The sequence below is a fragment of the Stenotrophomonas sp. S4 genome (assembly GCF_054187805.2).
Genome location: NZ_CM196188.1, coordinates 171,592 through 283,412, shown reverse-complemented (window position 1 = coordinate 283,412; position 111,821 = coordinate 171,592). Strand labels below are relative to the sequence as shown.

General features: G+C 67.5%; 104 protein-coding genes and 2 riboswitches (2 of these 106 only partly in view). Of the genes, 46 read left to right on the top strand and 58 right to left on the bottom strand.

From position 1 onward, the window contains the following. The 4 genes in view from ACUZUJ_RS01185 to ACUZUJ_RS01170 are tightly spaced (at most 14 nt apart) and all read right to left on the bottom strand, a layout consistent with a single transcriptional unit that may run on beyond the window. Positions 1-349, bottom strand: partial view of an enoyl-CoA hydratase/isomerase family protein gene (locus tag ACUZUJ_RS01185; RefSeq protein WP_458220210.1) — the 5' portion only. Its footprint begins 827 nt before the window's first position; the window shows 349 of its 1,176 coding nt (coding positions 1-349); the start codon lies at positions 347-349; its stop codon lies beyond the left edge, outside the window. Next, positions 346-1,143: an enoyl-CoA hydratase gene (locus ACUZUJ_RS01180; RefSeq protein ID WP_101764742.1), complete on the bottom strand. Its 798-nt coding sequence runs from the start codon at positions 1,141-1,143 to the stop codon at positions 346-348. The genes ACUZUJ_RS01185 and ACUZUJ_RS01180 overlap by 4 nt, the downstream gene beginning before the upstream one ends. Next, positions 1,140-2,306: an acyl-CoA dehydrogenase family protein gene (locus tag ACUZUJ_RS01175; RefSeq protein ID WP_458220209.1), complete on the bottom strand. Its 1,167-nt coding sequence runs from the start codon at positions 2,304-2,306 to the stop codon at positions 1,140-1,142. Before ACUZUJ_RS01175 ends, ACUZUJ_RS01180 begins: the two co-directional genes overlap by 4 nt. Before the next feature lie 14 nt (positions 2,307-2,320). Continuing rightward, the gene (locus tag ACUZUJ_RS01170) at positions 2,321-3,826 is read right to left on the bottom strand and encodes a CoA-acylating methylmalonate-semialdehyde dehydrogenase (RefSeq protein ID WP_049399840.1); all 1,506 of its coding nucleotides are present in this window, start codon (positions 3,824-3,826) and stop codon (positions 2,321-2,323) included. 115 nt (positions 3,827-3,941) lie between these two features. Between ACUZUJ_RS01170 and ACUZUJ_RS01165 the strand changes: the two genes are divergently transcribed. Next, entirely contained in the window at positions 3,942-5,309 is a 1,368-nt protein-coding gene (locus tag ACUZUJ_RS01165; protein ID WP_053494643.1) for a helix-turn-helix domain-containing protein, read from the top strand. Positions 5,310-5,721: 412 nt separating this feature from the next. Continuing rightward, on the top strand, positions 5,722-6,675 hold the full coding sequence (locus tag ACUZUJ_RS01160; RefSeq protein WP_458220208.1) for a DUF1028 domain-containing protein: 954 nt from the start codon (positions 5,722-5,724) through the stop codon (positions 6,673-6,675). A gap of 97 nt (positions 6,676-6,772) precedes the next feature. On the opposite strand, the gene ACUZUJ_RS01155 is transcribed toward ACUZUJ_RS01160, so the two are convergent. Next, entirely contained in the window at positions 6,773-8,665 is a 1,893-nt protein-coding gene (locus ACUZUJ_RS01155) for a patatin-like phospholipase family protein (protein ID WP_458220207.1), read from the bottom strand. Positions 8,666-8,859: 194 nt separating this feature from the next. Between ACUZUJ_RS01155 and ACUZUJ_RS01150 the strand changes: the two genes are divergently transcribed. The 4 genes from ACUZUJ_RS01150 (at position 8,860) to pncA (ending at position 13,276) form a co-directional block, all read left to right on the top strand. Beyond that, the gene (locus tag ACUZUJ_RS01150; protein ID WP_005411941.1) at positions 8,860-9,909 is read left to right on the top strand and encodes a bifunctional nicotinamide-nucleotide adenylyltransferase/Nudix hydroxylase; all 1,050 of its coding nucleotides are present in this window, start codon (positions 8,860-8,862) and stop codon (positions 9,907-9,909) included. Between the two features lie 63 nt (positions 9,910-9,972). Next, complete coding sequence (locus ACUZUJ_RS01145) at positions 9,973-11,382, top strand: nicotinate phosphoribosyltransferase (RefSeq protein ID WP_510468060.1); 1,410 nt, start codon at positions 9,973-9,975, stop codon at positions 11,380-11,382. Between the two features lie 149 nt (positions 11,383-11,531). Continuing rightward, positions 11,532-11,746: riboswitch (cobalamin riboswitch) on the top strand. 161 nt (positions 11,747-11,907) lie between these two features. Next, positions 11,908-12,594: an epoxyqueuosine reductase QueH gene (locus tag ACUZUJ_RS01140; RefSeq protein WP_014035611.1), complete on the top strand. Its 687-nt coding sequence runs from the start codon at positions 11,908-11,910 to the stop codon at positions 12,592-12,594. A 55-nt stretch (positions 12,595-12,649) separates the two neighbouring features. Beyond that, a complete protein-coding gene (gene pncA / locus ACUZUJ_RS01135) occupies positions 12,650-13,276 on the top strand; it encodes a bifunctional nicotinamidase/pyrazinamidase (protein ID WP_101764736.1) in 627 nt (208 codons plus the stop codon). A gap of 286 nt (positions 13,277-13,562) precedes the next feature. Here the strand turns inward: pncA and purU are convergent, their stop codons facing one another. Continuing rightward, entirely contained in the window at positions 13,563-14,414 is an 852-nt protein-coding gene (purU, locus tag ACUZUJ_RS01130; protein WP_458220205.1) for a formyltetrahydrofolate deformylase, read from the bottom strand. A gap of 114 nt (positions 14,415-14,528) precedes the next feature. Here purU and ACUZUJ_RS01125 point away from each other — a divergent pair, with 114 nt between their 5' ends. After that, positions 14,529-15,440 carry a LysR family transcriptional regulator gene (locus tag ACUZUJ_RS01125; protein ID WP_101764734.1) on the top strand — a complete coding sequence of 304 codons (912 nt, stop codon included), beginning with the start codon at positions 14,529-14,531 and terminating at the stop codon, positions 15,438-15,440. A gap of 26 nt (positions 15,441-15,466) precedes the next feature. Here the strand turns inward: ACUZUJ_RS01125 and ACUZUJ_RS01120 are convergent, their stop codons facing one another. From ACUZUJ_RS01120 to ACUZUJ_RS01100, 5 genes are all read right to left on the bottom strand, one after another. Continuing rightward, positions 15,467-16,222, bottom strand: coding sequence for a hypothetical protein (locus ACUZUJ_RS01120; protein ID WP_458220204.1), 756 nt, complete (start codon positions 16,220-16,222; stop codon positions 15,467-15,469). Between the two features lie 100 nt (positions 16,223-16,322). Further along, the gene (locus ACUZUJ_RS01115) at positions 16,323-16,823 is read right to left on the bottom strand and encodes a hypothetical protein (protein ID WP_101764733.1); all 501 of its coding nucleotides are present in this window, start codon (positions 16,821-16,823) and stop codon (positions 16,323-16,325) included. A 193-nt stretch (positions 16,824-17,016) separates the two neighbouring features. Further along, positions 17,017-18,117, bottom strand: a complete 1,101-nt coding sequence (locus tag ACUZUJ_RS01110; protein ID WP_101764732.1) for an NADH:flavin oxidoreductase/NADH oxidase — start codon at positions 18,115-18,117, stop codon at positions 17,017-17,019. A gap of 119 nt (positions 18,118-18,236) precedes the next feature. Beyond that, positions 18,237-19,043 (bottom strand): NAD-dependent protein deacetylase, encoded by an 807-nt coding sequence (locus ACUZUJ_RS01105; RefSeq protein WP_101764731.1) that lies wholly within the window; start codon positions 19,041-19,043, stop codon positions 18,237-18,239. Positions 19,044-19,099: 56 nt separating this feature from the next. Beyond that, the gene (locus ACUZUJ_RS01100; protein WP_101764730.1) at positions 19,100-19,501 is read right to left on the bottom strand and encodes an acyl-CoA thioesterase; all 402 of its coding nucleotides are present in this window, start codon (positions 19,499-19,501) and stop codon (positions 19,100-19,102) included. A 90-nt stretch (positions 19,502-19,591) separates the two neighbouring features. Here ACUZUJ_RS01100 and ACUZUJ_RS01095 point away from each other — a divergent pair, with 90 nt between their 5' ends. Then, positions 19,592-20,227 carry a LysE family translocator gene (locus ACUZUJ_RS01095; RefSeq protein ID WP_075675635.1) on the top strand — a complete coding sequence of 212 codons (636 nt, stop codon included), beginning with the start codon at positions 19,592-19,594 and terminating at the stop codon, positions 20,225-20,227. A 94-nt stretch (positions 20,228-20,321) separates the two neighbouring features. Here ACUZUJ_RS01095 and ACUZUJ_RS01090 read toward each other — a convergent pair whose 3' ends face one another. Then, complete coding sequence (locus ACUZUJ_RS01090; protein WP_008264781.1) at positions 20,322-21,341, bottom strand: ribonucleotide-diphosphate reductase subunit beta; 1,020 nt, start codon at positions 21,339-21,341, stop codon at positions 20,322-20,324. A 118-nt stretch (positions 21,342-21,459) separates the two neighbouring features. Then, positions 21,460-23,862 carry a ribonucleoside-diphosphate reductase subunit alpha gene (locus tag ACUZUJ_RS01085; protein WP_075675636.1) on the bottom strand — a complete coding sequence of 801 codons (2,403 nt, stop codon included), beginning with the start codon at positions 23,860-23,862 and terminating at the stop codon, positions 21,460-21,462. 551 nt (positions 23,863-24,413) lie between these two features. On the opposite strand from ACUZUJ_RS01085, the gene ACUZUJ_RS01080 reads away from it, so the two are divergent. After that, on the top strand, positions 24,414-25,250 hold the full coding sequence (locus tag ACUZUJ_RS01080; protein WP_458220203.1) for a DUF2884 family protein: 837 nt from the start codon (positions 24,414-24,416) through the stop codon (positions 25,248-25,250). 76 nt (positions 25,251-25,326) lie between these two features. Here ACUZUJ_RS01080 and zapE read toward each other — a convergent pair whose 3' ends face one another. Then, the gene (gene zapE, locus ACUZUJ_RS01075; protein ID WP_119007323.1) at positions 25,327-26,427 is read right to left on the bottom strand and encodes a cell division protein ZapE; all 1,101 of its coding nucleotides are present in this window, start codon (positions 26,425-26,427) and stop codon (positions 25,327-25,329) included. Continuing rightward, a complete protein-coding gene (locus ACUZUJ_RS01070) occupies positions 26,424-27,095 on the bottom strand; it encodes an alpha/beta hydrolase (RefSeq protein ID WP_101764724.1) in 672 nt (223 codons plus the stop codon). The genes zapE and ACUZUJ_RS01070 overlap by 4 nt, the downstream gene beginning before the upstream one ends. Positions 27,096-27,138: 43 nt before the next feature. Between ACUZUJ_RS01070 and ACUZUJ_RS01065 the strand changes: the two genes are divergently transcribed. Next, on the top strand, positions 27,139-27,996 hold the full coding sequence (locus ACUZUJ_RS01065; RefSeq protein WP_101764723.1) for an EamA family transporter: 858 nt from the start codon (positions 27,139-27,141) through the stop codon (positions 27,994-27,996). Positions 27,997-28,297: 301 nt separating this feature from the next. On the opposite strand, the gene ACUZUJ_RS01060 is transcribed toward ACUZUJ_RS01065, so the two are convergent. The 3 genes from ACUZUJ_RS01060 to ACUZUJ_RS01050 all read right to left on the bottom strand — a co-directional run bounded on the left by ACUZUJ_RS01060 (position 28,298) and on the right by ACUZUJ_RS01050 (position 31,228). Then, the gene (locus ACUZUJ_RS01060) at positions 28,298-29,743 is read right to left on the bottom strand and encodes an ExeM/NucH family extracellular endonuclease (protein WP_458220202.1); all 1,446 of its coding nucleotides are present in this window, start codon (positions 29,741-29,743) and stop codon (positions 28,298-28,300) included. Positions 29,744-29,928: 185 nt separating this feature from the next. Next, positions 29,929-30,447 (bottom strand): c-type cytochrome, encoded by a 519-nt coding sequence (locus ACUZUJ_RS01055; protein ID WP_014035592.1) that lies wholly within the window; start codon positions 30,445-30,447, stop codon positions 29,929-29,931. Positions 30,448-30,610: 163 nt separating this feature from the next. After that, positions 30,611-31,228 (bottom strand): TetR/AcrR family transcriptional regulator, encoded by a 618-nt coding sequence (locus ACUZUJ_RS01050; protein WP_014645572.1) that lies wholly within the window; start codon positions 31,226-31,228, stop codon positions 30,611-30,613. Between the two features lie 159 nt (positions 31,229-31,387). On the opposite strand from ACUZUJ_RS01050, the gene ACUZUJ_RS01045 reads away from it, so the two are divergent. From ACUZUJ_RS01045 to ACUZUJ_RS01035, 3 genes are read left to right on the top strand one after another with little or no spacing between them, the layout of a single operon-like run. After that, the gene (locus ACUZUJ_RS01045) at positions 31,388-32,551 is read left to right on the top strand and encodes an isovaleryl-CoA dehydrogenase (protein ID WP_458220201.1); all 1,164 of its coding nucleotides are present in this window, start codon (positions 31,388-31,390) and stop codon (positions 32,549-32,551) included. A 10-nt stretch (positions 32,552-32,561) separates the two neighbouring features. Then, the gene (locus tag ACUZUJ_RS01040; RefSeq protein ID WP_197588865.1) at positions 32,562-34,172 is read left to right on the top strand and encodes a carboxyl transferase domain-containing protein; all 1,611 of its coding nucleotides are present in this window, start codon (positions 32,562-32,564) and stop codon (positions 34,170-34,172) included. 8 nt (positions 34,173-34,180) lie between these two features. After that, positions 34,181-36,181: an acetyl/propionyl/methylcrotonyl-CoA carboxylase subunit alpha gene (locus tag ACUZUJ_RS01035; RefSeq protein WP_458220200.1), complete on the top strand. Its 2,001-nt coding sequence runs from the start codon at positions 34,181-34,183 to the stop codon at positions 36,179-36,181. A 19-nt stretch (positions 36,182-36,200) separates the two neighbouring features. On the opposite strand, the gene ACUZUJ_RS01030 is transcribed toward ACUZUJ_RS01035, so the two are convergent. Next, the gene (locus ACUZUJ_RS01030) at positions 36,201-37,367 is read right to left on the bottom strand and encodes a putative peptide maturation dehydrogenase (protein WP_458220199.1); all 1,167 of its coding nucleotides are present in this window, start codon (positions 37,365-37,367) and stop codon (positions 36,201-36,203) included. A gap of 138 nt (positions 37,368-37,505) precedes the next feature. Here ACUZUJ_RS01030 and ACUZUJ_RS01025 point away from each other — a divergent pair, with 138 nt between their 5' ends. Then, on the top strand, positions 37,506-37,802 hold the full coding sequence (locus ACUZUJ_RS01025) for an NHLP-related RiPP peptide (protein WP_075675645.1): 297 nt from the start codon (positions 37,506-37,508) through the stop codon (positions 37,800-37,802). A gap of 7 nt (positions 37,803-37,809) precedes the next feature. On the opposite strand, the gene ACUZUJ_RS01020 is transcribed toward ACUZUJ_RS01025, so the two are convergent. From ACUZUJ_RS01020 to aceB, 4 genes are all read right to left on the bottom strand, one after another. Then, on the bottom strand, positions 37,810-40,302 hold the full coding sequence (locus ACUZUJ_RS01020) for a putative peptide modification system cyclase (RefSeq protein ID WP_233490823.1): 2,493 nt from the start codon (positions 40,300-40,302) through the stop codon (positions 37,810-37,812). A gap of 13 nt (positions 40,303-40,315) precedes the next feature. Continuing rightward, entirely contained in the window at positions 40,316-41,356 is a 1,041-nt protein-coding gene (locus ACUZUJ_RS01015; RefSeq protein ID WP_014035584.1) for a GGDEF domain-containing protein, read from the bottom strand. Positions 41,357-41,773: 417 nt separating this feature from the next. Further along, entirely contained in the window at positions 41,774-43,075 is a 1,302-nt protein-coding gene (aceA, locus tag ACUZUJ_RS01010; protein ID WP_069118153.1) for an isocitrate lyase, read from the bottom strand. 64 nt (positions 43,076-43,139) lie between these two features. After that, positions 43,140-44,762 (bottom strand): malate synthase A, encoded by a 1,623-nt coding sequence (gene aceB / locus ACUZUJ_RS01005; RefSeq protein WP_101764715.1) that lies wholly within the window; start codon positions 44,760-44,762, stop codon positions 43,140-43,142. A gap of 110 nt (positions 44,763-44,872) precedes the next feature. On the opposite strand from aceB, the gene ACUZUJ_RS01000 reads away from it, so the two are divergent. Together ACUZUJ_RS01000 and ACUZUJ_RS00995 are read left to right on the top strand one after the other, a co-directional pair. Further along, entirely contained in the window at positions 44,873-45,841 is a 969-nt protein-coding gene (locus ACUZUJ_RS01000; protein ID WP_119007330.1) for a LysR family transcriptional regulator, read from the top strand. A gap of 344 nt (positions 45,842-46,185) precedes the next feature. After that, entirely contained in the window at positions 46,186-47,094 is a 909-nt protein-coding gene (locus ACUZUJ_RS00995; protein ID WP_458220958.1) for a LysR family transcriptional regulator, read from the top strand. An 82-nt stretch (positions 47,095-47,176) separates the two neighbouring features. On the opposite strand, the gene ACUZUJ_RS00990 is transcribed toward ACUZUJ_RS00995, so the two are convergent. Further along, on the bottom strand, positions 47,177-48,433 hold the full coding sequence (locus tag ACUZUJ_RS00990) for an MFS transporter (protein WP_135968088.1): 1,257 nt from the start codon (positions 48,431-48,433) through the stop codon (positions 47,177-47,179). A gap of 124 nt (positions 48,434-48,557) precedes the next feature. Next, on the bottom strand, positions 48,558-49,184 hold the full coding sequence (gene lepB / locus ACUZUJ_RS00985; protein ID WP_101764712.1) for a signal peptidase I: 627 nt from the start codon (positions 49,182-49,184) through the stop codon (positions 48,558-48,560). Positions 49,185-49,366: 182 nt separating this feature from the next. On the opposite strand from lepB, the gene ACUZUJ_RS00980 reads away from it, so the two are divergent. Together ACUZUJ_RS00980 and ACUZUJ_RS00975 are read left to right on the top strand one after the other, a co-directional pair. Continuing rightward, complete coding sequence (locus ACUZUJ_RS00980) at positions 49,367-49,768, top strand: hypothetical protein (protein ID WP_119007332.1); 402 nt, start codon at positions 49,367-49,369, stop codon at positions 49,766-49,768. Between the two features lie 3 nt (positions 49,769-49,771). Next, on the top strand, positions 49,772-50,218 hold the full coding sequence (locus ACUZUJ_RS00975; protein ID WP_329837436.1) for a 3-dehydroquinate dehydratase: 447 nt from the start codon (positions 49,772-49,774) through the stop codon (positions 50,216-50,218). A gap of 317 nt (positions 50,219-50,535) precedes the next feature. On the opposite strand, the gene dcp is transcribed toward ACUZUJ_RS00975, so the two are convergent. The 3 genes from dcp to arfB all read right to left on the bottom strand — a co-directional run bounded on the left by dcp (position 50,536) and on the right by arfB (position 53,842). Continuing rightward, complete coding sequence (gene dcp, locus ACUZUJ_RS00970; protein WP_119007334.1) at positions 50,536-52,692, bottom strand: peptidyl-dipeptidase Dcp; 2,157 nt, start codon at positions 52,690-52,692, stop codon at positions 50,536-50,538. A 111-nt stretch (positions 52,693-52,803) separates the two neighbouring features. After that, positions 52,804-53,406, bottom strand: coding sequence for a lysophospholipid acyltransferase family protein (locus ACUZUJ_RS00965; RefSeq protein ID WP_014035575.1), 603 nt, complete (start codon positions 53,404-53,406; stop codon positions 52,804-52,806). Positions 53,407-53,410: 4 nt separating this feature from the next. Next, a complete protein-coding gene (arfB, locus tag ACUZUJ_RS00960; protein ID WP_032962216.1) occupies positions 53,411-53,842 on the bottom strand; it encodes an alternative ribosome rescue aminoacyl-tRNA hydrolase ArfB in 432 nt (143 codons plus the stop codon). Positions 53,843-53,955: 113 nt separating this feature from the next. Here arfB and ACUZUJ_RS00955 point away from each other — a divergent pair, with 113 nt between their 5' ends. Then, a complete protein-coding gene (locus ACUZUJ_RS00955; protein ID WP_170871738.1) occupies positions 53,956-54,504 on the top strand; it encodes a DUF2059 domain-containing protein in 549 nt (182 codons plus the stop codon). A 63-nt stretch (positions 54,505-54,567) separates the two neighbouring features. On the opposite strand, the gene ACUZUJ_RS00950 is transcribed toward ACUZUJ_RS00955, so the two are convergent. Next, on the bottom strand, positions 54,568-55,311 hold the full coding sequence (locus ACUZUJ_RS00950) for a pseudouridine synthase (protein ID WP_101764709.1): 744 nt from the start codon (positions 55,309-55,311) through the stop codon (positions 54,568-54,570). Between the two features lie 86 nt (positions 55,312-55,397). Next, complete coding sequence (locus ACUZUJ_RS00945; RefSeq protein WP_458220957.1) at positions 55,398-55,985, bottom strand: O-methyltransferase; 588 nt, start codon at positions 55,983-55,985, stop codon at positions 55,398-55,400. Positions 55,986-56,150: 165 nt separating this feature from the next. On the opposite strand from ACUZUJ_RS00945, the gene ACUZUJ_RS00940 reads away from it, so the two are divergent. From ACUZUJ_RS00940 to ACUZUJ_RS00925, 4 genes are read left to right on the top strand one after another with little or no spacing between them, the layout of a single operon-like run. Next, on the top strand, positions 56,151-56,762 hold the full coding sequence (locus ACUZUJ_RS00940; RefSeq protein ID WP_101764707.1) for a PIG-L deacetylase family protein: 612 nt from the start codon (positions 56,151-56,153) through the stop codon (positions 56,760-56,762). Continuing rightward, the gene (locus tag ACUZUJ_RS00935; RefSeq protein WP_458220956.1) at positions 56,762-57,901 is read left to right on the top strand and encodes a glycosyltransferase family 2 protein; all 1,140 of its coding nucleotides are present in this window, start codon (positions 56,762-56,764) and stop codon (positions 57,899-57,901) included. The genes ACUZUJ_RS00940 and ACUZUJ_RS00935 overlap by 1 nt, the downstream gene beginning before the upstream one ends. Next, the gene (locus tag ACUZUJ_RS00930) at positions 57,888-58,493 is read left to right on the top strand and encodes an LbetaH domain-containing protein (protein WP_458220955.1); all 606 of its coding nucleotides are present in this window, start codon (positions 57,888-57,890) and stop codon (positions 58,491-58,493) included. The genes ACUZUJ_RS00935 and ACUZUJ_RS00930 overlap by 14 nt, the downstream gene beginning before the upstream one ends. A gap of 4 nt (positions 58,494-58,497) precedes the next feature. Next, entirely contained in the window at positions 58,498-59,283 is a 786-nt protein-coding gene (locus ACUZUJ_RS00925; protein WP_458220954.1) for a YaiO family outer membrane beta-barrel protein, read from the top strand. A gap of 52 nt (positions 59,284-59,335) precedes the next feature. Here ACUZUJ_RS00925 and ubiB read toward each other — a convergent pair whose 3' ends face one another. Next, entirely contained in the window at positions 59,336-60,991 is a 1,656-nt protein-coding gene (gene ubiB / locus ACUZUJ_RS00920) for a ubiquinone biosynthesis regulatory protein kinase UbiB (RefSeq protein ID WP_101764703.1), read from the bottom strand. After that, positions 60,988-61,623, bottom strand: coding sequence for a ubiquinone biosynthesis accessory factor UbiJ (locus ACUZUJ_RS00915; RefSeq protein WP_014035565.1), 636 nt, complete (start codon positions 61,621-61,623; stop codon positions 60,988-60,990). The genes ubiB and ACUZUJ_RS00915 overlap by 4 nt, the downstream gene beginning before the upstream one ends. A 376-nt stretch (positions 61,624-61,999) precedes the next feature. Here ACUZUJ_RS00915 and ddlA point away from each other — a divergent pair, with 376 nt between their 5' ends. After that, on the top strand, positions 62,000-63,115 hold the full coding sequence (ddlA, locus tag ACUZUJ_RS00910) for a D-alanine--D-alanine ligase (RefSeq protein ID WP_101764702.1): 1,116 nt from the start codon (positions 62,000-62,002) through the stop codon (positions 63,113-63,115). Positions 63,116-63,246: 131 nt separating this feature from the next. Here ddlA and ACUZUJ_RS00905 read toward each other — a convergent pair whose 3' ends face one another. The 3 genes from ACUZUJ_RS00905 to oleC form a co-directional block, all read right to left on the bottom strand. Next, positions 63,247-63,402 carry a DUF1328 domain-containing protein gene (locus ACUZUJ_RS00905; protein WP_004153593.1) on the bottom strand — a complete coding sequence of 52 codons (156 nt, stop codon included), beginning with the start codon at positions 63,400-63,402 and terminating at the stop codon, positions 63,247-63,249. An 82-nt stretch (positions 63,403-63,484) separates the two neighbouring features. Continuing rightward, the gene (gene oleD / locus ACUZUJ_RS00900; RefSeq protein WP_101764701.1) at positions 63,485-64,477 is read right to left on the bottom strand and encodes a 2-alkyl-3-oxoalkanoate reductase; all 993 of its coding nucleotides are present in this window, start codon (positions 64,475-64,477) and stop codon (positions 63,485-63,487) included. Further along, positions 64,474-66,132: an olefin beta-lactone synthetase gene (gene oleC, locus ACUZUJ_RS00895; protein ID WP_101764700.1), complete on the bottom strand. Its 1,659-nt coding sequence runs from the start codon at positions 66,130-66,132 to the stop codon at positions 64,474-64,476. The genes oleD and oleC overlap by 4 nt, the downstream gene beginning before the upstream one ends. 104 nt (positions 66,133-66,236) lie before the next feature. Between oleC and ACUZUJ_RS00890 the strand changes: the two genes are divergently transcribed. Then, the gene (locus ACUZUJ_RS00890) at positions 66,237-66,662 is read left to right on the top strand and encodes a YkgJ family cysteine cluster protein (RefSeq protein WP_014035561.1); all 426 of its coding nucleotides are present in this window, start codon (positions 66,237-66,239) and stop codon (positions 66,660-66,662) included. A 71-nt stretch (positions 66,663-66,733) separates the two neighbouring features. Here ACUZUJ_RS00890 and ACUZUJ_RS00885 read toward each other — a convergent pair whose 3' ends face one another. The 4 genes from ACUZUJ_RS00885 to ACUZUJ_RS00870 form a co-directional block, all read right to left on the bottom strand. After that, a complete protein-coding gene (locus ACUZUJ_RS00885) occupies positions 66,734-67,624 on the bottom strand; it encodes an alpha/beta fold hydrolase (protein WP_101764699.1) in 891 nt (296 codons plus the stop codon). A gap of 117 nt (positions 67,625-67,741) precedes the next feature. Next, a complete protein-coding gene (locus ACUZUJ_RS00880; protein WP_014035559.1) occupies positions 67,742-68,758 on the bottom strand; it encodes a 3-oxoacyl-ACP synthase III in 1,017 nt (338 codons plus the stop codon). 103 nt (positions 68,759-68,861) lie between these two features. Then, positions 68,862-69,179, bottom strand: coding sequence for a DUF4156 domain-containing protein (locus ACUZUJ_RS00875; RefSeq protein ID WP_005407628.1), 318 nt, complete (start codon positions 69,177-69,179; stop codon positions 68,862-68,864). Positions 69,180-69,368: 189 nt separating this feature from the next. Then, entirely contained in the window at positions 69,369-72,218 is a 2,850-nt protein-coding gene (locus ACUZUJ_RS00870) for a M16 family metallopeptidase (protein WP_458220621.1), read from the bottom strand. A gap of 416 nt (positions 72,219-72,634) precedes the next feature. Here ACUZUJ_RS00870 and ACUZUJ_RS00865 point away from each other — a divergent pair, with 416 nt between their 5' ends. Together ACUZUJ_RS00865 and ACUZUJ_RS00860 are read left to right on the top strand one after the other, a co-directional pair. Continuing rightward, positions 72,635-73,111: an XAC0231 family protein gene (locus tag ACUZUJ_RS00865; protein ID WP_014035556.1), complete on the top strand. Its 477-nt coding sequence runs from the start codon at positions 72,635-72,637 to the stop codon at positions 73,109-73,111. A 69-nt stretch (positions 73,112-73,180) separates the two neighbouring features. Continuing rightward, entirely contained in the window at positions 73,181-73,660 is a 480-nt protein-coding gene (locus ACUZUJ_RS00860) for a tRNA (cytidine(34)-2'-O)-methyltransferase (protein ID WP_458220620.1), read from the top strand. Between the two features lie 246 nt (positions 73,661-73,906). Here the strand turns inward: ACUZUJ_RS00860 and ACUZUJ_RS00855 are convergent, their stop codons facing one another. Then, entirely contained in the window at positions 73,907-75,070 is a 1,164-nt protein-coding gene (locus tag ACUZUJ_RS00855) for an acyl-CoA dehydrogenase family protein (RefSeq protein ID WP_032962241.1), read from the bottom strand. Between the two features lie 315 nt (positions 75,071-75,385). Here ACUZUJ_RS00855 and ACUZUJ_RS00850 point away from each other — a divergent pair, with 315 nt between their 5' ends. Continuing rightward, on the top strand, positions 75,386-77,062 hold the full coding sequence (locus ACUZUJ_RS00850) for an electron transfer flavoprotein-ubiquinone oxidoreductase (RefSeq protein ID WP_119007344.1): 1,677 nt from the start codon (positions 75,386-75,388) through the stop codon (positions 77,060-77,062). Between the two features lie 65 nt (positions 77,063-77,127). Continuing rightward, complete coding sequence (locus ACUZUJ_RS00845) at positions 77,128-77,529, top strand: c-type cytochrome (RefSeq protein ID WP_101764694.1); 402 nt, start codon at positions 77,128-77,130, stop codon at positions 77,527-77,529. On the opposite strand, the gene ACUZUJ_RS00840 is transcribed toward ACUZUJ_RS00845, so the two are convergent. Further along, positions 77,523-81,122, bottom strand: coding sequence for an ATP-binding protein (locus ACUZUJ_RS00840; RefSeq protein WP_458220619.1), 3,600 nt, complete (start codon positions 81,120-81,122; stop codon positions 77,523-77,525). The two genes, ACUZUJ_RS00845 and ACUZUJ_RS00840, sit on opposite strands and share 7 nt — an antisense overlap. Positions 81,123-81,197: 75 nt before the next feature. On the opposite strand from ACUZUJ_RS00840, the gene ACUZUJ_RS00835 reads away from it, so the two are divergent. From ACUZUJ_RS00835 to pnuC, 7 genes are all read left to right on the top strand, one after another. Beyond that, a complete protein-coding gene (locus tag ACUZUJ_RS00835) occupies positions 81,198-81,836 on the top strand; it encodes a response regulator (RefSeq protein ID WP_014035550.1) in 639 nt (212 codons plus the stop codon). Between the two features lie 375 nt (positions 81,837-82,211). Continuing rightward, a complete protein-coding gene (locus ACUZUJ_RS00830; RefSeq protein ID WP_458220618.1) occupies positions 82,212-82,982 on the top strand; it encodes a hypothetical protein in 771 nt (256 codons plus the stop codon). A gap of 112 nt (positions 82,983-83,094) precedes the next feature. After that, positions 83,095-85,089, top strand: coding sequence for a peptidoglycan-binding protein (locus ACUZUJ_RS00825; RefSeq protein WP_101766365.1), 1,995 nt, complete (start codon positions 83,095-83,097; stop codon positions 85,087-85,089). A gap of 246 nt (positions 85,090-85,335) precedes the next feature. After that, positions 85,336-85,743, top strand: a complete 408-nt coding sequence (locus ACUZUJ_RS00820; protein ID WP_101764691.1) for a glycine zipper 2TM domain-containing protein — start codon at positions 85,336-85,338, stop codon at positions 85,741-85,743. Positions 85,744-85,864: 121 nt separating this feature from the next. Beyond that, positions 85,865-86,989 (top strand): phosphotransferase enzyme family protein, encoded by a 1,125-nt coding sequence (locus tag ACUZUJ_RS00815; RefSeq protein ID WP_101764690.1) that lies wholly within the window; start codon positions 85,865-85,867, stop codon positions 86,987-86,989. A 119-nt stretch (positions 86,990-87,108) separates the two neighbouring features. Continuing rightward, a riboswitch (TPP riboswitch) is annotated at positions 87,109-87,204 on the top strand. Between the two features lie 70 nt (positions 87,205-87,274). Further along, positions 87,275-89,464, top strand: coding sequence for a TonB-dependent receptor (locus tag ACUZUJ_RS00810; protein ID WP_458220617.1), 2,190 nt, complete (start codon positions 87,275-87,277; stop codon positions 89,462-89,464). A gap of 8 nt (positions 89,465-89,472) precedes the next feature. Next, complete coding sequence (gene pnuC / locus ACUZUJ_RS00805) at positions 89,473-90,045, top strand: nicotinamide riboside transporter PnuC (RefSeq protein WP_101766364.1); 573 nt, start codon at positions 89,473-89,475, stop codon at positions 90,043-90,045. A 129-nt stretch (positions 90,046-90,174) separates the two neighbouring features. Here pnuC and ACUZUJ_RS00800 read toward each other — a convergent pair whose 3' ends face one another. The 5 genes from ACUZUJ_RS00800 to ACUZUJ_RS00780 form a co-directional block, all read right to left on the bottom strand. Continuing rightward, complete coding sequence (locus ACUZUJ_RS00800) at positions 90,175-90,594, bottom strand: hypothetical protein (protein WP_119007349.1); 420 nt, start codon at positions 90,592-90,594, stop codon at positions 90,175-90,177. A 91-nt stretch (positions 90,595-90,685) separates the two neighbouring features. Next, complete coding sequence (locus ACUZUJ_RS00795; protein ID WP_101764687.1) at positions 90,686-91,660, bottom strand: Dyp-type peroxidase; 975 nt, start codon at positions 91,658-91,660, stop codon at positions 90,686-90,688. 123 nt (positions 91,661-91,783) lie between these two features. Continuing rightward, on the bottom strand, positions 91,784-92,152 hold the full coding sequence (locus ACUZUJ_RS00790) for a VOC family protein (RefSeq protein ID WP_458220616.1): 369 nt from the start codon (positions 92,150-92,152) through the stop codon (positions 91,784-91,786). 68 nt (positions 92,153-92,220) lie between these two features. Beyond that, entirely contained in the window at positions 92,221-92,988 is a 768-nt protein-coding gene (locus ACUZUJ_RS00785; protein WP_101764685.1) for a helix-turn-helix transcriptional regulator, read from the bottom strand. Positions 92,989-93,111: 123 nt separating this feature from the next. After that, positions 93,112-93,687 (bottom strand): OmpO family porin, encoded by a 576-nt coding sequence (locus tag ACUZUJ_RS00780; RefSeq protein WP_005411880.1) that lies wholly within the window; start codon positions 93,685-93,687, stop codon positions 93,112-93,114. A gap of 161 nt (positions 93,688-93,848) precedes the next feature. Here ACUZUJ_RS00780 and ACUZUJ_RS00775 point away from each other — a divergent pair, with 161 nt between their 5' ends. From ACUZUJ_RS00775 to ACUZUJ_RS00755, 5 genes are all read left to right on the top strand, one after another. Then, positions 93,849-94,850: a DUF2268 domain-containing putative Zn-dependent protease gene (locus ACUZUJ_RS00775; protein WP_458220615.1), complete on the top strand. Its 1,002-nt coding sequence runs from the start codon at positions 93,849-93,851 to the stop codon at positions 94,848-94,850. 211 nt (positions 94,851-95,061) lie between these two features. Further along, positions 95,062-95,334 (top strand): hypothetical protein, encoded by a 273-nt coding sequence (locus ACUZUJ_RS00770; RefSeq protein WP_010487149.1) that lies wholly within the window; start codon positions 95,062-95,064, stop codon positions 95,332-95,334. 166 nt (positions 95,335-95,500) lie between these two features. Then, entirely contained in the window at positions 95,501-96,187 is a 687-nt protein-coding gene (locus ACUZUJ_RS00765) for a L,D-transpeptidase family protein (RefSeq protein WP_119007352.1), read from the top strand. A 49-nt stretch (positions 96,188-96,236) separates the two neighbouring features. Then, complete coding sequence (locus ACUZUJ_RS00760; protein ID WP_101764683.1) at positions 96,237-96,527, top strand: hypothetical protein; 291 nt, start codon at positions 96,237-96,239, stop codon at positions 96,525-96,527. A gap of 480 nt (positions 96,528-97,007) precedes the next feature. After that, the gene (locus ACUZUJ_RS00755) at positions 97,008-97,382 is read left to right on the top strand and encodes a hypothetical protein (protein WP_458220614.1); all 375 of its coding nucleotides are present in this window, start codon (positions 97,008-97,010) and stop codon (positions 97,380-97,382) included. A 13-nt stretch (positions 97,383-97,395) separates the two neighbouring features. Here ACUZUJ_RS00755 and ACUZUJ_RS00750 read toward each other — a convergent pair whose 3' ends face one another. Continuing rightward, complete coding sequence (locus ACUZUJ_RS00750) at positions 97,396-98,040, bottom strand: Ivy family c-type lysozyme inhibitor (RefSeq protein WP_458220613.1); 645 nt, start codon at positions 98,038-98,040, stop codon at positions 97,396-97,398. A 130-nt stretch (positions 98,041-98,170) separates the two neighbouring features. Between ACUZUJ_RS00750 and ACUZUJ_RS00745 the strand changes: the two genes are divergently transcribed. Next, complete coding sequence (locus tag ACUZUJ_RS00745; protein WP_458220622.1) at positions 98,171-98,626, top strand: YybH family protein; 456 nt, start codon at positions 98,171-98,173, stop codon at positions 98,624-98,626. Positions 98,627-98,750: 124 nt separating this feature from the next. On the opposite strand, the gene ACUZUJ_RS00740 is transcribed toward ACUZUJ_RS00745, so the two are convergent. From ACUZUJ_RS00740 to ACUZUJ_RS00720, 5 genes are all read right to left on the bottom strand, one after another. Beyond that, positions 98,751-99,776, bottom strand: coding sequence for an NAD(P)H-dependent glycerol-3-phosphate dehydrogenase (locus ACUZUJ_RS00740; protein ID WP_005407597.1), 1,026 nt, complete (start codon positions 99,774-99,776; stop codon positions 98,751-98,753). 20 nt (positions 99,777-99,796) lie between these two features. Then, a complete protein-coding gene (gene secB, locus ACUZUJ_RS00735; RefSeq protein WP_005407596.1) occupies positions 99,797-100,315 on the bottom strand; it encodes a protein-export chaperone SecB in 519 nt (172 codons plus the stop codon). Between the two features lie 100 nt (positions 100,316-100,415). Further along, positions 100,416-100,853: a rhodanese-like domain-containing protein gene (locus tag ACUZUJ_RS00730; RefSeq protein WP_014035527.1), complete on the bottom strand. Its 438-nt coding sequence runs from the start codon at positions 100,851-100,853 to the stop codon at positions 100,416-100,418. Between the two features lie 57 nt (positions 100,854-100,910). After that, positions 100,911-101,336 (bottom strand): hypothetical protein, encoded by a 426-nt coding sequence (locus ACUZUJ_RS00725; RefSeq protein ID WP_014035526.1) that lies wholly within the window; start codon positions 101,334-101,336, stop codon positions 100,911-100,913. 32 nt (positions 101,337-101,368) lie between these two features. Continuing rightward, complete coding sequence (locus ACUZUJ_RS00720) at positions 101,369-101,836, bottom strand: YiiD C-terminal domain-containing protein (RefSeq protein WP_005407593.1); 468 nt, start codon at positions 101,834-101,836, stop codon at positions 101,369-101,371. A gap of 35 nt (positions 101,837-101,871) precedes the next feature. Between ACUZUJ_RS00720 and ACUZUJ_RS00715 the strand changes: the two genes are divergently transcribed. The 3 genes from ACUZUJ_RS00715 to ACUZUJ_RS00705 all read left to right on the top strand — a co-directional run bounded on the left by ACUZUJ_RS00715 (position 101,872) and on the right by ACUZUJ_RS00705 (position 105,065). After that, positions 101,872-102,681: a uroporphyrinogen-III synthase gene (locus ACUZUJ_RS00715; RefSeq protein ID WP_458220612.1), complete on the top strand. Its 810-nt coding sequence runs from the start codon at positions 101,872-101,874 to the stop codon at positions 102,679-102,681. Between the two features lie 104 nt (positions 102,682-102,785). Then, complete coding sequence (locus ACUZUJ_RS00710) at positions 102,786-103,763, top strand: uroporphyrinogen-III C-methyltransferase (RefSeq protein ID WP_458220611.1); 978 nt, start codon at positions 102,786-102,788, stop codon at positions 103,761-103,763. 6 nt (positions 103,764-103,769) lie between these two features. Continuing rightward, positions 103,770-105,065, top strand: a complete 1,296-nt coding sequence (locus tag ACUZUJ_RS00705; RefSeq protein ID WP_458220610.1) for a heme biosynthesis HemY N-terminal domain-containing protein — start codon at positions 103,770-103,772, stop codon at positions 105,063-105,065. A gap of 128 nt (positions 105,066-105,193) precedes the next feature. Here ACUZUJ_RS00705 and ACUZUJ_RS00700 read toward each other — a convergent pair whose 3' ends face one another. After that, a complete protein-coding gene (locus tag ACUZUJ_RS00700) occupies positions 105,194-106,489 on the bottom strand; it encodes an acetyl-CoA C-acetyltransferase (protein ID WP_029550824.1) in 1,296 nt (431 codons plus the stop codon). Between the two features lie 93 nt (positions 106,490-106,582). Here ACUZUJ_RS00700 and ACUZUJ_RS00695 point away from each other — a divergent pair, with 93 nt between their 5' ends. Next, positions 106,583-107,470 carry a hypothetical protein gene (locus tag ACUZUJ_RS00695; protein WP_014035521.1) on the top strand — a complete coding sequence of 296 codons (888 nt, stop codon included), beginning with the start codon at positions 106,583-106,585 and terminating at the stop codon, positions 107,468-107,470. Between the two features lie 136 nt (positions 107,471-107,606). On the opposite strand, the gene ACUZUJ_RS00690 is transcribed toward ACUZUJ_RS00695, so the two are convergent. From ACUZUJ_RS00690 to ACUZUJ_RS00670, 5 genes are all read right to left on the bottom strand, one after another. Further along, positions 107,607-108,233: a superoxide dismutase family protein gene (locus tag ACUZUJ_RS00690; protein WP_101764677.1), complete on the bottom strand. Its 627-nt coding sequence runs from the start codon at positions 108,231-108,233 to the stop codon at positions 107,607-107,609. A gap of 32 nt (positions 108,234-108,265) precedes the next feature. Continuing rightward, positions 108,266-108,835 (bottom strand): superoxide dismutase family protein, encoded by a 570-nt coding sequence (locus tag ACUZUJ_RS00685; RefSeq protein WP_458220609.1) that lies wholly within the window; start codon positions 108,833-108,835, stop codon positions 108,266-108,268. Positions 108,836-108,928: 93 nt separating this feature from the next. Beyond that, positions 108,929-110,377, bottom strand: a complete 1,449-nt coding sequence (ntrC, locus tag ACUZUJ_RS00680; protein WP_101764676.1) for a nitrogen regulation protein NR(I) — start codon at positions 110,375-110,377, stop codon at positions 108,929-108,931. Beyond that, positions 110,370-111,431, bottom strand: a complete 1,062-nt coding sequence (locus tag ACUZUJ_RS00675) for a two-component system sensor histidine kinase NtrB (RefSeq protein WP_032959394.1) — start codon at positions 111,429-111,431, stop codon at positions 110,370-110,372. The genes ntrC and ACUZUJ_RS00675 overlap by 8 nt, the downstream gene beginning before the upstream one ends. A gap of 82 nt (positions 111,432-111,513) precedes the next feature. Then, a protein-coding gene (locus ACUZUJ_RS00670) for a hypothetical protein (RefSeq protein ID WP_008268793.1) crosses the window boundary here: on the bottom strand, positions 111,514-111,821 show its 3' portion. Its footprint extends 7 nt past the window's final position; only the last 308 of its 315 coding nucleotides appear in the window; its start codon lies off the right edge, out of view — the gene reads right to left on this strand; the stop codon is at positions 111,514-111,516.

The window sequence follows — 111,821 nt, the reverse complement described above, 5'->3', positions numbered from 1 at the left end:
TGAGGTAATCGACGCGGTACTCAACGTCGAAGAACTCAGCGGCGTAGTCGTTCTCGCGGATGTCGCTGCGGCCGGCCTCGCGGAAGGCGACCATGCTCTTGTACAGGCTGTGCAGGTCGCCGCCGGCGCAGAACGCCTTTTCACCGGCGCCCTGCAGCACCACCATGGCGATACCGTCGTCGTCGGCCCAGGCATTCAACTGCTTCAGCAGCAGGTGCGCCATCGGCAGCGAGAAGCCGTTGAGCGTACGCGGCGCATTGAGCGTGGCGATGCCGATGCGCGTGCCGTTGCCGGCCACGCGCTCTTCGAACAGCACCGGTGCATCGTCGGCAGCGGTGTCGGTGCTCATGCGTTCTTCCACTGCGCGGCGCGCTTTTCCAGGAAGGCGGTCACGCCCTCGACCTGGTCGGCGGTGTCGAACAGGTCGACGAAGGCTTCGCGCTCGGCCACCAGCGCCGAAGCGTGGGTGCCGGTGCGGGTGGACTGCACCAGAGTCTTGCAGGCGGCGATGCTGGTCGGGCTCTGCTTGCCGGCCTTCTTCGCCCATTCCAGCGCCAGCGCCTTGGCTTCGCCCTTGCCGACCTTTTCTTCGGCCAGGCCGATGCGCAGCGCGGTCTCGGCGTTGATGCGCTCGCCCAGCAGGATCATGCGCTTGGCCCAGCCCTCGCCGACCAGGCGCGGCAGGTTCTGGGTGCCACCGGCGCACGGCAGCAGGCCGACGGTAGCCTCCGGCAGCGCGACCTGGGCATGGTCTTCAATGATGCGCAGGTCGCAGGCCAGCGCGCATTCCAGGCCACCGCCCATGGCGTAGCCGTTGATCGCGGCGATCGACACGCCACGGAACCCGGACAGCGCTTCGAAGGCTTCGCCGAAGCGGCGCGCGGCTTCACGTGCAGCGGCCTTGTCGCCGGAGGCGAACTGGTTGAGGTCGGCACCGGCGGAGAAGAATTTCTCGCCGTCACCGGTGATCACCAGCGCATAGATGTCGCGGTCTGCGTTGAGCGCGCCCACCAGGTCGCGCAGCGCCGACAGGCTGTGCACGGTCCAGGTATGCGCCGGCGGGTTGTTCAGGGTGACCATGGCGGTGTGGCCATCCACCTCGACCTTCAGGCCCACGTGCTCCTGGGTACGCCAATCCTTCATCGCAGTTCCTCTTCGGTGTTGAGCAGGTGACGGGCAACGATCACCCGCATGATCTCGTTGGTGCCTTCCAGGATCTGGTGCACGCGGCAGTCACGCAGCAGGCGCTCGATCGGGTACTCGCGGATGTAGCCGTAGCCACCGTGGATCTGCAGTGCTTCGTTGCAAACGTTGAAACCGGCATCGGTGGCGAAGCGCTTGGCCATCGCGCACCACACGTTGGCGTCGCTGGCACCGGCATCGAGCTTGCGTGCGGCGGTGTGCACCATCTGCCGTGCAGCCACCAGCTGGGTGACCATGTCGGCCAGCTTGAACTGCAGCGCCTGGAACTCGGCCAGCGCCTTGCCGAACTGGCGGCGCTCGCCCATGTAGCGGCGTGCAGCGTCCAGCGCACCCTGCGCGGCACCCAGCGAGCAGGCGGCGATGTTGATGCGGCCGCCATCGAGTCCCTTCATCGCCAGCTTGAACCCGCCGCCTTCCTCTCCCAGAAGGTGGCTGACCGGCACGCGGACGTTTTCGAAGGTGATGCCACGGGTGGGCTGGCTGTTCCAGCCCATCTTCTCTTCCTTGCGGCCGAAGCTGATGCCCGGCAGGTCCGCCGGCACCGCAATGGCGCTGACACCGCCGGCACCGGCACCACCGGTACGTGCCATCACCACCAGCAGCTCGGTGGCACCGGCGCCGGAAATGAAGGCCTTCGAGCCGTTCAGCACATAGAAGTCGCCATCGCGCACGGCGGTGCTCTTCAGCGAGGCCGCATCGGAACCAGCACCCGGTTCGGTCAGGCAGTACGAAGCCAGCTTGTTGCCCGAAGACAGATCGGTGCCCCACGCATCGCGCAGTGCCGGCTGGCCCCACTTGGACACCATCCACGAAGCCATGTTGTGGATGCTGATGTAGGCCGCCGTCGACGGATCGACGTTGGCGAGCTCCTCGATGACGACGGCGGCGTCCAGTCGGCTCAGGCCGCTGCCGCCCACTTCCGGGTCCATATACAGACCGCAGAAGCCCAGTTCACCGGCCTTGGCGATCGCCTCGCGCGGAAAGATGCCCTCCGCATCCCATCGCGCGGCGTGCGGCGCCAGTTCGGCCTGTGCGAAGTCGCGCGCAGCCTCGCGGTACGCCTGCTGTGCTTCTTCCAGTTCCGTCGTCATCGAGTGGCTCATGGCTGCTCCTGCCGTTACTTCAGGCTGATCGTGGTGTTGACGCCATGGCTGAGCGTCTCGTCATCGAACCAGCGCGCGGTGACCGTCTTGGTCTGGGTGTAGAACAGCACCACCTGCTTGCCGTACGGGCCCAGGTCGCCCAGCTTGGACGCGCGCGAACCGGTGAACGAGAACAGCGGCACCGGCACCGGGATCGGCACGTTGATGCCGACCTGGCCGACGTCGATGTCTTCCTGGAACTTGCGCGCGGCGGCGCCGGACTGGGTGAACAGTGCGGTGCCGTTGCCGTTCGGGTTGCTGTTGACCATCGCGATGGCCTCTTCCAGCGTCTCCGCTTCGAGGATGACCAGAACCGGCCCGAAGATTTCTTCCTGGTAGATGCGCATGTCGGTGGTGACACCGGCAAAGATGGTCGGGCCGACGAAGTTGCCCTTCTCGAAACCATCGACCTGCGGCTTGCGGCCATCCAGCACCAGCTTGGCGCCCTGCTCCACGCCCGAGGCGATCAGGCCTTCCACGCGCTCGCGGGCGCTGCAGGAGATGACCGGGCCCACGTCGGTGCCGGCCACGGTGCCACCACTGACCTTCAGGGTCTTGGCCTTGGTGACCAGGTCCTGCACCCAGTTGCGTGCTTCACCGACCAGCACCAGGGTGGAAGCGGCCATGCAGCGCTGGCCCGCGGCACCGAAGGCGGCACCGACCATCGCGTTGAGGGTCTGTTCCTTGTTGGCGTCCGGCAGCACCACGGCGTGGTTCTTGGCGCCCATCATGCACTGCACGCGCTTGCCGGCCAGCGAGGCACGGTTGTAGACGTGGGTGCCGACGCGGGTGGAACCGACGAACGACACGGCCTTGATGTCCGGATGGTCGCAGATCGCGTTGACCACTTCCTCGCCGCCGTGGACGACGTTCAGCACGCCCTTCGGAATGCCTGCTTCCAGGGCAAGCTCGACCAGGCGCATGGTGACCATCGGGTCCTGCTCGGACGGCTTGAGGATGAAGGTGTTGCCCGTTGCAATCGCCATCGGGAACATCCACAGCGGGATCATCGCCGGGAAGTTGAACGGGGTGATGCCGGCGCACACGCCCAGCGGCTGCATGATCGTGTAGGTGTCCACGCCATTGGCCACGTTGTTGGCCAGCTCGCCCAGCTGCAGGTTGCCGATGGCGGCGGCATGCTCGACCACTTCCAGGCCACGGAACACATCGCCTTCGGCGTCGGGCAGGGTCTTGCCCTGTTCGGCGGTGAGGATGTGGGCCAGCTCGCTCATGTTTTCGCGGATCAGCTGCTGGTACTTCAGGAAGATGCGCGCACGGGTGCCGATCGGGGTCTTGCGCCAGGTCTTGAAGGCTTCCTTGGCGGCGGCGACGGCGGCGTCCACTTCGCCGGTGGTGGCGAACGGCACCTTGGCCAGCACGTCCTGGGTGGCCGGATTGATCACGTCCTGCCAGTGGGAGGTGGCCGATTCAACGAACTGGCCATCGATCAGCATGCGGATACGGGGCGCTGCAACAGTCATGACGACAATCCCACAGGGTGCGAAAGATGCTTGGCATTATTCACAGCACCCACCTCGATTTCCGGGCTGAATCCGCTTAATCTGGCCAACACGCCAGACGATTCATGTTAATTTTGTGAATTATTCAGCCCCCCAGCGACAACTTGGCCTGCGCCTGCTGCGGCTGCGCGAGCAGCGCGGCTACAGCCAGGCGGATCTGGCACGGGCGCTGGGGCTGTCGGCCAGTTACCTGAACCAGATCGAGCGTAACAAGCGCCCACTCACGCCAGCGGTGCAGAAGAAGCTGGGCGAGGTATTGGGCGATGTTTCCTCCCTGTTCGACGACGATGAGCCCGCCGCGCTGCAGGAAGCACTGGGTGAAACCCTGCGCGATCTGGGCCTGGCCGAGGTCAGCGCCACCGAACTGCGCGCGCTGGCCGGCAACCTGCCGCAGGTCAGCCGCGCGCTGCTGGACCTGCATCGCCGCCACCTGGCGCTGCGCGAGCATGCCGCCGCACTGGAATTCCAGCTGGGCGAGCCCGGCGCCGGCAGCACCCTGCCGGCCGGCGACCAGGTACGCGAATTCTTCAACCGCATGCACAACCACATTCCCGAGCTGGACGAGCTGGCCGAGCAGCTGTTCGCCGAGTGGGGGCTGTCGCCCGGGCACGTGGCACCGCGGCTGCGCCAGCTTCTGGCCGACCGCCACGGCGTGCTGGTGGAAGTGGCCGCCCTTCAGGCCGGGCGCGAGAAGCGGCAGTACGATGCCGGTGCGCGGCGGCTGTGGCTGCCCGATTACCTGGAGCCCGGCCAGCAGGCGTTCCAGATGGCGGCCGAGCTGGCCCTTCACGGCTACCTGCCGCAGATCGATGCAGTGGTGGCGCGCGCCGGGTTCACCGATGAGGCACGCATCGCGCAGGCGCGGATCGGTCTCTCCAACTATTTCGCCGGCGCGTTGGTGATGCCGTACATGCGCTTCCTGCGGGCGGCCGAAACCAGCAGCTACGACATCGAACTGCTGGCGCATCAGTTCGGCGTCGGCTTCGAAGCGGTCTGCCATCGGCTGAGCACGCTGGCACGGCGCAGTGCGCCTGGCCTGCCGTTCTTCTTCATCCGCGTGGACCGCGCCGGCAACGTGTCCAAGCGCCATTCGGCCACCGATTTCCACTTCTCGCAGGTGGGCGGTTCGTGCCCGCTGTGGATCGTCTACGAGGCGTTCAACCAGCCCGGCCGCATCCTTACGCAGACGGCGCGCATGCCCGATGGGCGCCGCCATTTCTGGCTGGCGCGGCAGGTCAGCAGTGGCCCGGTGGGCCATGGCCAGCCGCGCAAGACCTTCGCGGTGGCGCTGGGCTGCGATCTGCAGCATGCCGAGCGGCTGGTGTATTCACTGGGGCTGGATGTGCAGAGCCCGGGGAACTCGGTATCGATCGGCCCGGGGTGCCGGGTATGCCCGCGCGAGGACTGCATGCAGCGTGCGTTCGCGCAGTTGCCGGGGCGGTAGGGGTGGTTCGGCAGGGCTGCGCCCTGCACCTGCTTCAATCCAAGGCAACAGCAAAAGCAACAGCGGGCTTTCCGTGGGATGGCGGGGTGGATCCGGTTGCGGGGGACGCTGCAAGTACGTCCATGTAAGCTCGGTCGCCGCATCCATGCGGCTCACGCCCCCGCAACCGGACCCACCCCGCCTTCGACAGTTTCCCGCTGCTGTTGGTGGGTGCTGACCGTTGGTCGGCACGCTGCTGTTGGTGGGTGTCGACCTTGGTCGACACGGTAGATCCATGCCATGCGCGGATGTTCTTCGATGAAGGTTCGAAATATTCGATTTCGATGGGATTCCATCCACGCATGGCGTGGATCTACTAAACCTTTCGTGCGTAGGCTGCATCCCATTGCAATGCCTGCCCACGGAGTTGGCCATGTTCCTGCTGCGTTCCTGCCTGGTCCTGCTGCTCGCTGCCTGCGCTGCGCCGGCGTGGGCGACGTTCTCCATTGCCGCCTGCAACGAGGCCGGCGACTGCGGGGTGGCGGTGGCCACGCACAACCTGGCGGTCGGGGGCGTGGGTGTGCCGTGGGCACAGGCGAAGGTGGGCGCGGTCGCCAGCCAGTTCGAGACCAACCCGACTTATGGGTCGAAGGGTCTGGAGTTGATGGCCAAAGGCCGCACGCCTGCCCAGGTGCTGAAGCAGCTGCTCGATGAAGACGGCAACTTCGATGGCACCACGCTTGCCGAGCGCCAGGTGGGGCTGGTCAGCGCGCGCGGCGGCAATGCGCAGTACACCGGCGCTACCGCGCAGCAGGCGGATTGGGCCGGTGCGCAGGGCGAAGGCATGCTGAGCGTGCAGGGCAATGGCCTGGCTGGGCCGCAGGTGCTGGCCTCGATGCAGCGCGCCTTCGCCGCATCACACGGTGAATTGGCGGCGCGCCTGCTGGCGGCGCTGGAAGCTGGCCAAGACGCGGGAGGCCAGCGCAGCGGGCAGTGGTCGGCGGCGCTACTGGTGCGCACGCCAGGAGGCGACTGGCAGGACACCGACCTGCGCGTGGACGCCGACCCACGCGCGGTCGCGAGGCTGCGCGAGCTGTACGACATGCGCCTGTCCAACGAGGCGATCATCCAGGCCGAGCAGCGTTGGGAGAACGGCGATGTGGCAGGTGCGCGCACTGCGCTGGCGACCTCGTTGTCACTGGCCCATGGCTGGGACCGCACCTGGGCGCGCGCTGCGCGCCTGGCCATGCGGAAAGGTGATATCGCGCTGGCCCGCGAATACCTGGCCGGCCTGCGTGCGCTCAATCCGGGCTGGGTGAAGCAGGAGCTGGCATTGCCCTTGTATGCGCCATTGCAGGGTGATGCGGTGGTGGCGCCGTGGCGATGAGGCACCGCAGGGGGTCGGATCCGTTTTCCTGCGGAAAACGGATCTGACCCCCATTCGAGATGCATCCATGCATGGCGTGGATCTACCGAGGACCGGCTCAGTAGATCGGCGTCACCTTCATCTGCGGCAACGGGCGCGGTGCACCGTCGGTGAGGTCGGGGCCGAGGTCCTCCCAGGTACGTCCCTGCTCGACCATCAAGCCCCACAGCTGCTGCGAGGCCAGCCGCTTGTCTTCCGAGCCCAGCTTGTACGACGGCGGCGTCGGCTCACCGCGGGCAACCATCGAGTACGCCGCACGGTAGGCCAGCACCTGCTGCGCCGGGTCATCGGTACGCGCCACTTCCAGCGTGTAGCGCTGGTAGGCCGAGGCCAGGTTGCGCCAGCGGATCCAGTAGTGGTTCTCGAACGAGAACGAACAGAAGCGCGCACCGGCCAGGCTGCCCTTGTCGGCGATGCGGGTCAGCACCTCCTGCGGCATGTCCAGGTTCATGCCGCCTTCGTCGCCCTGCAGGCTGACGTGCACGATACGGTCGCGGTAACCCGGCGCGCGCGCCTGCAGCAGATCGCGCCAGTTCTGCATGGTCGCCACCACCGCGAACAGGAAGCGGCCCAGCTCGGCGGCCGCCAACGGCGTGGCGATCGACTGGTAGGTCCGCTGCCAGCCGTGACGATTCTCGGTGGGCAGGAACACGGCATGTTCCAGCGCCTGTCGGCCACTGCTGCCGTGGCTCACGTCTTCGGCGTGCTGTGGGTAGACCAGATTGATGGCAAAGGTCGGCCAGCGCGGCAACGCGGCATCGAACAGATGGATCGGGAAGTTGCTGCTGATGCCACCATCGGAGAACCAGCAGATGCGGAACGCGGTGATCACCGGGCCGCAGGCCTGCCCGGCACTGGTCAGCCCTTCCATGCTGTCGGCCACGTTGTGCTCCTGGTCGGCCGCAGGCGCGGTCGGTTCGCAGCGGCGCTCGCGGCGAGAGGGCTCATGCAGCGGCACCGCGCTGATCAGCAGCGGGAAGCTCAGGCTCATGCGCGTGGCCACCAGCACCGGCAGCTTCGGGCCCTGTGGCAGGTGGTAGTACTGCCGTCCTTCCACCTCCAGCGGCGGGCCGGCCTGCTTCACCAGCCACTGCACCACGCTGGCGGGGAACAGCTGCTCGAACTCCTCGCGCAGGAACCAGAACTGCGCGCCGCCCAGCGGCAGCGTGCGCGGCTCGTTGTGCGACACGCAGGTGGTGATCATCTGCAGGCTGATCGCATGCGGGCTGTCCGGCTCAACGGCGTAGCGCGGCGCGTCGTGCAGGTCGGCGAAGGTGAGCGGTGCATCCAGCGGCTTGCCGGACAGCTGCTGCAGGCATTCATGCAGCCACTCGGTCAATGCCGGCGTGCGTGCATCGCGGCCGAGGCCGCTGCACAGGCCCAGCAGGTTGCGCCGCGCCACCCGTGCCACACGCAGCGCGGCACCGGCCACACCCGCACCGTACGCACACAGCAGTGAGGGCAGCAGCGTGGCGGCCACGCCGCTCCAGCCACCGCCCCACCAGCCGAGGCCGAGCAGCAGCGCCAGCGACACCAGCACTTCCAGCGGCGCGATCTCGAATACCGCGACGGCCAGGCACAGCAGTTTGTGCGGCAGGCCGGCATTGCCGGTCAGCACCACCAGCAGCCGGTAGGCCGCGCGCGCGCCCCGTGCCGGCTGGAACAGGCTGTAGATGAAGCCGCGCCGCGACAGCTGCGCCGACACCGCCGACAACCCGCCGTAGCCGGCATCGCCGGGCAGATGTTCGCCCGCCTGCTGGCGGCGATCACCGCATGCCGCCGCGGCCGCCACGGCTGCGGCGATGGCGCCCGCCGAAGTGCCGCCGATGCTCTTGAAGCGATACTCGCGCGCCAGCGCCAATACCGCATTGGGGTACACGATGCCGCTGGTGATGCCGCCTTTCATGACCAGATCGCAGTACTTGTCCGCCACTGTCTTGCCCCCGAGCATGCCGTCCGCCGCGTGGGTGCCAGTATGGCGCAGAGGCTTCTCAGGGCCTGAGAACAGCAGCGCAGTCCCGGCAGGAATCTTCGGTGTTCAGCGGAAGGCATGCCTGCAGGCTTGACCCGCCCCGCCATCGGCGTAGCATCTGCAGCAAGCCAAGGGACAGACCCGCGGCTGCCACAACGACATGAGGGATTCTCATGGAATTCGACTATCTCGTCTTCATCGGGCGATTCGAGCCCTTCCACAACGGCCACGCCGCCGTTGCCCGCCTGGCCCTGAGCCGGGCCCGCAAGCTGATCTTCCTGGTCGGCTCTGCCGATACCCCCCGCAGCCTCCGCAATCCCTGGACCGTGGCCGAACGCGCCGTGATGATCCAGGCTGCCCTCGATGGCCACACCGACCGCCTGCTGATCCGGCCCCTGCGCGACCACCTGTACAACGAAGCGCAGTGGATTGCCAACGTACAACGCCAGGTGGCCGAAGCCCTGCGCAACGATGGCGCCGCTGCCGATGCCAAGGTGGGCCTGATCGGCATGGACAAGGATGCCTCCAGCTACTATCTGCGGGAATTCCCACAATGGCCGCTGGTGGACGTGCAGCACACCGCCACCCTGTCGGCCACCGAGCTGCGGCGCTACCTGTTCGAGGCCGGCGACGTCGACTTCCACGGTGCGCTGCTGATGCTGCGTGGCAATGTGCCGGCGCCGGTGTACGACATGCTCGAAGCGTTCCGCAAAAGCGCGCCTGCCTATGGCCAGCTGGTGGCCGAGTACCGCTTCATCGAACAGTACAAGGCCGCCTGGAAGGATGCGCCGTACGCGCCCACCTTCGTCACCACCGATGCGGTGGTCGTGCATTCGGGCCACGTGCTGCTGGTGCGGCGCCGTTCGGAACCCGGCAAGGGGCTGTGGGCGCTGCCCGGCGGCTTCGTCGGCCAGGAGCAGAGCCTGCTCGACAGCTGCCTGCGCGAACTGCGCGAGGAAACCCGGCTGAAGATTCCGCTACCGGTGTTGAAGGGGTCGTTGAAGGGCCAGCAGGTGTTCGACCACCCCGACCGCAGCCAGCGTGGTCGCACCATCACCCACGGCTTCCACTTCGAGTTTCCGGCCGGTGACCTGCCGCCGGTGCGCGGCGGCGACGATGCCGACAAGGCGCGCTGGATACCGGTGAGTGAAGCACTGGACATGGGCCCGCAGCTGTTCGAAGACCACCTGCACATCCTGGAGTATTTCCTCGGCCGCGGCTGACCGGCCCGGCTTCCCACTGGCGGATAGACCGCCGGTGTCACTCGACGCGAAGGAGCTTCCGTCATGCACTACCTCGATAATCTTCTCCTCAACACCGACAGCTACAAGGCCAGCCATTGGCTGCAGTACCCGCCGGGTACCGATGCCACGTTCTTCTACGTGGAATCACGTGGCGGCCTGCACGATCGCACGGTGTTCTTCGGCCTGCAGGCGATCCTCAAGGACGCCCTGGCACGGCCGGTCACCCACGCCGACATCGACGACGCTGCTGCGGTATTCGCCGCCCATGGCGAACCGTTCAACGAGGCCGGCTGGCGCGATATCGTCGACCGGCTTGACGGCCACCTGCCGGTGCGCATCCGCGCCGTGCCGGAGGGCAGCGTGGTGCCCACCCACCAGGCACTGATGACCATTGAATCGACCGATCCGGCCGCGTTCTGGGTGCCCTCGTACCTGGAAACGCTGCTGCTGCGCGTGTGGTACCCGGTCACCGTGGCCACCATCAGCTGGCATGCACGGCAGACCATTGCCGCGTTCCTGCAGCAGACCAGCGACAACCCGCAGGGGCAGCTGCCGTTCAAACTGCACGACTTCGGCGCGCGCGGCGTCTCGAGCCTGGAATCGGCCGCGCTGGGCGGTGCCGCGCACCTGGTCAACTTCCTCGGCACCGATACCGTCTCGGCCCTGTGCCTGGCGCGCGCGCACTATCACGCGCCGATGGCCGGCCATTCGATTCCCGCCGCCGAGCACAGCACCATCACCAGCTGGGGCCGCGAGCGCGAGGTGGACGCCTACCGCAACATGCTGCGCCAGTTCGGCAAGCCCGGTGCGATCGTAGCGGTGGTGTCGGACAGCTACGACATCTACCGCGCGATCAGCGAGCACTGGGGCACCACCCTGCGCGATGAAGTGATTGCCTCGGGCGCGACCCTGGTCATCCGCCCCGATTCGGGTGACCCGGTGGAGGTGGTGGCCGAAAGCCTGCGCCGGCTGGATGAAGCCTTCGGCCACACCCTCAACAGCAAGGGCTACCGCGTGCTCAACCACGTGCGGGTGATCCAGGGCGATGGCATCAACCCGGACACGATCCGAGCGATCCTGCAGCGCATCACCGACGACGGCTACGCCGCCGACAACGTGGCCTTCGGCATGGGCGGTGCGCTGCTGCAGCGGCTGGACCGCGATACCCAGAAGTTCGCGCTGAAGTGTTCGGCCGCACGGGTGGACGGCGAGTGGATCGATGTCTACAAGGACCCGATCACCGACGCCGGCAAGACCAGCAAGCGCGGCCGCATGCGCCTGCTGCGGCGCCTGGATGACGGCAGCCTGCACACGGTGGCATTGCCTTCCAGCGGTGACGACACGCTGCCAACCGGCTTCGAGGACGCGATGGTGACCGTGTGGGAGAACGGCCGGTTGCTGCACGACCAGCGGCTGGATGAGATCCGCGCGCGGGCGGCGGCGGGGCATTGAAGGTGCATCCCGACCGGGGTCAGAGCCCGCTGCGTGGCAGCGGGATCCGACCCCTTCCTTCCGCTGGGGTCGGATCCCGTTGCAGCGCAACGGGCTCTGACCCCGATGCCCCTTGACCCTGGCCAGCAACGCGTCCACCGTGGGCACGCCGAAGGTATCCCTGCCGTAGTTGTCATCGCGGCAGGGATTTAAACGGGAATCCGGTGAAGGCGCTTCGCGCGCCCATTCCGGAGCTGCCCCGCAGCGGTGAATGGAAACGAATCCTGCCAACAGCACTGGGCTCACGCCTGGGAAGCGGCGGGTAGTAGGTGGGCTGCGGCCCGTGTCCATCAGCCCGAATACCGGCCCCGGCCGGGGGACACGACCGTCCCCTGACTCGACCTGGAATCTCCGCGGGGAGGTTGCCGGGGCCGCCGTCGTCCTGCGCGTGCAGGCGGTGTGGCCGCGCGCGTCCTGTTCACGGTATCCAGCCAGACCCGTTCACCCACGCGCTGATGCATGGGCCACCGCCGTTGCCGGCGGTCCATGCGGTACCTGACGATGACCGAGCTCCAACGCCCCACCCTGACCCTGCCCGCCGACGGCAAGCGCCTGCTGCTGCATTCGTGCTGCGCGCCCTGTTCCGGCGAAGTGATGGAGGCGATCACCGCCTCCGGGATCGACTACGCGATCTTCTTCTACAACCCCAACATCCATCCGGTGAAGGAATACGAGCTGCGCAAGCAGGAGAACATCCGCTTCGCCGAACAGCACGACATCCCGTTCATCGACTGCGACTACGACACCGACAACTGGTTCAGCCGTGCGCGCGGCATGGAGAACGAGCCCGAGCGCGGCATCCGCTGCACGATGTGCTTCGACATGCGCTTCGAACGCACCGCGCTGTACGCGCACGAGCACGGTTACGACACCATCAGTTCGTCGCTGGGCATCTCGCGCTGGAAGAACATGGCGCAGATCAACGACTGCGGCATTCGCGCCGCGTCGCGCTATGAAGGCCTGCAGTACTGGGACTACAACTGGCGCAAGGGCGGCGGTGCCAGCCGCATGATCGAGATCAGCAAGCGCGAGCAGTTCTACCAGCAGGAATACTGCGGCTGCGTGTACTCGCTGCGCGATGCCAACCGCCACCGCCGCGAGAACGGGCGCGAACGGATCAAGATCGGCCTGCTGTACTACGGGCAGGACGCTGAGGCGCCGCAGGGCGATTGACGTGCAGGCATGGGGCGGCCACGCTGGTCGCCCCTTCTGTTGTACCGGACCTGCCATGACCGCCCTGCCCGCCGATGTCGCCCTGCTGGTGATCGACCTGCAGCCGGACTTCATGCCCGGCGGTGCGCTGGCCTGCGACCAGGGCGATGCGCTGGTGGCACCGATTGCCGACCTGCTGGCACAGCGTCGCTACCGCACCGTGGTGGCGACCCAGGACTGGCACCCGGCCGACCATGCCTCGTTTGCCAGCCAGCACCCTGGCCAGCGCCCGTTTGAGACCATCCTGCTGCATGCACAGCCACAGACCTTGTGGCCCGACCACTGCGTGCAGGGCAGCGCCGGTGCCGCGCTGCACCCGGGCGTGGACTGGACGGTGGCCGACGTGATCCTGCGCAAGGGCACGCGCCAACAGGTGGATTCGTACAGCGCCTTCCGCGAGAACCACGGCCCCGATGGCGAGCGCCCGGCCACCGGCCTGGCCGGCTGGCTGCACGAGCGGCGCATCCGCGAAGTGCACGTGTGCGGCCTGGCCCGTGACTACTGCGTGCTGTGGAGCGCGCAGGACGCGGTGAAGTCCGGCTTCCGGGTGAAGTTCCTGTGGGACCTGACCCGGCCGGTGACCGAAGCCAACGACGCGATGGTGCGCGAAGCGCTGGGCAAGGCGGGGATCGCGATCGCCTGAGGCGTGACCGCCGGGCATGGCCCGGCGCTACCGCGCACGTCGCTTATGCCGCTTGCGCGCTCCTGCCCACGACAACACAATCGATTCATCCAGCCCCCAAACTACGCCCCCTACAGATCGCGGGACGGCCGAACCGGGGGCTTTTCATTGGATGAAATCAGGATTCGGTAGTGCCGGCCACTGGCCGGCAACCTCGGGATCTCTGCAGTTGCCGGCCAGCGGCCGGCACTACCGGATAGCACCCGTGGTAGCGCCGGGCCATGCCCGGCGGACGCGGGATGGGCGATTACCGGAACACCACCGTTCGGTGCCCGTTGAGCAGGATGCGGTGCTCCACATGGCGGCGAACCGCGCGTGCCAGCACCAGCGATTCGGTATCGCTGCCCAGCCGCACCAGCTCGCGCGGTGCCATCGCGTGGTCCACGCGGGCCACGTCCTGTTCGATGATCGGGCCTTCGTCCAGATCCTCGGTAACGTAATGCGCGGTGGCGCCGATGATCTTGACCCCGCGCGCGTGCGCCTGGTGGTACGGCTGCGCGCCCTTGAAGCTGGGCAGGAAGCTGTGGTGGATGTTGATCGCACGGCCGGCCAGCGCGTGGCACAGCGTGGGTGACAGGATCTGCATGTAACGCGCCAGTACCACCAGATCGATGCGCTCGCGCTCGACCAGGTCGATGATCTGTTGTTCCTGCACCGCACGCGTATCGGCGGTCACCGGCAGGTGGTGGAACGGTACCTGGTAGGACGCGGCCAATGGCGCGAAGTCGGCGTGGTTGGACGCCACTGCCGCGATGTCGACCTTCAGCTGCCCGCTGTGGGCACGGAACAGCAGATCGTTGAGGCAGTGCCCCTGCTTGCTGACCAACACCAGAAGGCGTGCGCGACGGCGGCCATCATGCAGCTGCCAGTCCATGCCGAAGCCTTCGGCAAGCGTGGCCATGGCGGCATGCACAGTCTCCAGCGGCAGGCCGGCGTCACGGTCGAAATGCACGCGCAGGAAGAAGCGACCGCTTTCCTCGTCGCCGAACTGCTGGGCGTCGAGGATGTTGCAGCCGTGGTCGAACAGCAGGCCGGACACGCGATAGACGATGCCGGTACGGTCGGGGCAGGACAGGGTGAGGATGGAATCGGGGCGCATCGCCCGAGTGTAGGGCAGCGCCCTGCCCGATGGATCGATGGTCACCGATGCAACCGACCTGCTTGGTTCAGTCCCAAGCGATACTTGGGACTCCCCGTGGCAAGCTGGTCGGTCATGAACCTGTTGCAACTGATCCGCAGCTTCACCCGCACCGCAGAGACCGGCAGCATTGCCGCCGCGGCCCGCATCCTTGGCATCAGCGCCACCGCAGTCGGCCAGAACATCAACCGGCTGGAAGCGCATCTGGGCGTACGGCTGCTGAACCGAAGTACGCGCCAGCTGGCCCTCAGCGAGGCCGGCGCGCTGTACCTGGCGCAGGTGCGCCACATCGAAGCCGACCTGGCGCGTGCGCAGGCGATGGTCACTGCCGGTGACATCGAGCCGGCCGGGCCGCTGCGCATCGCCAGCAGCAGCGCCTTCGGTCGCCACGTGCTTGCCCCCTTGCTGCCTTCACTGCAGAAACGCTATCCGCAACTGCAGCTGGAGCTGCGCCTGACCGACCGCGCCGTGCAGCATGGCCCGGAAGCGGTGGATGCCAGCATCCGCATCGGGGCGCAGCTGGAGGATGGCGTGGTCGCGCGGCAGCTGGCGCGCGTGCCGTTCGTGTTCTGTGCCTCGCCAACCTACCTGAAGGCCCATGGCACGCCGCAGGAACCCTCGGAACTGGGCAGCCATCGCGGGCTGCTGCACCGCTTCCCCACCGATGGCCGGCCGCTGCGCTGGGGCCTGCTGAAGGAGGGCCAGCGCGTGGACGCCGCGCTGCCGCCGAGCATGGTCTGCGATGACATCGATGCGCTGGCGTCGCTGGCGGCGGCCGGTGCCGGCATCACCCGGCTGGCCGCGTTCGTGGCCGAGCCGTACCTGCGCGATGGCCGCCTGACGCCGGTGTTCGGCGCCGACACGGCGTGGCGCCCGGAGCCGATGGAGGTCTATTTCTGCGTCAGCGACCGCCGCGACTTCACCGCCAAGATCCGCGCGCTGTTCGAGCATCTGCAGGCTGGCATCGCGCCGGCCTGGCGGGTGTGACGGGGAAGAGCGGAGGGCCTTCGCGGTCAGAAACTCTCCTTCAGGCTCATCAGGTGAGCACTGGCCTCTGCCCATCCTGTCAGGGTGCGCAGGCGCTGCCCATTCCTGAAAACATGGAATACCGGAGTTTCATGGACATCCAGTTCTTTCCAGCCCGCGGGCCCCGCTTGGAGCAACATGGGATGAGAGGGATTGCTTCTGTTCCACTCGCTGACACCCGGCTGCGGCCATGCAGGAGATCGACGCACGACAAAGCGCACGCTGGATCGAATCCATGTCCATTCTGGTTCGTTCATGATCACGTGCATCGCGCGTCGCGAGGGAGCGCATGCCGGACTGACATAGGCGACCACCTCCAATCCCTCCCTGTACGTCCACCCCCGCCATTCCAGCTTTCCACTCGCAAGAGGGTGGAGAACGCCCTGCTGGCCAGGCGCGTTCCGCTCTATCTCGGGAAGTTCATCTACACGCAATGACGCCATCTCACGCAGCGCATTGGCCTCAGCAAAATGTCGAACCTGCACCAGAACCGCGTGCATTTTCCGGTGCGTTGTCTCTGTGGCAATACCTCTCCGCCCCAGTTCTGCATGAATGCATCGGACCTTGCCAAGCCATTTCTCGTCTCCAACGTACATTGAGATGTAGAAGCTGGCGCGGAACGCGGCCTCAAGATCCAGATCGCTCAAACTGCCGCAACCATCCCCTGATGATCTGGAAGACTCCCATGACGAATAGCCATCCACCAGCTTCTCGACTCGGTCTGAAGCGCCAGCGGCCAACATCTCCCGGTCCATTTCACGCAGTTGAGCGTCTACTGGAGTTGCTGCCCACGTACTTGTGGGCAGCAGCAAACACCAAAGCAGCATGCGACCAATCATGCGATCAGCAACTCGACATGCAGATGCTGCTCATGGAGGTTGAACAGGTCGCACGCCCTGAACAGGCGTAGCCCGGATAATCTTCGAATACCGGGTTTGGATTGGCCGACTGCACGACCACATGATCCGCTTCCGACTCCTGCCGCAATCCCGGGATGTGCACAATTGCGCGCTGTGCCCCGAAGAGTGACAGGAGCCGATAGGCTTCACCTGCACTCAGTTCGGAGACGATGGGCTCGTAGCTGAAGCTGGCCAGTCCCCGATCTCCAAACACCAGCGAATCGACAAACTGCTTGCGCGCAAGGGGTGAAAGCAACATCAGTGGGGATTCGGGAGAGAGCTCGATCATGTGAAGATCAAGCCGCCCCCGCGAGTTCACAGGGGCGTGCATGAGCGAGACATTCTCCGCCCCGGTGACACTCGCCACGTCATCACCTGCGACGGCAGGCATTGATAGAGGCAGTGAGAAAGCCGAGAGCAGAACAACCAGCATCATGGGTTTCATTGCGTTTCTCCATTGGCTGCACAACCGTGTGTGCAGCTCAACGTTGCAATGTCCGCACCCAGCGCAATGAGGTGTCATTCACATAAAGTGGTATCCGCAATCATTCCTAGTTCGTTGCGACAGGCTATGCCGCAACTCGCCGCCGCGTAGATCCCCTGCATCCTGAAGCGTCACAATGCGCTCGCAGATTGCGTCAGCGCGCCTTGAACACGCCGCGCGCATCGCGTGGCTCACAGCGCAGGTACTGGGGCGCAGCGTCCACGCTGTCGCGCAATGCTGCGGCAGCGTGCCACGGCCAACGCGGGTCGTAGAGGATGCCGCGCGCCAGGGCCACGGCATCGGCGTGGCGGTGGCGCAGAATCGACTCGGCCTGTTCCGGTTCGGTGATCATGCCCACCGCGATCACCGGCATGCGCACCTTGGCCTTGATCGCCGCGGCGAACGGCACCTGGTAACCAGGGCCGACGGTGATCTTCTGGCGCTCGTCCAGGCCGCCGCTGGAGACATGCAGGAAATTGCAGCCGCGCGCGTCCAGCACCTGTGCCAGCGCCTCGCTCTGCACCAGGTCCCAGCCACCCTCGACCCAGTCGCTGGCGGAAATGCGCACGCCCACGGCGACCTTGTCGGACACCGCCGCACGCACCGCATCGAACACCTCCACCAGCAGGCGCAAGCGGTTCGGCAGCGAGCCACCGTAGCCGTCGGTGCGGCGGTTGCTCAGCGGCGACAGGAACTGGTGCAGCAGGTAACCGTGCGCGGCATGCAGCTCGATCAGCTCGAAGCCCAGGCGCTCGGCACGCACCGCACTGGCGGCGAAGGCGGCGATGACCTCGGCAATGCCGGCCTCGTCCAGTTCCTGCGGTGCCGGGTCTGCCGCATGGAACGGCAGCGGCGACGGCGCCACGGTGGCCCAGCCACGCGCATCGTCGGCCGGCAGCTGGCCACCGCCGTCCCACGGACGGTTCACCGAGGCCTTGCGGCCGGCATGGCCCAGCTGGATGCCCAGCGGCATCGGCGACCAGCGGCGGACGCTGGTCAGCACCTGCGCCAGCGCGGCCTCGGTACCGTCGTCCCACAGGCCCAGGTCGGCCCAGCTGATGCGGCCGCGCGGTTCGACCGCGGTGGCTTCCAGGATCAGCAGGCCGGCGCCGGACTGCGCCAGGTTGCCCAGGTGCATGGCGTGCCAGTCGCTGGCGCGGCCGTCTTCGGCGGAGTACTGGCACATCGGCGCGATCACGATGCGGTTGGACAGGGTCAGGGGGCCGAACGAGATCGGCGAAAACAGCTGGGTCACGGCGATGCGGGGGACAGGCGGATGGAGGGTGCGTATTGCACCGCTGCGCGGCTCCCGGATCAACCGCCTGGATGGATCGCTGTTTCGTGCGATCTACTTCAGCCGGGCGTGGGCTCGGCTCAACACGAAGCCCATCCAGCCAGCGCTTCAGCGCAGTCCCGCTCGTCCTTGAACTGCAGCAGGTCGTCGGCGCGGGTGCGGCCACGGTTCAATGCCGCCACCGGCAACCCTGCCCTGGCCGCGGCCTGCACGAAGCGGAAGCCGGAATAGACCATCAGCGACGAGCCCACCACCAGCACGGCGTCGGCCTGCTGCAGGTGATCGTGCACCGCGGCCACGCGTTCGCGCGGCACGTTTTCGCCGAAGAACACCACATCCGGCTTCAACAGGCCGCCGCAGCAGGCGCAATCGGGCACCACGAACGTGGAGAAATCGGTCTCCAGGTCGGCATCGCCATCGGGGGCGATACCGGCCTCCAGCGCATCCCAGCCGGGATTGGCGTCCAGCAGCCGCTGCTGGAACTCCTCGCGGCCGCTGCGGCGCTCGCAGCCCATGCAGCGCACCCGGTCCAGGCGGCCATGCAGGTCGATCACATTGTGGCTGCCGGCACGCTGGTGCAGGCCGTCCACGTTCTGGGTCAGCAGTACCTGCAGCGTGCCGCGGCGTTCCAGCGCGGCCAGCGCCTGGTGGGTGCCGTTGGGCCGGGCCAGGCCGAAGCGTGGCCAGCCGAGCAGGCTGCGCGCCCAGTAGCGCTGGCGGGTGGCCGCCTCGCCCATGAAGGCCTGGTAGGTCACCGGCGGCGTGCGTTTCCACTGGCCGTCGGTATCGCGGTAATCGGGAATGCCCGAGGCGGTACTGCAACCAGCGCCGGTCAGCACGAACAAGCGCTGGGCGCGGTCGATGAAGTCGGTCAGCAGCGGGGTCATGGCTGCCAGATGGGGGCGCGCAAGCGCCCCTGCAAGCGCCGGTTCAGCCGGCGGGCTCAGGCCGCCGGCAGCGACGGCACCGCGATCGGGTGGCCTTCCTCGTCCAGCGCGATCATCACGAAGTGGCCGCGGGTGCACAGCTTGCGCTCGCCGCTGTGCAGGTCTTCGGCGACCAGTTCGACCTCGACCTTCATCGAGCTGCGGCCGACTTCGACGATGCGGCCGATGGTTTCCACCATCTGGCCGATGCGGATCGGCAGCTTGAAGTCGACCTGGTCGCTGCGCGCGGTCACCACGGTGCGGCGCGAATAGCGGGCGGCGGCCAGGAAGGCGGCCTTGTCCATCCATGCCAATGCCTGGCCACCGAACAGGGTGCCCAGGTGGTTGGTGTGGTTGGGGAAGACGATTTCGGCCATGCGCACTTCGGTGGGCGGCACGGTCTCGGGGATCGGGGTCATGGGGGTGCTTCGGTGTGGGGTCCGGCAATTTTAAGCCAGGCCCCGTGCAGGCGGCGCTACACTGCGCCACGCCCACTGCCTGGACCGCCCATGCCCGCACCTTCCGACCTCCTGGCCTTTGCGCTGGTTTCGCTGGCGATGGTGCTCACGCCCGGGCCGAACATGATCTACGTCATCTCGCGCTCGATCTGCCAGGGGCCGGTCGCAGGGCTGATCTCGCTGGGCGGTGTGGCGCTGGGCTTCGTGTTCTACATGCTGTGTGCGGCACTGGGCATCACCGCGCTGCTGATGACCGTACCGTTCGCCTACGACGCGCTGCGCATCGGTGGCGCGCTGTACCTGCTGTACCTGGCCTGGCAGGCACTGAAGCCCGGCGGCCGTTCGCCGTTCGCGGTGCGTGACCTGCCGCAGGACAGCCCGCGCAAACTGTTCACGATGGGCTTCCTGACCAATCTGCTGAACCCGAAAGTGGCGGTGATGTATCTGTCACTGCTGCCGCAGTTCCTGCATCCGGACGGCGAAGGCAGCGTGCTGATGCAGTCGATCGTGCTGGGTTCCACCCAGATCGCGGTGAGTGTGACCGTGAACGGCATCATCGCGCTGACCGCTGGCAGCATCGCCGGCTTCCTGGCCGCGCGCCCGACCTGGCAGATGGTGCAGCGCTGGCTGATGGGCACGGTACTGGCCGGGCTGGCGGTGCGCATGGCGGTGGAAGGGCGGCGCTGACACTTTGTAGAGTCGAGCATGGCTCGACGCTACAGAAACGAAAAACCCCGGCGTTGGCCGGGGTTCTTCGTTGCGACAGAGCTGACCGGTTCGATCAGAAGTTCATGTCGAAGGCGACTTCGCCCTGCACGCCGACCTGGTAGGCCGAGACGCGGCGTTCGAAGAAGTTGGTCAGCTCCTGCACGTCCTGCAGTTCCATGAACGGCAGCGGGTTGCGCACGTTGTACTTCTTTTCCATGCCCAGCTTGGCGAAGTGCTGGTCGGCACAATGCTGCAGGTACTGGCGCATGTCGCGGGTCGAGATGCCGGCCACGCCGCCGGACAGCACGTCCTCGGCGAACTGCACTTCGCATTCAATGGCTTCGGCCAGCATGTCGTAGACCTGCTGCTTCATCTCGTCGTCGAACAGGTCCGGCTCTTCCTCACGCACCACGCGCACCGACTCGAACGCGAACTCCATGTGCGCGCTCTCGTCGCGGAACACCCAGTTGGTGCCCGAAGCCAGGCCCGGCAGCAGGCCGCGCGAACGGAAGTAGTACACGTAGGCGAAGGCGGCGAAGAAGAACAGGCCTTCGATGCACGCAGCGAAGCAGATCTGGTTGAGCAGGAACTGGCGGCGCTCGGCACGGGTCTCGATGCGCTTCAGGTCCTGGATCGAGTCGATCCACTTGAAGCAGAAATCGGCCTTCTTCTTGATCGAGTCGATGTTCTCCACCGCGGCGAAGGCTTTGACGCGCTCTTCCGGATCCGGCAGGTAGTTGTCGAGCAGGGTCAGGTAGAACTGCACGTGCAGCGCTTCTTCATACAGCTGGCGCGACAGGTACATGCGCGCTTCCGGCGCATTCAAGTGCTGGTACAGGTTCAGCACCAGGTTGTTGGACACGATCGAGTCGCCGGTGGCGAAGAACGCGACCAGGCGGTGGATCAGGTGACGCTCACCCGGCGACATCTTGCTGTGCAGGTCGGTGATGTCGATCTGGAAGTTGATCTCTTCCACCGTCCAGGTGTTCTTGATCGCATTCCGGTACATGTCATAGAACTGCGGGTAGCGCATCGGGCGCAGGGTCAGTTCAAAACCGGGATCGAGCAGCATCTGCTTGGGCTTGTCGGCCATGGGTGTTTCCTTGAATTCCTGGGTGAGCCGCCGGGCATGGCCCGGCGCTACCGTGGGTGATGATCGTTGGCCGGGGTTGCCGGCCAGCGGCCGGCACTACCGCGCGGCGGTGCCGCTCTTACTGGCAGGCCTCGCAGGCTTCCGGGTTTTCCAGCGAGCAGGCGATGGCTTCGTCCGGGCTGAACACCTTGGCCGGGGCCGCAGCGCTGACCGTGGTCTTGGCGATCTTGGTGGCCGGGCGCGAACGCAGGTAGTAGGTGGTCTTGATGCCCTGCTTCCAGGCGTACATGTACATGGAGGACATCGCGCCGATGTTCGGGCTTTCCATGAACAGGTTGAGCGAGGCCGACTGGTCGATGAAGGCGCCACGCTCGGCGGCCATGTCGATCAGCGAACGCATCGGCAGTTCCCACGCGGTGCGGTAAACCTCGCGCAGCGTTTCCGGAATCTGTGCCACGCCCGCGATGGAGCCTTCGGCCAGCTTGATGGCATCGCGCATTTCCGGCGTCCACAGGCCCAGCTTCTTCAGCTCGTTGACCAGGTAGCGGTTGACCTGCAGGAAGTCACCGGACAAGGTCTCGCGCTTGAACAGGTTGGATACCTGCGGCTCGACGCACTCGTAGCAGCCGGCGATCGAGGCGATGGTCGCGGTCGGGGCAATCGCGATCATCAGCGAGTTGCGCAGGCCGTGTTCCTTGATGCGGGCACGCAGGGCATCCCAGCGCTCGGCGTCTTCCGGCACCACGTTCCAGGCGTCGAACTGCAGTTCGCCACCGGCGGCGCGAGTGTCGTTGAACGACGGGTGCTTGCCGCGTTCCTGGGCCAGCTCGCAGGAGGTTTCCAGCGCGTGGAAGTAGATCGCTTCGGCAATCTTCTTCGACAGGGCACGGGCTTCGGCGCTGTCGAACGGCAGGCGCTTGCGGAAGAACACGTCCTGCAGGCCCATGCAGCCCAGGCCGACCGGACGCCAGCGCAGGTTGGCGCGGCGGGCGGTTTCGATCGGGTAGAAGTTCAGGTCGATGACGCGGTCGAGCTGGCGCACGGCCAGGCGCACGGTCTCGGCCAGCTTCTCGAAGTCGAACTCGTTGTGCTCGTCGAAGTGGTTGCCCAGGTTGATCGAACCCAGGTTGCACACCGCGGTTTCATCGTTGGACGTGACTTCCAGGATTTCCGTGCACAGGTTCGACAGGTGGATCACGTTGCCGGCGCGCAGGGTCTGGTTGCTGGCGCGGTTGCACTTGTCCTTGAAAGTCATCCAGCCGTTGCCGGTCTCGGCCAGCGTACGCATCATGCGGGCATACAGCTTGCGCGCGGAGATGGTGCGGTTGGCCTTGCCCTGGGCTTCGGCCTGCAGGTAGGCCTGCTCGAAGGCTTCGCCGAACAGGTCAGTGAACTCCGGCACGACGCGCGGATCGAACAGCGACCATTCCTGGTCGGCCTCGACGCGCTTCATGAACAGGTCCGGCACCCAGTTGGCCAGGTTCAGGTTGTGCGCACGGCGGGCTTCGTCACCGGTGTTGTCGCGCAGTTCGAGGAAGTCCTCGATGTCGGCGTGCCAGGTTTCCAGGTACACACAGGCCGCGCCCTTGCGCTTGCCGCCCTGGTTCACCGCGGCCACCGACGAATCCATGGTCTTCAGCCACGGCACGATGCCGTTGGAGTGGCCGTTGGTCGACTTGATCAGCGAACCACGCGAACGCACGCGGGTGTAGCTGACGCCGATGCCGCCGGAGAACTTCGACAGCTGGGCGATGTCGCCGTACTTGGAATAGATCGACTCCAGCGAGTCCTGCGGCGAGTCCAGCAGGAAGCACGAGGACAGCTGCTCGTGGGTGGTGCCGGAATTGAACAGGGTCGGGCTGGACGGCAGGTAGTCCAGGTTGCCCATGCGCTTGTACAGCGCCAGGGTCTCGGACACGTCCTCGCTCAGCGCGCTGGCGATGCGCAGGAAGAACTGCTGCGGGGTCTCGATCACCTTGCGGGTGTGCGGGTGGCGCAGCAGGTAACGGTCGTACAGGGTGCGCAGGCCGAAGTAATCGAAGTTCAGGTCCAGCGCGCCGTCGATGGCGTCGTTGAGCTTGCGTGCATTGGTCTGCACGAAGTTCAGCAGGCGGTCGTTGATCAGGCCGACTTCATGGCCACGGCTGACCGACTGCGAGAAGGCGTAGATTTCCTGGCCCGAGACTTCCTTGGCGATGTAGTTGGCCAGCAGGCGCGCAGCCAGGCGGCCGTACTCGGGCTCTTCACCGATCAGCAGGGCGGCGGTGCGGATGGACAGTTCGTCCAGCTCGCGGGTGGTGGCACCGTTGTACAGGCCGGAAATGGTACGGGTGGCCACGCGCATCGGATCGACGGCGTGCAGGCCTTCGGAGGAACGCTGCACCGCACGCACGATCTTGTTCAGGTCCACCAGCTCGGTGGTCCCATTGCGCTTGGTCACACTCATCGCGTTGGCCGTCGGCGGCGACGTCAACAGGAATTCGCTTTCCTTCTCGATGGTGGCGCTGGATTCGGTGCTCACGGCGTGTGTCCTCTTGGCGTGATTGGGGGTGCTCGATGCATCGGGTGACGCAGCCCGGGACATGACAGCCCAGGATGGCAGGACGGCGTCGCAGGGGATGAGACCCTGCGCCTGCCACTGCCGTTGACGATCGCGGATGGGTACCCCGGGCACCCCCTGGAATTGGGGTTGCTGCGACCGACGGCCACAAGATAGTGGGGGTAATGGGGTCCGTCAACGCCAAATGTAGTGAAATTCGGCAATCCCTTGCGCCGCAAGGATCGTGCCATCAGCGCCTCATCGGGACGCTTCAGACCTGCCGGAACGGGCTGCGCAGTCAAGCCCGAAAGCGTCATTGCGGTGGTACAACGCACCGCAGAAACGGAACAATGACAGCTTCACATGACAGTGATGAAACTGGCTAGGGACAACCCTGTGGATAGGTGGTGGGCAGCCGGTGGGAAAGCCGGTATGGCCGGACGAATCGCCATCGCGCAGTGACTTTCGGCGGGTGACGGCGCCTGCCGAACGCGGGATGCTGGGGTCCTGCAATGACCGGAAAGGATTCCACCATGCGCCTGTCAGCACCCGCCTTGGCCCTGCTGGCTGCTGTGGTCACCGTACCTGCAATTGCCGCTGACACCCCGAAGCTGCGCGCGGACCAGTGCGGTATCCACACCGACTATGACGTGCTGGTGGACAGCGGTGGCATCTGGCTGCGGCATGGCCCGCAGGCACCGCACGAGGTGGTGTTCCACGATGGCGTGCTGAGCCTGGACGACACGGTCGTGCCGGTCAGCGAGGCCGACGCGGCCCGCCTGCGGCAGATGGAGGCCGGGGCACGGCAGCTGATGCCGGCCGCCACGGCGCTGGCCCATGAAGTGAGCGGACTGAGCTTCGACGTGCTCGACGGGGTCTATGAAAGCCTCACCGGTACCGCCAACAGCCGCAAGGTCCGGCGCCTGCGCCGGCAGGCCGATGACTGGATCGGCGGCACGCTGGGCAAGGGCTACTGGGAACAGGCTGTGTTCGGGCCAGGCTTCGAGGCCAAGGTGCAGGACATGGCCGAGTCGCTGTCCGCCTCCATCGCCCGCAGCATGCTGTGGCAGATCTTCACCGGACGCAGCGATGCGATGGAGGCACGCGCCGACCGTCTGGACGCGCAGATGGAACAGCAGCTGGAAGGCCGCGCCGAACGCATCGAGGCCCAAGCACAGTCGCTGTGCCCGCTGGTGCAGTCGCTGGCCGACACCCACGACGCGCTGGAAGTGCGCTACCAAGGCCAACCGCTGCGGCTGCTGGAGCGCGGCGAGAGCGTACGGGTGGAGCACGACGATGGCTCGGGCCTGCATGTGTCGGCCGGGCCGGATGAGCGGCCGCGCGGGAATGCGGTGGCGCCGACCCGGTAACCGCGCGGCGGATGCCGGGACCGTGGCGTGGTAGTGCCGGCCGCTGGCCGGCAACGCATTCACCTGGAAACCACCCTCACGCCCGGTGCGGGGTACCCAGGTATTCGGCGCTCTGCATCTCGATCAGGCGCGAGGCGGTGCGCTCGAACGCGCCCTGCAGGCGGGTGCCGGTGTACAGCTCGATCGGGGAGGTACTGGCGGTGCAGACCAGGTTGACGTGGCGGTCGTACAGTTCGTCGATCAGGTTGACGAAGCGGCGCGCGGCATCTTCGTTCAGGCGATCGAACGCAGGGATACCGCCCATCAGCACGGTGTTGAACTCGTGCGCGATCTCGATGTAATCCGACGGGCCACGCGGGCCTTCGCACAACGCGGCGAAATCGAACCAGGCAATGCTCTTGCCACGGCCGCGCACCGGGATCTTGCGGCCCTCGATCTCGATGTTGCCGGGCTTGGCCGGCTGGCCGCCGCTCAGTTCGTTCCAGCGCGTGGCCAGCCACTCATCGCTGTCGGCCGCCAGCGGTGCGCGGTACACCGGCGAGCGGGTCAGCGCGCGCATCCGGTAATCCTCGGTGCCCTCGGCGTACAGCTCGACGCAGAAGCGCTGCAGCAGGCCGATGGCCGGCAGGAAGCTCTCGCGCTGCAGGCCGTTGAGGTACAGGTTCTCCACCGCGGTGTTGGAGGTGGTGACCAGGGTCACGCCTTCAGCGAACAGACGTTCGAGCAGCCGTGCCAGCAGCATCGCATCGCCGATGTCGGTGACGAAGAACTCGTCCAGCACCAGCACGCGCAGGTTGCTGCGCCACTCCTGGGCGATCTTCGCCAGCGGGTCGCTCTGCCCCTGGTGCTCGCGCAGGCGCTCGTGGACGCTGCGCATGAAGCGGTGGAAATGCGTGCGGTACTTCTGCTTGATCGGCAGGCCGTCGTAGAACAGGTCGACCAGGAAGGTCTTGCCACGGCCGACGCCACCCCAGAAGTACAGGCCCTTCACCGGCTCGGGCTTCTTCCAGAACGAGGACAGGCGGTCCAGCCAGCCGTCCTCGGCGCTGTCCAGCAGGCCCAGATGGATCCGGTCCAGCTCGGCCAGCGCCGCGTGCTGGGCCGGGTCGTTCTGCCAGTCGCCACGGGCAACCCCTTCAGCGTACCGCTGCGACGGGGTCAGCTCGGTTGCACTCATGCCGCCGCGCCCAGCCAGTGCTTGACGCCGTGGGTCAGCGCGCCGCGCAGGTCGATCAGCTTGCGGTGGAAGAAGTGGCTGGTCTCGGGCATGCGCACCAGCTCATGCGGGACGTCCAGCGTGTCAAGCCACTGGTAGACGGCCTGCGGGTCGACGATCTCGTCCTGCTCGCCCTGGATCACCAGCCAGCGGGCCGGCGGCGCGATGCCATCGAAATCCCAGCGACCGGCCGGCGGCGCGATCGAGATCAGCGCTTCCGGCTGCAGCGCGGCAGCCGCCTTCAACGAAACGAACGCGCCGAAGCTGAAACCGGCCAGCCACAGGCGGTCGTCGGGGCGTTGGCTCTGCACCCAGGCGGCGACGGCCTTCAGGTCATCCTGCTCGCCCACGCCGCCATCGAAGGTGCCGGCCGAACCGCCAACGCTGCGGAAGTTGAAGCGCACCGTGGTGATGCCCAGCTCGCGCAGGGTGGTGGCGGTCATGGTGACCACCTTGTTGTGCAGGGTGCCACCCTCGGTGGACAACGGATGGCAGACGATGGCCACGATCGGCTGCACCGGCACATCGGCCTTGGGCAGGTCGACGACCACTTCCAGCGGGCCGGCCGGGCCGTCCAGTTCAAGGCAGGCGGTTTCGCCGGGGGCGACGGGGAACGAGGGCTTGTGCATGGCACCATGATACCGTCCCCCGCCCCTGCCCTGTGCCCGCCCCATGCTCTACCTGTCCTTGGCCGTGATCTGCAGCGTGCTGGTTTCGGTGTTGTTGAAGGTCGCTGGACGCCGCCAGCTGGATGTTGCGCAGATGGTCACCTGGAACTATCTGGTGGCGGCAACGCTCACCGCCGTGGTGCTGCAGCCGCCGCTAGATGCGCTGCGCGCGCCGCATGCCCCGTGGCTGTCGCTGCTGGCACTGGCGGTGGTGCTGCCATCAATCTTCCTGGTGCTGGGCCGCGCGGTGGCGGTGGCCGGCATCGTCCGCAGCGACGTGGCACAGCGCTTGTCGCTGCTGCTGTCATTGGCCGCCGCGTTCCTGTTCTTCGGCCAGACCGCCACGCCATGGAAGCTGGCCGGGCTCGGCCTGGGCCTGCTGGCGATGGTGGCAATCAGCCTGCGTCCACGCGGCCCGGCGGTGGCGTCTTCGCCCGGTGGCTGGGGATGGTTGCTGGGCGTATGGGCCGGGTTCGCGGTGGTGGACGTGCTGCTCAAGCAGGTCGCGCTGTCCGGCACGCCCTCGATGGCGGCGGTGCTGGCCAGCTTCAGCGTCGCCTTCGTGCTGATGCTGGCATTGCAGCTGTGGCGGCACGCCAGTGGCCGCAGCCGGTTGGCCTGGCGCAACCTGGGCGCGGGCGCGCTGCTGGGCCTGCTCAACGGCGGCAACATTCTTTTCTATGTGCACGCGCACCAGGCGATGCCGGAGAGCCCGGCCACCGTGTTCGCCGGCATGAACATCGGCGTGGTGGTGCTGGGCGCGCTGGTGGGCGTGTTCGCCTTCGGCGAGGCCACCACGAAGTGGAACCGCGCCGGACTGGCGCTGGCGGTGCTGGCGATCGGGTTGATCGCCTGGGGGTGAGCGCTGGTTGCGGCGGACCATTTCCGCGCCCGCGGTGGGATGTCACTTTTCTTTTCGCGCGAAAAGAAAAGTAACCAAAAGAAACGCGCCGCCAGCCGCGAGCCGGTGCTGTGCACCGGTACCCTGCGCTTCTCGGTGAATCAGGGGACGGCGCCGAACTCGCTGCGCTCAGACATCGGCGCCTCTTCGCCCCTGATTCACCTGCGATGCTCGGCTCGCTTGAAGGCGGACTGGTAGATCAAAAGCAACGGCAGCATCCGTGCCGATCAAGGTCGCTACCAGAGCAGATCCTCGGCGAACCTTATCTGTCAAAACCCAGCAGCAGCGGGTCGTGGTCGGAGCTGCGCCACGGGCCCTGCACGTTGCGGCCCTGGTAGCCGCTGGCGTCCTGTTCGTCGGCATTGCTGTGCCATTCGGCGGCGCCGCGCAGGCGCTTGGCCATGCCCGGGTTCAGCAGCGCGTGGTCGAGGCGGCCGGTGTAGCCGTTGTAGACATAGCTGTAGGGGTGCTCGACCTTGGCGACCTTGAACGCGTCCTGCCAGCCCAGGTCATGCAGGGTGCGGATCGGGTCTTCCATCGCGTAGGCGTTGAAGTCACCCAGCAGCACCGCGTCCTTGGCGCCGGTACCGGTCGGATCGGTCTGCAGCCAGGCGTGCAGCTGCTGCGCCGAAGTCACCCGGGTGGCGTTCCAGCAGCCCTGGTTGTCGTTGCGGTCGGCGTCGGCACCGGCCGCGTCACGGCAGCCCTTCGACTTGAAGTGGTTGGCAACCACCACGAACGGCGCGCCGTGCTTGCCCTGGAAGGCCTGCGCCAGCGGTACGCGGCTGTGCTCGACGAACGGGCCGCCGGTCAGCGTGGCCGGCTTGCCGACCGGCTGCAGGCGCGTGCTGCGGTAGATGATGCCGACCCGGATCGGGTTGTCGCCGGGGCCGGTGCCCGCGTCGACGAAGCGCCAGTCACCCTGCGCGCCGCGGTCTCGGTTGAGCGCATCGACCAGTTCGGCGATGGCCGACTGCGGGCCGTAGCCATCGTTCTCCAGCTCCATCAGTGCGGCGACATCGGCGCCCAACGCATTGACCGTGGTGACCAGCTTGACCACCTGCGCTTTGTGCTCGTCCAGCGTGCGCGCACCGCGCAGGGTCGGGAAGCCACCGCCCTGGCCATCACCGTTGAAGAAGTTCTCCAGGTTGAAGGCCGCCACGTGCAGGCTGCCCGGTACCGTCGGCACCGCCGGGCGCTTGAGTTCCGGCAGTTTCAGCGCCCCCTCGACCTGCAGGCGCGGGTGGCCCTGCGCGTCCACGCGCACGATGCCCTCCACGTTGCGCAGCTGCATGCCGGTGCGCAGCACCGGGTTGCCCGGCAGGTAGGCCACGCTGGCCGGGTCGCGGGCATCGCTGCCATCGTCAAGCACCAGGCGGCGACGCTGGTTGTCGGCCATCACCTGCTCGTAGCCGGCAGTACCCGGCGCGGCCACTTCGGTCGGCTGCCAGAGGCGGCCATCGAAGGCCACGGTGAGCTGGCCGAAGCGTTCCAGGCCATCGGTACCGGCCAGGGTCAGCGGTGCGGCGATGCGCACGCGCTGGCCATCCAGCGCGCGCCAGTCGGCCGGCGCGGCGGTCAGCACCACGGTGGCGCTGCTGCGCGCGGCAGGGGTGGTCGCGGCCGGTGCGGCCTGTGGCAGGGCCTGGGCGAAGGCGCCGGCCGGCAGCAGCAGGGACAGGGCAAGGGCGAGGGAGCGGCGGCGCATCGACGGACGATTCCTTGGAAGAGGGCGCACAGACTAACCCTGAAATGCGAAACCCCGCCTGCGCAGCGGGGGCATAGGGGCGATCAGGCCTCGGCGGGCAAAGCCGGGGTCGTGCCGGCCGCTGGCCGGCAGCCCCAAGACCTTCGTGCGATGCGCGGTTGCCGGCCAGCGACCGGCACCACCGGTTATTTCAGGTTGCCCAGCATCCAGTCCACGGTGGCGTGGATCTGTTCTTCGGTCAGGGCCGGGTTGCCGCCCTTGGGCGGCATGATGCCGCCGTCGGGGCCGGTATAGCCCTCGATGGCGTGCTTGTAGAGGGTGTCCTTGCCCTGCGCGATGCGCTTGTCCCAGTGCGAATGGTCCAGCGTCGGCGCCATGCCCACGCCATTGGTGTGGCAGGCGGTGCACAGGTTGTCGAAGATCACCTTGCCATCCTTGGTGCCGCCGTAAGCCACCTGCGACGCGGCCTTGGCCAGCGCGGCAGCCTTGGCGGCGGCCTGCGCGGCGGCGCCGGTGCTGCCGGCATAGACCGCGCCGGTGGGCGAGATGCGCTGTTCGGTGCGTTTGGCCGCGGTCGGCGACACCTCGGGCGGAATCCGGGTGTGGATGTAGGCGGCAAGGAGGATGAGGCCGAGGGTGATGGTCGCCAGCAGCGCGATCACCATGGAGAAGCGTTTCAGGAACTCCAGATCGTAATTCCGCACTCTTCGTTACCCCTGGCTGATAGTCGTTGGACCACGGCTGAGCGACTGCGTGATGGACCGAGTATAGAACGCGCTTTGCGTGCGACAACAGGCGTCACTGCTGGTGCGGCGCAGCATGCCGGGGGATCTGACCCCGGCAACAGAAGCCGGCCAGCGGTCGGCGCTACCGAATCACCGGGGCACCGATCGCGCGCAGGCAGAAGCTGCAGATCGCATCCACCAGCGCGTCTTCGTCGCGGTGCGCTTCGCGGCTGGGTGCGGTCGGGCCGACCATCGCTTCGGTGAAGGCGCCGACCAGGCAGGCGGCGGCCACATGCGCGTCCTGCGCCGGCAGCTCACCGGCCGCCACGCCCTCCTCCACCAGCCGCAGGAACACGTCGCCGAACGCGCGACGTCCGCGCATGCGCTCGGCTTCCACATCCGGATCGACCGGTTCGACGATGAAGGCGTGCGCCAGCCCCGGCCCGGCCAGGGCGCGGCGGACGAAGGCGGTGATCGCCAGCCGCAGGCGCTCGCTGGCCACCTCCGGACCACTGGCGATGCGCTCCATGATCGCGACCTCGTGGGCCACCGCGGCGTTGAGCACCTCCACGAACAGCTCGGCCTTGGACGGGAAATGGCGATAGATCAGGCCGGTGGACACCCCCGCCTGGGTCGCCACGGCGGTCACCGGGGCGTTGCGCCAGCCGCCGGTGGCGACCAGCTCGCGGGTGGCCAGCAGGATCCGTTCACGGGCGCCCGCCAGGCGTTCTTCCATCAATGCAGAGCGTTTATAGGCCATGTTCTGATTCTAGTTTCAATTTTTGAATTCGTATTCACTTCTTACCCGAACCCCGCTACGCTGGGGCCATCGCCCGTGCGGGTGGCGGTCCTGTACACCGCCGCCCGCTCCCCCGCCGGGTGCGTCCATTTCCTGCCATCCCGCCGTGGAGCCACCACAATGCACGTGCCATCCCTGAACTTCGATCTTGGCGAAGACATCGACCTGCTGCGCCAGAGCGTGGCCCATTTTGCCGCCGCCGAGGTCGCGCCGCTGGCCGCCGAGGCCGATGCCAGCAACCAGTTCCCGCTGGCCCTGTGGCCGAAGCTGGGCGAGCAGGGCCTGCTCGGCCTGACCGTAGAAGAAGAATACGGTGGTACCGGCATGGGCTACCTGGCCCACGTGGTGGCGATGGAAGAAATCTCGCGTGCCTCTGGCGGCATCGGCCTGTCCTATGGCGCGCACTCCAACCTGTGCGTGAACCAGCTGCGCAAGAACGGCAACGAAGAACAGAAGCAGCGCTTCCTGCCCGGCCTGTGCAATGGCAGCCTGGTCGGCGCGCTGGCGATGAGCGAACCGGGTGCCGGTTCGGACGTGGTGTCGATGAAGCTGCGCGCCGACAAGCGCGGCGACCGCTACGTGCTCAACGGCAACAAGATGTGGATCACCAATGGCCCGGACGCCGACGTGCTGGTGGTCTACGCCAAGACCGACATGGAAGCGGGTGCCAAGGGCATCACCGCGTTCCTGGTCGAGAAGGGCATGAAGGGCTTCTCCACCGCGCAGAAGCTGGACAAACTGGGCATGCGCTCTTCGCCCACCTGCGAGCTGGTGTTCCAGGACTGCGAGATTCCCGAAGAGAACGTGCTGGGCCAGGTCGGCGGTGGCGTGCGCGTGCTGATGTCCGGCCTGGACTACGAGCGCGTGGTGCTGTCCGGTGGCCCGCTGGGCCTGATGGCCGCGGCCATGGACGTAGTGATGCCCTATGTGCACGAGCGCCACCAGTTCGGTGAAGCGATCGGCAGCTTCCAGCTGATCCAGGCCAAGATCGCCGACATGTACGTGGGCCTGGGTGCCTGCCGCGCCTATGTCTATGCCGTCGCGCGCGCCTGCGACCAGGGCCGCACCACCCGCCAGGACGCCGCCGGTGCCATCCTGTACGCCGCCGAGAAGGCCACCTGGCTGACCGGCCAGGCGATCCAGATCCTCGGTGGCAACGGCTACATCAACGAATACCCGACCGGCCGCTTGTGGCGCGACGCCAAGCTGTATGAAATCGGCGCCGGCACCTCGGAGATCCGCCGCATGCTGATCGGCCGCGAACTGTTCCAGCGCACCCTGTAAGGCCACCGCGATGACCGTCCTGAACAGCCAGCTGCAACCGGGCAGCGAAACGTTTGAAAGCAACCGCGCGGCCATGCAGGCCGTGGTCGATGACCTGCATGCCACCCTCGCCCGCACCGCGCTGGGCGGCAGCGACGCCGCGCGTGCCAAGCACACCGCACGCGGCAAGCTGCTGGTGCGTGACCGCATCGACGCCCTGCTCGACCCCGGCAGCGCCTTCCTGGAAATCGCGCCGCTGGCCGCGCATGGCATGTATGAAGACGCCGTGCCCGCCGCCGGCGTGGTGGCCGGCATCGGTCGGGTGAGCGGGGTGGAATGCGTGATCGTGGCCAACGACGCCACGGTCAAGGGCGGCACCTACTACCCGATGACGGTGAAGAAGCACCTGCGCGCGCAGGAAATCGCCGAGCAGAACCACCTGCCGTGCATCTACCTGGTCGATTCCGGTGGCGCGTTCCTGCCGCTGCAGGACGAAGTCTTCCCCGACCGCGACCATTTCGGCCGCATCTTCTACAACCAGGCCAACCTGTCGGCGCAGGGCATCCCGCAGATTGCCTGCGTGATGGGCAGCTGCACCGCCGGTGGTGCCTATGTGCCGGCGATGAGCGACGAGACCGTGATCGTGCGCGAGCAGGGCACCATCTTCCTCGGCGGCCCACCGCTGGTGAAGGCGGCCACCGGTGAAGTGGTCACGGCCGAGGAACTGGGCGGTGCCGATGTGCACACGCGCATTTCCGGCGTTGCCGACCACATGGCCGACAACGATCTGCAGGCCTTGGCACGGGTGCGCGCGATCATCGCGCAGTTGAACTGGCGCAAGCCGGAACCGGCGATGGCGGTGCAGGCCAGCGAGGAACCACTGCTGCCGGCGCACGACCTGTATGGCGTGATCCCGGCCGACACACGCAAGCCCTACGACGTGCGCGAGGTCATCGCGCGCCTGGTCGATGGCTCGCGCTTCGATGAGTTCAAGCCGCGCTACGGCGCAACGCTGGTGACCGGCTTCGCCCATCTGAACGGCTACCCGATCGGCATCATCGCCAACAACGGCATCCTGTTCTCCGAATCGGCACTGAAGGGCGCGCACTTCATCGAGTTGTGCACCCAGCGCAACATTCCACTGGTGTTCCTGCAGAACATCACCGGCTTCATGGTCGGCCGCAAATACGAACAGGGCGGCATCGCCAAGGACGGGGCCAAGCTGGTGATGGCGGTGGCCTGCGCCAAGGTGCCGAAGTTCACCGTGGTGATCGGTGGCTCGTTCGGTGCCGGCAACTACGGCATGTGCGGCCGCGCGTACTCGCCGAACTTCCTGTGGATGTGGCCGAACGCACGCATCGGCGTGATGGGCGGCGAACAGGCCGCCAGCGTGCTGGCCACGGTCAAGCGCGATGGCATCGAAGCCAAGGGCGGCCAGTGGCCGGCGGCGGAAGAGGATGCGTTCAAGGCACCGATCCGCGAGCAGTTCGAACAGCAGGGCCATCCGTACTACGCCAGCGCGCGCCTGTGGGATGACGGCGTGATCGATCCGGCCGACACCCGCCGGGTGCTGGCCCTGGCGCTGTCGGCCAGCCTCAACGCCGCCCCGCAGCAGACGCGCTTCGGCGTGTTCCGCATGTAACCCGTGCCATGACCGAGCCTGTTGCCATGTTCACCAAAGTCCTGATCGCCAACCGCGGCGAGATCGCCTGCCGCGTCATCGCCACCTGCCGCCGTCTCGGCATCGCCACCGTGGCGGTGTATTCCGATGCCGACCGCACCGCACGCCACGTGCGCCTGGCCGACGAAGCCATCCACATCGGTCCGGCGGCAGCGCGTGAGAGCTACCTGCGCAGCGATGCCCTGCTCGACGCCGCACGCCTGACCGGCGCGCAGGCGATCCACCCCGGCTACGGCTTCCTGTCCGAGAACGCCGACTTCGCCGATGCCTGCGCCGCCGCCGGCATCACCTTCATCGGGCCGCCGGCCAGCGCCATCCGCGCGATGGGCGACAAGAGCGCGGCCAAGGCGCTGATGGCCAAGGCCGGTGTACCGCTGACGCCGGGCTACCACGGCGACCAGCAGGCGCCGGACTTCCTGCGCGCGCAGGCCGATGGCATCGGCTACCCGGTGCTGATCAAGGCCAGCGCCGGTGGCGGTGGCAAGGGCATGCGCAAGGTCGAACGCAGCGAGGACTTCGTCGATGCGCTGGCCAGCTGCCAGCGCGAGGCGGCCTCGGCGTTCGGCAACGACCATGTGCTGGTCGAGAAGTATGTCGAGCGCCCGCGCCATATCGAGATCCAGGTGTTCGGCGACAGCCACGGTGAGGCGGTCTACCTGTTCGAGCGCGACTGCTCGGTGCAGCGCCGCCACCAGAAGGTACTGGAAGAAGCACCCGCGCCGGGCATGAGTCCCGAACGTCGTGCTGCGATGGGCAAGGCCGCGGTCGATGCCGCGCGCGCGGTGGGCTACGTCGGTGCCGGCACGGTGGAATTCATCGCCGGCCCGGACGGCGATTTCTACTTCATGGAAATGAATACCCGCCTGCAGGTCGAGCACCCGGTCACCGAATACATCACCGGCACCGACCTGGTGGAGTGGCAGCTGCGCGTGGCCTCGGGCCTGCCGCTGCCGTTGCGCCAGGACCAGCTGGCCATCCACGGCCACGCCATCGAAGCGCGCCTGTACGCCGAAGATGCCGACCGTGGCTTCCTGCCCTCCACCGGCACCCTGCGCCGCCTGCGCCTGCCGACCCCGTCGGCCCATGTGCGCGTGGATACCGGCGTCGAGGAAGGCGACAGCATCACGCCGTACTACGATCCGATGATCGCCAAGCTGATCGTCTGGGACGTGGACCGCGACGCCGCGCTGCGCCGCATGAGCCAGGCCCTGGCCGACTGCCAGGTGGTGGGCGTGACCACCAATGCCGGCTTCCTGCGCCGGCTGGTGAACACCGATTCGTTCACGCACGCCAGGCTGGATACCGCGCTGATCGAACGCGAGCAGGCCGCGCTGAGTGCGGTGGGCGACAGCGACGACGCGCTGTGGCTGCTGGCAGCGGTTGCCGCCGTGGCCAGCACAGCGCGCGCCGGCAGCGATGCGCGCGACCCACATTCGCCGTGGCAGGCGCAGGATGGCTGGCGCCTCGGCGCGTCCGCGCCGCGTGTGTTGCCGCTGCAGCAGGGCGAACGCAGGCACACGCTGAAGGTGTGGGCGCAGGCCGATGGCTGGCGCGTGCAGTGCGATGACGCAGCACCGGTGCAGGTGATCGGCACGGCCGATGTGCACGGCCTGACGGTGCAGCTGGGCGAACGTCGCTGGTCGCTGCAGCTGCTGCGCGACGGTGACCAGCTGTACCTGTTCGGCGCCGACGGCCAGCACCGCTTCACCCTGCACGATCCGGTGGGTGAATCGGACCACGCCGTGGCCGACGCCGGCAGCCTGCTGGCGCCAATGCCGGGCAGGATCGTGGCCACGCTGGTCGCGGCCGGCACCCAGGTCAAGCGCGGTACGCCGCTGGTGGTGCTGGAAGCGATGAAGATGGAGCACACCCTGCAGGCACCGGCCGATGGCACGGTGAAGGGCTACCGCGCCAAGGCCGGCGACCAGGTCGGCGACGGTGCGGTGCTGGTGGACTTCGAAGCGGCATGAACGCCGGGGCGACGGCCGCTCAGCGGTCGTCGCCCGCCGTCACCCGACCAGCGGGATCGAATTCGGCCGTGTCCAGCGTGGCACTGCGCCAGCCCAGGCCGCAGATGGCCATCGCGCTCTGGCCGATGCCATCGAACCCGAAGGCACGATCGACATCGGCATCGTTGATGGCTGCGGTGACGAACGCGGCCAGGCCGCGCTCGGTCGCGCACAGGTACAGCAGCTGCGAGATGTGGCCGACATCCAGCGTCACCGCACGGTGCGCCTTGGCGTGGTTGCGGTACTTCCAGAAGCAGCGGTCATAGCGCGGCGCCAGCACCAGCAGCGCCGATGCATCGGCGAACCACTCCTGCCCGGACAGCATCCGCCGCGCCAGCGCAGCCAGTGCCTGCGGCGGTGGCGAGGGCAGCGGCAGCACCGCGTGCTGCACCGGGTGGTAGTGATACAGGCCCGGTACCAGCCCGTCCACGTTCTGCACCAGCAGGAAGCCCTCGGTGGGATGCAGGCCGCCACCGGAAGGCACGTTCTTCTTCAGGAACTCGGTATCGCGCTCGACCTTCTGCACCGCGTGGGCCATCAGCGTGCGCTGAAGCACCTGGGCCAGCAGCGGCAGCGGCAGCGCGCGCTCCGGGTCGAAATTGCGGCAGGTGGTGCGGCGCGCCAGCAGCGCGTCGAACGCGGCCTCTTCGCTGCGCGGCAGCGGCTGATAGTCGCCCCGCATGGGCTGTACCACCGGCGGTGGCGGCCCCAGCCGCTGGCGCAGGCCGGCAGCGGTGTCCAGCCCCTGCCGACGCATGTCCTCCACGCTGTCCACGGCCTGCCAGCGCGCATGGCGGTGGGCCAACGCGGCCAGCGGCCACCACTGGCTGCGGCGTAGCGCCTCGTCGCGCATCTGGTGCCCCACCTCGCTGGGCGGGTCGGTCAGCAGCAGGCCCTGCTCGACCAGGCGGGCCAGCATGGCCGGGGAGGCATCGGCGGGCGGTTCGCTCCAGCGGTGCGCGCTGAGCTCGCCCAGCAGCTGGCGCTCCTCGGCGTCCACCGGCAGCGGCTGGTCCAGATGGGCGGCCAGCGCCACCCAGCTGATCTGGCTGTCCATCTCGGCATGGCCGGCCAGCATCGCGCGCAGGTCCAGGGTGACCGCCTCGCGGGGTTCGAACATCAGGCTGGCGCAGCGGCGCAGGCGCATGGGTTTCCTTCCTTCTGCCGCACAACCGGCATAGCAGCAACGACCGCAGCGCGGCCAACTTTAGCGACGTGCAACGCGCGGCCCTCAATGGCAGGCTGTCGCGGCCGATACGAGAAACTCCACCTACGGACGATCCCCATGAGCACCCATCCCCGCCTTTCCGCCGCAGACGCCAGCACCCTGCTGGACCACCTGATCGGCAGCGACGACTTCCGCAGCCACTTCACCGCTTCGCCGGCCAAGGCCCTGGCCTCGATCGGCCTGGACGGTGCCGTTGGCGAAAACGACTGCATGAAGATCGGCACCCTGGCCTCGGTCGAGGAGCTGAGCCAGGTGCGTGACGGGCTGCAGGCCCACCTGTCCGGGTCGGTGGCGGCCATGACCGTGGTGTTCTGCTTCGAAGCCGGCAAGGTCGGCGAGCGCATCGACGGCTGACCCGCCATCAGGGCGCGCCGGCCGTGGCCGGCGTAGCCCACGTGGAGACGTCATACACGTTCAGCGGTTGCCACACCTGCAGGGCAGTGACCTCGGCAATGGCCTGGCCGCGATGCTGGGCCAGCCACGCCTGCTGACGACGCACGGCGGCTTCATCGCCCTGTGCGCGCAGTGCGAGCAGCAGTACCACGCGCGCCTGCACCGGCTCGTTGCCATCCAGCATCGGTTCGATCAGGGTGCGGGCGGCCTCGGGGCGCTGCATCTGCAGCTCATCCATGGCGCTGACGATGCGTAGCCAGCGGTCCGCGACCGGGCTGCGCAGACTGCGCAGCAGGGGCCGCTGATCGTCCAGCCAGCGCTTGGCCAGCTCGAACTGGCCCTGGCGCTGCGCCAGATGGACCAGCGCCAGCCACTGCAGGCCACGGGCATGCAGCATGGGATCATCGCGCTCTTGCAGCATCGGCTGCAGCAGCGCTGCGATGGCCTGCAGCTCGGCGCGGTCGGCGCCCGAACACACTGCCGCTACGCTGGCGTGCTGCAGGCGCTGCTGTACCTGAAGATCGACCAGCGTCGGCGCCGGTGCATCTTCGCGTATCGCCTGCTGCATCGCCGGGCAGTCGCGCTGCGCGGCCGCCAGCAGCAGCTGCGCACGCAGCTTCATCCGCTGCTGCAGGGCATCGCTGGCATGGATCTGCGGCAACAGCTTCGCTGCCTTGGCGTACTGCCCCTGCGCCACCAGCACATCCACGCCGGTCTCATCGGCGTCATCACGGCCGCGCAGGATCTGCGCCTGGGCCAGTGTTTCGGCGGCACGCTGCGGTTGGTTGGCAGCAATCTGTATCCGCACCAGATGGACCAGCGGATACAGCCGCAAGGGGTCCTGCGGCACCGCGGCCGCTCGCGCATAGGGCTCAGCCTCGCTGAACTGGTTGGCCTGCAGCAGGTACCAGGACGTGTTGGACAGCCCCGCGAACGAATCCGGGTAGACCTTGGCCAGCGTGCGCCATTGCTCCAGCGCCCAGCCGCCCGGCTCCAGCTCGGCCATCCAGGCCTTCAGGTACAGCCGCTCGCGTGGTGGCAGGCGATCCTGCAGGTCCAGCGCATGCTGCATGGCTTCGCGCGCGCGCCGCCCTTCCTCGACGCGCGCATGCAGCTTGGCCACGCCCATGTAGGCCAGGGCAAAGCCAGGATCGATATCGATCGCCGCCTGGTAGAGGTTGCGTGCCTCCTCGAAGCGACGCTGGCCCAGCGCACTCTCGGCCAGCGCGAATGCCCGCAGCGCGCGCAGGTCCTGGGTCGATGCCCGCGGCAACGGCAACGACTGTTCCAGGCTTGCCACCGACTCGCCCAGTCCACGCCGCAGGCGCCCGACCACATCGTCCACCGCGAACACCATCTGATCGGATCGATCCGCGGTGGCGGTGAACGTCTGGATCACCTGCCCGCTGCCCGGCGCAGCAACATCGATGGCCAGCTCATAGCCACCGATCTTCTGCCGCACGGTCGGCAACAGCACCGCGCGCGCGCCTTCCCGCACCGCCACGTCGACGGCGGTATCGCGGTTCAACCGGGTATCGCCCGAGAGCCGCGCCATTTCCAGGCTTTCGCGGATCTTGCCCTCCGACAGCACGTTCACGTAGCGCGACTGCTCCAGCGCGATCCGGATCGCGTGGCGCATCGAGTCATCGAAGATCGGATCGCCGGTGAGGTTGTCGACATCACCGAGCACCACCCAGTCGCGCTCAGCGAACGCGATCGCCGGTTCCGGCCGCAGCAGCAGCCAGCCGCCGAGCACCGCCACCGCCAGCACCAGGCCTTCGGCGGCCAGCACCAGCGGCTGCCGCCACAGCGGCAGGTCGCGGCGCGCCTTGGCATTGGCGCGCGGCATGCGCAGCGGCGCCGAACCGATCTCGCCCACTTCGATCACTTCCTGCACTACCGGCACGCCCTTGAAGCGCCAGCGCCCGTGCGATTTCCACAGCAGGCGCGTACCACGCTCGCCCAGTGCATCGGTGGCACGGCGGGTCAGTGATTCGGCCACTGCCGACAGCAGGATCTGGCCGGGGCGGGCCAGCATCATCAGGCGCGCCGCCATCGGCTTGGCCAGGCCTTCCACCTCCATCGACTTGGCACCGGCACGGACTGCCTCGGCACTGTTCTCCCAGGTCAGCACGTCACCCACGTGCAGGCCGGCACGCGCGCGCAGTTCAATCGCGCGCTGCTGGCCCAGCGCGTGCAGCTCACGCTGGTAGTCCAGGGCGAAGCCCAGTGCATCGATGGCGCGCTCGAACAGCATGAACAGGCCGTCGGAGCGATCGATCAGCTGGCCATTCCAGCGGTGCTGCAGCACCAGCACCAGGCGGTCGTGTTCCTGGAACAGGCTCGCCGCTGCCACATCGCCGATGCGCTCGACCAGCTGCAGCGAATCACACAGATCGGTGAACAGCAGGGCGCGTAGCTGTGGGCTATGCGGGGCTGACGTTCCGTTGTCGCCATTCATCGCCTGCATCTCCCTATTGGTCGTCCGGATCATCCACCCAGCGCAGGCAGTTGCCGCCGTCACGCTTGGCCCGGTACAGCGCCCGGTCGGCGCTGGCATACCACTCGCTCCAGTCCGCGTCGGCGGCCAGCAGGCTGGCTCCGATGCTGACCAGGCTTACATGCGGCGTGCCATGGCTGCGCTCGAGCAGGCCATGCACCGCGCTGAGGATGAACTCGGCCGCATGCTGCACGATCTCGTGGTTGCCACGGCGCAGGATCAGGCAGAACTCATCGCCGCCGAGCCGGCAGGCCAGGTCCTGTTCGCCGGCCATCGAGCGCAGGATGTTGCCCATGCTCTGCAGCACGCGGTCGCCGGCCTGGTGGCCGTGGCGGTCGTTGATCTGCTTGAAGCGGTCGCAGTCGATCAGCAGCAGCGCCTGCGGCGGCCCCTCGGCATGCTCGCGGCACTCCTGCAGGTACAGGGTGAGGCCGCGGCGGTTGTGCAGCCCGGTCAGTTCATCGGTACGCACCAGCTCACGGGTGTGGGTCAACTGGTGGGTGGTGATGTACAGGTTGTCCAGCGCGGTTTCCAGATCGTGGTTGCGCCGGCGCAGCTGGCTGATCAGAGCCTGTTCGTTGGTCAGCACGCGCATGATCGTGCGGCGCAGGAAGTAGGCCACCAGGCCGGGATCGGATTCGACCAGCCGGTGGAAATCAGCCGGCCCCAGTTCCAGCACATCGCAGTCGACCAGCGCGCGCGCGCTGGCGCTGCGCAGGTGGTCGCCGACCAGCAGGCCCAGTTCTCCGAAGAACTCGTGCTGCCCGAGCGTCTTGATCACCAGGTCCTCGCCGAAGTCCAGTTCGATCTGGCCTTCGAGGATCACATACATGCGCTCGCCGCGGTGGCCGCGCTGGAACAGCCACTGTCCGGCACGGAGCTTGCATGCGCGGGCGAATCTGGCGAACAATGCCACCTCGGCATCTGACAACAGAGCGTGCACGATCTCGGCCATCGCCACCCGGGCGATACCTGTCGTCACATCACTGTTCTCGGCCGCACCCCTGCCGGTCATTCCCTGCACCCGCCGCCAGCGTCCCCTGGTGAGCCGCGGAGCATAGCACCGCTTTAAACTGTGCGCCCTATCTCATTTTGACCCTTCTGCCGATCTTGATTGATGTGAAGATCGGTGGTGGCCCGTTCTGGTCACGGGTGTCCGGGCAAAACTCCTGCCGGATCAATCCGATGCCGGGTTTCACAGGGTTTCGGCCAAGTTGCCGGCCCAGGGGGTGCGCCTGATTGACGCTCCCCGCGCGCTGCACCCTTGCATCGATACAACAACGCCGGCAGGTCCCCCGACCGGCCGGCGTTGTCTGGCCCTTCCCTGGCCACCCTGATCGCTCTGAGGCCCGGTAGTGCCGGCCGCTGGCCGGCAACCATGTGGACTCCTGGAACATCGACGGGTTGCCGGCCAGCGGCCGGCGCTACCGCATCACGCCGCGCGTTCGCTGCGCCCGCCGTGGAACTGCTCCTCCTCGGTCGAGCCGGTCAGCGCGGTGGTCGACGACTGGCCCTGCTGGATCGCCTGGGTCACCGCATCGAAGTAGCCGGTACCGACCTCGCGCTGGTGCTTGACCGCAGTGAAGCCGCGCTCGGCCGCTTCGAACTCGGCTTCCTGCAGTTCCACGAACGCGCTCATCTGCCGGCGTGCGTAGCCGTGGGCCAGGTTGAACATGCCGTAGTTCAGCGCGTGGAAGCCGGCCAGGGTGATGAACTGGAACTTGTAGCCGTAGCTGCCCAGTTCGCGCTGGAACCTGGCAATGGTGGCGTCGTCCAGGTTCTTCTTCCAGTTAAAGCTGGGCGAGCAGTTGTAGGCCAGCAGCTTGCCCGGGAACTTCGCATGGATCGCCTCGGCGAATTTCCGTGCGAACTCCAGGTCCGGCTTGCCGGTCTCGCACCACACCAGGTCGGCGTAGGGCGCGTAGGCCAGGCCACGGCTGATCGCCTGGTCCAGGCCGTTGCGGGTCTTGTAGAAGCCTTCCACCGTGCGCTCGCCGGTGGCAAACGGCTTGTCATTGCCATCGATGTCGCTGGTCAGCAGATCCGCGGCTTCGGCATCGGTACGTGCCACCAGCAGGGTCGGCACGCCCAGCACGTCGGCGGCCAGGCGCGCGGCGTTGAGCTTCTCGATCGCCTCACGGGTCGGCACCAGCACCTTGCCGCCCATGTGGCCGCACTTCTTCACCGAGGCCAGCTGGTCTTCGAAATGCACGCCGGCGGCACCGGCCTCGATCATCGCCTTCATCAGTTCGAACGCATTGAGCACGCCGCCGAAACCGGCTTCCGCATCGGCCACGATCGGCTGCAGGAAATCGATGTCGTCCTTGCCTTCGGCGTGGTGCAGCTGATCGGCGCGCAGCAGCGTGTTGTTGATGCGCTTGACCACCGCCGGCACCGAATCGGCCGGGTACAGCGACTGGTCCGGGTACATCTGCCCGGCCAGGTTGGCATCGGCCGCCACCTGCCAACCGGACAGGTAGATCGCCTTCAGGCCGGCCTTGACCTGCTGCATGGCCTGGTTGCCGGTCAATGCACCCAGCGCGTTGACGAACTCGCGCTCATGCAGCGACGCCCACAGCTTCTCCGCACCCAGGCGGGCCAGCGAATGCTCGATGTGGACGGTGCCGCGCAGGCGCACCACGTCAGCGGCGCTGTAGTTGCGCTGGATGCCTTCCCAACGCGGGTTGGTATCCCAGTCGTGCTGGATCTGTTCGGCAGTGGGCAGCTTGCTCATGTCTTTCTCCAGTTCGGTTCGTGCGTGCAGCGGGGAGGGAAACGGCGGGAAACGCGGGCGGCGATCAGTCGATGCGCGCGTAGGCCGGCAGGGTCAGGAAATCGGTCAGTTCGTCGCTGCGGCTCAGTTCGCCGAGCAGGGCGATGGCCTCGCCGATGCGTGCGCCACCGGGCAGCGCGGTGGTGTCACCCAGCCGTGCCGGCAGCTGCGCCAGCGTGGCATCCAGCAGGGCCAGGTCGATGGCGGTGCCGTCGTCCAGCTGCTGGCCCGGCGTATGCAGCCACTGCCACAGCTGGCTGCGGCTGATCTCGGCGGTGGCCGCGTCCTCCATCAGGTGGTGGATCGGCACGCAGCCGTTGCCATCCAGCCATGCCGCCAGATAGCGCACGCAGACTTCCACGTTGCCTTCGAAGCCGGCGCGGGTGATGGTGCCGGGCGGCCGTGCGATCAGGTCGTCGCGGCCGACGCGCACATCCTGACGCAGCACGCTGTGCTGGTTCGCACCGGGCATGTGTTCGTCGAAGATCGCCATCGCCACCGGAATCAGCGCCGGATGCGCGACCCAGGTGCCGTCGTGGCCGGCGGTCACTTCGCGCAGCTTGTCGGCGCGCACGCGGGCCATCGCCTGTTCGTTGGCAGCGGCATCGTTGTTGATCGGGATCTGCGCGGCCATGCCGCCCATCGCATGCGCACCGCGGCGGTGGCAGGTCTGGATCAGCAGTTCCGAATACGCCTTCAGGAACGGCTGGGTCATGGTCACCTGGCCGCGCTCGGGCAGCACGCGGTCGGCGTGGCGGCGGAAGGTCTTCAGGTACGAGAAGATGTAGTCCCAGCGCCCGCAGTTCAGGCCGACGATGCGGTCACGCAGCGCGTGCAGGATCTCGTCCATCTCGAACACTGCCGGCAAGGTTTCAATCAGCACGGTCACCTTGATCTGGCCGTGCGGCAGGCCGAGCATGCCCTCGATGTGCGACAGCGCGGCCTCCCACAGCGCCGCCTCTTCCATGCTCTGCAGCTTGGGCAGGTAGAAGTACGGGCCACGATCCTTCGCCTGCAGGGTGCGGGCGTTGTGGAAGGCGAACACCGCCGCGTCGAACAGGCCACCGGCAATGAACTGGCCATCGATGCGCACGTGCTTCTCGTCCAGGTGCCAGCCACGCGGGCGCACGATCAGCACCGCCTGCTCGTCGTACGGGCGCAGGGCGTAGTGCTTTCCATTGGGTGCGGTGTATTCGAGATCGCCACGCACCGCGGCGGCCAGCGACTGCTGCCCGGCCAGCAGGTTGCGCCAGGTCGGCGAGGTCGAATCCTCGAAGTCGGCCATGAACACCTTGGCGCCGGAGTTCAGCGCGTTGATGACCATCTTCGGGTCGGTCGGGCCGGTGATCTCGACGCGGCGGTCCTGCAGCGCGGCCGGCAGCGGGGCAACGCGCCAGTCGCCGCTGCGGATCGTGGCGGTGTCTTCGCGGAAGTCCGGCAGGCCGCCCTGGTCGAAGAACGCCTGGCGCTCGCGGCGTGCCTGCAGCCGTGCCTGCCGGCCCGGTTCCACCGCACGGTGCAGCGACACCAGCAGGGCCAGCAGCGGCGCCGGCAGCAGGGTGTCCTGGCCGGCCACGCGGGTCGCCAGGGCGATGCCGGGGGTGGCCTTGCTGGCGGGGGTGGGAACAGCGGAAGCGACGGCGGACATGGGGCGACTCCAGCGGTGGGGGAACGTCTCCACGGTGCCGCTGGCGCCGAGTATTTGGCAAAACAGTTTTTGCAATGTTTTACATAAATTGTGCTAATACTTGTGACGCGATGACCACACGCACCCCGCCAAGTCCGCGTTTTTCCTACAAATCCGACCGGCTGAAGCCACTGCGCGCGTTCTGCCAGACGGTGCGCCTGGGCTCGGTCTCACGGGCTGCTGAGGCACTCTTCGTCAGCCAGCCGGCGATCAGCCTGCAGTTGCAGGCGCTGGAACGGGAGCTGGGGGTGCCGTTGTTCGAGCGCAGCGGGCGCCGCCTGGTGCCCAGCCGCGAGGGCCAGCTGCTGTACGAAATGGCACAGCCGCTGGTGGAGAACCTGGACGGGCTGGAGGCGCGTTTCCGCGACAAGGTGCGTGGCCTGGACGCGGGCGAGCTGAACATCGCCGCCAACAGCTCGACCATCCTGTACCTGCTGCCGAAGATCGTCGAACGCTTCCGCCTGCATCATCCGGACGTGCGCCTGACCCTGCACAACGCGATCAGCGCTGATGGCACCGACCTGCTGCGCGAGGACGCCGCCGACCTAGCGATCGGTTCGATGACCGATGTGCCGGCCGACCTCAGCTACGCGCCGGCCTACCGCTTCGAGCAGGTGCTGATCGCACCGCACGACCATCCGCTGGCCAGCGGCGGCGAACTGGAACTGGCCGACATCGCCCGCTATCCACTGGTGCTGCCACCGAAGCGGCAGATCACCTACCGCCTGGTGGACCAGGTGTTCCAGCGCCACCGCATCGCCTACACCGTGGCGCTGGAGGTGGGCGGCTGGGAGGTGATCAAGCAGTACGTGGCGATGGGCATGGGTATTTCCATCGTGCCGGCGCTGTGCCTGAACGAGGCCGACCGCGAGCGGCTGGCGGCGCGGTCGATGAAGCGCTGGTTCCCGGAACGCAGTTACGGGGTGATCGTGCGCCGGGGCAAGGCGCTGTCGGCGCAGGCGCGGGCGTTCATCGAGCTGATCCAGCCGGAGTTGTTCAGTCCGCGCGATTATGACCAGAGCGGGCATTCCGAGCGGTGAGGGTGTGCGGCAGGGCTGCGCCCTGCACCTGCCGAAGCCGAAGCAACGTCAACGTCAACGTCAAAAGCTGGCATTCGGTGGGATGGCGGGGCAGTGTGGGTGGGCAGGACACGCCGTAAACCCATCCATGGGGGCTCGATGGCGCCATCCATGGCGCCAACGGTCCTGCCCACCCACACCGCCCCGCCTCTGACAGTTGGTCGCTGCTGTTGGTGGGTGCTGACCGTTGGTCGGCACGATAGATCCACGCCATGCGTGGATGACGGGTGACCGGGGTCAGATCCGTTTTCCGCAGGAAAACGGATCTGACCCCATTTCCCACCGGCGATGAATAGACTGCACCCATGTCCATCGAACTCCGCCATCTTCGCTACTTCCTTGCCGTCGCCGACACGCTGCACTTCGGCCAAGCGGCGGAGCGGCTGGGTATGTCGCAGCCGCCGCTCAGCCAGCAGATCCGCCAGCTGGAAGACCTGATCGGTGCGCGCCTGTTCGTGCGCAGCCATCGTCGTGTGCAGCTGACGCCGGCGGGCGAGCTGCTGCAGGAACGTGCGCGGGCCATCGTGCAGCAGGTGGAAACGGCGGTGGACGAAGTCCAGCGCGCGCAGCGCGGTGAGCAGGGTGAGCTGCGCATCGGGCTGACCCGCGCGACGCCACTGTCGCCGCAGATTCCGCGCTCGATCCTGCAGTACCGCCAACGCTATCCGCAGGTGCGGCTGCAGCTGAGCGAGATGAACACCCTGCAGCAGATTGATGCGCTGCTCGACGGTTCACTGGACGTGGGCATCATCCGCAAGCGCGCGCTGCCACCAGAGCTGGTGGCGCACAGCCTGTTCGTCGATCCACTGGCGTTGATCGTGCATGCCGACCACCCTGCCCTGCGCAGGCTCTCGGCGCAGGGCACGCTGTCGCTGCGCGACTTCGCGCAGGAACCGTTCGTGGCGTTCCGCCGCAGCGCCGGTGCGGGCATCCATGACCACATGATCGCGTTGTGCGCGGCCGCCGGGTTCACCCCGCGCATCGTGCAGGAGGCCGGTGAGGCCTCGACCCTGATCAGTCTGGCCGCCGCCGGCCTGGGTGCGGCGATCCTGCCGTCGTCCTGCGATCACATCCGCGTGGAGGGCGCGCGCTTCATCGCGCTGGCCGATGCTGGTGCGCATTCGGAAGTGCAGCTGGCGTGGCACCGCGAGGGTGTGACGCCGTTGATCCGCAATTTCGCCGGGCTGCTGCGTGAAGCGTTCGCCGAAGGGTGAGGTGCAACCCACCCGGTAGTGGCCAATCTTGGTTGGCCCACGGCCACAGCGCCGACCGAGGTCGGCATCTACCAGAGCAGGATCACGCCGTCACCGGCTGCGGGGCGCGCTGCTGCAGCGCCCAGACAATGCCACCGCCGATCAGGGTCAGCACGGCGGCGAACAGGCACACACCCAGCCAATCCCACGCCGCATAAGCCAGGCCGCCCACACCACCGAGCACGCTCGAACCCAGGTAATAGGCGAACAGGTACAGCGCCGAGGCTTCGGCGCGCATCGCACCGGCGCGGCTGCCGACCCAGCTGCTGGCCACCGAGTGGCCACCGAAGAAGCCAAAGGTCACCAGTGCGATACCCAGCGCCATCGTGCTCAACCACGGCAGTGCCAATAGCGCGATGCCGGCGCCGATCAACGCAAACGAGATCGACAGGATGCGGCCGCGGCCGTAGCGCGTGGCCTGCTGGCCCATCCACGCCGAGCTGAAGGTGCCCACCAGATAGACGCTGAAGATCAGGCCGACCACGGTCTGGCTGAGATGGTACGGCGGCGCCAGCAGGTGGTAGCCCAGGTAGTTGTAGAGGGTGACGAACACGCCCATCAGCACGAACGAGGTAGCGAACAGCCACGGCAGGCCCGGGTCGGCGAACAGCGTGCGCCAGCGCGACGGCAATTGGCGCAGGCCGCCGCGACGTGCATGGAAATGCCGCGACGGTGGCAGCTGCAGCCACAGCAGCACGGTACTGGCGATGGCGATGATCGAGACCACGCCGATGCCCCAGCGCCAGCCCCAATGGTCGGCGATGATGCCGGCCAGCAGGCGCCCGCTCATGCCACCGATGGCGTTGCCGCCGATGTACAGGCCCATCGCCAGGCCCAGCGCGCGGCTGTCCATTTCCTCCACCAGGTAGGTCATCGCCACCGCCGGCACGCCGCTCAGCGCCAGGCCAAGCAGGGTGCGCAGCACCAGCAGCGTGGTCCAGTCATCCACCAGCGCCGTGCTCAGCGACAGCATGGCCGAGGCCAGCAGCGCAGCGATCATCAACGGGCGGCGACCGACCGCATCGGACAGCAGGCCGGCCAGCAGCATCGCCACCGCCAGCGTGCCGGTGGTCAGCGACAACGACATCGCGCTGCCAGCTGCGGACACGCCGAAGTGACGGCTGAACTCGGGCAGCAGCGGCTGCACGGTGTACAGCAGGCCGAAGGTGGAAAAGCCGGCCAGGAACAGCGCCAGCGCGGTGCGGCGGAAGGCCGGCGTGCCCTGCTGGATGCGGGTCTCGGCGCTGGAATCAACAGTGTGGGGGCGGCGTTCGACGGCCGCCGCGGTTTCGCCAGTCATGGGATCGAGGGGCCGGTGGGGACGGCCGGGCATGGGAGGGAACGGGCCTCAGACTAGGCCCGTCGATCCAGTCGATCCATAACCTGATAGATCATGATTGATACACGAGAAGTATCAATTCAGCTTACAGCCGCTGCCACTCGAAGCCGTCGCCACGACGGTAGTACACCGCCACGGCGCGGCCGTAGAGCTTGTCGGCGTCGACGAAACCGAAGAAGCGGCCGTCGAAGCTGTTGCCACGGTGGTCACCCAGCACCAGCACCTTGCCCGCCGGCACCACCAGGTCGGCGATGTCCGGACCGCCGCCCATGTCCAGGTCGAGGCGGGCACGGCGCTCGCCGAAGGCTTCCACGTCCTGCAGATCGGCAATCTGCAGGGGCTGGCCGTTGATGCTCAGATGGCCCTCGCGCATCTGCACATGGTCACCGGCCACCGCCGCCACGCGCTTGATCAGGCGGGTGCCGTCGGCCGGTGAATCGAACACCGCCACTTCACCGCGCTGCGGAACGCCGGTGGACATCAGTTCCTTGCCGGTGAACGGCAGGCGCAGGCCATAGGCGCGCATGTCCACCACTACCCGGTCGCCGGGCTGCAGGGTCGGCTGCATCGAGCCGCTGGGCACCACGTAGTGGTTGGCCAGGGTATCGCGGGCGGCGGCGAGCAGGCCGAGCATCACCAGCAGCGGCAATGCTTCCTTCTTCAGCCAGACCAGCGCGCGTTCGGAAAAGGGAGGGCGGGCAACAGCATCCATGACAGGCTCAGGGTAGGTGGTAGCGGTATCAGACCACATGCAGGCACCGCAGGTTCCCGGTAGCGCCGGACACGGGTTACGCAGGTTTTACGCCCCGGCCCGGCCGCGGGCATCGCACCTTTACGGGCAGCACGCGCATCGTGTGCCCACCGCGCCACAGGGCGCATTCCGCAAGGTGTTGTATGACCCTCCTGGTGATCCGCCACGCATCTTCGTCGGCGCCGCGCCCGCAGCTGCCGGCGCAGCTGGCCGGCCATCGCGTGCTGTGCAGCGACTGCGCCAACCTGTCCGAGGTACGCCAGTGCCTGTGCCAGCCGCAGGCGCGGTCGGCCGACTGGGTACTGCTGGATGTCGGTACCGCCGACGAAGCGCAATGGCAGGCCGAAGGTGGCGCGCTGCAGGCAGCACTGGAACGGCTGCCGGCGCAGTACATCGAGCTGCAATCGCCCAGCGAGCCGGGTCTGGATGTTCGCCTGCGCCTGCAGCACGGCCCCGCCGCCGTGGTGGTCGACCAGCGCAGCCAGCAGGCCGGTTACCCGTTGTCGCTGGCCATCGTTGGCCGCCGCCTGGCGCAGGAGGGCTGAGCCATGTCGATCTTCATCATCCGCGGCCCGGAAGCCGCCGGCGCACTGATCCGCACCGCGATGCCCCTGCCGGCGCCGGTACTGAAGTCGCTGGTGCATCGGGCGATCGACGCAGGGACCAGCGTGGCGATCCGTACCTGTGGTTCGGAGCAGGAACTGCTCGATGCGCTACGCGTGGCCGACCACAGCCGCGGCGAGGTGACCCTGCTTGACCCGGGTGCATGTGCCAACAGCCTGCGCCTGCAGCGCCTGCTGCCCTACCTGCACAACGCCTATGTGGAAGTGCATGACGACGGTGCAGTGGCCGAGCCGTGCCTGCCGGCCGGCGTCGGCCAGCGCTTGGGCATCGCCGCGGGGTATGGCGCGCAGAGCTATGTACTGGCGCTGGATATCGCGCTGGATCACCTGGGACTGGCCGAGCAGGCGAACCGCGTGCACGTAGGCACGTGATGGCCGGGCTGCGCCCGGCACCCGGTAGGTAGTGCCGGCCGCTGGCCGGCAACCTCAACAGCGACAGCAAAGGCTGGATTTCCGTGGGATGGCGGGGTGGGTCCACTTGCGGGGGACGCCGTGAATCCGTCCATGGAGGCTTAGCCGCGCCATCCATGGCGCGGATACCCCCGCAACCGGACCCACCCCACCTTCGACAGATTCCTGCGATCTGCAGTAGATCCACGCCATGCGTGGATGAGCGGTAACTGCAGAATTCATCGATGGCATCGACGCAAAAGGAAAACGGCGGGGTTGCCCCCGCCGTTTTCGCTTTCTTACTTCAGGCCGCGGAACTTCAGCAGCGGTTCCACCGACGGGTCCTTGCCGCGGAAATCGCGGTACAGGGTCGACAGCTCCACGCTGTTGCCGCGCGAGAGGATCTTGTCGCGGAATTCCTGGCCGTTGGCCGCGGTCAGGCCACCGTGTTCGGTGAACCACTGGTAGGCGTCATGGTCCAGCACTTCGGCCCAGAAGTAGGCGTAGTAACCGGCCGAGTAACCGCCACCCCAGATGTGGTCGAAGTAGGTGGTGCGGTAGCGCGGCGGCACCTGCGGCAGGTCGACCTTGAACTTCTTCAGCGCGCTGGCTTCAAAGGCGCCGACATCCTGCAGCGGCGCATCGGCCTTCTGCGTGTGCCAGGCCAGGTCCAGCAGTGCGGCCGACAGGTACTCGGTGGTCGCGTAGCCCTGGTTGAAGCTGCGCGCCTTGAGGATCTTGTCGACCAGCTCCTGCGGCATCGCCTCGCCGGTCTTGTAGTGCTTGGCGTAGTGCGCGAACACCTTCGGGTCCAGCGCCCAGTGCTCGTTGAACTGCGACGGGAACTCGACGAAGTCGCGCGAGGTGGCGGTGCCGGCGATCGACGGGTACTTCACGTTCGAGAACATGCCGTGCAGCGCATGGCCGAACTCATGGAACATGGTGGTGACGTCGTCGAAGCTGATCAGCGCAGGCTGGCCGGCGGCCGGCTTGGTGAAGTTGCAGACGTTGTAGACCACCGGCTTGGCACCGGTCAGGCCATCCTGTTCGACGAACACGTCCATCCAGGCGCCGCCGGACTTGCTGTCACGCTTGAAGTAGTCGGTGTAGAACAGGGCCAGCGAGGTGCCGTCCTTGTCGAACACTTCGTACACCTTCATGTCCGGGTTGTAGGTTGGAATGTCGGTACGCGGCTTGAAGGTGATGCCGTACAGCTGGGTGGCGGCGTAGAAGACGCCGTTCTGCAGCACGTTGTCCAGTTCGAAGTACGGCTTGATCTGCGACTCGTCCAGATCGTACTTGGCCTTGCGCACCTGCTCGGCGTAGAAGTCCCAGTCCGAAGCGGCGACCTGGAATCCACCCTTCTGCGCGTCGATCACCTTCTGGATCTCGCCGGCTTCGGCACGGGCCTTGGCGGTGGCGGCCGGCACGGTGTCGGTCAGCAGCTTCAGCGCGGCGGCCGGGGTCTTGGCCATCTGGTCGCCCAGCTGGTAATCGGCAAAGGTGTCGAAGCCGAGCAGCTTGGCCTTCTGCGCACGCAGCTGGGCCAGGCGCTGCACGGTCTGCCGGGTGTCATTGGCATCGCCGCGCTCGGCGCGGGTTTCCGAGGCCTTCAGCACGGCGGCACGCTGGTCACGGTCGCTCAGCGAGCCGAGTACCGGCTGCTGGGTGGTGTTCTGCAGCGGCAGCAGGAACTTGCCATCCAGCTTGCGCTCCTTGGCAGCCGCCGCAGCGTTGTTGATCGCGTCCTCGTCCAGGCCGGCCAGCTTGGCCTTGTCGTCGACGACGACGGCAGCAGCAGCGGTGGCGGCCACCAGGCGGGTGTGGAACTGGGTGGAGAGGGTGGTCTCTTCCACGTTGAGCTTGCGCAGGGTCGCCTTGTCGGCGTCGGACAGCTGCGCACCGGCGCGCACCAGGCCGTCGTAGTAGTGCTCGACCAGGCGCTTCTGCACCGGGTCCAGCTCCAGCGTGTCACGCTGGTCGTACAGCGACTTCACGCGCGCGAACAGCTTCGGATCGAGGTTGATCTCGTCCTGGTGCGCGGCCAGCTTCGGCGCCACTTCTTCCTGGATCTTCTGGCGCGCATCGTTGGTATCGGCCTGGACCAGGCCGAAGAAGATGCGCGACACGCGGGTCAGGGTCTCGCCGCTGCGCTCCATCGCCACGATGGTGTTGTCGAAGGTGGCCGGCTCACTGCTGTCGGCGATCTTGCGCACGTCGGCCAGGTGCTGGCGCATGCCTTCTTCGAACGCCGGCAGGTAGTCGCTGTCCTTGATCTTGTCGAACTGCGGAGCCTGGAACGGCAGCGTGCTCGCACTCAGCAGCGGATTGGTGGAGGCTTCGGCCGGCTGCTGGGCCGGGGTCTTCTGGGCTTCGGACACGGGGGTGGACTCCTTGCCGGAACAGGCCGCCAGCGCCAGGCTGATGGCGGCGGCCAGGACTACGGTACGCGACATGTGAAACGCTCCTTGGGCAGACGGTACGGGATACCAGCCCTCCACCCTACTCCTGTCGCGCTCGCCCGGCATGTGCCGGACGTGGCGTCTATGCGGCGGCCTGCGGCCGGCTCAGACCGTGCCGCGGGTCTTGCCGATCCACGGCCGGTAGAACTCGCGGATGGCGGCCATGTCGGCCACGTCGTCGCCGGTCGGCGTGAACAGCGGGCCGATGCCGATGGTCTTTTCCGGGTAGTGGAAATACGCGGCCAGGATCGGCACGTCGGCCATCCGGGCGATCTTCAGGAAACCGGCCTTCCAGTCCTTCACGGCCTTGCGGGTGCCCTCGGGGGTGATGGCGAACCACATCTTCTCGTTGTTGCGCAGCAGGTCCACGGCCTGGCCGACGGTGCCCTGCGGCGAGCTGCGGTCCAGCGGGATCACGCCCAGCTTGTGCAGCAGCGGGCCCAGCGGCCACCAGAACAGCGAGGCCTTGCCCAGCACCTTCACCTTCATGCCCAGCGCGATCTTCGCCGCCATGCCCCACAGGCCGTCCCAGTTGGACGAGTGCGGAGCGATGATGAAGACCAGCCGGGGGATGTCAGGCAGGGTGCCGGTCACCTTCCAGCCACCCATGCGCAGGGTGCAGCGCGCCAGCCAGCGCAGGAAGGCGTTGGGTTTGACCTGCGGCATCTGCGGCGGCACGGCCGGCAGCAACGAAGTCGGGTTGTTCAAGCAATCACTCCCAGTCACGTGATGAGCGCCCGCGCTTGATCTGCGCGCGCCCGCGTTTGGCGTCCAGACGACGCAGTTTCGACCCGAGGGTCGGCTTGGTGGCCTTGCGCGGTTTGGGCACGCTCAGCCCGGCCTGGATGAAGGCCGCCAGCCGCTCGCGCGCATCCTCGCGATTGCGATCCTGGGTGCGGAAACGTTGCGCGTCGATGACCAGCACGCCTTCGCCGGTCATGCGCCGGTCACGCCGCGCCAGCAGGCGCGTGCGCAACGGTTCGGGCAACGAGGGCGAGTTGGCCACGTCGAAACGCAGTTCCACCGCGGTGGAGACCTTGTTGACGTTCTGGCCACCGGCGCCACTGGCACGCACGAACCGCTCGACGATCTCGCCGTCGGGGATTTCAAGCTGCGCGCTGATGGTGACCGGTCCACTGCCCATCCGCGCATTGTAGCGGCAGGCACGCGGCGGAGTGCGGCATCGCGCCCCGTATGCCGCCGATCAGGTACCGAACACGCCGCCTTCGCCTTGGCTGCGGGTATGCTGGCCGTCCCATGTACCGCAGGAAGCCCCGCATGACCCGCTTCGCACCCGCCCTGCCGTCCCTGCTGCGCCGCGCCGCCCTGCTGCTGGCGCTGGCCGTGGCCAGCGTTCCGGCCCTGGCCGCCCCGCCGACCGACGGCGACATCAACCGCCTGCTGTCGGCGTCGCGAGCGCAGAGCATGATCGACACCATGGTGCCGCAGATCGAAGCCATGCAGCAGCAGCAGTTCCAGCAGGTGGCCGCGCAGCGCCAGCTCAATGCCCAGCAGCAGGAACAGCTGAAGCGGATCCAGGCCCGGACCAGCCAGACCCTGCGCCAGGCGATGTCCTGGCAGCAGCTGCGGCCGATGTACGTGGACCTGTACAAGAAGACCTTCAGCAAGGAAGACGTGCTGGCGATGGCCGAGTTCTACGAGAGCCCGGCCGGCCAGAGCCTGCTGGACAAGACCCCGGCACTGATGCAGAACGTGGTGGTGGCGATCCAGGCGCGCATGCAGCCGCTGTTCGCGGACCTGCAGAAAGACCTGGAAGCGATCGTCAACGAGCCGGAAAAGAAGTGACCTCGGCGGGGTCGGATCCCTTTCCCGGCGGGAAAGGGCTCTGACCCCTCGACCGCGTGGGCGTCAAACGGCGTCCACCTGCCAGCCGAACAGGTCCAGCGCCTTCTGGAATTCGCGATCCAGCGGCGCACTGACATCCACGCTGTCACCGTCCGGATGCGGAAAGCGCAGGCGCTCGGCGTGCAGCAGCATGCGGTGCACGCCCTGCATGCGGAAGATGCGGTTGTGGCGGCCATCACCGTGGCTGGTGTCGCCGATCATGTGATGCGAGAGATGCTTGAGGTGCCGGCGGATCTGCCGGAAGCGCCCGGTCTGCGGCTGGCAGCGCAGCAATGCGTAACGTGAGCTGGTGAATTCACCCACCGGCACCGACAGCTCGCCGGTGGCCAGCCGCTGGAAATCGGTGATCGCCGGCTTCTTCACCGGCTTGCCCGGCCCACCGTCCAGATCATGGTCCACCCGCCAGGACAGCTCGGCCGGCCAGCCACGGCAGACCGTCAGGTAGTCCTTGGCCACTTCACCCCCCATCAGCGCCTTGCCCAGCGCACTGGCGGTCTCGCGGTCGAAGGCCAGCAGCAGGCAGCCACTGGTGGCCCGGTCCAGGCGATGCACGAGGAAGATCGGCCGCCCCAGCTGCTCGCGCAGGCGGTCGGCCAGGAAATCATCTTCGCCACGGGCCAGCTTGCTGTCGTGGACCATCAGCCCGGCCGGCTTGTTGACCACGGCCAGGCGCTCATCCAGGTGCAGCAGCTGCAGGGGCGCGGTTTCGGTCTCGACCGCGGCGAGGGTGTCAGGTTCGGTGCTCACCGCGGGATTATACGGGTGCCCTGATCGGGGTCAGATCCCTTTTCCTGTGGAAAAGGGATCTGACCCCAGGTAGGCAGGCGCGGCGGTCAGGCGTTGCGCACGGCCAGCAGCTCGCCATTGCCCACCGGGACCAGGCTGGTGCTGAAGTCCGGATCAGCGTCCAGCAGCATCCGCAACGGCTCCATCTGCGTGGCGTGCGAGGTGGCGTTGTCCACCACCAGCAGGCCACCCGGAAGCAGCACGCGGCGCAGCTGCGGCCACCAGCCGGCGTATTGTTCGCGGTCCGAATCGAGGAACAGCAGATCGATGCTGGCATCGGCGGCCTGCGTCAACCACTGCCCGGCATCGCCCTGCACCAGCGTGATGTACCCGGCCAGGCCACTGCGCGCGAAGGTGGCACGCGCCATCGCCACCTTGTCCTCGGCGTATTCCAGCGTGGTCACGTGGCCATCGATGGCGGCTGCGGCTTCGGCCAGCCACAGCGTGGAATAGCCGTTGGAGGTGCCGATCTCCAGCACCCGACGCGCATTGCCGAAGCGCACCAGCACCGACAGGAATTCACCGGTGTCCGGCGTGATGTTGAGCATGCGCCGACCGCGCTCGGTTTCATGCGCGTCGTTTTCGGCGCCGAACCGTGCCAGCTCGTCCTTCAGTTCCGAAAGTTGCATCGTCATCGCTGCTTTCATTTGCCCCGGCATGGGTAAGCATTGTGGCCTGTCCGGCCACATTTCGTATTCCTCCTAGCGCTGCGCTGCGCTCACGTTGCGATAGTGCCCGCCTTCTTCACGCGGGACGCTCCACCTGCCCGCTGCCCTCTTGGTTTCCGCAAGGACACGGCCATGGTTCTCGACATTCTGGCAATCGGTGCCCACCCCGACGACATCGAGCTCGGTTGCGGTGGCAGCCTGGCCAAGCTCGCCCGCGCCGGCTCGCGCATCCATGCATTGGTGCTCAGCCGTGGCGGCCGTGGCTGCCATGCCGGCATCGACCGCAGTGACGAATCGCACCGCGCGTTGCGCCGCCTGGGCGTGACCGAGGTGATCCAGCTGGATTTCCCGGATACGCGCTTTCCCGCCTGCCGCAACGACATCGTCGCGGCGATCGAGCAGGCCTGCGCGCAGATCGCACCGCACCGCATCTACACGATGTGCGGCGAGGATCATCACCAGGACCACCGCACCGTCCACGAAGCGTCGATCATCGCCTGCCGCCATATCCCGCAGATCCTCTGCTACGAGAGCCCCAGCACCCTGCCGCAGTTCGCGCCGCAGGTGTTCGAGGACATCAGCGCACAGCTGGAGCTGAAGATCCGTGCACTGCGCGAGCACGCCAGCCAGGGCGATCGCCATTACATGCAGGAAAGCCACCTGCGCTGCCATGCGCAGTTCCGCGGCCAGCAGATCGGCATCGGCCCCAGCGAGGGCTTCCAGCCCTACCGGTTGGTGCTGTGATGAAGACGCTGCTATTCCTGGCCATGTGTGCCTTCATCCTGGTGCGCGTGTGCATGCAGGCCTCGCGTCGCCCCAGCACGCGCCTGTACAGCATCGATGCGATCGTGCCGGCCTACAACGAAGCTCCCTGCCTGGAGCGTTCGTTGACCAGCCTGCTGCAGAACCCCTACGTGGCGCGGGTGATCTGCGTGAACGATGGTTCCACCGACAACACGGCCCAGGTACTCGATGCACTACAGGCGCGCTGGCCCGAGCGCCTGGTGGCGGTACACCAGGCCAACACCGGCAAGGGCGGCGCGCTGATGCATGGCCTGCAGCACGCCACCGCCGATCAGGTGTTCCTGACCGACGCCGACACCCATATCGATCCGCGCGGCCATGGCCTGGGCCACCTGCTGGACGAGATCGAATGCGGTGCCGATGCGGTCGGTGGCGTGCCCTCGTCCAGCCTGCAGGGTGCCGGCTTCCTGCCGCATGTACGCGCCAGCCTGAAGCTGCCGATGATCGTCATCAAGCGCAGCTTCCAGCAGTGGCTCGGCGGCGCACCGTTCATCGTTTCCGGTTCGTGTGGCCTGTTCCGCACCTCGGTGCTGCGCAAGGTCGGCTTCTCCGACCGCACCCGCGTGGAGGACCTGGACATGTCCTGGTCGCTGGTCGCGCAGGGCTACCGTGTCCGCCAGAGCGTGCGCTGCGTGGTCTACCCTCAGGAATGCAACACGCTGGTGGAAGAATGGCGGCGCTGGCGGCGCTGGATCGTCGGCTACGCGGTGTGCATGCGCCTGCATCGCAGCCTGCTGCTGACCCGTTTCGGCCTGTTCAGCATCCTGCCGATGATGCTGCTCGCGCTGGCCGGCATCGTGCTGTCGCTGCAGGTCTGGTTTGGTACGGCCCTGCTGCACGGGCCTGGCGGCCTGGCCCTCTCGGTGATGCCAGTGTTCTGGATCGGCATCGTCATGCTGCTGGCGGTGATCAGTGCGATCCATCACCGCCGCGCGTGGCTGGTGCCGGCTGCCGCGTTCTCGATGCTGTACGTGCTGCTCGCCTACGCGATCTGGCTGATGCACGGCCTGGCCGGGCTGTTCACCGGCCGCGAACCGGTGCGCGACAAACCGACGAGGTATCCGCATGTGGTGGAATGATCTCGCCGCCATGGCCGATGCGCTTTCGGTCACGGCACCCCACATCGATTCCAGTGCACAGGTTTCGCCGCGCGCGACAGTGCATGGCCACGTGCAGATCGGCGCCGGCAGCCGCATCTGCGGCGGCGCCCAGCTGCAGGGACCGGTATCGATCGGCCGCGACTGCCTGATCGGCAACAACGCGCTGCTGCGCGGCCCGCTGCACATTGGCGATGGCGTCCGCATCGGCTTTGCCAGTGAACTGAAAAACGCGCTGATCGGCGACGGCGTCTGCATCGGTCCGCAGTGCTTCATTGCCGACAGCCGCATCGACGCCCGGGCCTACCTGGGTGCGCTGGTGCGCACCAGCAACCATCGCCTGGATGGCGCGACGGTCGCCGTCCACATCGGCGACACCGTCATCGACAGCCAGCGCGACAAGCTCGGCGCCTGGATCGGTGAAGGCGCCGCGCTGGGTGTCGGCGTGATCATCCTGCCGGGTCGCATCATCGCGCCGGGCAGCCAGTTCGGCCCGCGCATCACCGTGGAACGAAACCTGCCGCCCGGTCGCTACCGGCTGCTGCAGTCGCTGCATTCCCAACCCCTGGAGTAACCCCATGCGATTGATCATCCGAGGCGCACTGCTGTGCGCCCTGCTGCTGGCTGTGTCCAGCGCCCATGCCGGCATCGACCGGGTCTCGGTGCAGCTGGACCATGCCGACTACACCGATGGCTTCGGCAAGCGCGACGTACAGACCGTGGACGTGGCCGGCCGCAGCGGTGACAGCCGCTGGCACCTGGGCCTGGCCCATGGCGAACGCGACTATGGCAGCAAGCGCTTCAGCGGCAACCGGGTGCAGGGCTCCCTGCACCAGCGCTGGGGCCGACGCTTCTCGACCCGCACCGCCTTCACTGCATCCAACGATGACCCGGTGTTCGTCAACCGCCAGGTCAACCAGGACCTGCAGTGGCACGTGGCACCGCAGACCGTGCTGAGCGTGGGCGGCAAGTACGCCCAGTACCACGCCGGCGCGTACGTGAGCGGCTGGTCGGTGGGCGCAGCGCATTACTTCCCGCGCGTGACCGCCTCTCTGCGCCACGAGCGGCATCGCCAGTCCAATGGCCCCGATGGCCATGGCACCACGCTGTCACTGCGCCTGAAGGATGCGCAGGGCCGTGGTTCGACCCAGCTGTGGCTGGGCAGCGGTACCTCCGGCTATACCGCCGATGCCGATCCGCTGCTGCTGCGCGAACACGATGCACGTCGAGCCTTCGTGCGCCGCAGCCAGCCGCTGGGCGAGCATCTGGTGCTGGACATGGGCATCGGCAAGACCTGGCACAAGACGCGCCTGGACCGCTTCCAGAGCGTGCAGTCGCACCTGGGCCTGGGCTACCACTGGTAGAGCCGTGGTCAGTCGGCGGCGTGCGTCGCCGCCGACCCTCGACCAACAGGAATCAGCGCCACCACGCGCGCGCCAGCGCCAGCGCGCCGACGGCACCGGACACCCAGCTCCACATCGGCACGTCGCCCCAGTACCAGCCCGGCGGCTGCAGCACATACATCAGTGCGGCGATGGCCAGCAGGCCGACACCAGTGATCGCACCCACCGCGTGCTTCTGCAGGCGCTGCACGCTGGCATCGAGTGCGACCAGATCGCGCGAGCGCATCGCCAGTTCATGGCGGCCTTCCACCTGCTGGGTCAGCCAGGCGTGCACCAGGCGCGGCATGTCCGGTGCGTGGGTCATGATCTCCGGCAGGCGCTTGCCGATCTCGCGCACCACCCGCCGCGGGCTGTAGCGCTCGCGCAGGATCTTCGCCAGCACCGGCTTGGCCACCGCCCAGATGTCGATCTGCGGATCCAGCTGGCGGCCGACACCTTCGATGTTCAGCAGGGTCTTCTGCAGCAGGATCAGCTGCGGCTGCAGGGTCAGCTGGTAGCGCTGCGCCACGCGGAACAGCTTCATCAACACTTCGGCCAGCGAGATCTGCGACAGCGGACGGGTGAAGTACGGCTCGCACACCGAACGCACGGCCGCTTCCAGATCATCGATGCGCACGTTGTCCGGCATCCAGCGCGCCTGCACGTGCAGTTCGGCGATGCGGCGGTAATCGCGGTTGAAGATGGCCATGAAGTTCTCGGCCAGGTAGTACTGATCTTCCTGCGAGAGCTGGCCCATGATGCCGAAATCCAGCGCGATGAAACGCGGATTGGCACGGCGCGACGGATCGGTGTCGACCCAGATGTTGCCGGCGTGCGCATCGGCATGGAAGAAGTTGTCGCGGAACACCTGGGTGTAGAACACCCGCACACCCTTCGCGGCCAGCGCCTTGCGGTCGATGCCGGCCTTGTCCAGCGCGGCGATGTCGTCGGACGGAATGCCCCACACGCGCTCCAGGGTCAGCGCGCGCTCGGCGGTGTGGCTCCAGATCACTTCCGGCACGTACAGGTCGTCGCTGTTCTCCCAGACGCGGCGCAGCACGCTGGCATTGGCGCCTTCGCGCTGCAGGTCCAGCTCGGCGGCCAGGGTGTTCTCGACTTCGGCCACTACTTCGCGCGGGCGGATCTTGTCGGCACGCGGGTGGGTGCGCTCGACCAGGGCGGCCAGCGAGTTGAGCAACGCGATGTCGGCGTCGATCTGCTTCTCGATGCCGGGGCGTAGCACCTTGACCACCACCTGGCGGCCATCGGCCAGCGTGGCCGCATGTACCTGCGCGATCGAGGCCGAAGCCAGCGGTTCGGTATCGAAGCTGGCGAACGCCTCGCTGACCGGCAGGCCGAGCGCTTCCTCGACGATGCGGCGCGCGGTATCACCATCGAACGGCTTGACCCGGTCCTGCAGCAGGGTCAGTTCGTTGGCCACGTCCGGCGGCACCAGGTCGCGGCGGGTGGACAGGATCTGGCCGAACTTGACGAAGATCGGGCCGAGATCCTGCAGTGCCAGGCGCAGGCGCGCACCGCGCGACTGTGCGGCGATGTCGGCCGAGGCACGCGGTACGAACGGTTTGGCCAGGCGCAGCCAGCGCTCGGCCGGGGTGCCCTGCAGCAGGTCGTCGAGGCGGTAGCGCAGGATCACCCGGCCGATGCGGCTTGCCCGCAGCACGGCCTTCATGCGGCACCCCGCAGGCGCTGCACGCGCGCGCCGAGACGCTCGACGTCATCGCGCAGCACGTCCACGTCATCGTGGAAGGCATCCAGTTCGGCGCGCGGCACCACGTCGCGCGATTCCTCTGTGATGAATTCGGCGGCGCTGTGGGCGAGGTCGATCGCGCCCTGGCGCGCGTGCTGCAGGGCGCTGCGCAGGGTGTTGGCCACCTGTACGCCCAGCACGTCGCCGAACACGCTGACGAACGGCTGCTGCCAGTCCGGGTCGAAGCCCTTGGCCAGCTGCTGCAGGCGGCGCGCCAGTTCGGCGTCGCCGGCCACGCGTACGCGGCCCTTGCCGTTGTTGTCGCCGCGCCGAGCGTTGGCCAGCAGTGGCAGCTGCGCCAGCACCCCGGCCAGGCTGCTGCGCACGGCCAGGTCGGCTTCCTGCGCATCCACCGGGCCGACCCGCAGCTGGTCACCGTCGACACTGATGCGCATCGCCAGCGACGGCGCTTCCAGGGTCAGGTCGATGTGCCGGCCATCGAGGCTGGCCAGTGCATGGCGGGTATCCGGATCCAGCGCCAGCGCGCGGTTCAGGGCGATCTGCAGGGCGCGGCCAGCGACCGGCTTGAGGGACTTGAGCAGGGAAAGAGCCATGTGCGCATTCTACCTGCGTGGGTGGGGGGCTTGGGCCGGGCGACCGCCCGGCACCCGCAGAGGCACCGGCCTCTGGCCGGCAAGAGCAACATCAAAGGCTGGCTTCCTGTGGGGAGGCGGGGTGGGTCCGGTTGCGGGGGCCGCTGCAAGTACGTCCCTGTAAGCTCGGTCGCCGCATCCATGCGGCTCACGCCCCCGCAACCGGACCCACCCCGCCTTCGACGGGTTCCTGGTGCTGTTGGTGGGTGTCGACCTTGGTCGACACGGTAGATTCATGCCATGCGTGGATGGATTTCTGATTCATCTGTGCCTCACCTGGGTGGCTATGGAAGGTTCATGCTGTACGGCCACGCAACGCACAGGACATCGCAACACCATGGCACGGACCCGGGTCGGCATCATCTTCGGGGGCAAGTCCTCCGAGCACGAGGTTTCACTGCAGTCGGCGAAGAACATCCTCGATGCGCTTGATCGCGAGCGCTTCGAGCCGGTGCTGGTCGGCATCGACAAGCAGGGCCAGTGGCATCTGAGCCAGCCGGACACCTTCCTGATCAATGCCGATGATCCGTCGCGCATCGCGCTGCATCGCTCGGGCCAGTCGCTGGCGGTGCGCCCGGGTGCCGAGCAGGCGCAGCTGCAGCCGTCCGATCCAGCCAGCGCGCTGGGCCAGATCGACGTCGTGCTGCCGATCGTGCATGGGCCGCTGGGCGAAGACGGTGCGCTGCAGGGCCTGCTGCGCATGGCCAACCTGCCCTTCGTCGGTTCGCCTGTGCTGGGCTCGGCGGTGGCGATGGACAAGGACGTGACCAAGCGCCTGCTGCGCGACGCCGGGCTGCAGGTTGCGCCGTGGCTGTGCATCCGTCGCCACCAGGCGGCGGCGGTCGATGTCGAGGCGGTGATCGCGCAACTCGGCCTGCCGCTGTTCGTGAAGCCGGCCAACCAGGGTTCGTCGGTAGGCGTGAGCAAGGTCAAGGATGCGGCTGGTTTCGCCGAGGCACTGGAACTGGCACTGCGCTATGACCACAAGGTGCTGGTGGAATCGGCGGTGGTCGGCCGCGAGATCGAGTGCGCGGTGCTGGGCAACGCGCATCCGCAGGCGAGCCTGTGCGGCGAAGTCGTGGTGCACGACGAGTTCTACGCCTACGACACCAAGTACATCAACGAGGATGGCGCCGAGGTGGTGGTACCCGCGGATATCGATGCCGCAACCCAGGCGCGTATCCAGCAGGTCGCGCTGCAGGCCTACCAGGCGCTGGAGTGCGCGGGCATGGCGCGCGTGGACGTGTTCCTCACCGCGGGCGGCGACATCATCATCAACGAGGTCAACACGCTGCCCGGCTTCACCCGCATCAGCATGTACCCGAAGTTGTGGGGTGCCAGCGGCGTGGACTACACCACGCTGATCACGCGCCTGATCGAGTTGGCGCAGGAACGCCATGCAGCCGATCGTGGATTGCACAGCGCCGTGCAGGAGCGCTCGCTGTCTCTGTAGCATCGAGCCATGCTCGACTCATGAAAAGCAGTCGAGCATGGCTCGACTCTACAAAGGGGCGTGCCGACCAACGGTCGGCACCCACCGGAAAGAACAGTGCCGGCCAGCGGCCGGCACTACCCCGCGGTCGTCTAGCCGCGCTTGCGGAACATCGAGATCACCGCCAGCACCAGGAACACAACGAACAGGATCCAGGCGATGTTGCTGGCGGCACCGGCGATGCCGGAGAAGCCGAGCACGGCGGCGATGATGGCGATGACGAAAAAGATGACGGCGTAATGCAGCATGATGCTCCTCGCAGATGTCCGGGCCAATGGATGGCGTGGGTCCATCCTCCCGATCCTGCGGTGTGCAACCAGTGATGGCGACCTATGCAGCAGATGAAGCCTTCAGCCTGCGCAGCCCTTCTTCGATGCTGACCTGCGGCACATAGCCGAAATCGCGGCGGGCGGGCTCCATGCTGTACCAGTGCGGCGTGCACAGCTGCTCGGCCAGGAAGCGGGTCAGCGGCGGCTCGCCGCGCAGGCGCAGCAGCGGCCACAGCCGTTCGCAGACCGCGCCGATGCGATAAGCGGTCTTGAAGCTGATCGCCTTGTCCACCGTCGGCGCGCCAACCGCGGCCAGCAGCTTGTTGACCAGCTCGCGCATCGGCAGCGGCTCGCCGTTGGAGATGAAGTAGGCCTTGCCCGCACACGCAGCGCCCGGTGCCAACGCTTCGAAGGCGAGGAAGTGGGCGAGCGCGGCGTTGTCGATGTAGGTGGTATCGACCTTGTTGTTGCCGTCGCCGACCAGCCGCAGGCGGCCCTGCCGTGCACGCTCGGCCAGGCGTGGCACCAGTTGCTGGTCACCCGGGCCCCAGATCAGGCGCGGGCGCAGTGCCACCGTCGCCAGCGACGCATCGTTGGCGGCCAGCACGCGCTGTTCGGCGATCGCCTTGGTCGCCGCATACGGCGCCTGGAAGTCCTCGCCGTACGGCACCTCGTCAGCCCCCAGACCTTCCACCGGATGCGTGGCGCGGTGGGTCACGCTGGGCGTTGAGGTGTAGACCAGCCGGTTGATACCGTGCGCGCGGCAGGCCGCAATGACATTGTCTGTACCGACTACGTTGGCCTGGTGGTAGCTGTCATAGCTGCCCCAGGCACCGGCCTTGGCGCCGTTGTGGAATACCGCATCGACGCCGGCCACCGCGTGCAGCACCGCCTGCGCATCGGCCAGATCGCCGCGGATCTGGCCCACGCCCATGGCCTGCAGTTCCGGGTAGTGGCTGCGGTTGAATGCCAGCACCTGGTGGCCACGTTCGACCAGCCCGCGGCACAGCGCCTGGCCAAGGAAACCACCACCACCGGTGACCAGGATCTTCATGCGCGCTTCTCCAGTTCGGCGCTGGCCCAGACGGCGAGCTTCTCGCGGCCGATCTTGGCGTTGTGACGGATATCGACGGGGAACGCGGGATGCATCAGTACGTGCTGCAGGTTCGCCTCGGGCAATCGCAGGGTGGCCTGGGCGCGCAGCGCCTCGCGCAACGCCGGGCTGTCGCTCTGGCCACGCTGCAGTTCCACACACAGCACCGGCACCTGCGCACCCGCCGGGCCAACGCCAACCAGTGCCGTGCGTGCTACGCCGGGCACGGTATTGAACACCGGCTCGACCTGTTCGGTGTACAGCGGTCCCTGTGCGGTTTCCACGCGATGGGTCTTGCGACCGCAGAACCACAGGCGACCCTGCGCATCGAAGTAGCCCACGTCACCCATGCGGTGGACGATGCGGGTGCTGCCATCGGCCAGCGTCTCGCGGATCTTCGCGGCGGCGGTGGCCTGCGGGCGGTTGAAGTAACTGTCGGTGGCGGTCGGCCCGGCCACGGTGATCTCGCCCACCTCGCCGGTGGCCAGCACACGTGCCTGCGACCAGTCGGCCAACGGTGCGTCATCGATGGCGATGATGCGTACCTCGTTCGGTTCCACCACGTTGCCCACGCAGGTGCCGGCGCCGGCCTCGGTGGCCGCGCGGGTACGCTCCAGCTCGCGCCCCTCCACCACCGCCACCGGCAGGCACTCGGTGGCGCCATACGGGGTCCAGAACTGCGCATCGGCGGGCAGCAGGCTGCGGATGGTGGCGACCACGTCCGGCGGCACCGGTGCACCGGCCGAGGTCACCCGGGTCACCGTCGGCAGCGGCCGGCCGTGCCGGGCCAGCACCCGCATCAATGCTGGCGAGCCGAACAGCTGGGTGACGCCGAAGCGCTGGATGGCATCGTGCAGGCGTGCCGGGTCGGCCTGCGCCGGCCGCGTCGGGTCCATGTCCGGGATCACCGAGGTCAGGCCCAGCGCCGGGTCGAACAAGGCAAACGGCGGGAAGGTCGGCAGGTCCACGCCGCCCGCTTCCATGCCGAACGCGCTGCCCAGCAGCTGGATCTGGCCGACGAAGTGGCGGTGGCGGTAGACCACGCCCTTGGGCACGCCGGTGGAGCCGCTGGTGAACAGGATCGCGGCCATGTCCTCGCCATCGGTGTCGGCCAGCATCGGCCCCCCCTTGGCGCCGGCGCGCTCCAGCGCGGCCAGGCTGGTACCGCCCCAGCCCAGGCGGCGGCCAACGGTGACCAGATGGGTCGCCGACGGCGCCCAGCGCAGCACCAGCCGCGCCACGTGCGCCAGCGGAATGCCGATGAAGGCCTGCGGCTGTGCCTCGTCCAGGCACTGTTTCAGCGCGCGCTTGTCGATGCCCGGATCGACCAGCACCGGCACCGCGCCCAGCTTGAACAGGGCGAACATCAGCAGGAAGAACTCCGGCGACGGCCGCACCATCACCACCGTGCGCACCCCGCGACCGATCCCATAGCCGGCCAGGCCGGCGGCCATGGCATCACTGCGGGCGTCCAGCTGGCGGTAGTCCAAGGTGACGTCGTAGGCGGCCATGCCGTTGCCAGCGCCCCGGCGGCCCGGGCAGCGGATGGCGATCTGGTCAGGGCGTTCACGCGCCAGTTCAGGCAGGCGCGCGGCAATGTTGCAGGGTCGGTTCATCCGTTCATTGTCGCCGCTTACGGAATTTCTTGCGCGGCGGCCCACTTCGTGGAAAATCCGCACCCTCGTTCCTGATTCCGACTGCCGCCCGGGGCGGCTTGCCCATGCAACATCCCTGCATGACCTGCGGCGCCTGCTGCACCCAATACCGCGTGGCCTTCCATTGGATGGAATCAGACGAGGTCACCCCCGGCGGCGTGCCGCACCAGCTGACCGAGGTGCTGGACCCGCACCGCCTGTGCATGCGCGGCACCCATTCCAAGCCGGTGCGCTGCGTGGCGCTGGACGCGCAGATCGGCGTGTACTCACGCTGCACCATCCACCCCAACCGGCCCAGCGTGTGCCGTGAGGTGGATGCGTCGTGGGAGTACGGCAAGGCCAGCCCGCAATGCGACAAGGCGCGCATCGCCTATGGCCTGGATCCGCTGACACTGGCCGACTGGCGCTGGCGCGATGACGCCGACAATGACGACGATCATCCGGACGACAACGGCAACAGCCCGTCGCCGCAGGCGCCGGTCGCGGCATAGGGGTAGTGCCGGCCGCTGGCCGGCAATCTCATGAACCTGTCCGGTGTGCCGACCGTTGGTCGGCATGCCCTTCAGATCGGGTTCTTGTCCAGGAACGCGCGGATCTCCGGCACCAGCACGTCCTGCTTGTCTTCCAGCACGTAGTGCCCGGCGTCCTCGAAGGCGTGCACCTGGGCCTGCGGCAGCGCCGCCTGGAAGCCCTTCAGGAAGTGCTGGTCGAACACGAAGTCGCGCAGGCCCCAGCCGAGGAAAGCCGGTCGGTCAGCGAACGACGGCAGCGCCTTGCCGGCGCGCTCCAGCAGCGACCAGGCCTTGTCGGCCGGCGACAGCGGGATGTCCTGCATGAAACGGATGGTGCTGATGCGGTTGGCGTAGCTGTTGTACGGCGACACGTAGGCACGGCGCACGTCGGCCGGCATCTTCCGCTCCACGCCCAGCCACGAGGCGCCGGACGAGAACGCGTTGAAGGTGCGGATGATCCACTCGCCGATCTTCCAGTGGCGGCCCAGCGCGATCTGCCACGGCATCGTCTTCGCCGCCGGCATCGGGAACGCGGCGGTGTTGAGCACCACCAGCCGCTTCACCTGGTCGTGGTGCGACAGCGCCCAGCCGAAGCCGATCATGCCGCCCCAGTCGTGCACGGCCAGCGTCACCGGACCGGTGATGCCCAGGTGCTTCAGCAGCGCGTCGAGATCGTCCACGCGCGACTGCAGGGTGTACTCGTAGCGGCTATCGTCCGGCTTGTCCGACAGGCCCATGCCGATGTGGTCCGGCACGATGCAGCGGTACGTGTCCGACAGGCCGGCCACCAGCGTGCGCCAGTAATAGCTCCACGACGGGTTGCCGTGCACCATCACCACCACTTCGCCATCGCGCGGGCCTTCGTCGAGATAGCTCATCGACAGGCCGGGGCGGACCTCGAAGCGCTGCGGGTGGGCGGGGTAGCCGGGAAGCTGGGACATCGGATCGCACCTGTAGAAAGGGCCGGTAGAACCGGCCCTTGGACACTTGGAAAAATCATCGCTGTCCGTCGCGAGCGATTGGCCAGGCAATCGCGCAGCAGGTCAGCGGTGACTTTTTTACCAGACCACTTCAGCCATTGAGCAGTTCAGGCCCGAGCCGATGCCGAGCAGCGCGATGCGATCGCCCTTCTTCAGCTTGCCCAGCTGCTTGAGCTTGCTCAGCACGATCGGCACCGAGGCCGGGCCGATGTTGCCGTGCTCGCCGAAGATGGTCATGACCTTCTTCGGGTCGATGCCGAAGTTCTTGATGAACGCAGCGGTGTGCGGCTGGCTGACCTGATGGATCACGAACTGGTCCAGCTCTTCCACGGCCCAGCCCAAGGCGATCTTGGCGGCGGTGAAGGTCTTCTGGGCCAGCTTGATGCCTTCGATCAGCAGCAGGCGGGTATCGGTGACCATGCGGTCCAGGTTGCCCAGGCACAGCTGGTTCCACTCGGTGGCCGAACGGGTCACGCCACCCTTGTAGCGCGGCGCATCCGGCACCAGTTCCGAGCGCGCCATCACCATCGCGGCGGCGCCCGAACCAGTGGTCAGGGCGGCCAGCTCGTTGCGGAAGTCGTCGGCGGTGACGTCCGGGGCGGTCATGCGCTCCAGGGTCTTCTCGTACACCAGGTTGGCGGTCTCGCCATCCACCACCAGCGCGTAGTCGATGTCGCCGCGCTCGATCATGCGCGCCGCGATATCCATGCCGTTGATGAAGGCCAGGCAGGCATTGGCGACGTCGAAGGTCATGCACTCGTCGCTGACGCCGAGGTTGCCCGACACGATCGAGGCCGTGGACGGCTCCAGGTAGTCGCGGCTGACCGAGGTGTTGACCAGCAGGCCGACCTGCGTCGCATCGATGCCCGCGTCTTCCAGCGCCTTGCGGCCGGCCATGGTGGCGGCATCGGACGCCAGCACGCCGTTGTCCCACAGGCGGCGGGCATGGATGCCGGCGATATCGCCGAGCACGTCGGTGCGGATACCCAGGCGATCCAACGTCGGCTGCAGCCGCTCGTTGATTTCCTTGGTCGTCAGCGTATGCGGCGCATCAACGTGTGCCAAGCCGGCGATCGAGACATTCTTGAAGAGCATCGAGGTTAGCGCCAAGGCTCAGGCAAAAGGGGGCGCTATTCTATAACCCCCGGGGCCTTCACCGCATCTTTACGAATTCAGGCTTGGCCGTATGGTGAAGCGTTCAGCGCGGCGGGCACTGGAAAGCGGCGAAGCGCTGGCTGCCATCGGCGGGCGCGGCGGCGGCCTGTACGGCGTTGGCGCCGGCGCTCGGGGCCTCGTTGCGAGCCAGGGTTTCCAGCTCTTCCTGCACGCGCAGCGGGTTGCGGTTGTAGAAGCCGACCTTGCTCTTCACGGTGACCACCACCTCGCCCTTGGCGATGCAGCCGGCCGGAACCGGGCCTGCCGGCAGCACGCGGGTCGCCTTGCCGGCCGGTTCGATCGGCACCCAGGTACAGGCGGTGACGGTGAGCAGCAGGGAGGAAAGCAGCAGAACGCGCATGGGCAGATCCTGGAAGGGTATGGAGGGATTCTGCCTGAACAGCCTGAATCGGGGGTAGCCGGGTAGGGGTCGGATCCCCGCAGGGGGCGCTGACCCCGAATGCACGGTGGGGGTCGGAGCCCTCCCGGGGGAGGGATCCGACCCCTTCAGGGTTGCCGGCCAGCGGCCGGCACTACCCGACGCGGTGCCTTACTTCTTCACCGGGTTGCCTTCGGCGTCGATCACCGTCACCTCGCCCAGGTTCAGCGCGCGCACGGCCGCTTCGGTCTGCTTGAGGTCACCCACCACCACCCAGGTCAGGGCCTGCGGCTTGATCTCGGCGGCGGCCTGCTGCACCTGCGCCGGGGTCATCGCCTCGATCTCGGCCTTGCGACGCAGCACATAGTCGTCCGGGCGCTTGAACTGCACGATCGAACCGATGGTCGCGGCCACCGCACTGGCGGTCTCGTAGGCACCGGGCAGGCTGAGGGTCTGGATGTTGCGGATGCGGTTGACCTCGGCAGCGGTGGCCGGCTTGCTGCCATCCGCGAACGCGGCGATTTCCTTGCGCATTTCCGCCAGTGCCGGGCCGGCCTTGTCGATCTGCACCGGCGCGCTGGCCATCCACGGGCGCTGGCCCACCGAGTTGGTCGCACTGCTGCGCGCGCCGTACGACCAGTGCTTGTCCTCGCGCAGGTTCATGTTCAGGCGCGAGGTGAAGTCACCACCGATCACGCCGTTGGCGATATCGAAGCGGGTCGAACTGGCGGCGCTGGACGGCGGCACCACCTGGCCGGCGAACAGGTTGGCCTGCACCGCACCCGGCTGGTCGATCAGGAACACGCGCGGGCCCTTCGGCAACACCACGTCGGTGGCCGCCTTCACCTGCGGCGCCTCGCCGGTCGCCTTCCAGTCGCCCAGCTGCTTGTCCAGCAGCGGCACGATCTCGGCCAGGGTGGTGTCACCGACCACGATCAGGGTGCCGTTCTGCGGGCGCAGCCAATCGTGGTGGAAGTCGACCAGGTCCTCGCGGGTCAGGCCATTGATCGCCGCCTCATCGCCGCTGCCGGTGAACGGAATGGCGTACGGGTGGCCCTTGCCGTACAGCAGCGGCGGCAGCACGCGCATCGCCACCGCACCCGGGTTCACCTTCTCCTGCTGGATGCCGGCGATCCAGGTCGCCTTGACCCGGTCGATCTCGCCCTGCTCGAAACGCGGTTCGCGCAGCAGGTCGCGGTACAGCGCCAGCGACGGTGCCAGATTCTCCTTCAGCGCCGACAGGTCCACGCTCATCGAATCCAGGCCGGCCGAGGCATCCAGGCTGGCGCCCAGCGCGTCGGCGGCATCGGCGAAGGCCAGCGAACCGAGCTTGCCGGCGCCTTCGGTCATCAGGCTCATGGTGAAGTTGGCGGTGCCCGGCTTGCGGCCCTGGTCGGCACTGAAGCCACCCGGGAACTGGTAGCTGAACTGCACCACCGGAATCTCATGGCGTTCGGCCAGGATCACCTGGGTGCCGTTCTTCAGCGTGGCGCGCTGCAGCGCCGGGAACTTCAGCTGCGGGAACTCGCGGGTCTGCGGCACGCCGGCCTTGCGGTCCACCTGTTCCGGCAGGGTGCTGTACTTCGGGTCCACCGCCGGCACGGTGAACGGCTTCGGCGTCTGGCTCGGCTCTTCCTTCAGCGCCACGCGCTCACCCGGTGCGATCACCAGGGTGTGGCTGCCCTTGTCCAGCCACTGCGCGCCCAGGCGGCTCAGATCAGCGGCATTGGCCTTCTCGATGTTGGCCAGCGAGGTACGGAAGCAGCCCGGGTCGCCGGTGAACACCGCGCACTCGGCCAGCGCATCGGCCTTGCCGCCGAAGCCACCGATGCGCTCGATGCCACGGATGAAGCCGGCACGGGCGCCGGTCTTGGCGCGCTCCAGCTCGGCCGCGGTCGGGCCCTGCTTGATCAGGCGGTCCAGTTCCTCGTCGATGATCTTCTCGACCTTGGCCGGGTCCTGGCCCTGCTTCACGGTCGCCACGATCACGAAGTTGGAGCCCAGCTGCGACGTCGACAGGCCCGAGCCGATGCTGTCCACCAGCTTGTCCTGGTGCTGCAGGCGCTGGCTCAGCCGCGAGGACTTGGCGCCACCCAGCACTTCGGAGAACAGCTGCAACTGGTCGACGTCGGCGGTGCCGACCTGCGGCACGTTCCAGGCGCGGTAGATGCGCGCCTGCGGCACCTTGTCGGTCATCGTCTCGCGGGTATCCGCACTGCGCTTGGCCACGTTCACCGCCGGCTGCGCCATGGTCGGGCCAGCGGGGATGCTGCCGAAGTACCTGGCGACCTTCTCCTTCGCCGTGGCCAGATCGATGTCACCGGCCAGCACCAGCACCGCGTTGTTCGGGCCATACCAGGTACGGAACCAGGTCTTCACGTCGTCCAGCGAGGCCGCGTTGAGATCGTTCATCGAGCCGATCACGCCGTGGTGGTACGGGTGGCCAACCGGATACAGCGCCTTGTTGATCTGGTCCCAGGCCTGGCCGTAGGGCTGGTTCTCGCCCTGGCGCTTCTCGTTCTGCACCACGCCACGCTGCTCGTCCAGCGCGGCCTGGTCGATCGCACCGACCAGATGGCCCATGCGGTCCGATTCCATCCACAGCGCCATGTCCAGCGCGGTGGTCGGCACGTTCTCGAAGTAGTTGGTGCGGTCGGTGTTGGTGGTGCCGTTCTGGCCGGTGGCACCGACCTGCTTGAACGGCTCGAAGTACTCACCGTCGTGGTTTTCGCTGCTCTGGAACATCAGGTGCTCGAACAGGTGCGCGAAGCCGGTGCGGCCGGCCGGCTCATCCTTGCTGCCCACGTGGTACCAGACGTTGACCGCGACGATCGGCGCCTTGCGATCGGTATGCACGATCACGCGCAGGCCGTTGGGCAGGGTGAACTGCTCGTACGGGATATCGACCTTGGCCGGTGCCGCCGGCTTGGCGGCAAGCGCAGAGGTGGGCGCAAGCGTACCCAGGGCGGTGCTGAGGGCGACGGCCAGCAGTGCAGCGCGCGGGCGAAGGGCGAGAGACATATCCGGATCCTTGGTCACATAGGTGAACCCCGATCCTAGCCTGCGCAGGCAGCGGCAGGAATCGGTCGCCAGTCACTGGGGGTGTTTGCCCCGATGGCCATCCAGCCCGGCGCCCACGGACGCTCCTGAAACGTCACATGCGCCGGCTTAAGGCGTCCGGACAGTGTCCGCGGCACATCGAGTGGACAGATGTCCGCCCACCGGACACTTTTCCATGAACATAAAACCCTTATAAATCAACAACTAAAAGTTGGCACGGGGATTGCTTGGTACTTCCTGCGCCAGGAAGGGCTTCAGACGAAAGCTGACTGAAGACTGAACAAATGCAGGAAACCGAAAATTTCCCTTGCAAGCCCAGAATCGGTGTACTACCTTACTACCACACCACTGATCACCAACACTAAACAGGCCCCGTCATGAACGCCAAGACCATTGCCATCGCCATCGCCCTGATCGCCGGCACCGCGGTTGTTTCGTCGGTGCAGGCCTCCGAATCCATCAAGACCCTGTCCACCGTGCAGGTCCGCCCGGCCGCCGACCAGCTGGCCCAGCAGGCCTGGGAACAGGCCAGCGGCATCCCCACCCTGGCCACCGTGGAAGTGCGTCCGAGCGCCGACCAGCTGGCCGAGCGCAACGGCTACGTCGCCGCCCCGGTCGCCGCCGCGATGCCGATCACCACCCTGGCCTCGGTGGAGGTGCGCCCGAGCCTGGAACAGCGCGTCGCTCTGGCCGCCGAGCTGGAAGCCCAGCGCTACGCCGCCACCCTGGCTGCCGCTGCCACCAACGTCGCCAACTCGGTCATCGTCAACCTGCCGGCCCTGCAGGTGCGCCCGAGCGCCGCCGACCTGCAGGCCCTGGCCACCGAAACCGCCCAGGTCCTGCTGCGCCCGTAACCGGTGCCGCCCTGCCCAGCGCAGGGCGTGCGCCGTAAAGGCGGCGGTCGTCGCAGGTACACTGCGCCGATGAATGCCGCGCCCCAGTTCCACGTGATCCTGTTCCAACCGGAAATCCCGCCCAACACGGGCAATGTGATCCGGCTCTGCGCCAACACCGGCGCGCAACTGCACCTGGTCGAGCCACTCGGCTTCGCACTGGAAGACAAGCAGCTCAAGCGCGCCGGGCTGGACTACCACGAGTACTCGCGCCTGCTGGTCCACCCCGACCTGGACACCGCGCTGGCGCGGATCGCACCAAAGCGCTTGTTCGCACTCAGTACCCGGGCCAGCGTGCGCTACGACAGCGTGGCCTTTGAAGATGGCGATGCCTTCCTGTTCGGCCCGGAAAGCCGCGGCCTGCCGCAGGACGTGCTCGATGCCTTGCCCGATGGCCGCCGCCTGCGCCTGCCGATGCGGCCGGACAACCGCAGCCTCAATCTTTCCAACACCGTCGCCGTGGTGATGTACGAAGCGTGGCGGCAGCACGGGTTTGCTGGCGGGGCATAGCCGCCTCAGGTGGGTGCGGACCGCTTCTGGTGGGTGCGGACCTTGGTCCGCACCGATGCCCGGTCGCGCACTGAAGGAATGTGCCGACCAAGGTCAGCACCTACCAAAGACAGGTCCAGGGGACTGCTGAGAACTTCTGGTGGCTATGGATCGCTTCTGGTGGGTGCGGACCTTGGTCCGCACAAATGCCTGGTCGGGCGCTGAAGGAATGTGCCAACCAAGGTTGGCACCCACCAGAACCAGGTTTCAGAACGCGTTGATGCCGGTCAGTTCGCGGCCGATCACCAGCTGGTGCACGGTCTCGGTGCCTTCATAGGTGATCACCGATTCCAGGTTCAGCGCATGCCGGATCGCCACGTGCTCGGTGGTGATACCCGCGCCGCCCAGCAGATCGCGGCATTCGCGGGCGATGTCGATGGCCATGCGGCAGTTGTTCCACTTGGCCAGGCTGACCTGCTGCGGCTGCAGCTGGCCGGCTTCCTTCAGGCGGCCCAGCTGCAGCGCCAACAGCTGCGCGGTGGTGATGCGGCGGGCCATTTCGGCCAGCTTGATCTGCGCACTCTGCGTGGCGGCCAGCGGGCGGCCGAACAGCACGCGCTCCTTGGCATAGCCCAGTGCTTCATCCAGGCAGGCGATGGCGGCACCGATCGGTCCCCAGCTGATGCCGTAGCGGGCCTGGGTCAGGCAACCCAGCGGGCCCTTGAGGCCCTTCACGTTCGGCAGGCGGTGGCTGTCGGGCACGCGCACGTCGTCGAAGAACAGCGCGCCGGTCAGCGACGCACGCAGGCTCATCTTGTGCTTGATCTCCTGCGTGGTGAAGCCGGCCATGCCCTTTTCCAGCACGAAGCCCTGGATGCCGTCCTCGGTCTGCGCCCAGACGATGGCCAGGTCGGCCACCGGGCCGCTGGTGATCCACATCTTGCTGCCGCTGATGCGCCAGTCGCTGCCGTCGCGCACCGCCCGGGTCTTCATGCTGGCCGGATCGGAACCGCCGTGTGCCTCGGTCAGGCCGAAGCAGCCGATCAGCTCACCGCGCGCCATCGCCGGCAGCCACTGCTGGCGTTGCTCCTCGCTGCCGTAGGCATAGATCGGGTACATGCACAGCGAGCTCTGCACCGAGACGAAGCTGCGCAGGCCCGAATCGCCGCGCTCCAGCTCCTGGCAGATCAGGCCATAGCTGACCGCCCCCAGGTCGCCGCCGCCGTACTCGGCTGGCAGGGTGGCGCCCAACAGGCCCAGCGAGGCGATCTCCGGCACCAGTTCAGAGGGGAAACGGGCCTGGTCAAAGGCATCGCCGATGATCGGCAGTACGCGCTCGTTGGTGAAGCGGGCGACGCTCTCCTGCACCGCGCGCTCTTCCTCGTTGAGCAGGGAACGGACATCGAACAGATCGTACGGATGCAAAGCCATGGCACTCACACGCAGTCAGGACCCGGCCATTGTCGGTCATCCGCAAACATCGCGTCTGGTAGGTATGGACCTTGGTCCACACGGAAGCGGGTCCGGGCGGTGAAACACTGTGCCAACCCAGGTTGGCACCTACCCGGCCACGAGCATTACGCTGCACCGCAGCAATCATGACGTGAACATCGGCGATCTAGCTCGATCACGCGCGGCCCGGTACCCTGACACATTCAAACAACCGTTTCGCTCGTGGCTGCACGCGCGATTCCCAGGCACCGCCGGTGGCCCCGATGCCGGCCCTACCCACGAGTCATGCAATCGATGAGCGCTGAAGCCAACGCCCTGCCCCCGCGTGAAGTAATGGAATTCGACGTGGTGATCGTCGGCGCCGGCCCCGCCGGCCTGGCCACCGCGATCCGCCTGCGCCAGCGCGCGGTCGAGGCCGGCCGCGAACTGTCGGTGTGCGTGCTGGAGAAGGGCTCCGAGCCGGGCGCGCACGTGCTGTCCGGTGCGGTGATGGACCCGCGCGCGCTGACCGAGCTGTTCCCGGACTGGGCCGAGCGCGGTGCACCGCTGAAGCAGAAGGTCACCCGCGACGAATTCCTGTTCCTCAGCGAGACCGGTTCGCGCAGCACCCCCCACGCGCTGCTGCCGGAGTGCTTCCACAACGAAGGCAACTACATCATCAGCCTGGGCGAAGTGACCCGCTGGCTGGCGCAGCAGGCCGAGGCGCTGGAAGTGGCGATCTTCCCGGGCTTCGCCGCCGCCGAAGTGCTGTATGGCGACAACGGTGAAGTGATCGGCGTGGCCACCGGCGACATGGGCATCGAAAAGGACGGCAGCATCGGCCCGGCCTTCGAGCGCGGCATGGCACTGCAGGCCAAGTACACGATCTTCGCCGAAGGCGCACGCGGCCACCTCGGCCGCCAGCTGATCGCGCGCTACAAGCTGGACGAAGGCAAGGACCCGCAGGCCTACGGCATCGGCATCAAGGAACTGTGGCAGATCGACCCGGCCAAGCATGAGCCGGGCCTGGTGGTGCACGCCGCCGGTTGGCCGCTGGACAGCGATACCTATGGCGGCGCGTTCCTGTACCACGCCGACGGCGGCAAGGTCGCCATCGGCTACGTGGTCGGCCTGGACTACAGGAACCCGTGGCTGAGCCCGTTCGAGGAGTTCCAGCGCTTCAAGACCCATCCGGACATCCGCAAGCACCTGGAAGGCGGCACCCGCATCGGCTACGGCGCGCGTGCGATCACCGCCGGCGGCCTGCTGTCGCTGCCCAAGACCGTGTTCCCCGGTGGCGCGCTGGTCGGCTGCGAAGCCGGCTACCTCAACGCCAGCCGCATCAAGGGCAGCCATGCCGCGATCAAGACCGGCATGCTGTGCGCCGATGCCGCGTTCGATGCACTGGCTGCCGACCGCCAGCACGATGAACTGAGCGCCTACCCGAAGGCCTTCGAAGCCAGCTGGCTGTTCACCGAGCTGCAGCAGGCCAAGAACTTCAAGCAGTGGTTCAAGAAGGGCCAGACCGTGGCCACGCTGATGACCGGCGTGGAGCAGTGGCTGCTGCCGAAGCTGGGCGTACGCAACCCACCGTGGACCCTGCACCGCACGCTGCCGGACCATGCCTGTCTGGAACCGGCGGCCAAGCACACCCGCATCGCCTACCCGAAGCCGGATGGCGTGCTGACCTTCGACCGCCTCAGCTCGGTGTTCCTCAGCAGCACCAACCACGACGAGAACCAGCCCAGCCACCTGACGCTGAAGGACCCGAGCATTCCGGTGAAGGTGAACCTGGCCGAGTACGCAGGCCCGGAAGCCCGCTATTGCCCGGCCGGTGTGTACGAATTCGTCGGCGAAGCCGACAGCGCGCGCCTGCAGATCAACGCGCAGAACTGCGTGCACTGCAAGACCTGCGACATCAAGGATCCGACCCAGAACATCGTCTGGGTGACGCCGCAGGGCGGTGGCGGCCCGAACTACTCGGGCATGTGATCGCCCCGGGCTGCGACCGCGTGTCGCAGCCCGGCCGCTCCACCGCACCGCTATCCTGCCCGACCATGCGTGCCTCCCGCCTGCTCATCGCCGTTGCCGTGGCCCTGCTCGCCACGGCCTGCCAGCGCCCACCCGCGGTGCCGGCCACGCCCGAACAGGCGCAGCAACAGGCCATGCAGCGCGCGTTCGAACTGTGTGCCGGCTGCCACACCGTGCAGCCCGGTGGCATCCATCGCTTCGGGCCGAACCTGCACGGCGTGATCGGACGCCGCGCCGGCAGCCTGCCCGACTATGGCTACTCCGACGGCATGCGCCGCGCCAACATCACCTGGACCGCGCAGACCCTGGATACCTTCCTGCAGTCACCCACGCACCTGGTGCCGGGCACGCGCATGTACAACGCTTTCCCCAGCGCAGAACGCCGCGCCCTGGTGATCGCCTACCTGCAGCAGCAGTCGGCTCAGTGAGCCAGGCGCTGCAGCTGTTGCTGCAGCCGCACCACGAACGCCGTTACGGCGGCGAACAACGGCGCCGGATCGGCCTCCGCCGCATCCTGCAGGCGCTCGACCAGCGCATTGGCCTGCCCGGCCAGTGCCCTTGCCCCGATGGCCCCCAGGCCGCCCGCCTGGCGATGCAGGTGCAGCGCCGCGGTCTCGCGGTCGCCGGCCTGCACGGCGCGCTGCACGGCCGCCAGATCGCCTTCGCTGGCCTGCAACAGGCTGTCACGCAGCTGCTCAGCCACCGCGCGCGAACCATAGCGTTGCTGCAGGGTGGCCAGATCAGGCAGCACTTCATCGTCGTCGGCGACGGCCTCCTGCACCGGCGCCTCGAACGACTGGCCCTGTGCCTGCGGCAGCCAACGCAGCAACGCGGTGCGCAGCGTGGACAGCGACAGCGGTTTGGCCAGCACCTCGTCCATGCCGGCCTCGCGGCAGCGGCGCGCATCGTCGTCCAGCACGCTGGCGGTCAGCGCCAGCACCGTCAGCCGCGGCTGGCCGGTACGGCCCTCGCGCTCGCGCAGCAGGCGGGTGAAGCCGAACCCGTCGAGTACCGGCATGCGGCAGTCGGTAATGACCAGATCGAAGGACTCCGTCGACAAGCGGTCCAGCGCCTGCTGGCCATCGCCCAGCAGCACATGGGGCACGCCCAGCTGCTGCAGCCGCCACGCCATCATCGCCTGGTTGGTCGGGTGATCCTCGATCACCAGCACCCGTGCCTGGCGCAGCGCGGCGGGCAGCAGCGCGGTCTGGTCCTGCTCGGCCAGCAGCGCCGCCGCGTCCTCGCTGCCGGCCTCCACCAGCGATATCCGCACTTCGGCGCGGGTTCCTTCGCCCAGCGTGCTGTGCAGGGTCAGTTCGCCCTGCATCATCTGCACCAGTCGCTGGCAGATGCTCAGGCCCAGACCCGTGCCGCCGTGGTCACGCTGGATGTAGGCACCGGCCTGCGCAAAGGGCGCGAACAGGTGCTGCAGTTGTTCCGGCGCGATGCCGATGCCGGTGTCGGTGACGCTCAGGCACAGCGGTTGCACACCGTCTTCGCTGGTCGGGCCCAACACCTCCAGCTGCAGGCGTACTTCGCCCTGTGCGGTGAACTTGATGGCATTGCTGAGCAGGTTGAACACGATCTGGCGCAGTCGCACCCCATCCACTTCGTGGGCGGGGGCCAGCTGTGGGTCGATCTGCACGTGCAGCGCCAGGCCACGCGCACTGGCCTGTGCGGACAGCAGTCGGCACACGCTTTCCAGCAGGGGCCGAAGCGGCTGCGGCACCGGCTCCAGGCGCATTGCGCCCGCTTCCAGCCGCGAGTAGTCGAGGATGTCGTCGAGGATCTGCCGCAGCATCTGCGCCGAATCCTCGATCACGCCAAGAATGCGCTGCTGTTCGCTGTCCAGCGGGGAATGCGCCAGCACTTCCAGCATGCCCAGCACGCCGCTCATCGGCGTGCGGATCTCATGGCTCATCGTGGCCAGGAAGCGTGATTTGGCCTCGGCGGCCTGCTCCGCCTCCGCCTTCGCCGCCGTCAGGGCGTCGGCCTGCATCCGCGCTTCGCTCACGTCCACCCAGTAACCACTCCAGATCACCGCGCCCTCTTCGGCGGCATAGGGGTGGGCCTGGCTGCGCACCCAGCGCGCGCCCTCCCCATCACTGCGCAGGCGGAACTCCAGGATCAATGGGGCGAACTGGCGCGCGGCCTGCTCGATGGAGTGCAGGATGTGCGCGCGGTCCTCTTCCTCGATGCGTTCCAGCAACACCCTCGCGTCCTGTTCGGCCTGCTGCCGGGTGATACCGAACAAGGCAGGCAGGTCGCCGGCAATGAACGGGAAGCTGAGCGTGCCATCGGCATCGCGACGTGCCTGGTACACCACCGCAGGCAGATTGTCGGTCACCTCGGCCAGGCGCTGCTCCAGCTGGCGGCGTCCGGCCACCTCACGGCGCAATCGCCAATGGCCGACACCATGCACCAGCATCGCGGTCAGCAGCACCAGCAGCACTGGTATCCCCCACCGCAGCGCGTTGTTCCAATTGACGCCGTTGCGGTACTCCACGGCCAGCCAGGCGCTGCGCAGCGCTTCGCGCTTGCGTGGGGTCATCTGCAGCAACAGGCGGTCGAAGGTAGTGGCCAGCGCTGCATGTCGTCGATCCACCGCCAATGCCAGCTGGTCATTGAAGCCTGCCGGAGCCGCCACCTGCAGCCGCGCCGGGAAACGGCTGCGCAGCAGGTGATCGACCAGCGCAAGATTGCCGACGTAGGCATCGGCTTCACCATCGAGCAGGCGCTGCAGGGCCTGCTCGGCGCTGCGCGCAGCAATGATCCGGGCCTGCGGTGCCTGCTGCAGCACGTAGCGGCGCAGGCGCTCCGGATCAGAAAGCAGTACGCGCTTGCCCTGCAGGTCGGCCAGTCCCAGCAGCGCCGGACCATCGGTCCGGGTGACGATCACGTTCGGCACGCTGATGAAGGGCTGGCTGAACACCCAATCCGGGCCCAGGTAGCGCGAATCCGCGGGCATGCCCATCACCGCCTGCAGTTCACCGCGGCGGGCCTTCTCACGCACCTCGTACCAGTCGTGGCTGTTCTCGATCTGCAGGTTGGCGCCCGCCTGCATCAAGCGCTGCAGGTACTCGCTGGCCAGGCCACTGGGCCGGCCATCCTCGCCGGTGAACGACAGCGGCGCGGCATTCGGGGCGAAACCGATCTTCAGCGGCTGCTCCAGCACACGCTTCTCGGCCTGGCTCAGCGCCAGCTGCGCTGATGCCGACCAATGCGGAGGGGGCAGCCAGCGTTGCGCCAGCGCATCCCGCTGGGCCTGGCTGGTGGCAGCCAGCGCCAGGTCCAGGGCTTCAGCCAGGGGTTGCTTGCCGTTGGGAATGCCGAAGTGCAGCCGTTCGGGTGGCAGGTCGCTCGGTCGCAGCAGCGCCACGCCCTGCAGGCGTCGGCTGGCGATCAGCTCGGTGGCGACGAAGGCATTGCCGATGTAGACATCGGCCTTGTCGTCTCTGACCATCTGCAACGCTGCCAACGTGTCGTTTGCGACAAGCTGGCGGGCACGCGGGAAACGCGCGCGTACCTGCGGGCCGGTCAGGAAATCCTGCTCGATCACCACCCGCAGGCCATCCAGGTCGGGTATCTCGGACGCACGAAGGTCCGCCGGTCGCCCCACCAGCGCCAGTGGCGCTTCGGAATACGCAGCGGTATAGACCATGCAGCGGGTGCGGTCGGCACTGAGACCGACATTCATCACCACGTCGATCTCGCCACGACATGTCGCATCCAACACGGATGTCCAGTCGGGATAGCGGCGCATCTCGACCTTCACGCCGAGCTGGCGTGCAAGATGCGACAGGTAGTCCGGCCCCAGGCCGACCTGTTCGCCATCACGGAGGGACTCGAAGGGGGGCCAGCCACTGTCATACTGCCCGACAACGATGGTCGGATGCGCCACCAGGTATTCGCGCTGCAACGGGCTGAGCGGCAGCAGGCCAGGGGCCGGCTGTGCCTGGGCCACGGGCAGGGCCAGCACCGCCAGCAGCAGGAGCAGCCCGCGAACAGCCCACCTACGCATCTGCGTCGATCTCCTAGAATCCTGCCAGGGACCGCGATGGTCGCGGTCCGGCGTGCCCGATGGCCATACTAGAGCATGAGCTTGCGCATCATCATCGCAGACGATCACCCCGTGGTCCGTATTGGTACCCGCGCCGTCATCGAGTCGAGCGGCGTGGGCCGCGTGGTCGGCGAGGCCGACAGTGCGCAGGCGCTGATGACCCTGCTCGCCAACCAACCCTGTGACCTGCTGGTCACCGACTACTCCATGCCGGGCAGCCCACAGGCCGATGGCTTCGCCATGATCGGCATGATCCGCCGCCGCCATCCCGACCTGCCGGTGCTGATGCTCAGCGTCTCCAGCAACCTGGCGATCCTGCGCATGGTGCTCGACAGTGGCGTGCTCGGCCTGGTCGACAAGAGTTCGTCGATGGACGAGCTGCCGCAGGCCATCCAGTCGGTCTACCGCGGCCAGCCCTACATCAGCCGCAGCCTGCGCGAGCGGGTGGACGCGGCCGGCAGCTGGCGCATGCGCGAGGGCGACGGCAAGCCGTTGTCACCACGCGAAGTGGAGGTGCTGCGACTGCTCGGCACCGGCATGACGGTGAAGGAGATCTCGCTGCAGCTGCACAAGAGCGTCAGCACCATCAGCCGGCAGAAAGGCGACGCCATGCTCAAGCTGGGGCTGAAGGGTGACGCCGAATTGTTCGACTACCTGCGTGACGGCAAGATCTGAGACGAACTTCACATAACAGCCCCGCCCGCCGCGGCCCCCTTTGACGGCCTGCGGATCTGTGCCAAGATTGAGGGGCATGAGTTTTCAATGCGAGGTCGAAGGAATCGACCGGCTCATGTCCTCGCTCCCTTCCCTGGTGGATGGGGTGCGGCTTCCTGCCGGCCGTCTGGTCCGGCAACGCTGACCATGGAGAGGCGCATGCAGTCCCCCCCCGAGCTACGTTGGACCCTGCCGTTGCGGCCCCTGCGCGCATTCGCGGCGTGCCTGCTCGTCTCCCTTTCCGCTGCCGCCTGCAGCGCCGCCGATCCGGCCCCCTCGTCCTCCCAGCCTGCGCCTGCGCAGGCTGCCAAAGCGCCCCGACAGGATGTTGCCCCGATGCAGAACCCCGCTCCCGATGCCGCCGTCACCCCGCCCGACGCGCCGACCGTGATGTATTTCATCTACCAGGTGGATGGCGATGGTGCGACGTCCTATGAGGTCCAGAACGGCAGCGTGGCGACCTTCTGGTTCGGCCACAGCTTCACCCTGGACGGCACCACCTACTACACCGGTTTTTCCTGGGACACCCGCGAGCACTACGGCAAGCCGGGCGAACAGCAGCCGGCCGGTCCCGACGACCGCGCCAATCTGGCCGAGGCCACCTTCGTGCTGGCCGGCGGCGACGCGAAGAAGCCGTGGAAGTTCCGTGGCCAGGAATGGACCATCGGTGCGCTCGGCGCCTACGACAAGGCCGACGACGTCGATACCCGGCGCAAGCCGATCGAACACCGCACCGCCGACGGCCGCCTGCTGCTGGCGGTGCCGACCAGCAGCTTCGACCGCGGCATCAGCAGCAGTGGCTACGCCCTGCTGCTGTTCAACCCCAAGCGCAGCGAGGACGACCTGGACAGCAAGGTCTGGCGCTACGTCGGCTCGGTGCGCACCGGGGAAGACAACAGCGCGGCCTGCGACGACGGCAACGTGATGCCGTGCACCGACAGCGACGGCGAACTGGCCTTCGTGGCCGACGGCAACGGCCTGCCGCAGCTGACCGTGACCTTCAAGGGCACCACCATCGAAGCCCCGGGCAAGACCCGCGCGCTGGGTGCCGGCGACACCGTGCGCTACCGCTTCGACAGCAAGGCCCAGCAGTACATCGCGCCCTGATTTCCATCCGCCGCAGGCGGGTTACCTGTTGACCGACATGTTCTTGACTCACGGATGAGTCCGGTTGGCGATTCGCGGCATCGGCCGCTCCATCAACCCCGAGGAAAACGTCATGGCACAGCATGACTACAGCAAAAAGGAAGTCCTGGACATCGTCGAGCAGGTCGCCCGGCAGAAGGGCATTCCGGTCGATGACTTCATGCGCTTCGCGCACATCGAGACCGGCGGCACCTTCAACGAGCGCGCCCACAACACCTCGACCGGGGCCAAGGGCCTGTTCCAGTTCGTGCCCGGCTCGGCCCGCCAGTACCACCTGACCGGCCATGAGTTCGACCCGACCCGCAACACCGAAGCCGCCGCGCAGATGTACCAGGACAACCTGGGCTCGATGGCGCGCCGCAATGAGCGCACCGGGCACCCGTACCTGTCCGGCGGCGACACGCCGACCGGCCTGGACCTGTACCTGGCCCACCAGCAGGGCAGCGCCGGCTACGGCTCGGTGCAGACCGCGATCGCCACCGGCACCTTCGGCGTGGTCCGCAACGGCCATGGCGAAGAGATCAACATGCGCCGCAACGTGCTCAACCAGATCGGCTCCGATGCCAAGGCCCTGACCGGCCACACCCTGGCCGAGATGCGTGGCATGAACGACGGCGACCTGGCGCGGACCTTCTCCAGCTACTACATCCACAAGTACGCGGCGATCAGCATCCCGGAAAAGCACATCGAACCGCAGGCGGTGGCACCGGGCCAGACCCAGACCCAGGCTCCGGCCACCCCAGCGCAGACCGCTGCAGTGGGCGCTGCTGCAGCCACGCTGGCGGCGACCGCAACGGCTGCCGCCACGCCGAAGCCGGGCATCGAACTGCACGCCGCCTACGACGCCGGCGTGAAGTACGACGATGTGAAGTACGCCATCAACATCCCGGGCCACGCACTGTACGTGCCGGGCAAGACCGGCAAGAACGTGGACCAGGGCTACATCGATTGCTCCGGCTGGGTCGGCACCCTGCAGAACCGGACCATGGACGAGATCAACCAGAAGGCCGGGCACGCTGTCTTCAGCAAGGCCGACCGCATCGACCTGGGCAACCTCGGTTCCGGCGGCATCGTGCACAAGGCCGTCGAACAGTCCGGCGTACTGCTCGAGCGCGACGCCATCCTCAAGCCCGGTGCGCTGAAGGAAGGCATGGTCATCGGCCTGGATACGGCCAGGACCCGCCACGAGCACTGGAATGGCATCGACCACATCGTGATGGTGGTGCGCGACCCGAACACCGACAAACTGCTGATCAGCCAGTCCACCGGCAGCAAGGGCGTGCACACCATGCCGGTGGAGGACTACCTCAAGCAGGTGAAGGACCACCCGAACTGGAAGCTGTTCGCGTCGGACCCGTTGTCCAAGGCGCGCGACCTGCTGGAGAACCGCACCCAATCGCACGAGCAGACCCAGGGTAAGCCTGCCGCCGAGCACAAGGCCGCCGCCACCCCGCACGCCGAGCTGTACAAGCCGGGCGCGCACAGCGAGGGCGTACGCAAGGTGCAGGAGCAGCTGGGCCACCTCGGCTATGCCGGGGCCGACGGCAAGCCGCTGGTCGAGGACGGCCGCTTCGGCCGCAATACCGAAGCGGCGGTGCGCCAGCTGCAGAAGGACAACGGGCTGGTCGCCGACGGCATCGTCGGTGCGAAGACGCTGGATGCGATCAAGGAGGCCCGCGAGCGCCCGCTGCTGAACGACGAGCGACACCCGCGCAATCCGATGTACCTGCAGGCCACCGAAGGCCTGGAGCGGATGCCGGCGGGCACCTTCAAGGACCGCCACGCGCTGGAAAGCGCCGCAGCGGCGTTGACCAGGGAGGCGCATGCCGCCGGCCTGCAGCGCATCGACGCGGTGGTGCCCAGCCCGAACGGTGAGCGCCTGTTCGCCGTGCAGGGCACGATCGGTGACCCGGCGGCCAGCCGCGTTGCGGTGGAAACCCGCACCGCCAGCGAACAGAGCATGGCGCTCAGCAGCGGCGCGGTGCACGGCGCGCCGAACGTGCTGCACCAGCAGCAGGACGCGCAGCAGGAACAGACCCGCCAGGCACAGAAGGCCATGGGCATCTGAGCCCGCAGCGCCTTGCAGACCGGGAGGGGCCGCGCCATGCGCGGCCCTTTCCCTTTCTGCCAGCTGAGCGGCCAAGGCCGCTTTCAGCCTTGCTTCATGCCGCCTGCCGCTAGATGAATGCGCAAGCCGCCCGGTAGGCCAGGCAATGTTCCGGCAATGTTGGAACGCCAGCGTGGACACCACGGCAGCCGGGGCGCCCCGCGCCCTCCCTGCCCAGCGTGGCATGCACCTCACAGGAGAACGAACATGCTCAGTACTTCCGCACTCAGCTTCCGTGGTCTGGCGATGGCCCTGGCACTGGTGGCCGGTGTCGCCGTGGTCAGCGATGCCAGCGCGATGTCGAGGAAGGACAAGCGCACCCTGGTCGGCGCCGTGGTCGGTGGCGTGGCCGGCAACCTGCTCTCCAACGGCGACCCTGCGGCCACCGTCGGCGGTGCCGTGGCCGGCGGCGCGATCGGCAACCTGACCACGTCCGACCGCCGCGACCGTCGCTATTACGACAACCGCTACTACGACAATCGCTACGATCGCCGTTACGACCGTGGCTACTACCGCAGCGGCTATTACGACCGTGGCGATGACCGCCGCTGGCAGCGTGAGCGCTACTACGACAACCGCTACTACAACGACCGCGGCCGCCATCGCGGCTGGTAAGCAGCGCCGACACACCGATGACGCGGAGACGGGCGGGTCGATGACCCGCCCGTTTGCGTTGGCCACGCGCATGGCGTTGAATGCGCAGCCTTGGATGTGACTTTCCCGATCGGACTGCGGCATGACGTCTTCCTCCCACCGCGTGCAGGGCCTCAACAACGATGAGGTCGCCGCCGACTGGCCGCCGATCAGCGCGGCGGACATTGCGTGGCTGAGTGCGCGTTTCCCGCAGCTGGGCGGGCACAGCCAACCGCGCTGGCACAGCCCGCGGCCGCTGTCGGCCGCCGCCATTGTCGACGGCACGCGCGGCGAGGTGTTCATCAAGCGCCACCACCACAGTGTGCGCAGCGCGGCCTGCCTGGAAGAAGAACACCATTTCATCGCCCATCTCGCCGCCGCCGGCGTACCGGTGGTGCAGGTGCTGCCGGCCACCGATGGCCGCACCGCGATCGAACACGGCGAATGGACGTTTGAACTGCACGATGTCGGCGTGGGCGAAGACCTGTACCGCGACGCGGTGTCGTGGTCGTTGCTGACCGATGTCGCAGAGGCCCGCGAGGCGGGCCGCATGCTGGCCCAGCTGCACCGTGCCGCCGCCAGCTACCACGCGCCCCAGCGCAGCACCCATCTGCTGGTCGCGCGCGATGATCTGATCCGTGCCGACGATCCGATCGCAGCGATCAAGGCGGAGCTGCACGCGCGCCCCGGGCTGGCCCGCTATCTCGCGCGCATTCCATGGGAAGCGCAGCTGCAGCGCGACGTGCTGCCGTGGCACGCCGGGCTCGCCGAGCGCCTGCGCGACGAGCCACGGCTGTGGGCGCACAACGATTGGCATGTTTCCAACCTGCTGTGGCGCGACGGGCAGGTCAGCACCGTGCTGGATTTCGGCCTGGCTTCACCCACCAGCGCCTTGTTCGACCTCGCCACCGCGATCGAGCGCAACGCAGTGGCGTGGCTGGAACTGGAGCGCGGGATGGAGGCGGTGCGCATCGACATTGCACTGGCGTTGCTCGACGGCTACCGTGAGGTGCTGCCCTTGTCGGCAGCACGCGTGCATCTGCTGGCCGACCTGCTGCCGATGGTGCATTTCGACTTCGCACTGTCCGAAGTGGAGTACTTCGAAGGCATCACCGGCTCGACCGCGAATGCCGACGTGGCCTGGCAGCCCTTCATGCTGGGGCACCCGGCATGGTTCCGCACCGGGCCAGGGCAGGCGCTACTGCAGGCCCTGCACGCGGCGGCGTGACCCGGTTGGTACACCGTCGGGGTCAGATCCCCTTCCTTCGGAAAGGGATCTGACGCCGCACCGCCCCGCCGCCTGAAGGGCACCGGCTCGCAAATCCGTACCATTTGTAGTGAAATGGTCACCTGAAGCGGGGGTGCCTGGATCTGCCAGGCTGAGAGAGTCCCTTGGAACCTGATCCGGTTTGCACCGGCGTAGGGAGCTTTGAGCCGCAGCCACACCCCCGTCATGGGCCGGTGCACCTGCGCGCCGTCGCTTCGTCTCCCTTGTTGTCCGAAGACGAACCGAATGAACCGCTGCCTGCGCCCCACCCTGCTCTCCCTCGCCCTCTGCGCCGCGCTGCCGCTGCATGCCAGCGAGGCTGACGCTGCTCCCGATGCGGCTGCCACCGGCGCCGATCGTTCGCCGACCGAACTGGCGGCGGTGCGCGTGGAGGCTGGCAAACCGAAGGCCGATACCTCTCGCGTGAACGCCTTCGGTGGTGGAAGCTGGAAGGACACGCCGGCCTCGGTGAACGTGCTCGAGCGCGATTACCTCGACCGCCGCCAGGTGCGTTCGCTGTCCGAGCTGGCCAGCAACGATGCCTCGCTGGGGGATGCCTATGCACCGGTGGGCTACTACCAGAACATCGCCATCCGCGGCTTCGCGCTGGACGCCGCCACCGGCTACCGCTTCAACGGGCTGTCCATCGCCGGCGAGCAACGCCTGGCGCTGGAGAACGTGCAGTCGGTGGAGATCCTCAAGGGTGAAGCCGGCCTGGCGGCAGGCGTGATGGCGCCGGGCGGGATCATCAACTACATCGGCAAGCGCCCGGCGGAAGTGCGCACCGCCACGCTCGGCACCGATTCGGAAGGCTCGCGCTACGTCGCCGTCGATGTCGGCCACTGGATCACCCCGCGCTTCGGCCTGCGCCTGAATGCCGCATGGGATTCCAGCAATTCCTACGTCGAGCACGCCGATGGCCGCCGCAACTTCTACTCGCTGGCCGCCGACTGGCTGATCGGCGAGCGCGGCAAGCTGGAAGTGGATGCCAACTACCAGACCAGCTCGCAGCGCTCGGTGTCCGGCTACCAGCTGCTGGGCGCGCGTGACCTGCCGCGCGGCGTCGACCGCGAGCACCTGCTCGGCTACCAGCCGTGGCAGCGCCCGGTGGATATCGCCAGCACCAACATCACCGCGCTGCACACCTACGACTTCAACGATGCCTGGCAATCGCGCGTCTCGGTCGGCCACAGCCGCTCGGTGATCGATGACAACGTCGCCTTCGCCTACGGTTGCTACTACGCCGCGCAGTGCGCCGACGGCAGCGTGCCGGGCAACTACTTCGCACCCAACGGCGACTACGACGTCTACGACTACCGCAGCCCGGACGACACGCGCCGCAACCAGCAGGCCCGTGCCGAGCTGCGCGGCCGCTTCGAGACCGGCAACGTCGGCCACCAGCTGACCCTCGGTGCCGACTACTTCCGCCGCACCGTGGACAAGCGTCCGAGCGTCAACGAGTACGTCGGCACCAGCAACATCCACGACGCACAGGTGCCGGTGTTCCAGCCGTCGCCGAAGATGCCGGGCCCCTCCGCACGGCGCCTGGACAGCGGCCAGACCGCGTTCTTCGCACTGGACCGCATGAGCTTCGGTGATGACTGGCAGTGGCTGGCCGGTGGCCGCTTCGTGCGCCTGGACGAACGCGCCTACGACAAGCGGGGCATCCCACAGCGGCACAGCCGCCTGTCGCGCTTCCTGCCGCAGACCGCCGTGGTGTGGAAGGCCACCGACCAGCTCAACGCCTACGCCAGCTATGTGCGCGGCATTTCGCTGGGCCAGGAAGCGCCGTTCTGGACCAGCAACGCCGACACCTTCCTGCCGTCGGTGCAATCGCGGCAGCTGGAAGTGGGCGTGAAGTACGTGCCGGTGGAGGCGCTGACGCTGGGTGCGGCCGTGTTCCGCATCTCGCAGCCGTACCAGTACGCCAAGCCGGACAGCAGCGACGTCGGCTACACCTTCGTCGAGGAAGGCACGCAGACCCACACCGGCCTGGAGCTGACCGCCAACGGGCAGCTGACCGACGCGCTGCAGATCGTGGCCAGCGCCAGCGTGCTGCAGGCGCGCGCGCGCGACACCGGCACCCCGGCCTATGAAGGCCATCAGCTGGTGAACGTGCCGAAGGTGCGCGCCAGCGTGCATGTGGCCTACGCGCTGCCGTTCGTGCAGGGCCTGGACGTGACCGGCGGCTGGCGCTATGCCAGTGCCAATGTGGCACGCGCCGACGGTGGCGTGCGCGCACCGGACTACTCGGTGTTCGATGCCGGCCTGCGCTTCCAGCATCGCCTGCACGAACGCGCGGTGACCTGGAACCTGTCGGTGGACAACCTGTTCAACCGCTTCTACTGGCGCGACACCGGCAGCAGCGGCGGTGATTACTACCTGTTCCCCGGCGCACCGCGACAGGCCCGCCTGTCGGTGACGTTCGCGCTGTGAGCGGCGTGATGCTCGAGTGGACCGCCGCGCTGTGCAGCATCCTCGGCGTCTGGCTGATGGCCCGGCGCCGGTTGTCTGCATGGCCAGTGGGCCTGCTGTCGGTGACGCTGTACGGGCTGGTGTTCGCCGAGGCCAAGCTGTACTCGGACACGCTGTTGCAGGTGATCTTCGGCGGCTTCCTGGTCTATGGCTGGATCAACTGGCGGCAGCATGCCGCCGATGAGGGCAGCATCCGCATCGTGCCATTGGCGCGCGGCAAGCTGCTGCGCGATCTGGCCATCGGCGTGTGCGGTGGCGTGGCGCTGGGCGCGGCCATGCACAGCTTCACCGACGCTGCCCTGCCGTGGTTGGATGCGATGCTGACCGGTCTGAGCCTGGTCGGGCAATGGTGGCAGGCACGTCGCCACGTGGCCTGCTGGTGGGTGTGGATCGCAGTGGACGTGGTGTACGTGGGTGCGTACCTGTTCAAGTCGCTGCACGTGACCGCCGCGCTGTACGTATTCTTCCTCGGCCTGGCCGTGTTCGGCCTGCGCGCATGGAGCGCAGCCGCGCGCGAGCCGCGGGGTGCACCCGTGCGTTGATGCGGATGGCCGGGCTGTGCGCTGGCCATCCACAGTAGAGCCACGCCATGCGTGGCTGGGGGCTACGGTAGTCGCCAACCTTGGTTGGCGCGCGCCTGACGACCAGGCGTATCCACGCATCGAGTGGATCTACTTCGGCTCCAGTACCAGGCCCAGCCGCATCGGCTGGCGCATGTCGGCCGGCGGCGCCGCCTGCAACGGCGCGGCCTGCAGCGTCGCGCGCAGGTCGGCGTCGACCCGGGCGTCACCCAGGCTGTCGAATTCCAGTTTCGAGATACGGCCATCCGCCGCGATCCACACGCTCACCGGCAGCGGCGTGGGCGTGTCCGGGTGTGCCTGCAGCCATTCCAGTACACGCTGCGCCTGCGGGTCCTGCTCCTGCTGCAGGCGCTGCTGCAGCTGCCCCCCCACGGCGGCGGCGTAGGCCATCCAGTGCGCAGGAGCTTCCTGCGCGGAAACGCTGGCACTCCCCAGTGCCAACGCACCGAACAACGCGGCCAGTGGCCGCCACCAGCGGCGCATGCCGGTCCTGTTCCCTGCCATGACCATCGCCTGCCTCCTGCACTCCCATCCAGCGCGCCATGGTCGGCGCCATAGATGACAGGCAGATGGCGGCGGGGAGGGTCCAGGCCGGGCGCGATCACTCGGCCAGGTCGGCCAGCACCTTGCGCGAGGGCGCGAAGAAGGTCACGCCGGTGGTGGCGGTGGAGAAATCGAGGATGCGGTCATGCAGCGGCGCGGGATTGCCGATGAACATGCGCTCGAGCATCGTCTCGATCACCCACAGGCGGCGCGTGTAGCCGATGAAGTAGGTGCCGTACTCGCCACGGCCCGGGTTGGCGAACGGCATGTTGTCGCGCAGGATCTCGTGCTCGCCGTCGGCATCCTCGATGGTGCACAGCGTCTTGTGCGATTTCTGCGCATCGGCCGGCGCATCATCCAGCTCGATGTTGTCGTGCTTGGTGCGGCCGATGATCGCTTCCTGCGCCTCGGTCTTCTGAGCGCGCCAGGCATCAAGATTGTGCAGGTACTTCTGCACCACCACGTAGCTGCCACCGGCATGCTCCGGGTCTTCCTCGCCCACGATGGTGGCTTCCGGCAGCGACAGCCCTTCCGGGTTGGCGGTGCCGTCGACGAAATCGAGCAGGTCGCGGCCATCGAAATAGCGGAAGCCGGCCACGTCATCGACCGTTTCCACCGCATCGCCGAACGCCATCAGCAGGTTGCGCTCGAACGCCACGATCAGGTCCATGGTGCGCGCACGGATGTGGTACAGCAGGTCACCCGGTGTGGACACGGCCGTGTGGGTCGCGCCCTTGATCTCGCGGAACGGCTGCAGCTCACGCGGCGGCGTGGTGCCCACCAGCGGCTGCCACACGCGGTGGCCGATGGCCACGTTGCAGGTGAAAGTGCGCTCGATCTCACGGATGGCGGTGTTCTTGATCAGATCATCGGTGCTGGCCAGCACCTCGCGCGCCTTGGCGATCGACGCCTCGTCATCCTTCACCTTCAGCACCAGGAACGCCGCCGAATGGGTGAGCGGCGCAGTGATCTGCTGCGGCTCGTTGTCGAGCGTGTGATTGAGGGCGGTGATCGGTGCGGGCTGGGAATTCACGGCAGTTCCTGCTGGCTTCAGACGGGTGCATCGCCGACGGCGATGTGCCGGCGATCATAGCGGAACCGCCTGACCGGGGACGGAGCGGTTCTCGTTCCGTCCACCGATAAAGGTCGGAAGACCTCAGTCCACGTCACTCCAGACCGCCAGCTCATAGCCATCCAGATCGCGGAAATGGAAGCGGCGGCCACCGGGGAAGGCGAACACCGCCTGCACCACCTCGCCACCGGCGGCAACCACGCGCTGCTGTGCACCAGCCAGGTCCGCGCAGTACAGGATCACCAGCGGACCGCCGTGCGCGCGCACCGGTGCGTCGGCCACGAAGCCACCTTTCAGGCGGCCATCGTCGAACTCGGTGTAGGCCGGGCCATAGTCGGTGAAGTTCCAGCCAAACACCTCGCCGTAGAAGCGTTTGCAGCGGGCGATGTCGGCGACGTTGAATTCGATGTTGTCGATGCAGCGTTCGGCATCGTGGGTAGCGGCATGGCTCATGGGGTGGCTCCGTGGTTGGAACCCCAGCTTCGGTCAGCGCGGCACGCCGGTCTTGAACGAAACGGCCATCATCGCCCCCATTCCACGCGGAGCTGCCGTGCGGTCATGCTGGCAAGCTCTCGCGCCTCACGGCTGAGATGGGCCTGGTCGGCATAGCCGGCATCGGCGGCCAGCATTGCCAACGAGTGCTGCGGCAGCGCGCGGCTGTGCCGCAGGAAGCGTTGCAAGCGCAGGATCCGCTCCAGCGTCTTGGCCCCGTAGCCGAACTGCGACTGGCTGAAGCGCCGCAGGCTGCGCGGGCTCAGGCTCAGGCGTGCCGCGAGCTCATCCAGCGTGGCATGCCCGCTGGCAAGCGCCTGGAACAGGACGTGCGCCCGCTGTGACCGGCTGTCGGGCGCCGCGCCCCCGAGGTGCGACTGCAGGCAGTGCGCCATCCGCTGCAGGCGCTGCGCAGGCGCGGTGTCGCCGATGGAAGCCGCGGCCTCTACCGCCCATCGACCCTTGAGATCAGCCAACGGCACCGCCTGGCCGATGATCTCGGCCAACGGCAGGCCCAGCGCGGCCAGCGCCTGCCCTGGCCGGAAGCGCGCACCCAGCACCTGCGCGCCCGGTGCCAGCATCGGATGTGCGGCTACCCGGTCAGGGCCGACGACGAACAGCGCACCGTCGCGCCAGAGGATATCCACGCAGCCATCGGGCAGCACGGTGATGTGCCCATCAGCATCGTCAGGAAGCTGGCTCTGCCACAGCTGGCCGAAGCGGCCACGCAGCGGGGCAGGTGCCAGATGCTCCTGGTAGGCCGTGCCGGTACCTGCGAGAGAGGAAGGGTCGCGCATGCCGCATTGTCGCGCCACGCGGCCCATAAAAGTGAAGCCCGGCGCGAGGCCGGGCTTCGGTTGGCGTGTGGGAGAGAGAGAGAGTCACACGCCAGCACAACACGCACTAACGACAGGCGTTTGTTACCAGGTGAAGCGCGGGCCCACGAACCACTCGCGGTCGCCGGCCTTGGCCAGCTTCACTTCGCCACTCAGGCCCCAGTTCTGGTTGAACTTGGCGGTGGCGCCGACGCGGCCGTAGAACTCGCCGTCCGGGTTGATGCCGTGCTTCTTGGTGTAGTCCTCGTAGCCGGCCATCACGTAGCCTTCCACGTACGGGTTGAACGCGGTGCGCACGCCGACTTCGGTCGAGTAGCCGTTGAAGTCGAGGCCGTGCTTCATGTCGAACTTCTGGTACGCGACGCGGGCCACCAGGTCGGTGTTCGGTGCGATGCCGTAGTTGTAGCCGGCACCGATGCGCCACTGGTCGACGTCATTCTTGAACTTGTCGGTCTCCTGCGCGCTGTAGTCGCCGAAGATGTGGAAGTTCGGGTGCACCGCCACGGAACCCTTCACCTTCCAGCCATCGGCGTCGCCGCCCTTGGCATCGGTGTTCACGTAGCCGCCTTCAACGTAGTTGTACGACAGGCCGTCGGTTGCCGATGCAGCGAACGGCAGAGCAGCCAGAAGACCCAGGGCGAGCAGCGAATTCTTGTTCATCGGGACACACCTTTAATTATTTTGGTTTCGTCGGCCGCCTCCCGGGAGGGGGAGAGAGAGGAGGCGGTCGACAGGTGTGAATTATCCGTTAGGGGGTCTAATCAACCCTGAATATTGAACTGACTGGTGTATAAATAAGGCTGGCGTTCAGGGAACTCCACATGCCGCACGCGTTCGCCGCGTCACTGCTGTTTCCGCCCCATGCGCGCCGCGCAGTGCGGGTGCTGCTGGTCGTCCTGCCGATGATGCAGCTGCCAGCCAGCGCCGCCGAGCGCGCCCAACCTTCTGCGCGCATCGTGGTTCAGACAGACGATGTCACGCGATTCTTCAGCGTGCTGGATGCCAGTGGAGGAAAACCGAGTGCCGAAGATCTGCAGCGCGGCTATCTGGACACCGGCACGGATGCATTGCGCAGCTTCACCGATAGCCGCATCGGTTCAATGGAGCGTTTGGCCAGGACCATCCAGGAGAAGCCGGCATTGTTCGCCAGGGCGCGGACCTGTGCAGCGGCATTGCCGGCGATCCGCGCGCGGGTTGCCGACGCACTCGATCGGTTGGGCACGCTGCTCCCCTCCGCACGTTTTCCTCCGGTCACCGTACTGGTCGGGCGGGGCAACAGCGGCGGCGTCACCACCAAGGATGGTGTGGTGATCGGACTGGAAGCACTGTGCAACGCCGACTGGATGCAGCCCGATGTCGGCGATCGTTTCGTGCACCTGATCGCCCATGAGTACGTGCACGTGCAACAGCCCGGTGCGAGCGTCGATGTCATGCAGCCCACCCTGCTCTATCAGACGTTGCTTGAAGGCGGCGCCGAGTACGTGGGCGAACTGATCTCGGGGCAACCGGCCAACGCGCATCTGCATCGTTGGACGCAAGGCCGCGAATGTGCGCTGGAGCGCGCGTTCGTACAGGACAGTGCAGGCACCGATCTTTCGGAGTGGCTGTACAACGGCCCCGGCGATGAAGCACGACGCGGAGATCTCGGATACTGGGTCGGCTACCGCATCGCCCGCGACTATGTTTCCCGCGCGCCAGACAGGACCAGGGCCATCGCCACGCTGCTGGATGTGCGCCCCGACACCGCCGCGAGCGTGTTCGAGGCGAGTGGATGGAAGCCTGCCTGCACCGCTGTAAATGGCGTCGAAAAGCAGTTGCCGTGACAGCGGCTTCATACTGATGAATTGGCGATCTTGAACAGGCGCAAGGCGCTCCGCCGACGCAGATCAGCTCGCCTGATCCCGCTTGTTAATGCAGGGTCAGAAGCGGGCTTCACAGTGCATCCACGTATTCAAATTCCAGCTGAAAGCGCTTGGTAGCAGCGGGAACAAACGCCGCTATATTCCAGCTTCCCCAGACGAAGGAGGGAGTGCAATGAACCTGAACCCGCAACACATGAAGACGGCCCGCGCACTTGCTGTAGCGCTCATCGCTACCGTGAGCCTTGGCGCCTGCGCCTCTTACAAGAACGAGTTTGCAACCATCAACTCGCGTCTCGATCAGCTCGACGTCAAGGTGCAGGGTGCTGCGCAGAGCGCGGAGTCCGCCAACCAGTCGGCACAGCAGGCCAACCAGCGTCTGGACCAGATCGAAGGTCGCGTGCAGCAGCTTGAAAGGGCACCTGCCGGCCGCAAGCCGCGCGGGTAATCGCTCCCTCACCGTTTGAATTGATCCACTTCTGTATCGGGTGTATCGGGACCCAGTGGCCTTCGCCGGCCACTGGCATCCTTCCACCCACGATTGCATTGCAAGGAGCCGTCCCATTCGTACTTCCTCCTCCCCTGCACGCCGCGCCCTCCATGCCGCACTGGCCATGGCACTGGCCGTTGCGTGCAGCGGCGTAGCCAACGCCAGGGACAAGGACGCACCTGCACCACCGGTGGCCGCCGTTGATGAACTTCCGCCCGACCAGAGCGTGTCCGAGACGGTGATCGAGCTGGCTGGCTGGGTCGTCGCCAGCAAGGACAACCAGGGCTATCCGTTCGCGATCATGGACAAGGCGGCCGCCCAGGTTCTGGTCTTCAGCGGCGACGGCAAGCTGCGCGGTGCAGCACCGGCGCTGTTCGGTTCGGCCATCGGCGATCACTCCGCACCCGGCGTCGCCAAGCTCGCACTCAGCGCGATTCCCGGCCACGACCGCACCACGCCAGCGGGCCGCTTCATCGGTGGTTACGGCCCTTCCGACGATGCCGGGCGCGTGCTGTGGGTGGACTACGATTCCGCCGTGTCGATGCATCCGCTGCCTCCGGGCAGCCCGAAGGAAAAGCGCGCCGAGCGACTGGCGACGCCGACGCCGGACGACAACCGCGTCACCCACGGTTGCATCAACGTCTCGCCTGCGTTCTACGAGCAGATCGTGCAATCCACGTTCGAGAAGGGCGGCGTGTTCTACATCCTGCCGGACAAGGATTCGATCGCGAAGACGTTCCCGGAGTTCGCGCAGAGCCGTGGGGATGCAAAGGACGAAGACGAGAAAGGTGCACGGCGCGCGAGCAAATAGATCGCGCTAGTGTGTTGCCTCGGCTCCCCGCCCAGGCTCACGGTAAAACATGTCGCACTACTATGTCCACAATGGCTACTGCGGCTGGGCCTACGGCACGCCAAGCGATCCTCAGCTGATCTCGCCCGAGGATGCTGCCAGGCTGATGCAGACCGCGGGACTCAGCTCCATGCAGGTTTCATCCATCCTGCCACCGGCCGAGTACGCCGAAACTGGAAGCCGCCTCTTTGAAGTGACGGGCGGCAATCGATTCCTGTTCCTGGGAGACCACTCCGACTGCTCGGATGTCGATTCGGGGAAGGTCTCCTCGCCTCTCGTCATCGACTGGACGGCGGTCTGACACTGTCGTTGTTTGACGCCGTTCTCGGCCCTGCTCTGTCGTCATCGGCTTGGTGCGGCACCTGTACGCCACGTCATCAACTTCGACCCATGTCGCATATTCCCCATGCCGCTACGGCCGTTGCGCCGCCTACATCTGCGGCAGCTTAACAGCGTGCCAAAATGCCGAAAGCGTCTTTGTTTCAGCGTGGAATGCAACTGTTCTGATTGGCACTGCGCAGCGACCCGCGTACAGATGGCGGGCCACCGGAAAATGGGTGGCCGGGCCTCGAAAACCCGTTAGATCACGAACGTTGTTTGCGCTTGCCAGCCGGCGTCATCCCGCGTGGCGCCGGCTGGCATTCCGTCTGCCGGCTATGGCGGGCGGAGCGTGGAGGCCTTGCGCCTGCCGGTCTTGTTCGTGATCTCCCGGTTTTCGAGCCACGTCTCCGCCCGCCACCTTTGCGTGGCGGCTACCGTCTGTCCTGCACGGAGCACTGCCATGACCACTCCGGACTTCCCTCGCCTGCATCCGCATCACTCACCCGCCAAACCCGGTGAGCCGTCAGAACGCGCGCCTGCGGCCGATCCGAATGCCTTCATCGCCACGCTTCATCGCATCGGCAAAGGCGCGGCCGCCGACGGCCAGCCCTGGCCGGAGCGTCACCAGATGCCGGGACGCTGCATGGCGCTGGCCGATGCGGACTGCGCACTGGCAAGCCAGCGCGTGACGCTGCAACTGCTGCTGGCGGCCGAACGCGTGCGCCAGAACGGCACGGAGGCCGAGTACGTGGGCGACCGGGTGATGGAAGGGCTGATCATGGCGTGCCTGGCCATGAACGCACAGGCCAACGCACGCATGCGGCCGGACGGGTGACGCCGGCACCACATCACTCGCAGAGCGCGCTGTCTTCCTTCAAGGCGGCATCCTGCAGTGGCTGGCGCTGTTCGATCTGCTTACGTTGTTCCGCCGTCGGTTCGCCCAGCCACCACACACGACAGCGCGCGGTAAGTCGGCCGACCATCTTCGACTGATCGGGCGAATACAGCATCGCCAACGCGGTGCCGGGGCAGTCGTGGGCCTGGCAGGCGGTGTAGAACCACCACGGCTCGCCCTGCAGCACCACCAGTTCGCCAGGCCCGCTGGGCCCGCTCAACAGGCGTTCGCGCAGCGACGGAATCTCTTTGTCGGCGGATTCGGCCGCCGCCGTGTTCTTCATCAGGGCGTTGAACGCGGCCAGCACCTTCGGGTCCTTGCGGCCGCAGTCATCCACGGTGTTGCCGCCCACAAGGGTGAAGAAATGGGTCGCCAGCGGATTGTCCGCGCAGGTCAGTTCGCCGCCGGCGCTCGGGTCTTCCGGTTCGCCTTCGTTGTCCCACACCGCGGGGTCCACGCCGTCTTCGACGGACGGTTCCTTCTCGACCACCGTGGCCGTAGCGACCGGTGCTTCGGTGGTCGGTGCCGGTGCCGGTGCCTGCCCGCAGGCCGCCAGCAGTGCGACCGCCAGTGCCATCCCTGTGATTCGAATCTTCATTCCGTGTCCTTGTCTGATCTGCGGTGCATGCAACCATGCGGGCGCGATTCTAACCAGCAGCGCGCTAGGATGCGTTCGCACCTTCTCGTCATCGCCTGGAGGCGGACGCATGCGCCGTGCACGACTCGCCATGATCTTCTGCAGTGCCCTGCTGCTGGCATCGCCGGCCATCGCCCACGATGCAGAAGGCGCGAAGCCCGCACAGCCGCTTCCCGATGCAGCCTTGCCCGCGCCGCTGGATCGCGTGCTGCGCGACTACGAGCAGGCGTGGCGTGCGGGTGACGCCAAGGCGCTGGCCGGGTTGTTCGCCGAGGACGCTTTCATCCTGCAGAGCAACCAGCCCCCCGTGCGCGGGCGCGATGCGATTGAACGCGCGTATGCCGGACAGGGTGGCAGCCCGTTGCGGCTGCGTGCCCTGGCGTACTCGGCGGAGGGGAACGTCGGCTACATCATCGGTGCCTACACCTACGGCAACAACGTAGGGGACACCGGCAAGTTCACGCTGACGCTGAAGCGCGTGGGCGACAGGCCGTGGTTGATCTTCTCGGACATGGACAACAGCAACGCGCCACCGCGGGCGCGGTGATTGCTGCCGCCGGGCGCGAACCAAGGTTGGCAGCTACCAGAAGCGGGTTCGGCAGTAGATCCACGCCATGCGTGGATGGGGCGCGCACAGAAAAAACCCCGGCACGTGGCCGGGGCTTTTCGATTCACTTGAACAGCGTGTCCGGATACTCCGGCTTCTGTTCCCGCGCCAGCAATGCGCGCAGGCCTTCTTCCGGCGTCTGCTCGCCGTGCAGCACGGCACGCACGCGGTCGGAGATCGGCAGGTCGATGCCATGGCGGCGCGCCTGTCGCATCACCTCGTCGGCGGTCTGCACCGACTCGACCACCTGGCCGATTTCGCGCACGGCATCCTGCAGCGTCTGGCCGCGGCCCAGGGCCAGGCCCAGGCGGCGGTTGCGCGACAGGTCGCCGGTGCAGGTCAGCACCAGGTCGCCGAGTCCGGCCAGGCCCATCAGCGTTTCCGGCTTGGCGCCGATCGCCGCGGCCAGGCGCAGCATCTCGTTGAGGCCACGGGTGATCAGGCCGGCACGGGCGTTGAGGCCCAGCTGCATGCCATCGGCCACGCCGGTGGCCACGGCCAGCACGTTCTTCATTGCGCCGCCCAGCTCGGCACCGACCATGTCGTCGCCGGTGTAGGCGCGGAACGCCGGGCCATGCATCGCCTCGGCCACCGTCTGCGCGAACTCGGGCACGTCGCCGTGCACGGTGATCGCGGTCGGCAGGCCCTGGGTCACTTCCTTGGCGAACGACGGCCCGGTGACGACGGCCAGCGGCACGTCCTCACCCAGCACTTCGCGCGCCACTTCATGCAGGAAGCGGCCCGAACCGGGTTCGAAGCCCTTGGTGGCCCAGGCCACGCCGGCACCGGCCGGACGCAGCGGCGCCAGCGCACGCACGGTCTCGCCGAACGCATGCGACGGGGTCACCACCAGGATCCAGGCCGCGCCCTCCACGGCCGACGCCAGGTCGGTGGTGGCACGCAGGCTGTCCGGCAGCGGGATGCCCGGCAGGTAGCGCGGGTTCTCGTGGCGCTGGTCGATGGCCTCGACCACGGCAGCGTCGCGCCCCCACAGCACGGTCGGGTGACCGTGCCGTGCGAGCAGGCTGGCCAGCGCGGTTCCCCAGGAACCGGCGCCCAGCACGGCGATCTTGTCAGCGGTAGTGCTCATCCGTGACGTCGCGGCAGGAATCAGGCGTTGCCAGCCGGCTCGGAGTCAGCCAGCGACGGTGCGTCGCCCTGCTCCTGGCGCTGGCGCAGGGTTTCTGCGTACAGGCCTTCGAAGTTGATCGGCTGCAGGAAGAACGGCGGGAAGCCGCCGGCCTGGATCAGGTCGCTGATCAGCTGGCGCACGTACGGGAACAGGATGTTCGGGCACTGGGTGCCGAGCAGCACGTCGATCGACTGCGGGTCCAGGCCGACCAGGCCGAACACGCCGGCCTGCTTCACTTCGGCCACGTAGGCGGTGCGCTCACCGGCCTGGCAGGTCAGGGTCACGGCGAGCACGACTTCGAAGGCGTTCTCACCCAGGCGCTGCACCTGCTGGTTCAGGTTCAGCTGCAGCTCCGGCTGCACCTGGTCGTTGAAGATGGTCGGGGCGTTCGGCGACTCGAAGGAGACGTCCTTGACGTAGATCTTCTCGACGGTGAAAGCGGGGCCGGTGGCGGCATCGACCGGCGCAGCGGCGCCGTTGGTGATCTCTTCGGACATTTCCAGTAACTCCAGGTGAATGCAATGAAAACGATGGTCGAACTACTGCGATGGGGGCGGGATCAGGCCCATACAAGGCCGGATCCGCCACCTGCGACAATCAGTTGCGGCCCTTGACCAGCGGCAGTTCGGCCTGCTGCCAGGCGGGAATGCCGCCGTCGAGCACGTAGACCTTCTCGAAGCCGGCCTTCTTCAGCGCCTTGGCGGCGGTTTCCGAGGCGTTGCCGCTGCGGCAGACCAGCACCACCGGCGACTGCCTGGCATTGGCCACCAGCTTGTTTTCCGGGCCGAAGGCACTGGCCTGGGCGTTGCGGCTGCCGGCGATGTGGCCCTTCTCGAAGTCACCGCTGGCCGACAGGTCGACCACCACCGTGCCGCCCGCGTTCATCAGCTGGGTCAGTTCGGCGGGCTTGATGCCCTTGAAGCCCCGGAACAGGCGGCGGATCTCGGTGACGATGATGGCCACGGTCAGGCCGACCAGGGCCGCGGACAGCATCGGGTTTCGGCCTGCAAAGGCCAGCAACTCTTCGTAATTCACTCAGGTCACGGGTCGATTAAGCGGGCGCCGATTGTCGCACAAGCCGGACGCGGCCCGTCACTGCCCCTTCCACAGGTCCGGCAGGCCGGCGGTCTGCCACCAGCGCTTGGCTTCCGGGTCCCAGCGCCAGCGCTCGACCACGACCACGGTGCGCTCGGCCTGGGTGTTCTGGTTGATCACCCCGATTTCGACCCGGCGCTCGACCAGTCCCCCGTCCAGCGAGGCGCTGCTGCGCTCGCGGTAGGACGACACGCGCAGCTGCGCGTAACGGTTGAGCTCGAACTCGGTGGGCGGCTTTTCCTTGCGCAGCTTGGGGTCGAGGTAGCCGATGGCATCGTCCATGCTGCCCCAGCGGATGGTCGCCCCGTAGGCGATCTGGGTCTCTTCCAGCAGCTTGCGCTGCTTGCGGCTGAGGTCGTCGGCCGAGGCCACGGCGCTGGCCAGCAGCAGGGAACAGATCAGGAACTGGATCAGGCGGCGCATCAGTGGTTTCCCCGGAACGTCAGCCTGCCATCCTACCCTTTGGCGAAGGCAACGAAGCGACCGCTGAATTCGGCTGCGGGCTTGCCATCGGCACCGGGCTGGGTGGCGATGATGCTGATGCGGGCCTTGCGGCGCTGGCGGAAGGTGTTCAGGAAGGCATCCCAGCCGGTAGCTTCGGCTGCTTCGGCGTGGGCGTGCAGGTCTTCATAGACCGGCGCCAGGTAGCGCAGGTTGCTGTCGGCCACATAGACCTCGGCATCATGGCCGGCCAGGCGCAGGCGCAGGCTGACCAGCGCCCAGCCGGACAGGGTCAGCACCGAGGCCAGGCTGCCGCCGAAGGCGTTGCCCTTGTCGTTGACGTTGGCAGCCAGCGGCGCGGTGATGCGCAGCACGCCGTCGGCATAACCATCGAGCTGGATCTGCATGGCGCGCACCGCCGGCATGCAGTCCAGCACGTCCTGCAGGGCGGCCAACGAGGAAGTCAGGGCATCAACGGACATCGGAGCAGCGACCACGACAACGAAGGGCCCGCATAATGCAGGCAATGGTCGACCATACGATACCCACTGGCGCCACCCGTTCCGGCGCGCGCTGGACCCTGATCTCGCTGCGCCCGCAGGGCCAGAACGCGGCGCTGCGCCGCGCCGTTGCTGGGCTGGGCGGGGATGTACTGGCCCTTTCGCCCTGGCGCCTGCAGCGCCTGCACGGCACGCCTGTGGTGCGCCAGCTGCAACGCGCGCTGAACTGCGATCGGGTGGTGTTCACCAGCCCGGCCGCCGTTGCCGCCGCCGCGTCCCTGCTGCCGCTGGCCGAAGCGCAGCGCAGCCCGTGGCTGACCGTGGGCGAAGGCACTGCGCGCGCATTGCAGGCACACGGCATCACCGAGGTGCACGCGCCGCAGCGGATGGACAGCGAAGGCCTGCTGGCGCTGCCGGTGCTGGCCGACGTACAGGGCCTGCGCATCGGCCTGGTGACCGCGCCCGGCGGGCGTGGCCTGATTGCCGCGCAGTTGCAGGCGGCGGGCGCCACGATCGAACGTGCCGACGTCTACCAGCGTCGCCTGTTGCGCCTGCCGCCCCGTGCGCTGGCTCGATTGGCGCATTCAGCACAGCCGTGGGTGCTGGCCGTGAGCAGTGGCGAGGCGCTGCAGCATTTCTGGCAGCAGCTTCCGCCGGCATTGCAGCAGCGCGTGCAGGTGCACGCGACCGCCGTGGTGGCCAGTGATCGCCTCAGCGAACAGGCCCGGGCACTGGGCCTGCAGCACGTCGTGCGCGCGGCCGGCCCCACCAGCGCACAGCTGGTGGCGGCCGCACACGCCACGCTCACCGTCCCGGCAGCGACCTGAACAGGGACGTGGGTCACGCTTGCCGCTGTCGTCGGCAACAGTGATGCTGTGCACAACGCGGCCTGCCGGCCCCCGACCGGCGACGTTGCCGACAAGGAAGCCCGATGAACGACACTCCGCCCGTTTCCCCGCCCCGTCGACCCGTGCGCTGGCTGCTGCCGTTGGCCGGTGTGGTCGTGCTTGGCGTGGGCGGCTATGCCGGCTGGTACGTCTGGCAACAGCAGCAGAACGAACAGGCAGCGCAGGCACAGACCACCGCCGTGCAGCTGCAGGGCCTGGAGGCCACGCTGGATGCACTTCGCCGTGACCAGCGCGCGAGCAGCCAGCGCCTGCAGGACGCGGCCGCCACCAACCGCGTGCTGCGCGACGAGATGCTGGGCCTTTCCCAGCGCAGCGCATTGCTGGAAGAGAACCTGGCCAAGCTGGCCGACAGCGCCAACCAGGGCCGCCAGGCGGTACAGCGTGATGAGGCCGAACTGTTGCTGACCCAGGCCGCGCAGCGCCTGAACTACGCCGACGATGTGGAAGGCGCACGCCGGTTGTACGCCCAGGCCGCGACGGCACTGGCCGAACTGCCCGACACTGATGGCCTGAACCTGCGCCAGGCGCTGGTTCAGGAGCGCGAGGCACTGGATGCGCTCGGCAGCGGCCCGCGCGTGCAGTCGCTGCAGCGCCTGGATGCTGTGGGCCGGGCGCTGCAGGGCCTGCCCTCGCAGATCACCGGCACGACCGGCAGCAGCACCGCCAAACCCTGGTGGCAGGCAACACTGGCACCGTTCGTGGACATCACCCCGAGCCGCCAGAACGGCCCGCTGACCGCCGCCGAACAGCGCAATGCCGACGACGCGCTGCAGCTGGAACTGACATTGGCACGTGCCGCCATCGAGCGCGGCGACCGCGCGGGCCGCAATACCGCATTGGACCGCGTGGAGCACTGGGCACAGCGGCGCTGGCCGGATTCACCAGCCCTGCGCGCACAACGTGCTGAACTGAAGGCCTTGCGCGAACTTCCGCTGCAGGCCAGCGACGCTGTTCTTGGCAGCACCCTGCAACAACTGCGCACCCAGACCGACCGGAGGTAAGCCCGCATGAAACCCCTGCAATCCCTGGTCGTGCTGTTGCTGGCCGTGGCCATCGGCGTGGTGGCCGCGCAATGGCTCGGCGCCGATGACCTGAACCGCTTCGGCGAAGTGACCCTTCGCTACGGCGGCTACGACTACCACAGCAACCTGCCGAAGGTGGCGCTGCTGACAGTGATCGCGGTGCTGGTGCTGTGGCTGCTGTGGAGCCTGATTGCCGCACCGTTCCGTGCCTGGGGCCGCTACCGCCGCAAGCAGGGCCGGGTGCGCCTGATCGACGGCCTGCAGGCCTATGAGCACGGCCAGTGGCAGCGTGCCGAGAAGCTGCTGGACGGTGCCGCCAAGGACCCGGAAGTGAGCGCGGTGGCGCTGGCCAACGCTGTGCGCAGCGCGCAGGCACGTGCCGATGGCCCGGCTGGTGAGGCGCTGCTGCAGCGCCTGGGCGAGAGCGATGCCACCCTGCAGGCGCTGCTGCGCGCCGAGCAGCTGCTGGCACGCGATTTGCCGGTGGATGCGATCAATGCCCTGGACGTAGCGGCGATCCAGCCGCTTCCGCCGCGTGGCCTGTGGCTGCGTACCGAAGCGCTGGCACAGGCCGGCCGCGCCCACGAGGCGTATGGCCAGCTGGGTGCGCTGCGCCAGAGCAAGGTGCTGCCGGCCGACGCGAACAGCGAGCTGGAAGCGCGCCTGGCCGCACAGGCGCTGCTGGAAGCGGCCGACGTCAATGCGCTGGCCGCGCAATGGGAAGCCACGCCGAAGGCACTGCGACCGACCCCGGACGTGGTGGGTGCCTATGCCAGCCGTGCGGTGGCACTGAACTGGGATGAGCCTGCATTGCTGGCGCTGGAACAGGCGCTGGACCATCGCTGGGACGACGAACTGGTGACGCTGTATGGTCGCCTTCCGGCCGAGCGCCTGGCCACGCGCCAGAGCAATCTGGCGCGCTGGCGCAACGTGCATGACGACTCGGCCGCGCTGCGCCTGGCACAGGGCCGCGTGGCCCTGGCCCAGCAGCAGTGGGATGCCGCCGACGCGTTCCTGCACGAAGCCATCGCCGCAGGCGCGGGTGCACCGGCGTGGGAAGCGCTGGGCGAACTGTTCGCGCAGCGTGGCGAGCACGCGCTGGCCGCGCAGTGCCTGGCCAATGCGCTGCGCCTGCAGCGCGGCGAGGACAGCGTGGAACTGGTGCGCGGCAGCGAAGCGCCGCTGCGTGCCACTGTGGAAGAGCAGCCGGTTACGGTGCAGCCGCCGGTGTATGACGCCAACGAAGAGCGCGACGAATTCGGTAATCCGCGGTTGCCGTAAGCATGGCTGAGGTGTGCCGACCAACGGTCGGCACCCACCGGAGCAAGAAAAAACGCCGCCCATCGGGCGGCGTTTTCATCTGTGGAACCCGGTAGTCGCCAACCTTGGTTGGCGCGCGGTCGCAGCGATCAGCGTTCGACGATCGCCACCACGCCCATGCCGCCGGCGGTGCAGATCGACACCAGCGCACGGCCACCGCCGCGCTCGGCCAGCTGCTTGGCGGCAGTGGCGATCACGCGTGCGCCCGTGGCCGCGAACGGGTGGCCGGTAGCCAGCGACGAGCCCAGCAGGTTGATCTTGTCCGGATCGATGCGGCCCATCGGCGCGTCCAGGCCCAGGCGGTTGCGGCAGTAATCCTCGCTCTCCCACGCGCGCAGGGTGCACAGCACCTGCGCGGCGAAGGCTTCGTGGATCTCGTAGATGTCGAAGTCCTGCAGGGTCAGGCCGTTGCGCTTGAGCATCTCCGGCACGGCCACGGTCGGTGCCATCAGCAGGCCTTCGCCATGCACGAAGTCCACCGCAGAGACATGCGCATCGCGCAGATAGGCCTGAGGCTCATGGCCGTGCGCACGCGCCCACTCTTCGCTGGCCAGCAGCACGGCGGCGGCGCCGTCGGTCAGCGGGGTGGAGTTGGCGGCGGTCAGCGTGCCGCGGCCGGAGACCTTGTCGAACGCCGGCTTCAGCGTCGCCAGCTTTTCCAGCGAGGTATCCGGGCGCAGGATGTTGTCACGCTCTACGCCACGGAACGGTGCGATCAGGTCGTTGAAGAAGCCGCGCTCATAGGCTGCGGCCAGCTTCTTGTGCGACGACACCGCCCACTCGTCCTGCGAGTCGCGCGAGATGTTCCACTCCTTGGCCATGTCCTCGCAGTGGTCGCCCATGCTCTTGCCGGTGCGCGGCTCGGCCACGCCCGGGAACTCGGGCTTGAGCTCGGAGAACTTGAAGCCGGCGGTAAGCGCACGGATCTTGTCGCCGGTGCTCTTGGCACGGTTGGCAGCCAGCAGGCGCGCGCGCAGCTTCTTGCCATAGACGATCGGCACGTCGGAGGTGGTGTCCGAACCGCCTCCGATGCCCGACTCAATCTGGCCCAGCGCGATCTTGTTGGCGACGGTGATGATGCTGTCCAGCGAGGTGCCACAGGCGCGCTGCAGGGTGATGCCCGGGGTCAACGGCGACAGGCCGGAAGACAGCGTGGCTTCGCGGCCCAGGTTCCAGTCGCTGGAGTGCTTGATCACCGCACCCATCGCCACTTCGCCCAGTTGCTGGCCATGCAGGCCGAAACGTTCGACCAGCGCGCCCAGCGTACGGACCGACATGCCGAGGTTGCCGACATCCGAATACGCGGTGTTCTGGCGGCAGAACGGAATGCGGACGCCACCGAGGATGGCGACGGGACGAGCGTTGGGCATGGAGATACCTGGCATGGATGAGGGTGTCTGCAACATGGCCTGCACGACGGAGCAGGCATAATGGAGCCAAGTGTAGCTGCCGCCCTGTGATGGGCCAACCGTGGAACCATGAGCAAACCCGACCCCGCGATGAATGCCCTTGGCGTGCTGGCCCTGGAACTGGCCGGCGGCGAAATCCCCCGCCAGGCGGTGCTCAGCGCTGAACAGGCCGGTGAACTGGCCGAACGCGTCGGCCGTGACCTTTCCAAGCTGGTGCCGCAGGTGGCCGAGCTGGACCTGGTGTTCGCCGCCGCCCATTTCGACCCGGCCGAAGTACTGCGCCCGGGCTGGCCGATCCATCGCCGCCTGGAAGAACTGCAGATGCGTGCCCCGGGCCGCAACCAGGGCCCGCGCCTGCTGGCCTTTGGTACCGATGCCGAGGGTGACGTGCCGCTGCCGTTCCAGGCCGATGCCAGCCTGGTGGGCGGTGGACTGCGCGTGGTGCCGTTCCTGCTGACCGGCAGCGATGTGGCCACCACCAATGCAGTGGCCAATGCGCTGGAAGAGACACTGCTGGCCAACGGCATGGCGCATGCCGACACCGCGTTGATGGCGCAGAACAGCTTCGGTGCCCGCATCGAGCACGCGCGCTATTTCACCGTGAACGACCTGGCCGCGATGATGTCGATGCAGTACGACAACCAGGGCCTGGCGGCGCTGTGGCCGCTGATCGAGACCGCGATCATGGCCCCGGGCGAGGACGAGTGGCTCAACGCCGCGCCCGAGCCGCTGCTGCGCTATACCCACGGCGAAGCACGCATGGCGCTGTTCGATCCGGCCGGCTGGTGCGCCCACTACAACCACGGCAACAACGACTGCGACCGCCTGAAGGGCATCTACGAGCAGTTCCTGATGCGCCAGCGGCAGATGGCTGCGGTACTGGAAGCACACGGCGTGCCGGTGCTGTTCGTGCATTGCGAGGCCGGGCAGGACGCGCGCGAGCTGCTGGCGCGCTGATCCGGGGGGGCCTGTTGGTAGTGCCGGCCGCTGGCCGGCAACCCTCATATCTGCGAATGCCGGCCAGCGGCCGGCACTACCGATCAAGAAAAACGCCGGCTTGCGCCGGCGTTTTCCATTTCCAGCAGGACCGCGCTTACGGCGCCTTCTGGATCACCGCGCAGGCCAGGCGCGCGCCGGCGTTGCCGGTCGGCTGGGTCTTGTAGTCGTCCGCATCGGCGTGGACGATCAGGCCGCGGCCGATGATGTCGAAGTCATCACCCTTGCCGATGTTGACGTTGCTCGACACCGGGCCGTCGATGGTGGCCACGCCCTTGTCGTCGGCCTTGATGTTGGGCATGTCGCCGCCGTGGTGCGGATCGGTGGCGACGTTGCCGTGATCCTGGTGGCCCGGGTTGAAGTGACCGCCGGCGCTCATGCCGTCCGGCGCGCTGCAGTCGCCCTTTTCGTGGATGTGGAAGCCGTGCTCGCTGCCCGGCTTCAGGCCGGTGATCTGGCCGGTCACGTGGACCTTGCCGTCGACCACCTTGAAGGTAACGCTGCCCTTGGCCTCGTTGCCCTGGGTCGGTGCCAGCTCGGCGGTGGCCGAGGCATCGGCCGCCGGGGCGGCAGCGGGTGCCGGGGCTGCGGCCGGTTCGGTGGTGGCGCCCTCGGCCGGGGCGGCCGGCGGGGTTTCAGTCTGCGGAGCGGCCGGCTGCTGGCCGCAGGCCGCCAGGCCCAGCGCGGCGATGGCCGCAAACAGTGAAGTGTGGATCAGACGCATTGGAATCTCTCCCTGGATGAAGCCTGCGGTGATCAGCGGACGACCCGGATCACGCCACAGGCGATGCGGACGCCGGCATTGCCGGCGGGCTGGCTGCGATAGTCGTCGGCGTTGGCATGCACGACCAGTGCACGTCCGGCGATATCGGTGGCGGCGCCTCCGCCAAGGGTAACGCCCTTGAGGTGGATATCGACGTTGGCGCGGCCCTGGGCGTCGGCACGCAGGTTGTCCATGTCGCCCAGGTGGTGCTTGCCGGTGCCGGCGCGACCATGCGCGGCGCCACCGGGGTTGAAGTGGTTGCCGGCGCTGCTGGCATCCACCGCGCTGCAGTCGCCACGCTCGTGGATGTGGAAACCGGCCTGCTGCATCGGCTGCAGGCCACCGATCAGCCCGGTGATGTGGATGCCACCAGGCTCCACCATCAGCGCGATGCGGCCACTGACGATGCTGGCCGAGGCCGTCGACAGGTTGGCCTCCGCCTGCTTGGCGGCACTGACCACGGTCGGCGGCGGCGGGGTGGGCTCGGCCTTCTTCGGTGCGCTGCCACAGGCAGACAGCAGCACGGCGGCGGACAACGGCAGGATGGCAAAGGACAGACGCATCGAAGACTCCTTGCAGGTGACACTACGGACGGCATCGTCCATGAACGATCAACGGTTCGGCAAGCGGGCGCGAGGATCGCGTGCAGGGACCGTTCAATGGCCCCCGCGGCGGCGCCCGGCGCCCAGCTTGCGGGTAAGGGTATTGCGGCCGAGTCCCAGGCGGGCAGCGGCTTCGGCGCGGCGGCCATGGGTGATCTGCAGCGCGGCCTCCAGCAGGGCATGGTCGACCCGCTCGCGCACCTGCGCGTGCAGCCCTTCCACGCCTTCGGCCAGCTGACGGCGCGCCCATTCGGCCAGCAGCGCTTCCCACTGGCCCGGATCGGCTGCGCTGGCACTGTTGCGGCGGCCGCGCGCGCGGTTCAGCGCGGTATCGACATCGGCCACGCCGATGGTGTCGGCGGCGGCCAGCGCGGCCATCCGCCAGCACACGTTCTCCAGCTCGCGCACGTTGCCCGGCCAGTCGTGCTCGCGCATCGCCTGCAGGGCCGCAGCGGTGAGGCGCTTCGGCGGCGTGTCCAGCTTGCGTGCGGCGGCGGCCAGGAAGGTGCTGGCCAGTTGCGCGATGTCCTCGCGGCGCTCGCGCAGCGGCGGCAGCTGCAGGCGCACCACGTCCAGGCGGTGCAGCAGATCGGCGCGGAACTTCCCCTGCGCGACCAGGCCTTCCAGATCCTGGTGGGTGGCGGCCACCACGCGCACGTCGACGCGGATCAGCTCGCGGCCACCGACGCGGAAGAACTCACCCTGCGCCAGCACACGCAGCAGGCGGGTCTGCAGCGGCAACGGCATGTCGCCGATCTCATCCAGGAACAGCGTGCCGCCGTTGGCCTGCTCGAAGCGGCCGATATGGCGGCGTTGCGCACCGGTGAAGGCGCCCGCTTCGTGGCCGAACAGCTCACTTTCCAGCAGTTCGGCCGGAATCGCGGCGGTATTGAGCGCGACGAACGGGCCCTGCGCACGCGGCGATTCGCGATGCAGCGCATTGGCCACCAGTTCCTTGCCGGTGCCGGTCTCGCCGGTGATCAGCACCGCCAGCGGCGCCTGCGCCAGGCGACCGATGGCGCGGAACAGCGCGCGCATCGGCGGCGTATCACCCACCAGTTGCGGCGGCAGGTCGCTATGCGCTTCCGCCGCAGGCGTGGGCGCCGCCAATGCCGGCGCAACTGCCGGCAGCACACGCTGCGCCAGCGCCACGGCATCGTCCAGGTCGAACGGTTTGGACAGGAATTCATGCGCGCCACCGCGGAACGCGCCCGCGGTGCTGGCCACGTCGGTATAGGCCGACATCACCACCACCGGCAGCTGCGGCAGCGCGGCCTTGAGCTTGTCCAGCAGCACCAGGCCATCGTCGCCGGGCATGCGCACATCGGTGAACAGCAGCGCCGGCGGCGGGCCTTCGCTCAAGGCCTGCAGGGCGGGCGCGGCGCTGTCGAAATCGACAACCTGGTAGCCCGCCTCGCGCAGCGCGGTGCACAGTACGAAGCGCACCGCACGGTCATCGTCGACCACCCAGATGCGCTGCGCGGTGGTGGGGGACTCAGACATCGCGCGGGGCCTCCTCGGCCGGGGCGGCGCCGTTGCCGATCGGCAACAGCAGGGTGAACACGGTATGGCCCGGACGCGAACGGTAGGTCAGCGTGCCGCGATGCTCGCGCGCGACCTGCTGGGCCAGTGCCAGGCCCAGCCCGGTGCCTTCGGCACGGCCACTGACCAGCGGCAGGAACAGGTGTTCCGCCAGTTCCTCGGGCACGCCACGGCCGTCGTCGGCGATTTCCAGGCGCAGCGCCAGCGTGTGCAGCTGCTCGGCGATGCGCACGCCATGCTCCACCCGGGTGCGCAGGGTGATGCTGCCGGCGCCGGCCTGGATCGCGTTGCGCACCAAGTTCCACACCGCCTGGGTGAGGCGGTCGGCGTCGCCGTGGAATTCGGGAATGCTGGGGTCGTAGTCGCGCTGCAGGCGTACCGCCCAGCCGGCCTCGTTCTCGGCCAGGCGCAGCACGCGCTCCAGCGCGGCATGGATGTTCAGTTCGGCATGCGGTGCGGCCGGGGCCGGCGACAGCAGCTGGTCGAGCAGGCCGTTGAGGCGTTCGATCTCCGACCCGATCAGCTCGATCAGCTCGCGTTCGCTGGCATCGCGCTGGGCCGCGCGGCGGGCCAGCAGCTGGGCCGCGCCCTTCAGCCCGGCCAGCGGGTTGCGCAGCTCGTGGGCCAGCCCCTTCAGCGCTGCGCTGAGCGCGCTGGGCAGGGCCTGGGTCGGGTCGAGCCCGGGAAATTCATCGACCGGATGCGCCTCCAGCAGCCAGCCTCCATCGTCGCGGCGGCTCATCCAGCCCTCGGCGAAGCGCGGTGCCTCGCCGGGCACCGCCAGCGCCAGCCGGTTCAGGCGCAGGCTGTCGCGCTCATCGCGGGCCAGGAAATGGGCCAGCGCCTCGCCCTGCACTTCCAGTGCGGCCAGCGGCCGGCCCAGCAGGCGCCGGACACTGACACCCAGCCAGCGGGCAAAGGCCGGATTGCAGCCGGCAATGCAGCCATCGGCCCCGGCCCAGGCCAGCGGCGTGCCCAGGGCATCGAGGGACGGCGGGGGTGCGGGGTCGGACATTGCACCAATGTAGTGCAAAACGCGGGGTTCGGGGTCGGATCCCTTTCCGTCAGGAAAGGGCTCTGACCCCAGCCGGGCAGCGTTACACCGGGTAGCCGGTGGCTTCCCGGGCCTTCTTCCAGGCGCTTTCGAATTCGCGCGCGGAGATTTCGTCGTCTTCGTCGAAATCCAGGAACGACACCGGCTGGTCGGCCAGCAGGAAGCGGTCGTCGCTGTGGGCATGCTCGTCGGCCCAGACCATCTTGGTGCCGTAGATTTCCACCTGGCGCACGATCTTCTCGCCGCGTGCTTCCATCAGCACGTTGCCCTTGCCCAGGCCCGATTCGGCCCAGTGCTTGTAGTACTTCTTTGCGGCCGATTTCGCGCCGGATCTTGCGTTGTGCTTTGCGT

Coding starts and splice junctions, on each gene's coding strand:
- ACUZUJ_RS01180 (WP_101764742.1), bottom strand. CDS start 1,143: ATGAAGGATTGGCGTACCCAGGAGCACGTGGGCCTGAAGGTCGAGGTG.
- ACUZUJ_RS01175 (WP_458220209.1), bottom strand. CDS start 2,306: ATGAGCCACTCGATGACGACGGAACTGGAAGAAGCACAGCAGGCGTAC.
- ACUZUJ_RS01170 (WP_049399840.1), bottom strand. CDS start 3,826: ATGACTGTTGCAGCGCCCCGTATCCGCATGCTGATCGATGGCCAGTTC.
- ACUZUJ_RS01160 (WP_458220208.1), top strand. CDS start 5,722: ATGTTCCTGCTGCGTTCCTGCCTGGTCCTGCTGCTCGCTGCCTGCGCT.
- ACUZUJ_RS01155 (WP_458220207.1), bottom strand. CDS start 8,665: ATGCTCGGGGGCAAGACAGTGGCGGACAAGTACTGCGATCTGGTCATG.
- ACUZUJ_RS01150 (WP_005411941.1), top strand. CDS start 8,860: ATGGAATTCGACTATCTCGTCTTCATCGGGCGATTCGAGCCCTTCCAC.
- ACUZUJ_RS01145 (WP_510468060.1), top strand. CDS start 9,973: ATGCACTACCTCGATAATCTTCTCCTCAACACCGACAGCTACAAGGCC.
- ACUZUJ_RS01140 (WP_014035611.1), top strand. CDS start 11,908: ATGCGGTACCTGACGATGACCGAGCTCCAACGCCCCACCCTGACCCTG.
- pncA (WP_101764736.1), top strand. CDS start 12,650: ATGACCGCCCTGCCCGCCGATGTCGCCCTGCTGGTGATCGACCTGCAG.
- purU (WP_458220205.1), bottom strand. CDS start 14,414: ATGCGCCCCGATTCCATCCTCACCCTGTCCTGCCCCGACCGTACCGGC.
- ACUZUJ_RS01125 (WP_101764734.1), top strand. CDS start 14,529: ATGAACCTGTTGCAACTGATCCGCAGCTTCACCCGCACCGCAGAGACC.
- ACUZUJ_RS01120 (WP_458220204.1), bottom strand. CDS start 16,222: ATGTTGGCCGCTGGCGCTTCAGACCGAGTCGAGAAGCTGGTGGATGGC.
- ACUZUJ_RS01115 (WP_101764733.1), bottom strand. CDS start 16,823: ATGAAACCCATGATGCTGGTTGTTCTGCTCTCGGCTTTCTCACTGCCT.
- ACUZUJ_RS01105 (WP_101764731.1), bottom strand. CDS start 19,043: ATGACCCCGCTGCTGACCGACTTCATCGACCGCGCCCAGCGCTTGTTC.
- ACUZUJ_RS01100 (WP_101764730.1), bottom strand. CDS start 19,501: ATGACCCCGATCCCCGAGACCGTGCCGCCCACCGAAGTGCGCATGGCC.
- ACUZUJ_RS01095 (WP_075675635.1), top strand. CDS start 19,592: ATGCCCGCACCTTCCGACCTCCTGGCCTTTGCGCTGGTTTCGCTGGCG.
- ACUZUJ_RS01090 (WP_008264781.1), bottom strand. CDS start 21,341: ATGGCCGACAAGCCCAAGCAGATGCTGCTCGATCCCGGTTTTGAACTG.
- ACUZUJ_RS01080 (WP_458220203.1), top strand. CDS start 24,414: ATGCGCCTGTCAGCACCCGCCTTGGCCCTGCTGGCTGCTGTGGTCACC.
- zapE (WP_119007323.1), bottom strand. CDS start 26,427: ATGAGTGCAACCGAGCTGACCCCGTCGCAGCGGTACGCTGAAGGGGTT.
- ACUZUJ_RS01070 (WP_101764724.1), bottom strand. CDS start 27,095: ATGCACAAGCCCTCGTTCCCCGTCGCCCCCGGCGAAACCGCCTGCCTT.
- ACUZUJ_RS01065 (WP_101764723.1), top strand. CDS start 27,139: ATGCTCTACCTGTCCTTGGCCGTGATCTGCAGCGTGCTGGTTTCGGTG.
- ACUZUJ_RS01060 (WP_458220202.1), bottom strand. CDS start 29,743: ATGCGCCGCCGCTCCCTCGCCCTTGCCCTGTCCCTGCTGCTGCCGGCC.
- ACUZUJ_RS01050 (WP_014645572.1), bottom strand. CDS start 31,228: ATGGCCTATAAACGCTCTGCATTGATGGAAGAACGCCTGGCGGGCGCC.
- ACUZUJ_RS01045 (WP_458220201.1), top strand. CDS start 31,388: ATGCACGTGCCATCCCTGAACTTCGATCTTGGCGAAGACATCGACCTG.
- ACUZUJ_RS01040 (WP_197588865.1), top strand. CDS start 32,562: ATGACCGTCCTGAACAGCCAGCTGCAACCGGGCAGCGAAACGTTTGAA.
- ACUZUJ_RS01035 (WP_458220200.1), top strand. CDS start 34,181: ATGACCGAGCCTGTTGCCATGTTCACCAAAGTCCTGATCGCCAACCGC.
- ACUZUJ_RS01030 (WP_458220199.1), bottom strand. CDS start 37,367: ATGCGCCTGCGCCGCTGCGCCAGCCTGATGTTCGAACCCCGCGAGGCG.
- ACUZUJ_RS01025 (WP_075675645.1), top strand. CDS start 37,506: ATGAGCACCCATCCCCGCCTTTCCGCCGCAGACGCCAGCACCCTGCTG.
- ACUZUJ_RS01020 (WP_233490823.1), bottom strand. CDS start 40,302: ATGAATGGCGACAACGGAACGTCAGCCCCGCATAGCCCACAGCTACGC.
- ACUZUJ_RS01015 (WP_014035584.1), bottom strand. CDS start 41,356: ATGACCGGCAGGGGTGCGGCCGAGAACAGTGATGTGACGACAGGTATC.
- aceA (WP_069118153.1), bottom strand. CDS start 43,075: ATGAGCAAGCTGCCCACTGCCGAACAGATCCAGCACGACTGGGATACC.
- aceB (WP_101764715.1), bottom strand. CDS start 44,762: ATGTCCGCCGTCGCTTCCGCTGTTCCCACCCCCGCCAGCAAGGCCACC.
- ACUZUJ_RS01000 (WP_119007330.1), top strand. CDS start 44,873: ATGACCACACGCACCCCGCCAAGTCCGCGTTTTTCCTACAAATCCGAC.
- ACUZUJ_RS00995 (WP_458220958.1), top strand. CDS start 46,186: ATGTCCATCGAACTCCGCCATCTTCGCTACTTCCTTGCCGTCGCCGAC.
- ACUZUJ_RS00990 (WP_135968088.1), bottom strand. CDS start 48,433: ATGACTGGCGAAACCGCGGCGGCCGTCGAACGCCGCCCCCACACTGTT.
- lepB (WP_101764712.1), bottom strand. CDS start 49,184: ATGGATGCTGTTGCCCGCCCTCCCTTTTCCGAACGCGCGCTGGTCTGG.
- ACUZUJ_RS00980 (WP_119007332.1), top strand. CDS start 49,367: ATGACCCTCCTGGTGATCCGCCACGCATCTTCGTCGGCGCCGCGCCCG.
- ACUZUJ_RS00975 (WP_329837436.1), top strand. CDS start 49,772: ATGTCGATCTTCATCATCCGCGGCCCGGAAGCCGCCGGCGCACTGATC.
- dcp (WP_119007334.1), bottom strand. CDS start 52,692: ATGTCGCGTACCGTAGTCCTGGCCGCCGCCATCAGCCTGGCGCTGGCG.
- arfB (WP_032962216.1), bottom strand. CDS start 53,842: ATGGGCAGTGGACCGGTCACCATCAGCGCGCAGCTTGAAATCCCCGAC.
- ACUZUJ_RS00955 (WP_170871738.1), top strand. CDS start 53,956: ATGTACCGCAGGAAGCCCCGCATGACCCGCTTCGCACCCGCCCTGCCG.
- ACUZUJ_RS00945 (WP_458220957.1), bottom strand. CDS start 55,985: ATGACGATGCAACTTTCGGAACTGAAGGACGAGCTGGCACGGTTCGGC.
- ACUZUJ_RS00940 (WP_101764707.1), top strand. CDS start 56,151: ATGGTTCTCGACATTCTGGCAATCGGTGCCCACCCCGACGACATCGAG.
- ACUZUJ_RS00935 (WP_458220956.1), top strand. CDS start 56,762: ATGAAGACGCTGCTATTCCTGGCCATGTGTGCCTTCATCCTGGTGCGC.
- ACUZUJ_RS00930 (WP_458220955.1), top strand. CDS start 57,888: ATGTGGTGGAATGATCTCGCCGCCATGGCCGATGCGCTTTCGGTCACG.
- ACUZUJ_RS00925 (WP_458220954.1), top strand. CDS start 58,498: ATGCGATTGATCATCCGAGGCGCACTGCTGTGCGCCCTGCTGCTGGCT.
- ubiB (WP_101764703.1), bottom strand. CDS start 60,991: ATGAAGGCCGTGCTGCGGGCAAGCCGCATCGGCCGGGTGATCCTGCGC.
- ACUZUJ_RS00915 (WP_014035565.1), bottom strand. CDS start 61,623: ATGGCTCTTTCCCTGCTCAAGTCCCTCAAGCCGGTCGCTGGCCGCGCC.
- ddlA (WP_101764702.1), top strand. CDS start 62,000: ATGGCACGGACCCGGGTCGGCATCATCTTCGGGGGCAAGTCCTCCGAG.
- ACUZUJ_RS00905 (WP_004153593.1), bottom strand. CDS start 63,402: ATGCTGCATTACGCCGTCATCTTTTTCGTCATCGCCATCATCGCCGCC.
- oleD (WP_101764701.1), bottom strand. CDS start 64,477: ATGAAGATCCTGGTCACCGGTGGTGGTGGTTTCCTTGGCCAGGCGCTG.
- oleC (WP_101764700.1), bottom strand. CDS start 66,132: ATGAACCGACCCTGCAACATTGCCGCGCGCCTGCCTGAACTGGCGCGT.
- ACUZUJ_RS00890 (WP_014035561.1), top strand. CDS start 66,237: ATGCAACATCCCTGCATGACCTGCGGCGCCTGCTGCACCCAATACCGC.
- ACUZUJ_RS00885 (WP_101764699.1), bottom strand. CDS start 67,624: ATGTCCCAGCTTCCCGGCTACCCCGCCCACCCGCAGCGCTTCGAGGTC.
- ACUZUJ_RS00880 (WP_014035559.1), bottom strand. CDS start 68,758: ATGCTCTTCAAGAATGTCTCGATCGCCGGCTTGGCACACGTTGATGCG.
- ACUZUJ_RS00875 (WP_005407628.1), bottom strand. CDS start 69,179: ATGCGCGTTCTGCTGCTTTCCTCCCTGCTGCTCACCGTCACCGCCTGT.
- ACUZUJ_RS00870 (WP_458220621.1), bottom strand. CDS start 72,218: ATGTCTCTCGCCCTTCGCCCGCGCGCTGCACTGCTGGCCGTCGCCCTC.
- ACUZUJ_RS00865 (WP_014035556.1), top strand. CDS start 72,635: ATGAACGCCAAGACCATTGCCATCGCCATCGCCCTGATCGCCGGCACC.
- ACUZUJ_RS00860 (WP_458220620.1), top strand. CDS start 73,181: ATGAATGCCGCGCCCCAGTTCCACGTGATCCTGTTCCAACCGGAAATC.
- ACUZUJ_RS00855 (WP_032962241.1), bottom strand. CDS start 75,070: ATGGCTTTGCATCCGTACGATCTGTTCGATGTCCGTTCCCTGCTCAAC.
- ACUZUJ_RS00850 (WP_119007344.1), top strand. CDS start 75,386: ATGAGCGCTGAAGCCAACGCCCTGCCCCCGCGTGAAGTAATGGAATTC.
- ACUZUJ_RS00845 (WP_101764694.1), top strand. CDS start 77,128: ATGCGTGCCTCCCGCCTGCTCATCGCCGTTGCCGTGGCCCTGCTCGCC.
- ACUZUJ_RS00840 (WP_458220619.1), bottom strand. CDS start 81,122: ATGCGTAGGTGGGCTGTTCGCGGGCTGCTCCTGCTGCTGGCGGTGCTG.
- ACUZUJ_RS00835 (WP_014035550.1), top strand. CDS start 81,198: ATGAGCTTGCGCATCATCATCGCAGACGATCACCCCGTGGTCCGTATT.
- ACUZUJ_RS00830 (WP_458220618.1), top strand. CDS start 82,212: ATGCAGAACCCCGCTCCCGATGCCGCCGTCACCCCGCCCGACGCGCCG.
- ACUZUJ_RS00825 (WP_101766365.1), top strand. CDS start 83,095: ATGGCACAGCATGACTACAGCAAAAAGGAAGTCCTGGACATCGTCGAG.
- ACUZUJ_RS00820 (WP_101764691.1), top strand. CDS start 85,336: ATGCTCAGTACTTCCGCACTCAGCTTCCGTGGTCTGGCGATGGCCCTG.
- ACUZUJ_RS00815 (WP_101764690.1), top strand. CDS start 85,865: ATGACGTCTTCCTCCCACCGCGTGCAGGGCCTCAACAACGATGAGGTC.
- ACUZUJ_RS00810 (WP_458220617.1), top strand. CDS start 87,275: ATGAACCGCTGCCTGCGCCCCACCCTGCTCTCCCTCGCCCTCTGCGCC.
- pnuC (WP_101766364.1), top strand. CDS start 89,473: ATGCTCGAGTGGACCGCCGCGCTGTGCAGCATCCTCGGCGTCTGGCTG.
- ACUZUJ_RS00800 (WP_119007349.1), bottom strand. CDS start 90,594: ATGGTCATGGCAGGGAACAGGACCGGCATGCGCCGCTGGTGGCGGCCA.
- ACUZUJ_RS00790 (WP_458220616.1), bottom strand. CDS start 92,152: ATGAGCCATGCCGCTACCCACGATGCCGAACGCTGCATCGACAACATC.
- ACUZUJ_RS00785 (WP_101764685.1), bottom strand. CDS start 92,988: ATGCGCGACCCTTCCTCTCTCGCAGGTACCGGCACGGCCTACCAGGAG.
- ACUZUJ_RS00780 (WP_005411880.1), bottom strand. CDS start 93,687: ATGAACAAGAATTCGCTGCTCGCCCTGGGTCTTCTGGCTGCTCTGCCG.
- ACUZUJ_RS00775 (WP_458220615.1), top strand. CDS start 93,849: ATGCCGCACGCGTTCGCCGCGTCACTGCTGTTTCCGCCCCATGCGCGC.
- ACUZUJ_RS00770 (WP_010487149.1), top strand. CDS start 95,062: ATGAACCTGAACCCGCAACACATGAAGACGGCCCGCGCACTTGCTGTA.
- ACUZUJ_RS00765 (WP_119007352.1), top strand. CDS start 95,501: ATGGCACTGGCCGTTGCGTGCAGCGGCGTAGCCAACGCCAGGGACAAG.
- ACUZUJ_RS00760 (WP_101764683.1), top strand. CDS start 96,237: ATGTCGCACTACTATGTCCACAATGGCTACTGCGGCTGGGCCTACGGC.
- ACUZUJ_RS00755 (WP_458220614.1), top strand. CDS start 97,008: ATGACCACTCCGGACTTCCCTCGCCTGCATCCGCATCACTCACCCGCC.
- ACUZUJ_RS00750 (WP_458220613.1), bottom strand. CDS start 98,040: ATGAAGATTCGAATCACAGGGATGGCACTGGCGGTCGCACTGCTGGCG.
- ACUZUJ_RS00745 (WP_458220622.1), top strand. CDS start 98,171: ATGATCTTCTGCAGTGCCCTGCTGCTGGCATCGCCGGCCATCGCCCAC.
- ACUZUJ_RS00740 (WP_005407597.1), bottom strand. CDS start 99,776: ATGAGCACTACCGCTGACAAGATCGCCGTGCTGGGCGCCGGTTCCTGG.
- secB (WP_005407596.1), bottom strand. CDS start 100,315: ATGTCCGAAGAGATCACCAACGGCGCCGCTGCGCCGGTCGATGCCGCC.
- ACUZUJ_RS00725 (WP_014035526.1), bottom strand. CDS start 101,336: ATGCGCCGCCTGATCCAGTTCCTGATCTGTTCCCTGCTGCTGGCCAGC.
- ACUZUJ_RS00720 (WP_005407593.1), bottom strand. CDS start 101,836: ATGTCCGTTGATGCCCTGACTTCCTCGTTGGCCGCCCTGCAGGACGTG.
- ACUZUJ_RS00715 (WP_458220612.1), top strand. CDS start 101,872: ATGCAGGCAATGGTCGACCATACGATACCCACTGGCGCCACCCGTTCC.
- ACUZUJ_RS00710 (WP_458220611.1), top strand. CDS start 102,786: ATGAACGACACTCCGCCCGTTTCCCCGCCCCGTCGACCCGTGCGCTGG.
- ACUZUJ_RS00705 (WP_458220610.1), top strand. CDS start 103,770: ATGAAACCCCTGCAATCCCTGGTCGTGCTGTTGCTGGCCGTGGCCATC.
- ACUZUJ_RS00700 (WP_029550824.1), bottom strand. CDS start 106,489: ATGCCAGGTATCTCCATGCCCAACGCTCGTCCCGTCGCCATCCTCGGT.
- ACUZUJ_RS00695 (WP_014035521.1), top strand. CDS start 106,583: ATGAGCAAACCCGACCCCGCGATGAATGCCCTTGGCGTGCTGGCCCTG.
- ACUZUJ_RS00690 (WP_101764677.1), bottom strand. CDS start 108,233: ATGCGTCTGATCCACACTTCACTGTTTGCGGCCATCGCCGCGCTGGGC.
- ACUZUJ_RS00685 (WP_458220609.1), bottom strand. CDS start 108,835: ATGCGTCTGTCCTTTGCCATCCTGCCGTTGTCCGCCGCCGTGCTGCTG.
- ntrC (WP_101764676.1), bottom strand. CDS start 110,377: ATGTCTGAGTCCCCCACCACCGCGCAGCGCATCTGGGTGGTCGACGAT.
- ACUZUJ_RS00675 (WP_032959394.1), bottom strand. CDS start 111,431: ATGTCCGACCCCGCACCCCCGCCGTCCCTCGATGCCCTGGGCACGCCG.